The sequence below is a fragment of the Dokdonella ginsengisoli genome (genome assembly GCF_042652785.1).
Lineage (GTDB): Bacteria > Pseudomonadota > Gammaproteobacteria > Xanthomonadales > Rhodanobacteraceae > Dokdonella_A > Dokdonella_A ginsengisoli.
The window spans coordinates 57672-173014 of sequence record NZ_JBHSHD010000008.1; the positions used below are offsets into that span (position 1 = coordinate 57672).

Here is a 115343-nt window from a genome sequence, read left to right on the forward strand (position 1 = left end):
GATCGTGCACGAGGCGCCGCGCACGGCCGGCTTCGGCGCCGAGATCGCCGCGCGGCTGGCGGACGAGGCGATGTACGACCTGCTCGCGCCGGTCGAGCGCGTGACCGGCTACGACACGCACATCCCGCTGTACCGCCTCGAGATGAAGTACCTGCCGAGCGTCGAGCGCATCGTCGCGGCGGCCACGCGCACGCTGGCGGCGAGCTGAGCCGGAGTTTGCCGATGAACACGATCGCGAACGTCCTCGTCGGCCTGGTCGCCTTGCTGCACGTGTACTTCCTCGTGCTCGAGATGTTCCTGTGGACCACGCCGTACGGGCGGCGCGTGTTCTCGCTGACGCCGGAGTTCGCGCAGGCGTCCAGGGCGCTCGCCGCGAACCAGGGCCTGTACAACGGCTTCCTCGCCGCCGGCCTGGTCTGGGGCCTCGCCGAGGGCGGCGCGGGATTCCACATCAAGATCTTCTTTCTGGCTTGCGTGATCGTCGCCGGCGCGTACGGCGCCTGGACGGTCAGCCGCAAGATCTTCTACGTGCAGGCGCTGCCGGCGATCGCCGCGCTGGCGCTGCTGCATTTCCACTGACGGCGCCGCGCGCCGCACTAGGACGAATGCCATGGCCGACATCAAGACCTTTCATCTTCCCGACCTCGGCGAAGGCCTGCCCGACGCGACCATCGTCGAGTGGCTGGTCGCCGAGGGCGCGACCGTCCGGCTGGACGAGCCGCTGGTGTCGATGGAGACCGCCAAGGCCGTCGTCGAGGTGCCGTCGCCGTACTCGGGCAAGCTGGTCAAGCTGCACGGCGGCGCCGGCGACGTGATCGCCACCGGCGCCGCGCTGGCCGAGTTCGAGCTCGATCCGAACCTGCCGCAGCGCTCGGAGGCCGAGTCGACCGGCCACCATCATGCGCCGCCGCCGAAGGCGGCGCCGGAACCCGCCAAGGGCGCCGGCGCGCAGGCGCCGGACCGCCAGGGCGTGGTCGCCTCTGACGAGGGCGGCGAGATCGCCGCCGGCGGATCGGCCGAGCGCGCCGACGAAGGCACCGTGGTCGGCGCGATGGAATCCAGCGGCCGCGTGCACGCCGAGCAGGCGGCCAGCATCGGCGGCGTCAAGGCCGTGCCGGCGGTGCGCGCGCTGGCGAAGAAGCTCGGCGTCGATCTCGCCCGCGTGCGCCCCAGCGGCGCCGACGGCGTGGTCACGCTGAAGGACGTCAAGGACGCCGCCGCGGCCGGCACCGCGAAACTCGGCGCGCCCCCCGCCGCCCCGGCGCGCAGCGAAGTCGCGGCAGCGCCCGCCCCGGCTGCGGCACCCGCGGCCGCGCCGCGGCGCGACGCCGAACGCACCACCCTGTCCGCGGCCGGCAAGCCGATGCGCACCACGCCGCCGGGCGTGGCTGCGAGCGGCCAGCCGGAGCAGCTCAAGGGCGTGCGCCGCAACATGGCGCGCGTGATGGCCGCGGCGCACGCGCAGGTCGTGCCGACCACGCTCTGCGACGACGCCGACATCCACGCCTGGCTGCCCGGCAGCGACGTCACCGTGCGCCTGATCCGCTCACTGGTGCGCGCCTGCAAGACGGTGCCGGCGCTGAACGCCTGGTTCGACGGCGAGAACCTGACGCGCACCCTGCATCCCCACGTCGACATCGGCATCGCGGTCGACACCGACGACGGCCTGTTCGTGCCGGCGCTGCGCAATGCCGACGTGCTCGACGCGGCCGGCCTGCGCGCGGCGGTGAACCGGCTGCGCACGCAGGTCGAGGAACGCTCGATCCCGGCCGACGAACTCAAGGGCTACACGATCTCGCTGTCGAACTTCGGCGTGTTCGCCGGTCGCTATGCGACGCCGGTGGTGGTGCCGCCGTGCGTGGCGATCGTCGCGGCCGGCAAGGGCCGCCACCAGATGACGCCGGTGATGGGCGGCTTCGAATCGCATCGGGTGATCCCGATCTCGGTGACCTTCGACCACCGCGCCGCGACCGGCGGCGAGGCGGCGCGCTTCCTCAAGGCGATGCTCGACGATCTCGCGCTGGCGACCTGACCACCAGGCCCCGCGTCCGGTGCGAAGTCGCGTTGCGCGAACTTCAGCCGCCGCGGGGTAGATTGCCCTTCTCGTCGCGCCGCCGGCGTGACCTGTCCCACCGGTTCCGGGCGCAGGAGATCCCCATGGCGCATCACAGCCGCTTGTGCAATCTCGTCATCGACTGCCCGGTCGAGGATCTCGGCCCGGCCGCGGAATTCTGGAGCCGCGCCCTCGGCAAGCCGATCGCCAGCGTCGACCAGGACGGTGACGGCAAGTACGCCGAACTCGCCACCGCGGCCGACGAGCCGCAGATCCTGCTGCAGAAGGTCGATCACGCCGCGCGCGTGCACCTGGACATCGAGACCGACGACCTCGAAGCCGAGGCGCGGCGCCTGGAAGCCCTCGGCGCGAAGCGCATCGAGTTCGTGCACGGGCGCTGGTGGGTCATGCAGGCGCCGACCGGCCACCGCTTCTGCATCGTGCGCCGGCAACGCGAACAGTTCGGCCCGCATCTGAACGAATGGCCGGACTGACGCACGCCGCCGCCGCTGCATCTTCGATCCGGGCGATCGCCCCCCCAAAAAAAAGAAGGGCCTCTTGCGAGGCCCTTCCGCTTTCCATCCGTCCGCTCAGCGCGCGCGCTTGAGCAGGAGCGGTCCCGGTCGGGAGGACGGCGCGGCCGAAGCCGGCGTCGCCTCGCAGTCGAGCGTCATGTCATCGATGATCGCGCTGGCGTTCTCGGCGTTGGCGGCCGGCGAGGACCAGTCCAGACGCACCGCGTGCGACTGGCCGTCGAGGTACGAGGCCGGGATCTCGAACGAGTTCACGCTGTACGCCGCCTCGCCGCTGGCCGGGGTCACGGTGGACACGTCGGCGCCGTCGATGCTGATCGTCAGGGACGCCTGCGGATCGCCGGCGATCTGGTTGATCATCCACCAGTTCAGGAAGCGCGGCTGGCCGCTCGGGAACACCACGTCCTGGCTGATCATGGCGGAGTTCTCCTCCGTGTAGCCGCCGAACCAGACGAACCAGTCACCCGTGCGCGCGACGATCGTGGCGCCGGTGTCGCAGGTGGCGTCGCACAGCGGCGAACCGGCGATGCTCTCGTCGACCGTCCACGGCGGAGTCGGGGTCGTTTCACCGCCGGTCTCCTCGAAGCTCGTGTCGGCGAACAGCTGGGTCGGCTCGCAGGCGCCGGTGTCCGAACCGTCGAAACCGTCCTGGAAGATCGTGTCGTCCGGACCTTCCACCGTGAAGGTGACCGGCACCGCGACCACCGCAGTGGCGGGGTCGTTGCTGTGCACGCACACGTTCGTGGTGTGCTCGCCGGCGGTCAGGGTCGCCGCGTCGAGCGTGATCGCGATCTCCGCCTCGGCAGCACCCGTGGCCACGGTGCCGCTGGTCGGCGCGGCGGTCAGCCACGCGGTGGTCGACGGCGTGGTGCAGGCCGCGTCGTCGGAAGTGTCGACGTTCCAGGTCAGGTCGGCGCTGCCGGTGTTGCCGACCGTAAGCGAGACGCTGGTGCTGGCGCCGACTTCGGCGCTGCCCGACAGCTCGGTCGGATCGACGCTGACCACCGGATTGTCACCGGCGCTCGGCACCGTGACCGCGTAGGTGCAGCCGGTGTTGCCGCTCTGGTTGCCGGAGTTGTACGCCACGCCGATCGCGTCGATCTGCGCCTGCGGATAGCCCAGCGTCGCGGCGGCGTCGATGACGGCCTGCGCCGCATCCTTCTGGTTGGTGTTGGAGCCGGTCATCGACACGCCCTCGAAATAGGCCTTGTCGAAGATCTTGCCGCCGTTGGCCGCATCCAGCGCCTGGACGTTCTTGCGCGCCTCGAGGTTGCAGGAGGACCAGTACTGGCCGGGCGTGTGCGGCGCCGGGGAACCCAGATTGCCCGGATAGGTGTGGTTCAACTGCCAGTTGAGTACGCGCCCGCTCCAGAACGGATTGTGGCCGTCCCAGCTGAAGACCCAGTTGTAGGCGGTGTCGGCCGGGGTCCACTGGTTCTGGAAATCCCGGCTGTACGCACCGGCGACGTAGTCGCCGAAACCTTCCGACAGGCCTTGCGTCTGCGACAGGTTGCCGCCGGTGATCCAGTCGTGGATGCCGTGGCCGAGCTCGTGGATGATCACGTCGGCGTCCTGCGCGTCGTCGACGCCGCCCTGGCCGAACGAGAGGTCCTCGCCGGACGGCGAGTAGCGCGAATTGTCCGCGCCGCTCTGTCCGTGCGGATCGACCTTCACGCCGCCCGCGTGGTTGAGCGGCGCCGCGTCGACGCCGAGCGTCTCGTTGACGTACTTGAGGTAGGTGCTGATGTGGTAATAGGTCATCACCGCATCGAAGGTCATCGCGCTGCGCGTCACCGAGAAATCGGTGCTCGGCTGCGACGGGCACGCTGCGTCGGCGGGCGATTCGATGTTGGCGCACACCATGTATGGGCCGGACAGCTGGTAGTTGGAGCCGTTCTGCGTGATGCCTTCCAGGGTGACGTCGACCAGCGCGTCGGTCAGCTGCTGCGTGTCGGCGTTGTTGCCGTCGACGTAGCCGGTCTGGCCGTAGGTCGCGCGCGCGTGCGACAGCGGATCGGGACTGTGCACCTTGCCGGTGCCGTCGGCGTACACCGCGACGTCACGCGCGAGCAGGATCTCGCCGGAGTTCGCGTCGACGAGCACTTCCCAGTCGCCGGTGAACTGGTCCTTGCCGATCGCATTGACGCGCCAGACCACGTGGTTGGCGCCGTCGGCGGCGACGAAGACCATCTGCCGGGTCTTCTGCAGGCGCAGCTCGCCCAGGCCCAGGTACTGGCGGGCGATGCCGACTGCGTCGGTGGCGCTCTTGCTGACCGTCCGCGAGGTCTTCGCCGGGTCGAGGCCGCGCACGCTGGAATTGGCCACGTGGACGATCTGGCCGTTCGGCTTGACGCTGACGGCGATGTCGCTGCCGTACACCGGCAGGCCGTCCTGCATCTGCGTGAAGCGCACCACGGAGAAATGCCGTCCCTCACGCAACGTCGTGCGCGTCAGGGTGGCGGATTCGGCGCTGGCCAGGCCCAGCTGGGCGTGGCGGCTGGCGAGGAACTCGCGCGCCATGGCTTCGGGCGTGCCCACGCGCGCGACGTAGTCGGCGCGGTACAGCGAAATCGGCACGCCGGCGGCGGAATAGCGGCCGTCGGGACGGTCGACGCCGGCTTCCGGCGCCTGCACGCCGCGCGTCAGCGCGGCGCTGGCCAGCGGTGCCTCGCCGAGGGCGGAGGCCTGAGATGCGAAACCCAATGCGGAAACGATGGCGCAGGGCAGCAAGCCCGCGCGGATCCAACTTGACATGATGCTTCCCCAAACGTTGTTGATGGACAGGACTGATGTCTTGCTGAACTGTCCGGCCATGCTCCGAATGGCCGGCAGGCGCTCGATAGCAGGTGGAAACCTCGGCGCGCCCCCGAGCATATCGCAAGATTCGGCAACACTATTCGCAATGGGAGTCGTGTATGATGCGCGACCTTTCATCCATCCATCCGTATTGAAGGATATTTGCCGCGATGAGCAACTACCTCTTCACCTCCGAATCGGTGTCCGAAGGCCATCCGGACAAGGTCGCCGACCAGATTTCCGACGCCGTGCTGGACGCGATCCTCGCGCAGGACAAGCGCGCCCGCGTCGCCTGCGAAACGATGGTCAAGACCGGTGTCGCGATCGTCGCCGGCGAGATCACCACCAGCGCCTGGATCGACCTCGAGGCGCTGACGCGCAAGGTCATCCTCGACATCGGCTACAACAGCTCCGAAGTCGGCTTCGACGGCGCCACCTGCGGCGTGCTGAACCTGATCGGCAAGCAGTCGCCGGACATCAACCAGGGCGTGGACCGCAAGAACCCGGAAGAACAGGGCGCCGGTGACCAGGGCCTGATGTTCGGCTACGCCACCAACGAGACCGACAGCTTCATGCCGGCCGCGATCCACCTGTCGCATCGCCTCGTCGAGCAGCAGGCCAAGGTGCGCAAGAAGAAGAACTCGCCGCTGCCGTGGCTGCGCCCGGACGCCAAGAGCCAGGTCACGCTGCGCTACGAGGACGGCAAGGCGACCGCGATCGACGCCGTGGTGCTGTCGACCCAGCATGATCCTTCGGTCAAGCAGAAGGATCTGGTCGAGGCCGTGCGCGAGTACATCCTGAAGCCCGTGCTGCCGTCGAAGTGGCTGCACAAGGGCACCAAGTACCACATCAATCCGACCGGCAAGTTCGTCATCGGCGGCCCGGTCGGCGACTGCGGCCTGACCGGCCGCAAGATCATCGTCGACACCTACGGCGGCTGGGCCCGCCACGGCGGCGGCGCGTTCTCGGGCAAGGATCCGTCCAAGGTCGACCGCTCGGCCGCCTACGCGGCGCGCTACGTCGCCAAGAACATCGTCGCCGCCGGCATCGCCGACCGCTGCGAGGTGCAGGTGTCCTACGCGATCGGCGTGGCGCACCCGACCTCGATCTCGGTGACCACCTTCGGCACCGGCAAGATCGACGACAGCAAGATCGAGAAGCTGATCCGCAACCACTTCGACCTGCGCCCGTACGGCATCATCAAGATGCTCGACCTGGTGCACCCGATGTACCAGGCGACCGCCAGCTACGGCCACTTCGGCCGTGCGCCGGTGCAGGTCAAGCACGCCAACGGCGACAGCTTCACCGCGTTCTCGTGGGAGAAGACCGACAAGGCCGCTGAACTGCGCAAGGCGGCGGGCCTGAAGTAGGACACCGCCGGCCGTCGCGACAGCGACGGCCGGGCGAAGCAGTACGGACAGGCCGCTTCGAGCGGCCTGTTCGCTTTCCGCTCCCGGCAGCGATCCACCGTTGCGCTGCTTCGCCGCGCACCGCTCCTTCCATCGACGCATCGCGCATCCTTCGACAGTGGCCGCTAGACTCCGCCCACCTACCGAACGAGGATCGACTCGATGACGTTTCACCCGCCTCGTCTCCACTGCGCGCTGCGTCGACTGGCCCCGCTGCTGCTCCTCGCTTTCGGCCTCGGCGGCACGACCTCGATGGCCAAACCGGTGCCGCCGCCGCTGGAGCTGCTGTACGACGGCGACAACCGCCTGGTCGCCGGTTCGGTGGTCGAGACCAATCCTTCCGGACGGGTGGTGTTCGAGCGCAAGGACGTGCTCGACGGCAAGCCGCGGCCGCCGGAGAAGATCGACGTGCGCGTGCCGCTGGCGGTGCTGGGTACCGTCAGGACCGGCGAGCGCTACGTCTTCGGCTACGCCACCGGCCAGAAGGATCCGCGCGACCCGCTGCGCCGGATCGCCAATCCGGACGGCGCGCAGCTGATCGTCAGCATCGGCCTCGATCCGGCCCTGTTCCGCGACACGCCCGAGGTGCGCGCAATCCTCTCCGCCGCCCGCACCGAGCGCGGACGCGAATCGCGCCGCCTGTTCGATCTGCTGATGAAGGCACTGGCCGGCCGCGATCGCGCGCTGCAGAACCTCGCCGCCGGGCAGATCGCGCTCGATGCCGAGCTGGGCGAGCGCCTGCGCGAACACGGCCGCGAGACGGTCGAGCGCGCCGCGCGCAGCGCGGACACTTCGCCGGCAGTGCGCGCCTCGCTGCTGCGCTCGGCCGCGCTGCGCCCGCGCGATCTCGGCGACTGGTGGCAGTCTATTTCCCTGGACGTAGTGACAAATACGCCTGTAGACGGATACGCTACATCGCCCTCGGACCCGTCCGATCTGGTTCTGACGGCGCTCGAACTGCTCGACCAACACGCGGCCAAGGTTCCGCCCGATGCGCTCAAGCGCTGGGTGTGGAGCCCCAATCCGGCGCTGGCGGAGCGGGCGAGCCTGATGTTGAGGCGGCAGTCCGCGGCTCTGGAGCGATCGACGATTCAACAGGCCCTGGCCGACCCGGCGCTGCCGGCGGCCACGCGCACTTTCCTCGAAGGGCATCTGCGCCGGCTGGACCGGCTCGACGCCCGCACGAAGACGCGCAAGGACGGAGCCGGCTGATCCCCGATCCCGGTGGCAATCGGCCACCCATGGGCGCTGGCGCCGCTGAGTCGCCTGAGTCTTTCGCCTAGGGGTCCGATCATGCACACGTTCCGTTTCGTTCCGGCCGCGCTCGCCGCGGCCTTCCTGCTGACGGCGGGGGCGCCGGCGCACGCCGGGGGCACCCGTCCGGCCAATCCGCGCAATCCCGATGCCGGGCCCGAGGTGATGCACGCCGCCCGGCACGACGTCTCCGCGCCGCTGCGCGACATCCTGCGCAACAACCCGCCGCTGAGCGAACCCAAGGGCACCGAATCGGAGCCGTACGAGATTCCGAACATCCTGCTCAAGCTCAGCGGAGCGGCGGACAAGACCGCCGCCGCGCCGGGACGCCGGATCGTGCAGAACGCGCCGACCGGCACGCCGGGGCCGACCGTCGACAACAGCTTCGAGGCGATCAGCATGACCGGCTCGGGCTGCGGCTGCCTGCCGCCCGACACCAACGGCGACGTCAGCGACCAGCACTACATCCAGTGGGTCAACGGCGCCTGGCAGGCCTTCGACAAGGTCACCGGCACCGCCGCGACGGAGACGCCGACGCCGGTGCAGGGCAATTCGTTCTGGGTCGGTTTCGGCGGCAAGTGCGAGACGACCAATTCCGGCGACCCGATCGCGCTGTGGGACCCGCAGGCGCAGCGCTGGGTCATGAGCCAGTTCGTCACCAGCTCGCCGTTCGCGCAGTGCGTGGCGGTGTCGACCGGCTCCGATCCGTTCGGCACCTACGACCGCTACGAGTTCAACTGGCCGCTGTTCGGCGACTACCCGAAGATGGGCATCTGGACCGACGAGAGCACGGGCCAGAACGCCTACCTGCTGACCACGCACGAGTTCAACGGCGCGAGCCAGTTCCAGGGCGCCGCGCTGATCGCGATGAACCGCGAGCAGATGCTCGCCGGCGCGGCGAGCGCCGACGTGGTCCGCTTCGCCGGCTTCGACGCCTACGGCGTGGAACCGATCAACCTGGTCGGCGCGCTGGCGGCGCCGGCGAACGCGTGTCCGTCGTTCGTGCATTTCGATCCGGACACCAGCGAATACCTGTTCTGGGACATGTGCCTGGACTGGGCCACGCCGGCCAACACGACCGTCTCCAACACGCCCACGCGCGTGCAGGGCGCACCGTTCGTGCCGTTCTACGCCGACGTGCCGCAGCAGGGCACCACCGCCGCGCTCGACTCGTTCGGCACGCACATCATGTACCGCGCCAACGCACGCGCCTTCGCCGCCGGTGCGCCGACGCGCATCTCGCTGGTGGTCAACCACGTCGTCACCGGCGACGCCGAACAGGGCGGCATCAACTGGGTGCACTTCAACCTCGACGACGGCGACGCGAACCCGCCGACGCCGACCGCGCTGGACAAGACCATCGTCGACCAGGGCACCTACGCCCCCGACGCGGAGACGCGCTGGATGGGCGGCATCGCCATCGACGGCAGCGGCAACATCGGCCTGGGCTACTCCAAGTCGAGCGCGTCGTCGCGGCCGCAACTGGAAGTCACCGGCCGCGCGATCGACGATCCGCCCGGCGTCCTGCGCGACGAGGCCAACTGCACCGAAGGCGTCGCCAACGGCTCGCAGACCAGCAGCAGTGGGCGCTGGGGCGACTACGCCTCGATGAGCGTCGACCCGGTCGACCAGTGCACGTTCTACTTCACCAGCGAGTACTACGCGACCACGGCCAGCGGCAGCTGGCGCACGCGCGTGTGCTCGTTCAAGTTCGACGGCTGCGGTGATCCGAACTACGCGCTGGTCGCCGAATCGCCGCGGCGCATCGAGATGTGCGCCGCGACGGCGACGCAGGATCCGGCGTATTCGCTGCGCATCGGCGTGCTGAACGGCTTCGCCGGACCGGTGGACCTCGCCGCGAGCGGCCTGCCGGTCGGCGCCACCGCGCAGTTCACACCCAATCCGGTGACGGCGCCGGGCACCACCGAACTGACCGTCGGCGGCGGCACCGCCCTGCCCTCCGGCGAGTACGCCTTCAGCGTCGCGGCGACCAGCGGCAGCCTGTCGCGCGACATCGCGCTCGAGCTGGGCGTGTCGGCCGACGCGCCGGATGCGGTGCAGCTGGTCACGCCGGCCGACACCGCCGAGGGCGTCAAGGTCCGCCCGCTGCTGAGCTGGGGCGGCGCCAGCGGTGACCGCATCTTCGGCGACGGCTTCGACGGTGTCGCGTTGCCGCCGATCGTCACCACGCCCGACGCGCTGAGCTACACCGTCGAGGTCGCCACCGATTCCGCCTTCACCGACATCGTCGCCAGCGCGACCGTGCCGACCACCTCGTGGGCGGTCGATCCGCCGCTGGAATCGTCGACCGCGTACTACTGGCGCGTCACTCCGCACAACTACTGCGGCAACGGCCCGGTCTCGATGACGTACGCCTTCACCACCGGCGTGCCCGGCCAGTGCCCGGCCGGCACGACCGCGACGACGGTGTTCGAGGACGACTTTCAGAACGGCGTCAACGGCTGGGTCGCCGGCGGCACCGGCGGAACGGCCTGGACGCAGGGCGCGGCCCCGGCCGGCACCGGCATGACCGGCACGGTGTGGAAGGTGCCGGACAACACGGTCAGCAGCGATCGCACGCTGACCACGCCCGCCATCACGATCCCGAGCGGCGCGGCGTCGGTGTTCGTGTCCTACGACGCCTACCACAAGTCCGAGCAGGATCCGCCCGCCGGCTGCTGGGACAGCTCGTCGCTGGAAGCCAGCACCGACGGTGCTACCTTCGCCTATCTCGACGGCAGCTACCTGTTCACCGATCCGTACAACGGCATCTCCTCGCCGGGCGCGCCGCTGTCCGGCCGCAAGGCGTGGTGCTTCGTCGGTCCGGCCGGCGCTTCCGCGCCGACACGCTCGGTGGTGGATCTGGACAGCTTCGCCGGATCGAGCCTGACCCTGCGCTTCCGCATGGTCAGCGACTCGAACACGGCGGCGGCGGCGCCGAACGGCCTGGCGATCGACAACTTCAAGGTCGAAGCCTGCCAGTAAGCGGCACCTTGCATGCAACGAAGAACGGGCCGCGCAAGCGGCCCGTTTTCGTTTCGCCGATGCGCGGACGCGAGGTCCGCGGCGCGCCGCGAATCAGTCGCGCGCCGCGCCGCCGGGACGCGACCCCGGCACGATCGAGGCGGGCTGGAAGTGACCGGGCTGCCGCCGCAATGCCGGCGCGGGATCGAAACCGTCGGCGAAGATCGTCTCCGTGAGGACCGATTCCTCGACCAGGAGGAAGACGTCTCTCGCGTCATTGTGATCGTCCGCGACGATGTCGCTCGCAGTCGACTCCCACGCCATCGACAGGCCGGACGCATTCACCCCGAGCGTGTCGCCAGAGGCATCGTTGCCGGGCTGGCCGGCGGCGTTCACGCTGAGGACTTCGGGCGCGCCGGCGCCGGGAACGAACAGGAGGACCTGCGGAAACCGGCCCGCCCCGCTCCAGTTGTACAGGCAGCTGAGCAGCACGCTGCCGATGTCGGAAACGGCGGTAAGGCCGCAGCTGTCGTAGTCGTCGGCCGGGATCGCACTCGCGCGTGGAATCGGAAGGATCGTGCCGGCCTGGCGGTCGCGCAGGTAGACGCCGCTGTTGCCGGCGCTGTCGGCGCCGTTGGCATAGCCCAGTCCGCCGTAGCCGCGGCTCTGGAAGGTGACGAAGCGGCCGTTGGGCGAGATCGCCGGACGGTACGCGAATGCGCTCGATCCGTTGGGAGCCGACGCGCTGCGGCTGATCAGCTCGATCGTGTTCGACTGCAGGTCGCGCAGATAGATCTGCCCGCCGCTCGCCCCCGGCACCATCGCGGGGCTGCAGGACATGACGAGGTAGCGGCCGCTGCCCGACAGCGCATCGGACACGAGCCCGCAGGCGCCGCTGCCGGTCGGGCTCCGGACCGAGTCGTCCGTCTTCGCCGAGGTGCCGTCGCCGCTGCCGGCGGGGCTGCCGTCGGACCGGACCGAGGCCATTTCCACCGCACCGGTCAGCATGTCCTTGACGAAGACCTGCGTGCCGCTTCCGGACGGGACCAGGTTCGGCGCCCCGGTATCGAACGCGACGTAGCGGCCATCCGCCGAGATCGACACGGCGTTGTCGTTGGTGCCGTTGCTGGCCGGCTCGCCGGCGGCGGTCGCGCTGGCCACCTCCAGTGCGCCGGTCTGGCGATCCTTGCGCAGCACCTGCCAGCTCGGGCCATACGAACTGCCGTAGGTCAGGAACGCGACGTAGCGGCCATCGCCCGATACCACCGGTGCTTCGCCGCGGAAAACGGTGCCCGTGGGGCTGGCGGAAACGATGTCGATCACGCCGGTGTCGAGATCGACGGCGACGGCCCGGTCGCCGTGGTAGTCGGCCCCCAGCGACGACCAGTTGGTCGCGCTGCTGGAGAACACCACCGTCCTGCCGTCGGCGGATACGTCCACATCGTTGGAGTCGCCATTGGGCTCGACGCCGGCGGCGGGTACCAGACGGCCGTACAGGAAGTCGGCCTGCGCGGCGCCGGGCAGGCCCAGCGCGGCGGACAAGGCCAGGGAAAGGACGATCGGGCGGGAGAGGAAGGCGGACGGCATGACGAGGCTCCGGATGGGTTCGGCAGCCTTCTACGCAGTTCCGCGCCGATTCCCCGAATCGCCGCCCGCCTGCACGCGGTTTGCCGATCCTGCGCGCTTTGCGCGCCCGCGCAACCGGCTGATAGGTTCGGTTCCGGCGCCGCGTACTGGAAGGAGCATCCCACCCTGCCACGGAGTGTTCATGCCGGCCCCGCTCGTTCGTGCAAGTGCCTTCCTGCTCGCCGCCCTCATCGCGCCGTGCCTGCACGCGCAGAGCGCCGATGCCGATCCCGATCTCGGCCTGCTGCGCGACGACGGCGGCGCGCAGCTGGTCTCCGGCCAGGTGCGCGCGCTGGCCATGCAGGGCACGCGCAGGATCCTCGTCGGCGGCGACTTCGTGCGCAGCGCCGACGGCACTGCGCACACCAGCCTGCTGCGTCTCGACGCGGACGGCACGCTCGATGCGGATTTCCACGTCGAGCTCGCGTCCGCCGGGCTCGTCCAGGTCAACGCGATCGCCGTCGCCGACGGCTTCATCTACGTCGGCGGGCGCTTCCAGAGCGTCAACGGCGAAGCCCGCGCCAACCTCGCCAAGCTGAGCGCGGACGGCGAGCTGGTGCCGGACTGGAGCCCGGCGCTCGACGGCCCGACCGACACCGTGCACGCGATCGCCGTCGGCCCCGACGCGGTCTACGTCGGCGGCGACTTCACCGCGCAGGACCTGTGGGGCCTGGCCCGCATCGACCGCGCGAGCGGCGCGATCGACCCTGCCTGGCGCGCGCAGACGCAGGCCTTCGTCACGCCGACGCCGAGCGCCGGCGGCCGCGGCAACGTGCGCAGCCTGCTGCACACCGGCACCGACCTCGTCGTCGGCGGCTACTTCCGCCAGATCGCGGGGCAAGCCCACGCCAGCGTCGCACGCCTGTCGCTGACGGCGCCGGCCACGCCGGCGGCGGGCTTCCATTCCCCGATCAACGGCGGCGAGCGCTACGTCTACGCGCTGGCGCTGAGCCGCGACCGCGACACGCTGTACGCCGGCGGCGATTTCTTCGCCGGCGCGCAGCAGCATCTGCTGCGTCTGGATGCGCAGCTGGGCAACGCCGATCCGGACTGGAAGCCGCAGCCCAGCGCGCAGGTCCGCGCGCTGGTCCTGCTCGGCGAATGGCTCTACGCCGGCGGCAGCTTCGGCGGCGCCCAGCCGCAGGCCTACGCCAATCTCATGCGCGTCGCGTCCGGCGGCACGGGTGCGCGCGACACCGGCTGGCTGCCCAGTCCCGACGCCCGCGTCGGCGCGCTGCACGAGGACGGCGTGCGCAAGCGGCTGTATCTCGGCGGCGAGTTCGTGCGGGTCGGCACGAGTTCGCGCAACGGCCTCGCGCGCATCGGCCAGGTCGTCGATCCCGACGTGATCTTCTACGACGGCATCGACATCGAGTAACCGCCGGCCACCGGCCGCCGCCCGGAAAGCCCCAATCCGGCGGCGGCCGGTCGGCCGGCGTCCCTTCGCGCCGCGTGCAGGCGGACGCACCGTGCGCGACCGGTAAATCTCTTTATCCGGAACAAGCGATATAATCCCGGCCAGCCTTCCGCCGAGGGGCGCTGCAGCGGGTTCCCCGCGACGCTCGGCGGACATGCATCCCATTGCAAGGGCGCCCGGTGGGCCTGCGACACGCACGCCGCCACTCGATCCGGAGACCACCCGATGAACGCCGTCGTCAAGAATCCCCCTGCGCACGATTACAAGGTGCGCGATCTCGCCCTGGCCGACTGGGGCCGCAAGGAAATCGACATCGCCGAAGCCGAAATGCCGGGCCTGATGTCGATCCGCAAGAAGTACGCCGCCGCGCAGCCCCTGAAGGGCGTGCGCGTGACCGGTTCGCTGCACATGACGATCCAGACCGCCGTGCTGATCGAGACGCTGAAGGACCTCGGCGCCGACGTGCGCTGGGCCTCGTGCAACATCTTCTCGACCCAGGACCACGCCGCCGCCGCGATCGCCGCCTCCGGCACGCCGGTGTTCGCGTGGAAGGGCGAGACGCTGGAGGAATACTGGGACTGCACGCTGGACGCGCTGTCGTTCCCGGCCGGCAAGGGTCCGCAGCTGGTCGTCGACGACGGCGGCGACGTGACCTTGCTGATCCACAAGGGCTACGAGCTGGAGAAGGGCGACGAGAGCTGGGTCAACAGCGCCTCGGGCAGCCACGAGGAGCAGGTCATCAAGAACCTGCTCAAGCGCGTCGCCAAGGAGCGTCCGGGCTTCTGGACCGGCGTGGTCAAGGAGTGGAAGGGCGTCTCCGAGGAGACCACCACCGGCGTGCACCGCCTCTACCAGCTCGCCGAGGCGGGCAAGCTGCTGGTGCCGGCGATCAACGTCAACGACTCGGTCACCAAGAGCAAGTTCGACAACCTCTACGGCTGCCGCGAATCGCTGGCCGACGGCCTCAAGCGCGCGATGGACGTGATGCTGGCCGGCAAGGTCGCGGTCGTGTGCGGCTACGGCGACGTCGGCAAGGGCTCGGCGCACTCCCTGCGCGCGTACGGCGCGCGCGTGGTCGTCACCGAGATCGACCCGATCAACGCGCTGCAGGCGGCGATGGAAGGCTTCGAGGTCAACACGGTCGAGTCCACGCTCGGCCGCGGCGACATCTATGTCACCACCACCGGCAACAAGGACGTGCTCACCCTCGCGCACATGCAGGCCATGAAGGACCAGGCGATCGTCTGCAACATCGGCCACTTCGACAACGAGATCCAGGTCGACGCGCTGAACGCGTCCGGCGCGACGCGGCTCAACATCAAGCCGCAGGTCGACAAGTACACCTTCAAGGACGGCCGCGCGATCTTCCTGCTCGCCGAAGGCCGCCTGGTCAACCTCGGCTGCGCCACCGGCCATCCGAGCTTCGTCATGTCCAATTCGTTCTCGAACCAGACGCTGGCGCAGATCGATCTGTGGGCGAACAAGGACGCCTACGAGCCGAAGGTGTACATCCTGCCGAAGAAGCTCGACGAGGAAGTCGCGCGCCTGCATCTGGAGAAGATCGGCGTGAAGCTGACCACGCTGACCGCCGAGCAGGCCGCCTACCTCGGCGTGGCGGTGGAAGGCCCGTACAAGCCGGATCACTACCGCTACTGATCGGCCGCATCGTTCTACGCGATACGAGCAACGGGCGCCTTCGGGCGCCCGTTGTGTTTGTGGCCGGCGACGTCTGCGCGCCGCGCCTATTCCACGCCGTCGGCGAAGATCAGGTCGTTGTCCAGGCGCGCCGCGGCGAAGTCGGCGTGAGGAATGTCGTCGGCAATGGAGAGGGTATATCCCGCCAGCAGCAGTCGGCCCCCATGATTGGCGACGCGGTACGACATGTCCATGCCGTCCATTCCGGTCAGCGACGCAAAGTTGAAGTAGATGAGCCCGCCCTGACCGAAGTCGACATCGCGGCCGCCTTCCGGCGCGAAACGCATGGCGAAGAAATCGCCGTCGCCATCCCCGGCGAGCACCATGCGGCCGTCGGACTGCACGACCATGTCGGAGATACCGTCGAAGGCGAGAGCGCAGAAGGGGTCGACGTAGAGACCGTCGCCGTCCAGCGAGTTGTCGAACGCTCCGTCGGGTTTCAGCCGCGCGACGGCCGGGCAGTAGCCCTGGCTGCCTCTGGCCAAGCCGCCGATCACGATGCGGCCATCGGGCAGCACCGAGGTCACATAAGCGTAGTCATTGCCGCCGGCAACCTGGTCGATGTCGATCGGCCGCAGGCCGTCGCCGTCGAAATCCGTATCCGGCGCGCCGTCCGCGCCACGCAGGCGGAAGACCTGCCAACTGGCATCGCTGTTGACCAGCGCACTCCCCACGGCGACCAGATCGCCCGCCGGCGTCTCTGCGATGTCGACCAGTTCCGTATCGTGCGTCGACGCCGGAAGCAGGATGCCGACGCCGCTTTCGGCGAAATCGCCGTCATAGTTGCCGCTCGCATCCAATCGTACGACCAGTCCGTGAAGAACGTTGTTGTAGTAGATGCTGCCCGCCAGGGCGATACGCCCGCTGCGCTGAATCACGACGGCGGCCGCCGTGCTGTCGTTCGCGTCTTCGACCACCCGGCAACCGGGGGCCAGAGCATTGTCGATCGTCGCGAAACCGGTATCCACGCTGCCATTGGCAAGGAAACGGCAGACCAGGGCCCGTTTCCCAGGGCCGATGAGATCGGCCTCTCCCACGACCACCAGCTTTCCGTCCGGCTGCAAGGCCGCGGCGCTGACGTACACGGACTCCAATCCTGCCGGCAGATACCGGGGGCGGCCGAAGCTCTCGTCGACCTGGCCGTCGGCGCGCAGGCGCGCCAGGCCGATCTCGGTCGTGTTGTTTTCCCTTTGTACGAAGCCGGTCAACAGGATGCGTCCGTCCGGAAGCACGGCGATTCCTCTGGCCGCCGACATGTCGGCACCTTCGCCAAAGGCGACCTTCTGCAGGCCGCCCTGCCCGAAAAGCGGGTCGAGAAAGCCGTCCGGTGCGGCGTGCGCGGTCGATACCGCGGCGAGGGAGAGACTGAGAACGAGGGCGGAAAGCGAGGTACGAAGCATCGGCATCACCGGGCAGCCAGGAAAGCCACCGGCACGGCCGGTGGAGGTTGCCTCGATATACGTAATCGGATCGCCGCACGGATCATCGATCCGTGCCGGCGCCGCGGCGCTAGCGCCAGTTCGCGTTCCGCTCCCAGAACGCGACGCTGCGCCGGTACGCCGCGCGATCGATCGGCACGCCGGAGCCGCCCTCGTCCACGCCGAGCGCGTTGCGCATCATCGTGATCGGCGCCATCGGGATCTCCTCCGGCTCCATCGTGTAGAGGCAGCCGACGATGCCCCAGTCGGCATCGATCGGCGTGCCTTCCTTCGCCATTTGTCCACGGTCGTACAGGATCGGCACGAGATAGCGCGCGACCGGCGGCTCGATACCTTCGAACCAGCGCACGAGCACCGGCAACTCGTCCCTCGCGCGCGCCTCGTAGGCCGAGCGCAGGCAATGGCGGTTGGCGTCGGTGATGGCGAGAACCGAACCACGCGTCGAAGTCCAGTTCGCGTGCACATGCAGCTTGCAGAACGGCGCGTAGCCGTCGAGCACCTTCAGTGGCACCTCGTCGTTGAGGCGCCGGGCGAATTCCTCCGGCGTGCAGTCCCGGATCGCGGTGAGGCGACCGTCGCGTGGGAACAGACGCGCGCGGGCGAAATCGGTGAGGACGATCGACATGGCGGGAACCTGGAAAAGCGGCCTGCAGCCGGCGAGCTTATCGCGTTCGCAGCGCAGACCGACCGGGGATGCGGCCGATTTCGTCCAGCGGCGACCCGCTCCCGCCGTTCGGCAGCGCGGCGTGCGGACGTCGCCGTGCGGATCAGGCACCCGCCGCCGTCGCGGCCGGCTGCGCCCACACGCTGTCGGCGTGACCGTGCCGCATGCGCCGGCGTGTGCGCCGCGCGATCAGCGCGAGGACCGGCACGGCGGCGAGCGCGGTGATGTCGACGGCGATGCCCGCCCCGGCATGGTTCCACGCGCCGCCCAGGCCCCAGGCGCCGGCCAGGCTGCTGGCGGGAATCAGCAGCGTCAACGCCGCGCAGGCCCACAGCAGTTCGCAGGCCGCACGCGGCGCGCCGCGCAGGAACGACCATGCTACCGAAGCGAAGAACACCGCGTAGTAGATGCCCTCGTGCCAGGCCGCGAGGTCGTCGACGCGCGCGGGCAGCCACTTCGCCGCCGCGATCGTGGCGGAGATGCCGGCGACGCAGCCGAGCGCCACGCCGACGGTCAGGTCGGCGAGCGCACGCGCGCTGCGCGTCTGCTCGACCGCGTCGCGCCCGCGCGCCTTGCGCCGTCGCGATTCCACCCACAGCAGGTTGCCGGTATAGAACAGCAACGCGCCGGCCAGCCCCATCAGCACGTACAACCAGCGCACCGGATTGCCGCCGTAGCTGCCGAAATGCAATGCGAAGAAGGCGTTCACCGTCTCGCCCCAGCCGTCCATGTGCCCGGGCAGGTCGTGCGTGTCGACCACGCCGGTGTACGGATCCAGATGCGTCTGCATCCAGGTGCGCCCACGCGCGCCGCGGCGCACGTCGAGGCCGACCAGGCTCGCTTCGAGCTGGCCGTCCCTGTTCTGCTGGAAAGCGAAGCGGAACACTTCGAAGCCCGGCAGTTGCGCCCTGGCGCGCGCGAGCAGTTCGGTCGCCGGCAGCGGCTTGTCGCCGGTCGGCGGCGGCTCGTGCTCGCCCCAGTCGATCTGGCCGCCGTACAACGCCTTGGCCTGGGTGGCGTAGAACGGTGTGTGGAAAGCAAACACCACGCTGGTCAGCGCGATGACCAGATGGAACGGCAGGCTGACGATGCCGAGCGCATTGTGCGCATCCAGCCACATGCGCTTGATGTTCTTGCCGACGCGCAGCGCGAACACGTCCCTGACCAGGGTCGGCAGCAGCACGATCAGCCCGGAAAGCAGGGCCACCGCGTAGGCCAGTGCAACGGCGCCCATGATGACGCGCGCGACGTCGTCGGGCAGCGGCAGGCCGACGAACTGGTGCATGCGGTCGACCAGTTGCGCTACCGGCGCCTTGCGCAGCTTCTCCACCTGCAGGCTGCCGTCGGAAGTGACGCTCGCGCCGTACTCGATCAGTTCGCGCGGGCGCTTGCCGCGCTCGGCCCAGATCACCCGCGCCGGCTGATCCGGTGTCGTCGTGACCAGAATCGAGTAGTGCCTGGCCGCTTGCGGATACGCCGCCACGGTTGCCTCGAGCAGTTTCTCGGCGTCTTCCAGCGGCGGTGCTTCGGCCAGTGCGGAGGGCGGCGTCGCCCAGCGTTCGAGCGGCTTTTCGAACATCGTGACCGCGCCCGCGTAGAACGCAACGAACAGCATCAGCCCGCAGACGATGCCGATCCAGATGTGCACGTCCTTGTAGACCTTGATGACGTCGCTGCCGATCTTCATCGCCGCCTCACTCCAGCCACGACTTCATCGCCCACAGCAGACCGAATGCCGCCGCGGTCGCCAGGCCCAGCCACAGCCATGCACGCAAGCTGTCGCGGAACAGGAACACGAAGCCGAGCACGGTCGCCCAGATCGGCGCGATCATCCACATGGTGAACTGCACCTTGCCTTCGCCGGCGAAGCCGCCGGGCGTGAGCAGCGCGATCACGCCGCTGAGCGCGACCGCCAGGGCGTAGCCGAGCACCGCGCCGGCGCAGGTCTTGCCGAACCAGTGGCGACTGTGCAGCCGCGGACGCACCGCGCTCATGGAGCGCCGTTCCCTGCGGCGTCACCGGCGCGCGCCCGCGCGCGCCACGCGCCGAGGAATGGCGCGATCGACCCGACGAACATCAGCAGCACGCTCCACGCGAACACCGCTTCCATCGGCGCGAGCACGCGCGTCGTCGCCGCCAGCGACACGAGCGTGCAAACCGTGCCCGGCCACCAGCGACGACGCGCCGGCCACGGCCCGGCCGCGCGCAGCTGCTGCTGCGGCGAGGCGAGATAGAACAGCAGTGCGCCGGCAACGCCGCTGACGACCGCCAGGGAGGCGAGCCAGGCCGTCAACGCTGCTCCTGCGCCGACGCTTGCGGCGCCGGCGGTTCCACCAGCGCACGCAGCAGGCGATGCAGCGACGATCCCAGCGTCTGTCCGTGCGACTGACCGGACAGCGTCTCCAGGCGCACGTCCAGCCCGCTCCGCCGCAACCGCTCGGCCATGCGCCGTGCCGCGTCCGGCGGCACGCTGCCGCGCGCGCGGCGCATCGCCTCGACCGCAGCCGGATCCCGCGTCGACGACGGTGGCGCAGACGCCGGCGCCCGTTCGCCGCCTTCGCCGACCCACAGCCACAGGCGCGGCGGCGGGCTCGGCCAGGACGCGACGGCGTCCTCTTCCTTCAGCAGCTGGCCGTCGCCCCACCACAGCGAGGGATCGGCGGCGGCGTAACCGGCGAATGTCCGCGGCCGCGCGAACAGCGCGTGCAGCGCGAACACGCCGCCATAGGAATGCCCCCACAACGTGCGCCGCCGCGGATCGAGTCGCACGATTGATTCGGCTTTCGGCACGATCACGGTCTCGAGCAGATCGAGGAAGGCGTCGGCACCGCCGTTGCGACGGCCGCCGGGCACGTCGCGTTGCGCCTCTTCGCCGCCGGGCCGCTGCGGCGTGTAGTCGTAGGCGCGCGCTTCGGCGTCGATGCGCAGGTCGTTGTCGTAGCCGACGAAGACCAGCACCGGCGGCGGCATCGCCTTGCTGAGCGTAGCCAGCAATGCGGCGTCGATCTCCATCAGGGCGGCGTTGCCGTCGAGCAGGTAGACGGCCGGGAAGCCCGCCGCCGGTGCCGGCGCGTCCGGCAGCGCCAGACGCACACGGTAGCGGCGCAGGCCGTCGCGCGAGCCCACGCGAAACTGCTCGAAACGCCATCCCGTCACGCCGGTATCGGCGACGGTGCTGCCGATCCGGCGCGTCAGGTCCGGCTGCGCTGCGAGCGGGAACGCCAGCAACAGGCCGAGCAGCGCGACGACGCGATGCATCACCAGCCGAGCCTCAGCGTGGCGATCGCCGTGCGGCCGCTGCCGTACCAGCACGAGGACGTGCCGGTGCAGGTGCTGACGAAGCGCTTGTCGGCGATGTTGCTGACATTGAGCGACAGCATCGCGTTGGCCCGGGTGAAGCGCGACAGGTCGTAGCGCAGCGCCGCATCCCACAACGTGTACGCCGGGATCTTGTCCGGGTACCTGTCCGCGCCGCCGGCGATGCTGCGACTGTTGCCGACGATGTAGCTCGAACCGTTGTAGCGCACGCCGGTGGCGATGCCCAAACCGTTCAGCGCGCCCGACTGGAAGGTGTAGTCGCCCCACAGCGAGGCGATCCAGTCCGGCACCATCTCCACGTCCTTGCCTTCGTAGACGTTGGCGCTGCGCACGTACTCCGAATCCATCTTCGAGGCTGCGCCGATCACGCTGAAGCCCTCGACCGGCGTGATGCGCGCCTCCAGCTCGATGCCGCGCACGCGGGTCTCGCCGTGGCCGATGCGGCACTGGGTGGTGCCGGCCGGGCCGCAGACGGTGCCGTGATCCGTGTCGGGCACGGCCACGCCCTTCTGGCGCAGGTCGTAGGCGGCCAGCGTGACGAGGCCGTCGAAGTTGGCCGGCTGGTATTTCACGCCGATCTCCCACTGCTTGCCGCGCACCGGGTCGAACGGCTTGCCGTCGTAGCTGTTGGTGCTGTCGTAGCCGGACGGCTGGAACGACTCGGAATAGCTCAGGTACGGCGCGAAGCCGCTGTCGAACGCGTACAGCACGCCGGCGTTGCCGCTGAAAGCCTCGTCCTTGATCCGCGTCGTCTTCGACCGCGGCTGGCACTGGCCGTTGCCCTGGCAGGCCTGGCTCCAGCTGTCGTCCTGGAACCAGTCGTAGCGGCCACCGGCGGTGAAGCGCCACTTGTCGAGCACGATCTGATCCTGCAGGTAGGCGCCGGTCTGGGTGCTCTCGGTGCCGCTGTTGCCGATCGAGTTCAACGTGCCGGTGGGACCGGTGTGGACCGGGTTGAAGATGTCGATGCTGGCGGGATTGGCGTAGGTCAGGCGCGCGTTGTCCTGCTCACCCCTGCCCCAGTCCACGCCGAACAGCAGCGTGTGCGCGAGCATACCGGTGTCGAACTTGCCGATCAGGCGGGTATCGATCGTGTCGCCGTCGGCGTCGCCGGTGCCTGCGACCTGGCGGCGCTTCTGCGTGCGACCGTCCGGGTCGAGCGGGCCGTTCGTGACGATGCCGCGATAGAGCGAATCCACGTGCATGTGGCGCGCGCTCTGGCTCAGCGTCCAGGTGTCGTTGAACGCGTGCTCGAGCAGCCAGCCGGCACTCCAGATCGTGCGGTCCCAGGTATCCCAGGCCGGCTCGCCGATGAAGGTGGTGTTCTTCATGTAGCCGTACGGAGTCGGGATCAGGGTGCCGTCCATCGGCAGGAACTGGTAGGTCGAGCCGCCGTCGTCCTTCAGGTACTGGCCGAGCAGGGTCAGGCGCGTCTTCTCGGCGATCTGCCAGGTGTAGCTGGGCGCCAGGAACCAGTGCTTCTGCTCGACGGTGTCGATCTGGGTGTCGCCATCGGCGTAACGGCCGACCAGGCGGAACAGATGGCGGTCGTCGCCGGCGCCGGCGCCGAGGTCGAACGCGGCGCTGTAGGTGCCGTAGCCGTCGAGGCCGAGCTGGAGCACCTGCTGCTGGTCCGGTGTCGGAGTCTTGCTGACCTGGTTGACCATGCCGCCCGGCGCCACCTGACCGTACATCACGGCGGACGGCCCCTTCAGCACCTCGACGCGATCCAGGTTCCAGCTGTCGAACTTGGTCTTGTTCCAGCCGCCGATCGGCGGCGCGCGCAGGCCGTCGAGCGTGACGTTGGGACTTTCGCTGCCGGCACTGAAGCCGCGGATGCGGAAATCGTCGTAGCGGTTGTCATTGCCGGTGCTTTCGAGCACCACGCCGGCGACGTAGCGCATCGCCTCGTTGAGGTTGGTGACGCCGCGCGCGTCCATCTCCTCGCGCGCGATCACCGACACCGACTTGGCCGTCTCGGCGATCGGCGTGTCGGTCTTCGTGGCGCCGGAGGTATGGGTGGTGGTGCGGTAGGCGTTGACGCGGACGGCATCGAGCTGCACCGAGTCGGCCGCGTCGGGAGCGTCGGCGGCGGGTTCCGGCTCGGCCGCGGCGACGACGCCGGACAGCAGCAGGGAGGAAATCAGGGGCGCGAAGCGGAGGCGGCGCAGCCGCGGCCGACCCTGGAAGGCATTGATGGGCATCGCAATAGCCAGGAAGCAAAGGAAAGGGACCGCGACCTGGCGTGCCCGACTTGGGCTGGCTACGTCTGACGCCGAAACCTTCTCACAAATGAGAATGAATCTCAATAACAAATCGCCAGCAAGGCGGCCGGAAGGCGATGTCTCCCGCGCGGCTCGACCGGCCCCCGCCACCGCGCGCTCCGCACGCGGCGGCATGCGGGGCATCTATCTCTGTATCCGGACAAAGAGATATAGTTCGCCCATTCCGTGCCGGGCTCGACGATGACCGCTGTTCCGATCTCCTTCGAATTCTTCCCGCCGAAAACCGACGAACAGAAGGCCACCCTCGAAGCCGCGCTGCCGAAGCTGAAGGCGCTCGATCCCGACTACGTCAGCTGCACCTTCGGTGCCGGCGGCTCCACCCTGTCCTACACGCCGGAGACCGTGCGCCATCTGCGCGAGGAGCACGGCCTCGACGCCGCGCCGCATCTTTCCTGCATGGGCGGCACGCGCGATGAGATCCGCCGCCTGCTCGACCAGTACCGCACGATGGGCTGCAAGCGCCTCGTCGCGCTGCGCGGCGACCTGCCCTCGGGCATGGCCAGCTACGGCGACTTCCGCTACGCCAGCGAGCTGGTCGAGTTCATCCGCCGCGAGCGTGACGGCTGGTTCCACATCGAGGTCGCCTGCTATCCGGAAGTGCATCCGCAGGCCGACGACGCGCTGGCGGACCTGCGCCACTTCAAGACCAAGGTCCAGGCCGGCGCGAACGGCGCGATCACGCAGTACTTCTACAATCCCGACGGCTATTTCCGCTTCGTCGACGCCGCGCGCCGGCTCGGCGTGGACGTGCCGATCGTGCCGGGCATCATGCCGATCGCGAACTTCACCCAACTGCGCCGCTTCTCGGAGATGTGCGGCGCGGAAATCCCGCGCTGGCTGGCCAAGCGCCTGCACGCCTACGGCGACGACGCCGAATCGATCCGCGAGTTCTCCGCCGACGTGGTCGCGCAGCTGTGCCGCCGCCTGCTCGAAGGCGGCGCGCCGGGCCTGCACTTCTACACGCTCAATCGCGCCAAGGCCACGCTGGCGGTGGTCGAGCGCATCGGCGCCTAGACCGCGCCCACGGCGATGCGTCGCCGGCGAAGCTGTCCTGCGCGCCGCTGCGCCACTCGGCAACCCGCCGCCGGCACGATGAGCATCGAGGATCACGCCGACGTCGTGGTGACCTGCATGGATTCGATCTGCGCCGACGGCTTCGATCCGTGACCGGCGCGGGACCGCCGCTCGCCGCGAGCTGCTAGCCTGCGCGCATGACGCGCGCAACCCTTCTCGCCGGCTGGATGCTCGTCGCGGCTCTGGCCGTGTTCCGCTGCCTGCCCGCGCAGGAATCCGGCCAGCGCGTGCATCGCTGCGTCGGCGCGCACGGCGAGATCGTCTTCTCCGGCCTGCCGTGCGCGGCGGAAGCGGCCGCGGCGGCGACGGCGGCCGTTGCAGGTGAGCCCTCCGTGAGCGCGGCCTGCCCGGCCTCGCCATCGGAACTGCGCGAGCGCATCGGCGCGGCGATCGCGCGCAAGGACGCCAACGCACTCGCCGGCCTGGTGCGCTGGCGGGGCGTCGGCGGGGCCGAGGCCGGATCGCGCCTGGCCCAGCTGCGGCAGCTCGTGCAGCGCCCGCTGCTGGCGATCGACGCGGACGGCGGCGAGGCGCAGACGTCGGACGGCTCCCTGCGCGTGCGCACCGGCAGCAACGAGCAGGGCGGCGTTCGCGAGCTTCGTTTCGGCCTGCGGCTCGAGTCCGGCTGCCACTGGCTGACCTGGTAGGTGGCCGAACCTGCGCTGGTATCATGCGCGTTTCCCCACGCCCGGCGGATCCGCACATGGCGCAGCAGTATCCCGATCACATCTGGCAGAACGGCCGCATCAAGCCCTGGGCCGAGGCGACCGTGCACGTCATGGCGCACGCGCTGCACTACGGCTCGTCGGTGTTCGAAGGCATCCGCAGCTACGAGACGCCGGACGGTCCTGCGATCTTCCGCCTGACCGACCACATCAAGCGCCTGTTCCTGTCGGCGAAGATCTACGACATCGCCATTCCGTACTCGCTCGAGGAGATCAACGCCGCGTGCCGCGAAGTCATCCGCGCGAACGGCCTGACCAAGGCGTATCTGCGCCCGGTCGCCTATCGCGGCCTGGGCGGCTTCGGACTCTCCGCCGAGACGCCGACCGACGTCGCCGTGGCGGCCTGGTTCATGGGTCCGTACCTGGGCGCCGGCGTGCTCGAGCAGGGCATCGACGCCTGCGTGTCGAGCTGGCAGCGCTTCGCGCCGAACACGATCCCGGCCGGCGCCAAGGCCGGCGGCAACTATCTTTCCGGCCAGCTCGTTGCGCGCGAGGCGCGCCGGCTCGGCTTCGGCGAGGGCATCGCGCTCGCCTCCACCGGCCTGCTCAGCGAGGGCGCCGGCGAGAACCTGTTCCTGGTCTTCGACGGCGCGCTGCACACGACACCGGTCAGCGCCGCGCTGCTCAACGGCATCACGCGCAACACGCTGATCACCCTCGCGCGCGAGAACGGCATCGAGGTCGTCGAGCGCGACCTGCCGCGCGAATACCTGTATCTGTGCGACGAGCTCTTCATGTGCGGCACCGCCGCCGAGATCACGCCGATCCGTTCGGTCGACGGCAAGCCGGTCGGCACGGGCAAGCCCGGCCCGGTCACGGCGCGCATGCAGAAGCTGTTCTTCGGCCTGTTCGACGGCTCGACCCAGGACCGCTGGGGCTGGCTGGAGCCGGTTTCCGGCTGAATCCGGGTACGAATCGCCGGGTCGCGTCGCGACCCGGCGAGGCAACTAGCTCGGATAGACCTGCGCGCCAAATTCCAGCGTCGCGGTGGCGCCGCCCTGCGGCCGCGGCGCCAGCGACACCGTCCAGCCGTACAGGTCGCACAGGCGGCGCACGATCGCCAGCCCCAGACCGCCGCCCTTGCCGACCGTGGTGCCGCGCACGCCGCGCTCGAACAGCTTCTCGGCGTCTTCGGCATTGATGCCGGGGCCGCTGTCCTCGACGGTCACGCGGCCGTGTCCGACGGTGACGATGACCTCGCCGGACGGGGTGTACTTGAACGCGTTGCCGATCAGGTTGCTGAGCGCGACCGCGACCACCGACGAGGGCGCCGCCGTGGCCAGCGGCTGTTCGATCTCGATGCGCACGTCGACCGGCTTGTTCGCCAGATGCGGGCGCTGTGCGTCCACGACCTGTTCGACGACCCGCGCGACGTCGGTGCTCTCGCCGTCGGTCGGCGCCTGGCGCTCGCGCCGCGACAGCAGCAGCAGCGCGTCGATCAGCTCGGTCGACTGGCGCACCGCCCGCTCGATGCGCTTGAGGCGCTCGCGCAGCTTGTCGGTGAGGTCGGGCGATCCCTGCAGCAGTTCCGTCGTGCTGGCGATGACCGACAGCGGCGTGCGCAGCTCGTGGCTGACGTCGGCGTTGAACTCGCGGTCGCGCTGGACGATCTCGGTCAGCCGCGTGGAGTAGTCGTCGAGCACCGAGGCGAGCTCGCCGACTTCGTCGTCGGCGAAATGCTTCTTCAGCAGTTCCGGCTTGCCGCTGCGGCTCATCGCGCGCACGCGCCGCGCGAGGTCGATGACCGGGCTCATGACGCGCGCCGACAGCCAGAAGCCGATCACCAGCGAGAAGATCGCGAACAGCAGCACGGCCACGCACAGCGCGGTCAGCAGCTGGCGTTCGTTGAGCTTCTGCGTGCTCAGGTCGAAGCGCAGGTAGGCCCAGTAGTCGGCGTCCTTGTAGACGGCCAGGCGGTACGGGCGATTCTTGCCCTCGCGGCCGATCTCCTCGGTGTCGTAGACGCCCGAATCGAACTTCTGCCAGGCCAGCGGCACCGTCGCGGTGCGGCCGGCGCGCACGATTTGCGCGTCGTACACGCTCATCGTCCACGGCGCGTTCGGGTCGGGATTGTCGCGCTTGAAGTCGACGAAATTCTTCAGCTCGCGCTGCAGCGTGTTGTTGATCAGCTGGTCTTCCAGCCGCGCGCGCAGATAGATCGTGGCGACCGCGAACAGTGCGGTCAGCCCGAGCCCGAACAACGCGAACGAGATGACGATGCGGCTGCGAAGCCTACGCCGGTAGCGCATCCGGATCGACCATGCGGTAGCCGATGCCGTGGCGCGTCTGGATCAGCGGCTTGTCGAACGGCTTGTCGATCGCCGCCCGCAGGCCGTGAATGTGCACGCGCAGGGAATCGCTGTCGGGCAATTCCTCTCCCCAGACGCGCGTTTCCAGCTCCTGCCTCGTCACCACCGACGGCGCCGCCTCCATCAGCGACTGCAGCAGCTTGAGTCCGATGGGATTGAGCTGGATCGGCTTGCCGGCGCGGTTGATCGTCAACGTGTCGAGGTTGTAGGTGAGGTCGGCCAGTTGCAGCAGGCGGCTCTTGTTGCCCTTGCCGCGGCGGCCGAGCACCTCAAGGCGCGCGGCGAGCTCCTGCAGCGCGAACGGCTTGACCATGTAGTCGTCGGCGCCGGAGTCGAAACCGGTCAGCTTGTTGTCCAGCGTGTCGCGCGCGGTGAGCATCATGACCGGCGTCTGCCGCTTGGCTTCCTGGCGAAGCTTGCGGCAGACCTCCAGGCCGTCCATGCCGGGCAAGCCGAGGTCGAGCACGATGACGTCGAAGTCGTTGACCACGGCCAGGTGCAGGCCGGTCACGCCGTCGCCGGCGAAGTCGACCACGTGGCCCTTGTCGGCGAGGAAATCGCCGATGTTCGCGGCGATGTCGCTGTTGTCTTCGATAACGAGAATACGCATGGTGTGCTTACTCTAACGCGGAACCATCCGAATGCGGAGCGTGGTGCACCGGGGAAAGTTCCGCCGGAATGCGGACGATTCCCCGAGGATCAACCGCCAGCGTCGCCGACGAAGTGCGTAGGTCAATGGGAAGGGCGGCCGTGGAAGGCCGTTTCCGGATTCCGGAAGATGGCGACTTCCGCTCCGAGCCTGCGCTTGGAGGCCAGCGATCCAGGACGGATCAATGGACAAAAGAAAATGGCCCAAGGAGGCGCCATTGGGGGAACGCGCCTCGCTTGGGCCAAAAAGCTACTGCCCCGATTACCGTAATTCGCCAGTCACCTGACCTGACTTAGGAGTGTCGAGCAAACTACAGTGAAAGGGACTATAGGGATCGGGTAATTAAGCTGTCGTTAAACGGCTCTGAGCCTTCCGTTAACCGCCGAACGAACTCACGTACGGCTGCACGGCGAGCTGGTTCCGGCTCTGCATGACCTCGACGTTGAGCTTGTTGGAGGCGCGGCAGACCCGCGAGCCCACCTGCTTCACGCACGCCTCGGCCGTCTTCGTATCCTCCTGCGGCGCGAGCGCGTCGGCGCTCTCGCCGGGGCGACGGCACAGGCGCGTACCGGTGCGCCGCTCGCAGCCGGAATCCGCGACCTCCTCCTCGCCGAGCGGAGAGGCGAACACGAAGGTCTGCGCATAGCGCCTCTTTCCCGTGGCGACGAACGATCCGCGGGCGAACTTCCACTGCTTGAGGGCGCGCTCGGCGGCGCGGGCGAACTCGATCGGCTGCTCGGACACCACGCGGACGTCGCGCACGCTGCCGTCGGAAGCGATGCCGAATTCGAGTTTGACGCGCTCGGTATGGCGCGCGGAGAGCGAATACGGATATTCCGGCGAGACCGTGTGCGTGGCCACCGGAACGCTCGGCGCGGTTGCGGCCGCCGGAGCCGGCGAATCGGTCTGCGCCGGCACGTCGGCCACGGACGGCGGCGCGGCGGCCGGGGGCTGCGAAGGAGCGGACGCCTGCGCGAGGGCCACGTCGTTCGCCGCCGGAACGGCCTGGGCCTCGGACGGGTCCGGTGCGGACGAAACCTCGGCCGGAACCGGGGTCGACTCGCGAAGCTGCGGTACGGCGGCCGGCGGCGGCGCCGTGGCGGCGATGGCCTGCGGCGCTGCTTCGACGGCCCGCGGCTCGGGCTGCTGCGGCTCGACGGCGGCGGGCTTGGCTTCCTCGGCCTGTGCCGAGGCGATCACTTCCAGCCGGATCGGCGCCGCGGCGAACTTTCCGGCGGGACCCAGATGCGCCAGCGACGGCTGTTCCCAGCGCAGCTCCGGCCCGTTGACCTGCAGCGGCTCGCGATGCTCCACGCGCATGGCGACGAGCAGCGAGATCGCGGTGCCGGCAACGGCCAGCAACCACGGCCAGCGGGCGGACCGGCGCATCACGTTGCGCTGGCTGCCGAGGATCCGGCGCACCCGCTCGAGCAGGACACCACCGGTCGCGGCCAGCGCCATCTGCGGCGCCGGCTGGCGCAGTTCCTCGAGGGCGGCCAGGGTGCGCGCGTATTCGCGCGGATCGCCGGAGGTCTTGTGCAAAACCAGCGTGTCGCAGCAGATCTCGCGCTCGTTGCGGATCTCGCGCGAGATCCAGTGCACGACGGGGTGGTAGAAGAGCAGCGTCTCGACCAGCGCCTGCGCGAGATTGACCAGATGGTCGTAGCGGCGCAGGTGACCCAATTCGTGAGCGAGAATCAGTTCCACTTGCTGGCGTGGAAAACCCAGCACGACGGCCGTCGGCAGCAGGATGACCGGCTTGAACCAGCCGATCAGGATCGGCGTGTCGATGCGGTCCGACACCAGCACCTTGATGCGGCGCATGAATTCGAAGCGCCCGGCCAGGGCCAGCAGAGCGGCCTCCAGTTCGGCGTCGGGCTGCGCCCACTTGCGCGCGATCTGCATCAGCGAGCGCCACTGGTGCCAGGAGCGGTACGCCATCAGCAGCACGCCGGCGATCCACAGGCAGACGATCCACTGCAGCGCCGTGTCCATCATCGACAGCGCCTCCGCAGGTGCCGATTGCGCGATCGCGCTCACCGTGGACACGGCCATCACCGCCGGCGATATCGCCTCGACCGGCAGGTCGGCACGCAGGATCGTGAACAGCGTGACCAGCGGGAACACCAGCATCAGGACCAGGGCCGCCAGTCCGTTGGCGTAGCGCGCGTTGCAGTGACCGGCGGGGATCAGCGCCCGCAGCACGGCGAAGACGATTCCGACCAGCGCGCCCTGCCAGATGAAATGCAGCAGGGTCCATCCCAGCGCCTGCACCCACGGCAGTTGCGCGATCAGCGACGGTGTCATCATTTGCCTCCATCCAACCGGTCGAGCAAGGCGCGGATCTCGTCGAGTTCCTCGCGAGTCGCCTTCGGCCTGCCGCCGAGCGCCTGCAGCACGAGCTGCGACGGCGAGCCGTCGAACACGCGCTGCACGATATCGGTCAGGAAGCGCTTCTGCGTGCGCTCCTTGTTCACGGCCGGGCGGTAGACGTGCGCGCGCTGCGAGTCGTCGCGCTCGACCAGGCCCTTGGCGTGCATGATCTGCAACAGCTTCAAGGCGGTGGTGTAGCCGCCGCCGTCGTCGCGGTACAGCTCCTGGTACACGTCGCGCACCGTGCCCTCGCCGTTCTCCCACAGCACGTTCAGGATCGCCAACTCGGCTTCGGTCGGCTTGGGGATTTCACTCGGCTTGCGAGACAGACTCATCGAACGGGCTCCCGTGGCGGCGGCGGCGGAGGTATTGACGGCGGATGGTAACTCAGGGTCGCTATTTGCGCTGCAGATCCGGCACCGGCTGCTGCCTCGTCAGCCGGTCCATTCCGTCCATGCTCTGCTGGCGGGTGCGTTCGCGCTGGCTGGCGGTCATACAGTTCTTGTATTTGAAGTTCGAGCCCGAGCGACGCTCGTAGGTGCACACCAGCCGGTCGCCGTCGTTGCGGGTCAGGACCGCGTTGATGCGCTCCTGCGCGTTGGCCAGATCGACCTGCTCGCCGTCGCTGAGCGCGCTGGCCGAGCCCTTGCGCGCCAGCAGTTCGGCGATCCGGTTCAGATCGGCTTCCACCGCGTTGCGGTCGGACACGCCGATGTTGCCGTACTGCCCGTTCGGCCTCATGCCGTCGCGCACCTTCGTCGCCTGTTCGGCGAACTGGGCGGGCGTGTCGGCCTTGAACGCCCACTGCGCGCCCTTGGCCGCGGCGGTACCCGCGACTCCGCAAGCGGCCAGTGCCAGCAACAGCCCCAGGGATTTCAGGACTTTCATCGCCACGCCCTCCGAAACGGTTAGTTGCCTTTCATCTGGCTGCCGCCGCCCTTCAGCAGCTCGTTCTGGAAGCCTTCCTGGCTCTTGCGGCGCACGGCGTCGCGCTGGCTGGCGGTCATGCAGCTCTTGTACTTGAAGTTCGAGCCCGAACGGCGCTCGTAGGTGCACACCAGCCGGTCGCCGTCGTTGCGCGTCAGGACCGCATTGACGCGCTCCTGCGCGTTCGCCAGTTCCACCTGCTCGCCGTCGCTGAGCGCGCTGGCCGAGCCCTTGCGTCCGAGCAGTTCGGCGATCTTGCCCAGGTCGGCTTCCACCGCGTTGCGGTCGGACGCGCCGATTTCGCCGTACTGGCCGTCCGGCTTCATTTCCTCGCGCACCTTCGTCGCCTGCTCGTCGAACTGCGCCGGCGTATCGGCCTTGAACTTCCACTGCGGGCCCTTGGCAGCCGCGGTTCCGGCGACGCCACAAGCCGCCAGTGCCAGAACCAGACCCAGAGATTTCATCGACATACCATCCTCACTTCGAACGCTTGAAAGAACGTCACCGGAGCACGCGCCGGAATGGCCCGGCTCCCCCTCTTGCTAATCCCCATGAACCGATTGGCTGCGCTTCCTGGTCTCGTCGAAGAAGCGGTCCTTGTCGCGCCGCTGGCTCTCGATCTCGCCGTAGGTCCGGCAGGTCTTGACCGGAACCAGCGAGCCGATCGGTGCCCGCTTCTCGCAGACCAGGCGCTGGCTGTCGCTGCCGGTCAGGATGCCGTTGAGCTTTTCCTGCAGGTTGAACAGCTGCAGGCGATCGCGCTCCGGCATGGCCGCCGCCGAACCGCTCTTCTCGAGCATGCCCTGCATGTCACGGAACAGGCTTTCGACCTGCCCCCGCCGCTCCGGCGAAATGAACTCGTAGCGCCCTCCGGGCGCCATTTGCCCGTCGACCGAGGCCTTCGTCTGCGCGAGCTTCTGCGGCGTGTCGGCGTTGACGACGGTCTCCGGCGCGGTGGCGCCGGCGAACCGGGCAGTCACCGTCAGCAGGAGCAGACCGAGCAGGCAGATCCTCATGGAATCCCATCGTACGACCAGTCTCGTATACATGCTAGGCCCGCCGCCCCGAAGCTGTCAACGACAAATTTCGTAGACTTTTCTTTCGCGGGCTTTTCCGGCGTTACTTCCGGCCCTTCGGCGGCGGCTTGCGCTGCTGTACGGCCCGCTCGAGGCTGCGTACGATCTTCGCCGCAACGTCGATTCCGGAGGCACCCTCGATGCCCTCCAGGCCGGGCGAGGAATTGACCTCGACGACCAATGGGCCACGCGAGGATCTGAGCAGGTCGACGCCGGCCACTCCCAGTCCCAGAAGTCGTGCCGCCCGTATCGCGGTCTGCTCCTCGATCGGGTTCAGCTCGACCGGGCTGGCCTTCGCGCCGCGATGCAGGTTCGCGCGGAACTCGCCGTCGGGCGCCTGCCTCTGCATCGCCGCGACGACCTTGCCGCCGACCACGAAGCAGCGCAGGTCGGCGCCCTTCGCCTCGCGGATGAACTCCTGCACGAGGAAGTTCGCGTACAGGCTGCGGAACGCCTCGATCATGCCCTGCGCCGCGGAGCGCTTTTCGGCCAGCAGCACACCCTGCCCCTGCGCGCCCTCGTTGAGCTTGATCACGTGCGGCGGGTCGCCGAGCATCGCGAGCAGGTCGACGGTGTCGTCGGGGTTGTCGCCGAACACCGTCGTCGGCAGGTCGATGCCTTCGCGGGCCAGCAGCTGCAGCGTACGCAGCTTGTCGCGTGCGCGCAGGATCGCATCCGAGCTGTTGGGCGTGTGCACGCCCATCATCTCGAACTGGCGCACGACGGCCGTACCGTAGAACGTGATCGAGGCGCCGATGCGCGGAATGACCGCGTCCACGCCACGCAGCACGCGCCCCTTGTAGTGCATCTCGAACTTGCCGGCGGAAATGCGCATGTAGCAGCGCAGCGGATCGAGCACGCGCGCGCTGTGGCCACGCGCGCGGGCAGCCTCGACCAGACGCACCGTCGAATACAGGCGCGCGTTGCGCGACAGGATGGCGATCTTCATTTCGTGCTCTTCAGGTAGGAATGCGCCCGATCCGCGACGGCCGGGGACAGGAATAGGAAAGCGCCGCATCGACGCCGAAGCGGCCGCAGAGCGCACTGCGGCCGAGCAACAGCGGAAACAGCATCGCGCGGCGGTCTGTCAGATTTATTTCCGTCACGAAGCGCGTGCCGGCAAGTTCGACCTCGGTCTGGATGAACCAGCGCTCGGCCCGGTGCCCGCCGGAGTCGGTGACCGTACGGCGGTCGACGACCGCCGCCTCGCAGGAAAACAGCCGCTTGCCGCGGCGGCGCGGACGCACGTCGAAGCGCACGAGCAGCACGCCGTCCCGGCGGAAGGTGTGCAGCGCTTCCACGTGCAGCGCCGACGAGCGTGCGCCGGTGTCGAGCTTGGCCTTGATCGACGGGATGCCGAGCGCCGGCAGAGACAGCCATTCGCGCCAGCCGAGGCTGAGCGGCGGCGACGTCGCGGACGGATCGGGAGATTCGAATGCTTGCATCGGCAGGACGAGAATCGAAGGAGCACTCGAAGCAGGCCACCATGCATCCGATGCGCGGTGGAGATCCCGATGTCCGACCGCACCGTCGCCGGCAGGGCGGCGACCATAGCAAAGCCCGGCGAGTGCAGTCGAGCGCGGAGCCCCACCCGAAATGGCCGATCAGCTGTCTGCCCGGTGAATCGCCGGTTCCGGGCGATTGTGCAGTGCAGAACTCGGCTGGCTCGCCACGATCTACCCAGCCACGGACTCGTCGCCTGTCCAGTCCGCCGGCAATCCGGCCGAATCCGGTGCTCCTTAAGGAGGGAACGCCATGAACGCCTCGAATGGACGATTCCCTCGTCTGCTCGCCACCGCCCTGCTGTGCCTGCCAGCCACCATCGTCGTCGCACCGACCCTGGCTTCGGCCGCGGAAGGGCCACGCCAGGGCATGCCGCGAATGGAAGCGCAGCGCGAACCGCGCGGCTATACGCGCTTCGAACGCCCGCGCGGCGCCGACCAGCGTCCACCCGCCCTCGATCGCGCCTACTTCGGTCACAACTTCCAGGCCCGGCAGACCTTCCGCATCGGGCCCTACCACGCGCCGCCGGGGTACGCGTACCGCCGCTGGGCCTACGGCGAGATCCTGCCGGCACCGTTCTGGGTGCAGGACTACTGGATTTCGGACTTCTGGCTGTTCGGCCTGGACGTGCCGCCGGTCGGCTACGAATGGGTCCGCTACGGACCGGACGCCCTGCTCGTCAGCACCAGCGACGGCGAGATCGGACAGGTCGTCTACGGCACGTTCCTCTGATCCACGCCCGGGCCCGCTCCCCATTCGACGGCAGCGGCCACCCGGGCTTTTCCCATCGACGCATGGATTCGTCTCCCACGGAGAATAGCCGTGAGCTGCACTCTCCACCGCACCCGTTCGACCTTCCTCGTCGCAGCCGCCGTGTCCGTCGCCTTCGCGCTGGGCTCTTGCGGTGCCTTCGCCGCACCGCCTCCACCGGCGCCGGCTTCCGCGGCCGGCGCGACCGACCTGCCAGCCTACGATGCGCTCGACGCCGACAAGGACGGCATCGTGACGCTGCCGGAAGTGGTCGTGTACAGCCCTTCGCTGGCCGCCCGGATCGCCCATTGCGACAGCAACGGCGACAAGCGCCTGAGCAAGAAAGAGTATGCGGCCTGCCACCCGAAGCCGGCGGCGGAACCGAAAGCGGCCACACCGGCAAGGCGCTGATTCGATCCGGCGCAGGCGCAGCGCCCTGCTGCGCCGCCTCCGGCCGCGACGGGGACGGCGGCTGGAGCGGGTGATGGGAATCGAACCCACGTTCGCAGCTTGGGAAGCTGCTGTCTTACCATTAGACGACACCCGCAGGCGGCGGAAGCGTAGCCGCAGCCGCCGGTCGCCACAAGCGGACGTGGGGGAGCCTCTGAACCCGCGCTAAGCGGCATTGCAAGGACGTGCAAAGAGATGAGAACGGCAAGTCGGCATTCAGCCGGTTTCCGCTGATATTGTCCCCAGCCTGTCAGCGCGGGCGGCCGATACGTATGGGGAAGGCGAATCCCACCGCGACCGCGTCTGGCGTAGGCACCAGGAGAGCGTTCATGTCCACCATGCGTCATTCCATTCCCAAGGCCTGCTTCGCCGTGCTGACGATGGCGTTCGGCCTGTTCGCCGGTGCCGCGCTGGCCGAGGTCGATCCGCCCGATCGCGTCGCGCGCGTGAGCTTCCTGCGCGGCAACGTCAGCTTCCAGCCGGCCGGCGACGACCAGTGGGCCGAGATGTCGCTGAACCGCCCGATCGTCACCGGCGACAAGGTCTACGCCGATCGCGACTCGCGCGCCGAGCTGGAAATCGGCGCGGCCACCCTGCGGGTGGACGAGGGCAGCACGCTCAACCTGCTCAACCTCGACGACAACATCGCGCAGATCGAACTCACCGAGGGCACGCTGAACCTGCACGTGCGCCGCGTGTTCGACGGCCAGTCCTACGAGATCGACACGCCGACCCTGGCGTTCGTCGTGAACCGCCCGGGCGACTACCGCATCGACATCGCGCCGCAGGGCGACTCGACGATGGTGACCGTGTTCGAGGGCGCCGGCGACGTCTACGGCGAGGACAATGCGAGCTACAGCGTGCGCGCGGGCAATTCGTACAAGTTCCACGATTCCGCGCTGCGCGACTACGAGACCTTCGACCTGCCGCGACGCGACGACTTCGACCAATGGTGCTCCTCGCGCAACGAACGCTACGAACGCGCCACGTCGCGCCAGTACGTCTCCGAGGATGTGATCGGCTACGCCGACCTCGACGACTACGGCAGCTGGAGCGACGAACGCGACTACGGCTCGGTCTGGTATCCGACCAGGGTCGAGGCCGACTGGACGCCGTACCGCAGCGGACACTGGTCGTGGATCGATCCGTGGGGTTGGAGCTGGGTCGACAGTTCGCCCTGGGGCTTCGCGCCGTTCCACTACGGCCGCTGGGCCTACATCGGCAACCGCTGGGGCTGGTGCCCGGGCGCTCGCCGCCTGCGGCCGGTCTACGCGCCGGCGCTGGTCGGCTTCGTCGGCGGCGGCGGCTGGGGCGTCTCGATCGGCGTCAACAGCGGCCCGGTCGGCTGGTTCCCGCTCGGCCCGCGTGACGTCTACGTGCCGTGGTACCGCGCCTCGCGCAACTACTTCACCAACGTCAACGTCCGCAACACGACGATCATCAACAACACCTACATCACCAACGTCTACAACGACTATTCGCGCGGCCGCCCGATCCGCGGCGACTACGCGTACCGCACGAACGTGAACGCGGTGACTGCGGTCTCGCGCGACACCTTCATCGGCGCCCGTCCGGTGTCCGGCGCGCGCGTGCAGGTCAACGAGACGAACCTGCGCAATGCCCAGGTGGTCAGCCGCATCGGCATCACTCCGGAACGCGCCAGCTTCGCCGCGACCGCCGGCCGCGGCCGCGCGGCGCCGGCCGCCGCGCTCGACCGTCGCGTGATCGCCCGCACCGCGCCGCCGGCGCAGGCTGCACCGATCGCCTCGCGGATCCAGGCGATCCAGCGCAACGGCGCGCAGCCGCTCGCCCGCAACCAGCTGCGCGAACTCGCGCCGCAGCGTCCGGCGGCCCAGGCGGGTGCCAACCGCAGCGCGCCGAACTCGCGCGTGCAGGTGGTCGGTCAGAACGTGCGCGGCACGCCGCAGCCGCTGCCGGCGCGCGGCGCTGCGACGCCGACGCGCCCGGCAGCGGGCGGCAATGATCGCGCCACGCCGAACCTGCCGGGTGCACGCGGCGGCGCGACGGCGCCGAACCGTGCCACGATCCCGGCTCCGGCCGACGCGCAGCGCGCCCAGCCGGGCAATCGCGCCCAGCCCAATGCGCCGTCCGATCGCGCCGGCGCCCTGCCCTCGTCCCGCTTCGCGCCGCGCAGCGGAACACCGGGCGACAACCGCGCGCCGGTGACGCGCGGCAACGCGATGCCGCCGTCGCGCGGCACGGTCGACGCGCCCAACCGCGCCGCGACCCCGGCCAGCCCGCGCTCGACGACCGAGCCGGCCGTGCGCGGCAACCAGGGCAGCGCGCTGCCGTCCAACCGCTACGCGCCGCGCACGCAGCCGTCGGACACGCGCGCCACGCCGCGCCCGCAGCAGCAGCCGTCCGCGCCGCGCTCGACGCCGTCGTTCGACCGCGGCTCCACGCCGGCCCCGCGCAGCACGCCGGCGCCGCAACCCCGTAGCACGCCGCAGTACCAGCCGCGCAACACGCCGGCTCCGCAGCGCAGCGCGCCGCCGCCGCAGTACCAACCGCGCAGCAATCCGGCGCCGCAGCCGCGCAGCACACCGCAGTATCAGCCGCGCAACGCACCGACGCCGCAACGCAGCGCACCACAGCCGCAGTACCAGCCGCGCAGTGCGCCGGCTCCGCAGCAACGCAGCGCGCCCCAGCCGCAGTATCAGCCACGCAGCGCACCGGCTCCGCAGCAGCGCAGCGCACCCCAGCCGCGCAGTGCACCGGCGCCGCAACAGCAGCAGCGCGCGCAGCCGCCACAGAACCGCGGCCGCGGCGGCGACGACAACGACCGGGACCGCCGCTGATTCCTTCCCGGATCGGCAAATCCGACGCCGCGCTCCGCGCGGCGTCTTTTTTTTCCGGAGCGGAAAGGTTCGAGCCGCGTGCGCACTCCGATACAATGACGCGATGAAGATCGCATTGAACGGCGAAGAGCGCGACGTCGCGCCCGCCACTTCGGTCACGCAACTCCTGCATGCGGCCGGGTACGCGGAAAAGCGCGTCGCGGTCGAGATCAACCGCGAGATCGTGCCGCGCAGCCGTCACGCCGAATGGCTTCTGCATCCGGGCGATCGCGTCGAGATCGTGCACGCGATCGGAGGCGGCTGATGTTCTCGCGCCACTGCGCCGACGCGCGGAATGCGACGTGTCTCGCCTGCCCAACCCCTGCCGCGACGATGCGTTCCCCGCGTCGCGCCCCATCGACGAACCACGCCACCTTTCGATGAACGCTCTCGCCGACACCGTTGACGCCGCCGCCGATCCCCTGGTCATCGCCGGCAAGACCTATCGCTCGCGCCTGCTCACCGGCACCGGCAAGTTCAAGGATGCCGACGAGACGGCGCGCGCCACCGCTGCGGCCGGCGCCGAGATCGTCACGGTGGCGATCCGCCGCACGAACCTCGGCCAGAACCCGGGCGAGCCGAACCTGCTCGACGTGCTGCCGCCGTCGCGCTACACGATCCTGCCGAACACGGCCGGCTGCTACACGGCCGACGAGGCGGTGCGCACCTGCCGCCTCGCGCGCGAGCTGCTCGACGGACACAAGCTGGTCAAGCTCGAGGTGCTCGGCGACCAGCGCACGCTGTTCCCCGACGTGGTGCAGACGCTGGCCGCCGCGCAGACCCTGGTCGCCGACGGTTTCGACGTCATGGTCTACACCTCGGACGATCCGATCCTGGCCAGGCGGCTGGAGGAGATCGGCTGCGTCGCGGTGATGCCGCTGGCCGCGCCGATCGGCTCCGGCCTGGGCATCCAGAACCGCTACAACCTGCTGGAGATCGTCGAGAACGCGAAGGTGCCGGTGCTGGTCGACGCCGGCGTCGGCACGGCGTCGGATGCGTCGATCGCGATGGAGCTGGGCTGCGACGGCGTGCTGATGAACACCGCGATCGCCGGCGCCAGGGATCCGGTGCGCATGGCGCTGGCGATGAAGCTCGCCGTCGAGGCCGGCCGCCACGCCTTCCTCGCCGGACGCATTCCGCGCAAGCGCTACGCCAGCGCGTCGAGCCCGGTCGACGGGCTCGTCGGATAAGCGGCGTGTCCCCTCCCGGCATGACCGCTTCCGGCATGAACGACGATACCGACGCGCCGGCCGCATTCTCCGGCACGGAACGCCGCATCCGCAGCTTCGTGCTGCGCCAGGGCCGCTTCACGCCGGCGCAGCAGCGCGCGTTCGACCGTCACTGGTCGCGCTACGGCCTGGAACCCGGCACGGCCGGCGTACCGCGCGACTTCGCGGCCGTCTTCGCGCGCCGCGCGCCGCTGGTGCTGGAGATCGGCTTCGGCAACGGCGAGCAGTTGCTGCACTCGGCGCAGCACGAACCGGCGCGCGACTTCATCGGCGTCGAGGTGCATCGTCCCGGCGTCGGCCGCCTGATGAACGGTCTTGCCGCGGCGAATGTGGAGAACGTGCGCCTCTACAACCACGACGCGGTCGAGGTGCTGCGCGAGGAGATCGGTCCCGGTGCGCTGAGCGAGGTGCGCATCTATTTTCCGGACCCGTGGCACAAGAAACGCCACCAGAAGCGCCGGCTGGTGCAGGCGGAGTTTCTCGAGCTGCTCGCCGTCAAGGTCGAGCACGGCGGCCGCTTGCATCTGGCGACCGACTGGGCCGACTATGCCGAGCAGATGCGGGAGGCGCTCGCCGCGGCGCCGGCATGGCGCGCCGATGCACGTCACCAGGCATCGACCACACGCCCGCCGTGGCGCATCGAGACGCATTTCGAACGTCGCGGCCTGCGCCTCGGGCACGGCGTGTGGGATTTCGTGTATGAACGTACCTGAACGGTCCTGATCACGGTCGGGCCCCACCAGAATAACCAAGCCCCGAATGGACGCCGGCCTGACCCTGACCACCAACATGTCGCTCGTGTTCGCGCTGCTCGCGTTCACGGTGCTGATGCTGGTGCTCGAATGGATCCGCGCCGACCTCGTCGCCCTGCTGGTCATCGTCGTCATCGGCATCACGCGGCTGCTGCCGGTCGAACAGCTGTTCGACGGCTTCGCCGGCAACGCGGTGATCTCGCTGATCGCGGTCATGATCATGGGCGCGGGCCTGGACCGCACCGGCGTGCTGAGCAAGGCCGCCTCGTTCATCCTGCGCCTGGCCGGCGGCATCGAATCGCGCGTCTCGCTGCTGATCAACGCGATGGTCGGCAGCCTCTCCGCCGTGATCCAGAGCCAGGCCCTGTCGGCGCTGTTCCTGCCCGTGGTCAGCCGCGTCAGCGCGCGCACCGGCCTGCCGCTGAAGCGGCTGCTGCTGCCGATGGCGTGCATGATCCTGTGCGGCACGAACATCACGATGATCTCGAATTCGCCGCTGATCCTGCTCAACGACCTGATCGCCAGCGCGAACCGCAACCTGCCGCCCGGCGCGCAGACCATCCAGACCTTCAGCCTGTTCGCGATCGCACCGATCGGCATTCCGCTGCTGCTGGCGGGCCTGGCCTACTTCGCGCTGTTCACGCGCAGGCTGCTGCCCAGCGATGAAGAACGCCAGAAGGTGACGCCAGGGCGGACGGAGACCTACTTCGCCGAGACCTACGGCATCGACGGCGACGTGGTCGAGCTGGTCGTGACCACCGACAGTCCGCTGGTCGGCATGAGCGTGGGCGAGGTCGAGCAGCTGCGCGGCGCGCCGCTGATCCTCGCCCTGAAGACCGGCAACGAGGCGCGCCTGGCGCCGCCCGGCGACCAGATGATCTGGGTCGGCAGCGTGCTCGGCGTGCTCGGCAAGCGCGAGGCGGTGGCCGAGTTCGCCAACAACCAGCTCTGCCAGGTGCAGACGCGCCTGCGCAACTTTGCCGACCTGTTCAATCCGAGCCGCGCCGGCATCGCCGAGGCGGTGATTCCGCCGAGTTCGCGCTGGATCAAGAAGGCGGTCGGCGAACTGCGCCTGCGCAAGACGCACGGCATCTCCGTACTCGCGGTCAACCGCGGCGAGCAGGTGTTCCGCGAGGACGTGCGCAAGGTCGCGCTGCGCGCCGGCGACACCCTCGTGCTGCACGGCTTCTGGCGCGACCTGGCGCAGACCGCCGAATCGCACGACTTCGTCGTCGTCACCGACTACCCGAAGGAAGAACAGCGCCCGAGCAAGATCTGGCACGCGACGGCGTTCTTCGCGCTGGCGATGGGGCTGGGCCTGTTCACCGACCTGAAGCTGTCGATCGCCATGCTGGTCGGCGCGGTCGGCATGCTGCTGTCGGGCGTGCTGAACATGGACGAGGCCTACGGCGCGATCAACTGGAAGACGATCTTCACCCTGGCCTGCCTGATCCCGCTCGGCTGGGCGATGGACTCGACCGGCGCGGCGGCCTGGCTCGCGCAGGAAGTGCTGGTCTACCTCGGCACGCTGCCGCAGTGGGGCCTACAGGCGGTGGTCGCGATCCTCGCCCTGCTGTTCTCGCAGGTGGTCTCCAACGTCGGCGCGGCGGTCATCACGGTGCCGATGGCGATCAACATCGCGCTGGCCTCGGGCGGCAATCCGTCGGTGTACGCGCTGATCGTGGCGATCTCGACCTCCAACACCTTCATCATGCCGAGCGCGAACCCGGTGATCATGATCGTCGCCGGCCCCGGCGGCTATCGCCGCCGAGACTTCCTGCGCGTGGGCATCCCGCTGACCGTGCTGATGCTGGTGGTGCTGCTGCTGTCGGTGAACCTGGTCTTCGGAGGCCTCTGAGGCCGCCCGAACGGGGCCGTGTCGCGGCGCCGGGCAACGGAGTACGCTGTGCGTGGAATGGCCCGCAGGGACGCCTGACGGAGATCTTCCCATGACCCGCTTCGCTTCCTTTCCGCTTCTCGCCCTGGTCCTGTGCAGCACGCCCGCGTTCGCCGCGAACTGCCAGGTGAGCGGTACGGTCTACGACTTCCAGGGCCGTCCGCTGCGCGACGCCGTGGTCCGGCTCGTCGACCTCGACACGCGCCAGGCGCGCTTCGTGATGGCCGACGCCCAGGCCGCGTTCACGATCCACGCCGACGCCGCGCCGGACTACCGCCTCGACGTGCTCAGCGAGCCGACGCGCGTGACCGGTTCGAACATCCCGACGCGCTCGATCCTCGGCATGACCTCGCCGTTCGCCTGCCAGACCGGCCAGGCGGCGCGCCAGGACGTGCGCGTGCAGATCGAGTGACGGCGGTTCAGCGCAGCACGATCGCGCCGTCGACGACCTCGACCGGCGCCGCCACCAGGCGGCTGCCGCGGCACGGTCCGGCGATGCAGTCGCCGCTGTCGACGGCGAACGTCGCGCCGTGCGCGGCGCAGATCAGGCGGCCGTCGCGCACCAGGAAGCGGCCCGGCGCGTAGTCGAGGTTGCGCCCCTGGTGCGGGCATTCGTTGTGATAGGCGAAGGCGCGCCCGCCCTGGCGCAGCAGGATCAGCTCGTAGCCGCCGTCCGGCGCGTCCACGCGCGCGGCGACGGCATCGCCGTCGGGAATGTCCTCGAGCCGGCACAGCGGCGCCGGCGGGTTCATACTTTCAGCACTTGTCGGCTCGCGATCCGCACCCATACTGGGTTTTCGTGCCGCCGGCAGGGAGGGCGGGGGCGCCATGTTCGCATACGGAGTTCCTGGCATGTATCTCGGTTCGTTCCGCACGTTTCGCCCGCGCCATCCGCTCGCGCGGATCGCCATGGCCGTGCTCGGCGTGATCGCGGTGCTGGTTCTGGTCACCCTCGGCCTGTTCGCCGTCGCGGCGCTGGCGATCGGCGGCGGCGTGTTCGTGCTGATCAACGCGCTGCGCGGAACGCTGCGTCCGGCCGCGCCCGCGCAGCCCTCGCCGCAGCCGCAGCGCACGCGCAGCGGCGTCATCGAAGGCGAATACACGGTGGTCGAATCCGCCCCCGCGCGCGGCCCCGGACACTAGCGGCGGCGCAAGATCCGGATGGCCGCGGCATGGTCTGCGGCGTAGATTGCGCCGCATGAACGCCCGCCCGGCCCTTACCGATCCGCTCGAGCACGCACGCCGCCTGATCGAGGACGCGCGCGGCGAAGGAACGGACCTGAGCAGCCTCGCGCGCTCGGTGGGCTTAAGCCCGACCCACCTGCAGCGGCGCTTTCGCGCGCGCTTCGGCCTGTCGCCGGCCGAATACGCACGCAGGCTGAAGCTGGACGCGTTCAAGTCCGCACTGCGCCGCGGCAGCGCCGTGACCGACGCGGTCTACGACGCCGGCTTCGGCTCCGGCAGCCGGATCTACGAGAACGCCGACGCGCTGCTCGGCATGACGCCCGGCGCCTACCGCAGCGGCGGCGCCGACGTCGAGCTGCGCTACACGACGCTCGACACCGCGCTCGGACGGCTGCTCGTGGCGGCGACCTCGCGCGGCATCTGCGCTGTGGCGGTCGGCGCCAGCGACCGCCGCCTGCTCGCCGACCTGCGCGCCGAGTTCCCGCGCGCGAAGCTCGAGCGCGTGGACGCCGGCCGCGACGAGTGGCTGCGGGCGATCGTCGAGCGCGTGCTCGCCGATCTCGCCGGCAAGACGCCGGGCGACACGCCGCTGCCGCCGTTCGACCTGCGCGCCACCGCATTCCAGTGGCGCGTGTGGCAGGCGCTGACGCGGATTCCGCGCGGCCAGACGCGCAGCTACGCGCAGGTCGCCCAGGCCATCGATGCGCCGCGCGCGGTGCGCGCCGTCGCGCGCGCCTGCGCGACCAACCGGCTCGCCTTCGTGGTGCCCTGCCACCGCGTCGTGCGCGCCGACGGCCAGGCCGGCGGATGGCGCTGGGGCGTGCCGCGCAAGCGGCGCCTGCTCGCGATCGAATCGGCAATGGCTCCATCCTGAGCGCACGCAATGGAACTCGCGAGGAGCCACCGGCCTGCCTATCCTGACGCTCGCGTCCCTCCCTGCCCCATGACCCGCTTCCGGCGCCGCCGCGCCGATTTCCGATGAACGACTCCTCGTCTTGCGTACCCGCCGAGACGGCGCCGCCGTCCGCGCTGCTGGCGCCGCGCGTGCTGGTGCCGCTGTCGCTGCTCGCGCTTTACCTGATCTGGGGATCGACCTACCTGGCGATCCGCGTCGCGCTGGCCAGCTATCCGCCGTTCCTGATGGCCGGCGTGCGCTTCCTCTGCGCCGGCGTCGCGCTGTACGCCTTCCTGCGCTGGCGCGGCATGGCCGCACCGACGCGTGCGCAATGGCTCAATGCGGCGGTCACCGGCACCCTGCTGCTCGGCTTCGGCAACGGCCTGGTGTGCTACGCCGAACAGAGCGTCAACTCGGGACTGGCCGCCGTCGCGGTCGCCGCGATGCCGCTGTTCGCCGCGCTGTTCGGCGGCATGTACGGCTACTGGCCGCAGCGCCTGGAATGGCTCGGCCTCGGCGTCGGCTTCGCCGGCGTGATCCTGCTGAACTTCGGCGGCGGCCTGGCCGGCGCGCCGCTCGGCGCGGTCGCGCTGGTCGTCGCGGCGGCGGCCTGGGCGTTCGGCTCGGTCTGGAGCCGCCGCCGCGACATGCCGCCGGCCGCGATGAACACCGCCGCGCAGATGCTGACCGGCGGCGCGATCCTTTTCATCGGCGCGCTGCTCGCCGGCGAACGCCTGCCGGCGGCGCCGACGACGAGTTCGACGCTGGCCCTGGTCTATCTCGGCGTGTTCGGCTCGATCGTCGCGTTCTCCGCCTACCTGTACCTGCTCAACACCGTGCGTCCGGCGCTGGCGACGAGCTACGCCTACGTGAATCCGCCGGTGGCGGTGCTGTTCGGCGCGCTGCTCGGTGGCGAGGCGGTACACACGCTCGACGTGGTGGCGATGGCGGTGATCCTCGGCGGTGTCGCGCTGATCGCGCTGGCGCGCGAGCGAAAGGCGTAGCGGACCGAGGGCGCGGGAAGCGGGCTTCTCGCAGAGCCGCAGAGGGCGCCCAGAAGAGGAATCTTTACCTCCGCGTCTCCGCGTCCCTGCGAGAGATCTTTTTCCCTCGAGGCGGACGCACCCGCGAACGAAACCGGCCCCGGGACAAGGTCGTCCCGGGGCCGATAGCGGCTACAGCTCGCGCAACGCCGTCGTCACCGGCAGGCGCGCAGCGCGCAGCGCGGGATACAGGCCGCCGATGAAGCCGATCGCCAGCGCCCATTTCAGGCCGGTCCACAGCAGCGACGGCGAAACCTTGAAGTCGAACGTGAGCTGGCCGACGCCGGACATTGTCGACGCCGTGTAGCCGTTGAAGACCAGCCAGGCGATCGCGCCGCCGATCGCGCCGCCGATCAGGGCGAGCAGCATCGTCTCGAGCATGATCGCCACCACCACCGGCACGCCGCGGAAGCCGATCGCGCGCAGGGTGGCGATCTCCCGCGCGCGCGTAGCGACGGCGGCGAACATCGTGTTCAGCGCGCCGAACACCGCGCCGATGCCCATGATCGCGCCGACCACGATGCCGATGAAGGTGATCACCTTGGCGATCTGCTCGGACTGCTTGCTGAAGTATTCGATCGTCGTGCTGGTGTCCACCTGCAGGCGCGGATCGGAGGCCAGCGAGGCCTTGAACGGTTCGAACGCGTCGGCGCCGGTCAGGCGCACGAACACCGAGCTGATGCTGCTGCCGCTGCGGTAGGCCGGGCCGATCACGTCGGCATCGCCCCACAGCTCCGACTCCATCGCGTCCTTCGACTCGAAGATGCCGACGATCTTCCAGGTCTGGCTGCCGAGCCGGATCTCGCGATCGACGTCGAGCCCCTCGAACTGGCGCTGCGCACCCTTGCCGGCGACGAGTTCGCGCAGGCCCGGCTGGAACTTGCGGCCGGCAACGATCTGCGCGTTCGGGCGCAGCTTCCACGCGCCCTCGCCGACACCGCGCAGCTGCACGCTGCCGAAATCCTCCTCGACGTTGCCGCCCTTGATCGGCAGGTTCGCCGCGACCACCAGTTCGGAGGAAGTGATCGGCTTGCCCTGCTCGTCCTTGGCGATGCCGGGCGCCTGTTCGATCACCAGCGCGTTGTCCTTCGACAGCACGGAGGCGACCTCGGCCGCCGAGGCGCCGCGCATGACGATCGCGGTGTCGTCGCTGCCGCTGCGGCGCAGCGTCTCGCTGTAGCCCTCGGCCATCGCCAGCATCGCCACCAGCACGGCGACCACGCCGGCGATGCCGATCACGATCACCGCCGAGGAGCCGAGCCGCTGCGGCAGGGTGCTGACGCCGATGCCGGTGACCGAGGCGGCCTGGCGGCCGCGCCGCGTCAGCAGCATCCACGCGAGCAGCGCGGCGAGCACCAGGACCAGCCCGACCCATGGCAGCATCAGGAACAGTGCGACGCCGACGACGGCGGCGAGGAAGGTGAGGAGACCGATCAGGAATTTCATGGTGAGTTTCTCCTCAACGTCCGGCCAGCGCGTCGACGATGTTCAGGCGCATCGCGCGCAGCGCCGGCAGCGCGCCGATGACGAGGCCGATGGCGAGCATCAGCGCCAGGCCGAGCAGCCAGCTGCTCAGGCCCACCGGCGGCAGGTTCAGCATGCCGTTGCTGTTGGCGGTGATCGCCGGGGCGAGCAGGCTGACCAGGCCGATGCCGATCAGGCCGCCGATCAGCAGCAGCAGGATCGATTCGGCCAGCACCAGGCCGAGCACGCTGGTGTTGGAGAAGCCGATCGTCTTCAGTACCGCAAGCTCCGAGGTGCGCTCGCGCACCGCCTGCATCATCGTGTTGCCGGTCAGCAGCAGCAGGGTGAAGAACACCGCGCCCATGATCGAGGTCACGATCAGGCCGATGTCGGCCACGTTCTTCATCCACGAGGCCATCGCCGCCTGTTCGGTCTGCGTCTTGGTCTCGTGATCGGAGTTGGCCGACAGGCCGTCGATCGCCTTGGCCACGCGGTCGGCACTGGCCGGATCGGTGACGCGCGTGACGTACCAGCCGACGGTGCCGCGGTTGTACGGCGTGGTCTCGTCGAAGTTCTTCCAGTGCAGGAGGAACATCTGGTCGTACCAGGAGTTCTTCTCGTCCTTGGAGTGGATGAGGCCGACCAGATCGAAGTTCCAGTTCTTGCTGCCGGACTTGTCCGGGAAGATGGTCGACTGCAGCGGAATCTTGTCGCCGACCTTCCAGCCGTACTTCTGCGCCAGCACCGCGCCGACCACGGCGCCGTTGGGCGTCGTGTCGAACGCCTTGCGCTCCTCCGGCGAGATCGAGATCTCCGGGTACATGTCGATGTAGTTGGGCGCCACCGCGAAGGAGAAGATCTGGTTGTGCGGATCCTGGTAGGCGCCGCCGAACCAGTTGGCGTAGGTGACCGTCTCCACGCCGTCGACCGCGGCGATGCGCGATTCGAGCGACAGCGGCAGGGTCTGGATGAACGACAGGCGCGAGCCGGTCTGCAGGCGCTTGGCGCCGTTGGCCGACTTGCCGACGTCGTCGAAGGAGATGCGCACGGCGTCGAGCAGGCCGAACAGCAGGAACGCCGCGACGATCGAGACCAGGGTCAGGATCGTGCGCGTCTTGCGGCGGAACAGCGCGGCCCAGATGAGATGCAGGTATTTCATGTGTGTACCTCGCTCGCTTTTCTCCTTCTCCCGCGAACGGGAGAAGAGGCCGAAGGCGGATGAGGGATTTTCCGGAGCGGCGTGCTCCGATCGCCCTCACCCTTCCTCTCCCGCAGGCGGGAGAGGGTTTGCATCCTTGCGTTACGCCGCGACGGCGCCCTGCTCCACCAGCGTGCCCTTGTCCAGATGCAGCGTGTGCCGCGCGTACTCGGCCGCCTTCGGATCGTGCGTGACCATGATGATGGTCTTGCCGTGTTCGCGGTTGAGCGTCTGCAGCAGCCCGAGCACATCCTCGGCGGACTGGCGGTCGAGGTCGCCGGTCGGCTCGTCGCAGACCAGCAGCTTCGGGTCGGACACGATCGCGCGCGCGATCGCCACGCGCTGCTGCTGGCCGCCGGAAAGCTCGGTCGGCTTGTGCGTCGTGCGCTCGGCCAGGCCGACCAGCTGCAGCGCGATCGCCGCGTTCCTCTTGCGCTGCGCCGCCGACAGCTTGGTCAGCAGCAGCGGCAGCTCGACGTTCTTCTGCGCGGTCAGCATCGGCAGCAGGTTGTAGAACTGGAAGATGAAGCCGACGTGGTTGGAGCGCCACTTCGCCAGCGCGCCTTCGCCCAGGGTGTCGATGCGCTCGCCGCCGACCGACAGCGTGCCCTCGGTCGGCGAGTCCAGCCCGCCGATCAGGTTCAGCAGCGTCGTCTTGCCGGAGCCGGACGGCCCCATCAGCGCGAGGAAGTCGCCTTCGGCGATGTCGAGATTGATGTGGTGCAGCACCTCGACCTTCTGCTTGCCGCGCTCGTAGGTCTTGCTGAGATTGCGGATTTCCACCAGGTTGCCCATCGCTGACTCCTCGGCTGTGCTGTCCGTACGACGATCCGGAATGCCGGCTTTCGACATCCGGCCGGAACTCATTTCGCGCTCTTGATCCCGACCCTGGCGCCGTCGGCCATTTCCGCCGGCGGCTGCCTGACCACCCGCGTGCCGGCGGCGAGCCCCTCGGCCACGCGCAGCTCGCCGAAGCTCTGCCCCGGCACGACCGCCTTCGACCGCGCGCGATCGCCTTCGACCGCGAACACGACGTCCTTGCCGTCGCGCTTGACGATCGCCGAACCCGGCACCAGCGCGCCCTTCGGCGGCGGTGGCGGCGGCGCGTCGGCGGACCGGGCCTCCTCCATGAACGAGACGCGCACGCCCATGTCCGGCAGGATGCGCGGGTCCTTCTGCTCCAGCGCGACGCGCACCTTGACCGTGGCCTTGCCGCGGTCGGCGCTGGGGATGATCGCGATCACGCGCGCCGGAATCTGCCAGTCGGGGTAGGCGTCGAGCACCGCCTGCGCCGGCTGTTTCGGCTGCACGCGGTTGATGTAGGACTCGGTCACGTCGACCTCGACCTCAAGCGAATCCATGTCGACGATGGTGCCCACGCCGGTGCGCGTGAAGCCGCCGCCGGCCGACAGAGGCGAGACGATCTCGCCGACCTGCGCCGCCTTCGCCGTGATCACGCCGGCGAACGGCGCGCGTACCGTGCAGTAGTCGAGCTGCACCTGCGCGGCGCGCACGCCGGCCTCGGCGACCTCGACCTGCTTGCGCTGCGTTTCCAGTTGCGAAACCTGCGTTTCCACCTGGGTGCGCGCCACCTCGACCGACTGCGCCGACACCAGCTTGCGCCGCACCAGATCCTCGGCGCGCGCAAGGTCACGCCGGCCCTGCGCCAGCTGCGCCTGGTACTGCGCCAGCTGCGCCTGCGCCGCGCGCAGTCCGGCCTGCGCCTGCGCCAGCGCGGCCTTCTGCGCGGTGTCCTCGAGCGTGGCCAGCACTTCGCCGGCCTCGACGCGCTCGCCTTCCTCGATCAGCACCTGGGTCAGGGTGCCGGTGATCTGCGCCGACACGGTCGCCTGGCGCCGCGCGGTCACGTAGCCGGTCGCCTGCAGCACGGCCGCAGCGGCGCCGGCCCCGGCCGCCGGCGAGGACGCCGTCGCGACTTCGACCTCGAACGCCTTCGCGCGCTGCAGCGTCACCCACGTGGCGACGCCGATCGCCGCCAGCAATGCCACGCCGGCGGCGATCCAGACCGGTGCGCGCGAACGCGCCGCGGGTTCGCTGCGATCGATGCGCAGCTGGTGCAGCAGATCCTTGTTTTCCACTCGAATGTCTTCCCCGTGCCGCTGCACTGTTGTGTACAAGTTGCAAACTGGCTATTTGGCTCGGATGGCCGCGTTCTCGCGCCTTCCTTCTCCGTCCGCCGCGGCGGAACGGCTGGCTCGGGCACCCGTCTCGCCCGACGATCGGTGGCGGCCTGCGGGCCACCCTTACGAACCGTCAAGTTTGCCATAGACTGATGCAGACGCCGCGGACCCTCAAGGCGTCGCAGTCACCCCGCGGAGATGACAGATGTCAGCAGGCGCGAACGCCGGCTACTCCGGCAAGCCGGCCTGGTGCAAGCTCGGCCTCACGCCGAACGCGCGCGTGCGCGTGCTGGATGCGCCCGGCGACTACGCGACCCTGGTCGGCGCCGAACCCGGCTCGATCGCCCCGGTCGGTGCCCGCGCCGGCTACGACCTCGCCCACGTCTTCGCGGTCTCGGCCGCGAAGCTCGCCGCCGAAGTCCTCGCCCTGTCGAAGACGCTGCCCGCCGACGGCGTGATCTGGGTGTCGTGGCCGAAGAAGGCGTCCAAGGTGGCGACCGACGTCACCGAGGACACCGTGCGCGCGGTCGCGCTGCCGCTCGGCCTGGTCGACGTCAAGGTCTGCGCGATCGACGCGGTCTGGTCCGGCCTGAAGCTGGTCTGGCGCCGGACCGAGCGCGCAAAGAAGGCGTGAGCGCGCGGAGCCGCTCCTCGCGCTGCCGGATCGCGCGCTCCCGAATCAATCTGCGCCCGGAAGCGTCATCGCCAGCGGCGTCTGCGTTCCTTCGAGCAGCAGCGTGACGGCAGCATCCCCGGCATGCACGGCGGAAAGCGCGAGCACGGCGTCGGCCGCCGCGCGTACCCACGGCGAGACCCGCTCGATGCCGCGCGCATCGCGTCGTGACAGCCGCACCAGGGCGGTGGCGCCGTCGAGCGGCGCGCGCTGCACCTCGACGAAATCCACGCCGTACGGCAGCGCAAGCACGCGATCGAACGGCGGGCCGCTCGCCGGCGGCAGCACGAAGGCGTGCACGCCCTCGTCGGAAAGGGACGCCGCCGCATCCTCGGCGTCCATCGCCGTGCCGGACGCGTAGGCTTCGTCGAAGCCGTCGCGCAACAGCACGAGCACGTCGCTGTCGACGAAATGCAGCGGCGCGGGGCCGCCGACGTCGAAGGCGAGCACGGCTTCGGCCTCTGACGTATCGGGCCGCACCGGCGCGCTGATCAGAAACGTCAGGCTGCGCCCCGCCGGGATCGTGACCACGTCGTGCAGCAACCCGCTGCCGCCGTCGGCGCAGGTCGCACCGGCACCCGCGCCGAAGCATTGCCAGCGCGCGAACGCGAGGTCGAAGGCGGCCGACAGGTTCGTGTCGACCGGAACCTGCATCGCCGGACCGGGGCCGTCGTTGCGCAAGGTCACCAGGTAGTCGGCGACGTGCCCGTACGGCACGTAGTCGCGCAGGCTCGCCAGGCTCGACACGAGCGACGGCAGCTCGTACACGGTGAGCGGCGCCGAAGCCTGCGATGGCCGGAAATTCGCATCGCCCGAATAGGTGGCGACCAGGCTTCGCGCACCCGCGGCGGCCGGCGTCAGGCTGCAGCCGGCCGCCGTGTCCAGTGCGTAGGTGCAGGAAACCTCGCCGTCGCTGACGGTGACGGTGCCGCTCGGCGTGCCCGCTCCGGGCGCGATCACGCCGAGTGTGACGTCGACCGCGACCGGCGCGCCGATCAGGCTGCCCGCGGGCGCGGAGAGGGCGATCGCGGTGGTGGCGCGTTCGACCTCGAACTCGAGCGGCACGGAAGCCGATCCGGCGACGAGGCCGGCGGGATCGCCGGCGTAGTGGGCGGTGATCATGTGGACGCCCACCGCCAGGCCGGACGTGGTGAAGGTCACCGCACCGCCGACGATCTCGCCGCTGCCGAGCACGTCGGCGCCGTCGCGAAACTCCACGCTGCCCGCGTCCAGCGGCGCGCCGGTCTGGCCCGCGACCTGGGCTGTCAGCGTCACCGGCTGGCCGAACACGATCGGCCCCGGTGCCGCCAGCGTCGTCGTGCTGCCGCCGTCGACGATCACCTCGAGCGTGGCCGCGATCCTCTCGTCGCCGCGGCTGCGCACGGTGATCGTGCGCGGCCCGGTCGAACCGAACGTCAGCGCCAGGTTCACGTGGCCGTCGGTCTGCTGGAGCTCGCCGGGCATCGTGTCCGAGGCGTCACTGCTGGAGAACCGCCACCGCGTCGTGTCGTCGATGTTGGCGGCGACGACCGCATCGTCGACGTCGAGCACGAAGGGGTCGTCGGCATCCGCCGGCACGCTCACCGACGCCTGCCCCGCCGGCAGCACGATCCGCGCGGGCCCCGACAGCGACGGCACCGGCAGCGGCAGGTTGGTGAACTCGATCGCCGCGCGCAGGTTGTGGCCCGGCATGCTGATGATGCCCTGGAAGGCGCCGACGACGTCGTTGGCGCGGCGCACGCTGAGGTAGTAGCCCGGCGCATCGGCGATGCCGGCCGCCAGTGCCTGGTCGTCGGGATTCGGGTCGACGTCCATGTCCACGCTGGCGCCGGTTGGCGGCACGTCGATGTGGATCGGCGCCGCGTAGGGGACGTTGCTGTCCGCGTCCAGCGAGCGGATGTCGACGATGATCGGCGCGGCGGGATACGGCTGCCCGGCGCGCGCGCGCAGCGAGAGCGCGGGCGCGTCGCACAGCGCTCCGGTGACGGAGGTGCCGATGCAGTACTTGAGCGCGCGCGTGCTGTCGTTGATGTCGAACGTGTAGAAGCTGTTGACCGGCACCGGCACGATGACCGAGACGAAGCGCGGCGCACGCGCCGTCTGCGCGTTGTAGCGCGCCTCGAGCGTGAGCGGCCCCTGCACGTTGGTCTTGCCGGCCACGGCGAATTCCTCGCTCGTATCGGTCGCGTAGGCGATGCGCAGAGCGTCGACGTAGCTGCTGCTGAGCTCGGTCAGCAAGGGTTGAGAAGGCACGTCGCTCGACAGGGAATTGCTGGCGATCAGCGCGCTCGGCGGCGGCTCGCTCCAGCCGTTGTTCCAGGTGATGACGTGGTTGTTGTTGGCGGGGTTGAAGAGCTTGCCGCGGCGATACCAGTCGATGCGCGCGGGGTCCTGCGCGGAGAACGGCACCGGCGCGTCGAGCGAAGTCGTCATCGTCATCTTGTAGGCGCGCGTGCCGATCTGGCCGAGGAAGCTGCGCATGTTGAGGCCGCCGGTCGGAAGTCCTCGCGGCTGCGTGATCGCGTAGGCGATCTCGGCCGGCTGGCCGTTCATCAGCATCTGTGGATCCTGCGAGAAGTCGCGACCGGCCAGCGTCGGGTCGCTCTGCGAGTTCTGCACGGTCGAGGTGATGAACGCGCTGGAGGTCATGCCCGCCGCGTCGGTCAGCGTGACGAGCAGCTGCGGCTGGTGGTGATGGACGAAGGCGCCGCCCATGACCTTTTCCTTGCTGGCGAAGCGGAAGCGCCCCCAGTCGTTCGCCTGCGGATCGCGCGCCGACTGCACGCGCAGGATTCCCGCATAGCCGTGGCGCAGGCGGTCCCGGACCAGATCGGTGACGTCGACGCTGTAGTAGCCGCGCTGCGTGATGCGCAGCGCCTGGCCCGGCGAGTCGGCGTCGGCGGCGACTTGCGCGCCGGCCACCGTCTGTGTGCACGACGGCGGTGTCGCCTCGTCGGCGAAGCAGTCGCCACCCGGCGCATAGGCACCGTCGACGCGCAGGTACCCTTCGGCGAGCACCTCGTCGACGAACAGCACCAGCCGCGCGCGGAACACCTTCTCCGGCGTCAGCGCGTAGTTCTCGCTGCCGATCGTCGCCGCACCGTTTTCGATGACCAGCCTGGACAGCACGCCGCTCGGCAGCGTGTCGAGCGAGAACTTGAGTTCGGCGTAGGCGTCCTCGCCGACCAGCAGGGTCTCGTCGAAGGGCCGGTCTGGGACCGGACCGGACACGTCGCGCGAGGTGTCCGCCAGCAGCGGAGCGGTCACCCACATCGGACCGCTGCCGCCGCAGCCGGCCAGTGCCAGCAGCAGCCACGCCAGCGCGAGCCACCTCGACCGTGTCGCGCGAACCCGGTTCGCCATCCACCGCATGTCGGCCTTCCCCCTGCATCGATCCGTGGAACACCCGCGACGCCCGCGGGCGTCGCGCTCTCCTTTCGTTCTACGCGCAGGGTCGCGGCACCGAGGATCATCGGCGCGTTCGCGAAGCGGGCGAGCGATGCGCCGCCGCAGCGCCGTAGCGTCCCGATGGGCGAGGCATGGGAATTGGGTCGCGGGCGAATGTTTTCCGTCCACGCGGAGCGGAAACGGCGAATTTCCGCGGATGAATCCTGGAAATATATTTAAAATTCATGCTGTTGTGGGGTTCCTACCAATCTTCTACCAATTCCTATATGTTTCGGTAGAAGACTGGCAGAACCCCATGAAGCTGCCCTTGCCTCCCCCACCCGTGTCGGAACTGATTCATCGGCACGGCCGGCACATCGACCGGATCCTCGCCCATCGCCTCGGTGCGGAGCCGAAAGGCGTCTACGAGCATTGGGACCACCTCCGGCACCTGACGCCGCCCGCCGGACTCGATACCGAGCAGTGGTGGCTCGGCATCAAGCTCGCCCGGCAGGCGCTCGGCAAGGAACTTCCGCTGCGCGACAAAAGCGACGCGCCGTTCACCTTCGCCGCCAGCGACAGCATCCAGCGCCGGCTGTTCCTGGTCGCACGCGACGCGGCGGGTGCGCTGCAGGGCGCCGATGCGATTCCTTCCGACGGCATGCGCGAGCGCTATCTCATCCGCTCGCTGATCGAGGAGGCGATGACCTCCTCGCAGCTGGAGGGCGCGGCCACCACCACCCAGGTCGCCAAGGAAATGCTGCGCTCGGGCCGCGCGCCACGCGACTACGGCGAACGCATGATCGCCAACAACTTCCAGACCATGCGCGAACTCAAGCGCTGGCTGGGCCGGCCACTGACGCCCGACACGGTGTTCGAGATCCATCGCATGCTCGCCGACGGCACGCTGACCGATCCCGCCGCGGCGGGCCGCTTCCGCCGCGCGGACGAGGACATCGTCGTGCAAGACGAGAGCGGCACCCTGCTGCATGTTCCGCCACCGGCCACCGAGCTTCCGCGACGGATGCAGACGCTGTGCGACTTCGCCAACCAGGGCGACGAGGGCGAATACTTCATCCACCCCGTCGTGCGCGCCATCGTCATCCATTTCATGATCGGCTACGACCATCCGTTCGTCGACGGCAACGGCCGCACCGCGCGCGCGCTGTTCTACTGGTCGATGCTGCGCTCGGGCTTCTGGATGACGGAATACTTCTCGATCTCCAGCATCCTGCGCAAGGCGCCGTCGCAGTACACGCGCTCCTATCTGTTCACCGAGTCCGACGACGGCGACGCGAGCTACTTCCTCTCGCATCAACTGGACGTGTTGCTGCAGGCCATCGAAGGCGTGCACGCCTACATCGCGCGCAAGCAGCAGGCACGCAGCGAAGCGGAAACCCTGCTGAAACCGGGCAGCAGGCTGGCACGGCGGCTCAACCACCGGCAACGCGCCTTGCTGCTGAACGCCCTCAAGCATCCGGACAAGGCGTTCACCATCGCGGTGCACCAGCGCACGCACGACGTCGCCTACGACACCGCCCGCTCCGACCTGCTCGGCCTGGTGAAAGCCAGGCTCATGCGCCAGCACAGGCAGGGCAAGGCTCACGTGTTCGTGGCGCGGCCCGACCTGTCGACGAGACTGCCGCGCTGAGGAAACCCTCGCCAGCGGCGCGAGGGATGCCCGTCACAGGCATCGGGCACACGCATCCATGCAGCGCATCTCCACCGCATCGCCGGCGGCGCTATCCTGCGCACTTTTCCCGCAGGACGGCTGCGCATGAACTACGTCATTCCCGCCCCGGCCACGCCGGTGATTCCCGTCGCCGGCAGCGACGCCGTGTTCCCCGTTCGCCGCATCTTCTGCATCGGCCGCAACTACGCCGAGCACGCCAAGGAGATGGGGGCGGTCGCCGATCGCGCGCAGCCGATGTTCTTCTGCAAGCCGGCCGACGCGATCGTCGCCGGCGACGAGGTCGAGGTGCGCTATCCGCCGGCGACGCAGGACCTGCACCACGAGGTCGAGATGGTCGTCGCGCTCGCGCGCGGCGGATCGGACATCGCCGCCGAGCACGCGCTCGAACACGTGTTCGGCTACGGCGTCGGCCTGGACCTCACGCGCCGCGACCTGCAGGCCGCGGCGAAGGCAAAAGGCCATCCCTGGGACGCGGCGAAGGCGTTCGACCATTCCGCGCCGGTCTCGGCGCTGCATCCGGCCGCTGCGATCGGCCATCCGACCGGCGCGCGGCTGACCTTGCACGTGAACGACGCGCTGCGCCAGGACGCCGACATCGCGACGATGATCTTCCCGGTCGCGGCGATCGTTCATGAACTGTCGAAGCTGTGGACCCTGGCGCCCGGCGACCTGATCTACACCGGCACCCCGGCCGGCGTCGCCGCGCTGGCGCGGGGGGACCGCTTCGTCGCGCGGCTCGGCGACGTGGCGACCCTGCGCGGGCGCATTTTTTAACGTCGCGTGACGGGGCGTGCACGGAGCCTTGGGGTAGGATGCGCGCGTTGCAACCAAAGCCCTGGGAGGTGTCATGAGTCTCGCTTCGGAATTCAAAGCTTTCGTCATGCGCGGCAACGTGCTGGATCTCGCCGTCGGCGTGGTCATCGGTGCCGCCTTCGGCAAGATCGTGACCTCGCTGGTGGACCAGGTCATCATGCCGCCGATCGGCCTGCTGATCGGCGGCGTCGACTTCTCCTCCTACAAGTGGATCCTCAAGGCCGCCGGCGTGGACGGCAAGGGCGAGGTCGCGATCCAGTTCGGCGCCTTCCTCAACACGATCATCCAGTTCGCCATCGTCGCGCTGGCCATCTTCCTGGTGGTCAAGCTGGTCAACCGTCTCGTCCAGAAGCAGGAAGCCGAACCGGCCCCGCCGGCCGCCGACGTCGTGCTGCTGACCGAGATCCGCGACCTGCTCAAGAAGAACTGAAAATCTTCTGCATCCATTGAAAAGTGCGGCCATGGATGGCCGCGGTTGGACGATCCGCAGCCATAGTCCGGAAGCGACTGCCACCCCATCCAATGATGGCGATCCTGGACGGATCGCACTCGGCACCCCTCATGGATGGCCGCAGTTGGACCTCACGAGTACGCAGCGGCCCAGGACGTTCATCCACCGCCGCAGCGGCGATTCCAGTCCGCCTGCACGCGCATCGGCCCCATCCCCCACGTGACATTTGGCCCAGTCCGCCCATCCGGGCGCGGCGCATAATCGCCGCTTTCCCCCAAGGGACATGCCATGCGCCTGACGCCGCTCGCCCTCGCTTTCTGTTTCGCCGCCCCCGCCGCGTTCGCCGCCGGCAAGCCGACCACGATCGCGCCCGCCGACATCGCGATCGCCGAGCAGCTGCGCGAAAAAGCGCTGCGCGACGACACCGCGTGGGAGTTCACCGAGGGCCTGACCACCGAGGTCGGCCCGCGCCTGGCCGCGGGTCCGAACGACCTGAAGGCACGCGAGTGGGTCACCGCCCGATTCAAGGCGCTCGGCTTCGACAAGGTGTGGAGCGAACCGGTCACGTTTCCGAAGTGGGTGCGCCGCGGCGAGCACGCCGAGGTCCTCGCGCCGTTTCCGCAGCCGCTGAGCCTGCTCGCGCTCGGCCACTCGCCGGGCACGCCCGCAGGCGGCATCAGCGCCGAGGTGGTGGGCTTCGACTCGTTCGACGCACTGAAGGCGGCCGATCCCGCCGCCGTGCGCGGCAAGATCGTCTACGTCGGGGCGCGCATGCACGCGCACCAGGACGGCCACGACTACGGCATCGGCTCGCAGGTCCGCGTCGACGGTCCGCCGCTGGCGACGCAGAAAGGCGCCGCAGCATTCCTGCTGCGTTCGGCCGGCACCGACAACGACCGCCTGCCGCATACCGGCGTGACGCGCTTCGATCCCGGCCAGCCGGCGATTCCGGCGGCCGCACTGTCCAGTCCCGATGCCGACCAGATCGAACGCATGCTCAAGCGCGGCCAGCCGGTGCGCGTCAAGCTCGTGCTCGACTGCGGATTCGAGGGCGAATACACCGGCGCCAACGTGATCGCCGAACTGCGCGGCTCGAAGACGCCGGACCAGCACTTCGTCATGGGCGGACACCTGGATTCCTGGGACCCGGGCACCGGCGCGATCGACGACGCCGCCGGCATCGGCATCTCGGTCGGCGCGGCACGGCTGATCGCGCAGCTGCCGAAGCGGCCGGCGCGCAGCATCCGCGTGGTCGCCTTCGCCAACGAGGAAGCCGGCCTGTTCGGCGGCAAGGCGATGGCCGAGAAATACCGCAAGTCGATCGGCAACACCGTGCTCGGCAGCGAATCGGACGCCGGCGCCGACCGCATCTGGAAGATCACCGCGACGGTGAAGCCCGAGGCGCGCGACGCGATCGGCCAGATCGCCGCCGTGCTCAAGCCGCTCGGCATCGAGTACGACGCGCAGGCGCCGGGCCGCGGCGGTTCGGACCTGTCGGCGCTGCACGCCGTCGGCATGGCCGGCCTGTCGCTGCACCAGGACGCGACGCGCTATTTCGCCTGGCACCACACCGCCAACGACACGCTCGACAAGATCGATCCGGAACAGCTGCGCCAGAACGTCGCCGCGTACGCGGTCGTCGCCTACCTCGCCGCGCAGGCGAACGGCGACTTCGGCTCGGCACCGGGCGCGTTCGCCAAGGACCAGGGCGAGGACTGAGCCGCTCCGCGCGCGTCGTGAGGCGCGTGTAAAAGAAGTTTTCTCGCAGAGGCGCAGAGAACGCAGAGGAAAGCATCTTTCCAATGCTCTTTCCTCTGCGTTCTCTGCGCCTCCGCGAGAGATCGTTTTTTCCGCTTCCGCTTCCGCTTTCCGTCTCAGGCGCCGCGCTGACGCCACCACTCACCCAGCAGCACCGCAGCGCTGGCGGAAACGTTGAGGCTCTCGACCGCACCGCTGCCCGGAATCGTCAGGCGCAGATCCGCCGCCGCGATCATCGCGTCGCTCATGCCCTCGCCTTCGGCGCCGAACACCAGCACCAGCCGGGCCGGCAGCGCCGTCGCATACAGCGAAACGCCCTCGCGCGGCACCGTCGCCGCGATCGAATAGCCGTGCGCACGCAGCGCGGACAGCGCCTCGGCCGCGGACGGTGCGCGCGCCAGCGGCACGGCCTCGGCGGCGCCTTCGGCGACGCGCGCGGCGGCGCCGGAGACTTCGATGCCGTCCGCCGCCGGCACGACCGCGCCGTGCGCGCCGAAGTGCGCCGCGCTGCGCAGCAGCGCGCCGAGATTGTGCGGATTGCCGACGCCGTCGAGCCACAACAGCAGCGACGGCGCAGGCGCCGGCGGCACGCGCGCGAGCAGATCGGCCAGCGCCAGCGGCGCTTCGCGCGCGAGGTCGAAGCACACCCCCTCGTGGTGGCGCGACGCGGTCAGCTTGTCGAGATCGGCTTCCTCGACCACGCGGTAGCCGAGCCGGTGCCGCACGCACCAGGCGAGCACGTTCTTCAACGCCGGAATGCGCGCCTCGACCAGGTACACCTTGCGCAAGGCCTCGGGCCGCCGTGCGAACGCGGCGAGGCAGGCGTTGAGGCCGTACAGGCGCGCTTCCTCGTTGCGATGCACCGGCGGCTTCGGCGTCGCCGGCTTGCGCGCCTGCGCTTCCTGCCACAGCGACGCGCCGCTGCCGCGGCCGGGACGATCCCGATTCATGCGCCCTCCGCGAGTTCGCGCCGCACCATCGCGTAGACGTACAGGTCGAGCAGCTCGCCGCGCTTGACCACGGCCGACTTCTGCACGCCCTCGCGCGTGAAGCTGGCCTTCTCGAGCACGCGTGCGGAGGCGGGATTGTTCTCGTACACGGTGGCGTAGAGGCGGTGCAGGCGGAACGCTTCCATCGCGCGCGGCGCGAACGCGCCGATCACCGCGGTCATGACGCCGCGCCCCCAGTGCCGCTGTCCGAGCCAGTAGCCGAGTTCGGCCGAATGGCGGTGCACGTCTGCACCTGGATGCAGGCTGACGCCACCGACCGCGGCGCCGTCGATCTGCAGCGCCCAGGCGCGATCGGAGTCGTCGACGGCGCGCGTCAGCCACGCGCGGCCGTCGTCGCCGGTGTACGGATACGGGAAGCGGTCGCGCAGGCTGCGCGAGACGCTGGCGTCGTTCGCGCTGGCGACGAGGCTGTCGAGATCGTCGAGGCGCCAGGGGCGCAGCACGGCGACGCCGCAGTCGAGCCGCGGCAGCGGCAGGGAGGCATCGGAAGACATGGCCGCATGCTACACGACGCCCGCAAGAACCGGCCGGCGGCCCGATCGCGATGGATCGGGCCGCGGCCGTTGCGCATCATCGGCGGCCTGCGGTCGGGGCGAGCCGCAGGCCGCTGCGCGCTACTTGCCGGCCTGCCGCCAGCTGCGCCAGGCCAGGCCGAACAGGCTGAGCGCGATCAGCAGCTGCGCCCAGTCGTGCACCGCCGGCACCGGATGCGGCTCCTGCGTCGGCGCCACCGAACCGATCGCCGTTGCCGGACACGGCGGCTGCGTTCCGGCCGGCGCGCAAGTGGCGATGCCGCCCGGCGTGACGGTGGCCGTGTTGACGATGGTCGCCGGCGGATCCGCCGAGACGGTCGCGACGACCGTGTACACCAGCGTCGCTCCGACCGGGAACGTCGCGATCGTCTCGGCGATCGCGCCGCTGCCGCTGGCGTTCGGGCAGGCCACGCCGCCGGAGGCGGCGCAGGTCCAGGCGAACGCGTCGATGCCAGCCGGGATCGGATCGCTGACCAGCGCATCGGTCGCCTCGGCGCTGCCGACGTTGCGCACGGTGATCGTGTAGACCACCGTGCCGCCGGGCTGCAGCGTCGCGGTGTCCGCGGTCTTGGTGATCAGCAGCTGCGGCGTGCCGGTCGCCGGCGGCACCTCGATCGAGGTGCAGTTCGCCGGCCGCGGCGTGACCGCGCAGTCCGGCGGCGTCGTGCCGGTCTCGTAGGCGACGTTGCCGATCTGCGTCGTGCCGGCCGGGATCGGATCGACCACGCGCACGACCACGGTCAGGGTCAGCGTGCCGTTCGCCGGCACCGTCAGACCGGTCCAGCTCACCACGCCGGCGGCGAACGTGCCGCCGTTGTCGGCGGAGACGAAGCTGGTGTTCGCGTCGAGCGGATCGGTGACGCCGTAGCCGGTCACCGCGCTGCCGCCGGCATTGCTCAGCACGATCGTGTAGGTCAGCGATTCGCCCGGCGCGGCCAGGCCGTCGCCGTCCGCGTCGGCGACCGACTTGGCCAGCGTCACCGCGCCTTCGGTCGGCACGATCACGCACTGCGGCCCGGCCGGCGGGCACGACGGCGGCGTGGTGCCGGTTTCGTAGGCGACGTTGCCGATCTGCGTCGTACCGGGCGGGATCGGATCGGCGACCTGCACCACCACGCTCAGCACCAAGGTGCCGTTGGCCGGAATCGCCAGGCCGCTCCAGTTCACCACGCCCGCGGCGAAGGTGCCGCCGTTGGTCGCGCTGACGAACACGGTGTTCGGATCGAGGCGGTCGCTGACGGCGTAGCCCGCCACCGGGCTGCCACCGGTGTTGGTCAGCGTGATCGTGTAGGTCAGCTGTTCGCCCGGCTCGGCCACACCGGCGACGGCGCCGTCTTCTCCGGCCAGCGCCTTCAGGATCGTCACCGCGCCCTCGGTCGGAATCACCACGCACTGCCCGCCGGCCGGCGGGCAGGCCGGCGGCGCCGTGCCGGTTTCGTAGGCGACGTTGGCCACCTGCGTCACACCGGCCGGAATCGGATCGGCTACCTGCACCACCACCGTCAGCACCAGCGAACCGTTCGCCGGCACGACGAGGCCGCTCCAGCTGACCACGCCGGCCGCGTGCGTGCCGCCGTTGTCGGCGGAGACGAAGGCGGTGTTCGGATCGAGCGCGTCGGTGACGCCGTAGCCGCTCGCGTCGCTGCCGCCGGCATTGGTCAGCGTGATCGTGTACGTCAGCTGCTCGCCCGGCTCGGCCACGCCCGGCAGTGCGCCGCTCTCGCCCGCCAGCGCCTTGACGATAGTCACCACCGACGGCGTCGGCGTCGTCGTGCAGTTGTCCGGCTGCGGCGTCGCCGTGCAGTCGGGCGGGCCGATGCTCGGATCGTAGGCGACGTTGCCGATCGCGGTGACGCCGGCGGGGATCGGGTCGACCACGCGCACGGTCACGCTCAGCGCCAGGCTGCCGTTCGCCGGCACCGTCAGGCCGTTCCATTCCACGTTGCCGCCGGCCAGGGTGCCGCCGTTGTCGGCGGACACGAACGTCACGTTCGCATCGAGGCGATCGGTGATGCTCTGATCGACCGCATCGCTGCTGCCCTGGTTGTTCAGCGTGATCGTGTAGGTGAGCTGCTCGCCCGGCTCGGCCACGCCGGCGATGCTGCCGTCCTCGCCGGTCAGCGTCTTCACGATCGCCAGCTGCGGCGTGCCGGTGCAGGTCAGCGCGCCGCCGTCGGCGCTGCCGCCGAGCGCGGCGGCGTTGCGCAGGCCGCCGTTGGGATTGGCGCAGTCGTCGGCGAGCGCCGGATCGGTCAGCGTGAAGGTCACCGTGTAGGCGTAGCTCTCGCTGCCGGCCGCAGCGATCGTCTCGCCGGTCACGATCGTGCCGCCGGCCGGCGTCAGCGTGCCGAGCGGGCTCGACAACGCGTCGGGGCCGGCGTGCGTGACCGCGCTGACCGCGTCGATCGTGGCGCCGGCGAAGGCGAACACGTCGGACAGGTCGTAGGCACCTTCCGCGCCGCCGTCGTTGGCGACGGTGACGACGTAGTCGATCGTGTACTGGTTCGGCGTGCCGGTCGGCGTCGGGCCGCTGGCCGCCTTCGTCACGACGACGTCCGGAACTTCGCTGCAGGTGCCGACCTGGCCGGCCGAGCTGCCGCCCAGTTCGGCGCGGTTGCGCAGGCCGCCGCCGCTGGCGCAGCTGCCGACCGCGGCCGCGTCGTCGACCGTGAACACCACGCTGTAGGTGTAGTTCTCGCTCGCGCCCGCGGCGATCGACTCGCCGCCGACGATGACGCCGCCGCCGGCCGTCAGGGTGCCGAGCGCGACGGCGAGCGGATCGCCGCCGCCGTGCTGCACGGCGCTGACCGACACCACGGTGACGCCGGCGAAGGTGAACGTGTCGGCAAGGTCGTAGCTGCCCGGCAGCGTGCCGTTGTTCTGCACGTCGACCTGGTAGGTCAGGCGGTACTCGTCCGGGTTGCCGGTCGGCACCGGACCGCTGGCGCTCTTGCCGATGACCACGGCCGGCGCGCCGGTGCACGTGGTCGATTCGCCGACCAGCGAGCCGCCGAGCTGCGCGTCGTTGCGCAGGCCGCCATTCGGATCGGCGCAGTCCTGCGCGGTGGCCGGATCGGTGATCGTGTAGGTCACCGTATAGGTCCAGCTTTCCGCGCCGCCGGCGGCGATCGTCTCGCCGCTGACGATGCTGCCGCCGTCCGGCGCGCCGAACGCGCCGAGCGTGCCGTCCCGCGTGTCGCCGCTGGTCGAGGCGTACGCCGGTGCGCTGACCGCATTCACCGTCGCGCCGTTGAACGCGAGCGTGTCGGACAGGTCGTAGCGGCCGGGCAGGCTGCCGGTGTTGGCGACGTCGATCGTGTAGGTCAGCGTGAACTGGTTCGGACTGCCGCTCGGCACCGGTGCGGTCGCGGTCTTGACCACGTTCACGCTCGGCGCGCCGGTGCAGGTGTCCGCGGCCGGTGCTCCGGCCGAGGCACCGCCGAGCGCGGCGTGGTTGCGCAGGCCGCCGGAGGGCGAGGCGCAATCCGCGGCGACGTCGGCGTCGTCGACGGTGTAGGTCACCGTGTAGGTCCAGGTCTCGCTGCCCTGCGCACCGATGCGCTCGCCGGCGACGATGCCGCCGCCGTTCGGCACGCCGAACGCGCCGAGTACGCCATCCTGCACTTCGCCGTTGCTGCCCGCGTACGCCGGCGCGCTGACGGCACTCACCGTCGCGCCGTTGAACGTCAGCGTGTCGGCCAGATCGTAGGTGCCGACGCTGCCGCCGCCGTTGCGTGCGGTCACCACGTAGGTGATCTCGTACTGGTTCGGCGTGCCGGTCGACGCCGGTGCGCCGGCGCTCTTGCTCAGGGTGACCTGCGGCGCGGTCGGCACGACCACGCACTGCGGTCCCGCCGGCGGGCAGGCCGGCGGCGGCGTGCCGGTCTGGTAGGCGACGTTGCCGACCTGCGTGACGCCGGCCGGAAGCGGATCGACCACCTGCACCACGACATTGAGCACCAGCGTGCCGTTCGCCGGCACGGTCAGGCCGCTCCAGGTCACCGCGCCGGCGGCGGCGGTGCCGCCGTTGTCGGCCGAGACGAACGTGACGTTCGGATCGAGCGTGTCGGTGACGCCGTAGTTGATCGCGTCGCTGCCGCCCGCGTTGGTCAGGGTGATCGTGTAGGTCAGCTGCTCGCCCGGCTCGGCCTGGCCGGCGAGGCTGCCGCTCTCCGCGGCGAGCGCCTTGGCGATCGTCACGGCGGGCGCCGTCGGCACGACCACGCACTGCCCGCCGGCCGGCGGACACGCCGGCGGCGTGGTGCCGGTTTCGTAGGCGACGTTGCCGATCTGCGTGACGCCGGGCGGAAGCGGATCGACGACCTGCACCACGACGCTGAGCACCAGCGTGCCGTTCGCCGGCACGGTCAGGCCGCTCCAGGTGACGGCACCGCCGGCGGCGCTGCCGCCGTTGTCGGCGGAGACGAACGTGACGTTCGGATCGAGCGTGTCGGTGACGCCGTAGTCGGTCGCGTCGCTGCCGCCGCTGTTGGTCAGGGTGATCGTGTAGGTCAGCTGCTCGCCCGGTTCGGCCTGGCCGGCCAGCGCGCCGCTCTCCGCGGCCAGCGCCTTGGCGATCGCGACGTTCGGCGCACCAGTGCAGGTCGCCGCGTCGCCGGTCGCGCTGCCGCCGAGCGCGGCCGCGTTGCGCAGGCCGCCGGCCGGATTCGCACAGTCGGCCGCGGCGGCTGGATCGGTGACGGTGAAGGTGACCGTGTAGGTGTAGGTCTCCTCTGCCAGCGCGGCGATCGTCTCGCCGGTGACGATGGTGCCGCCGGCCGGGGTCAGCGTGCCCAGCGTCGTCGCCAGCGGATCGCTGCCGCCGTGCGTGACCGCACTGACCGCGTCGACGGTGGCACCGGCGAACGCGAAGGCATCGGACAGGTCGTAGCTGCCCGCGGCGGCGCCGGCGTTGTCCACGCTGACCGTGTAGGTCATCGTGTACTGGTTCGGCGTGCCGGTTGGCGCCGGTGCGCCGGCGGTCTTGGTGATCGCGATGTCCGGCACGTCGCTGCAGGTGCCGACCTGGCCGCTCGAGCTGCCGCCGAGCGCCGCCTGGTTCTTCAGGCCGCCGCCGGCCGCGCAGGTGCCGACCGCGGCGACGTCGTCGAGCGTGAACACGACGCGGTAGGCGTAGGTCTCGCTCGCGCCCGCGGCGATCGTCTCGCCGGTCACGATCGTGCCGCCCGCCGCCGTCAGCGTGCCCAGCGTGGTCGCCAGCGGATCGCTGCCGCCGTGCGTCACCGGGCTCACCGAGACGACCGTGACGCCGGCGAAGGTGAACGTGTCGGCCAGGTCGTAGGTGCCCGGCAGCGTGCCGTTGTTCTGCACGCTCACCAGGTAGTCGAGCGCGTACTCGTCCGGATTGCCGGTCGGCACCGGGCCGCCGGCGCTCTTGCCCACGTTCACCGCCGGCGCGCCAGTACAGGTCGCCGACTGGCCGCTCAGCGAGCCGCCGAGTTCGGCCCGGTTGCGCAGGCCGCCATTCGGGTCGACGCAGTCCTGCGCCACGGCGGGATCGGTCACGGTGTAGGTGACCGTGTAGGTCCAGGTCTCGGTGCCGCCCGCGGCGACGCTCTCGCCGGTGACGATGGTGCCGCCGGTCGGCGCGGCGAACGTGCCGAGCGTGCCGTCCTGCACGTCGCCGCTCGACGAGGCGTACGCCGGCGCGCTGATCGCGTCCACCGTGGCGCCGTTGAACGCCAGCGTGTCGGCCAGGTCGTAGACGCCCGACAGCGTGCCACTGTTGGTCACGTTGAGCGTGTAGGTCATCGTGAACTGGTTCGGCGTGCCGGTCGGCACCGGCGCGGCCGCGGTCTTCACGATCGCCACGCTCGGCGCGCCGCTGCAGGTGTCGGCCGCCGGCGCGCCGGCGGACGCGCCGCCGAGCAGCGCGTGGTTGCGCAGACCGCCGGCCGGGTTGGCGCAGTCGGCCGCGGTGTCCGCATCGGTGACCGTATAGGTGACCGTGTAGGTCCAGGTCTCATCCCCCTGCGGCGCGATGCCTTCGCCGGTCACGATCGTGCCGCCGCCGGGCGCGGTGAACGTACCCGGCGTGCCGCTCTGCGGATCGCCGCTGCCCGAGGCGTGCACGGGCGCGGAGATCGCCGTCACCGTGGCGCCGTTGAACGTCAGCGCATCGGTCAGATCGTAGGTGCCGGCGCTGCCGCCGTCGTTGCGCACCGCCACCACGTAGGTGATCGTGTACTGGTTCGGCGCACCGGCCGGGGCCGGCGTGCTCGCGGTCTTGCTGATCGCCACCTTCGGCGCGGTCGGTACGACGACGCACTGCACGCCCGCCGGCGGACACGGCGGCGGCGTGGTGCCGGTCTCGTAGGCGACGTTGCCGATCTGCGTGACGCCGGCCGGGATCGGATCGGCCACCTGCACGACCACCGTCAGGATCAGCGAACCGTTCGCCGGCACGGTCAGGCCCGTCCAGGTCACGATGCCGCCGGCGGGCACGCCGCCGTTCGAGGCGGACACGAACGTCACGTTCGGATCCAGCGTGTCGGTGACGCCGTAGTTGGTCGCGTCGGTGCCGCCGGAGTTGGTCAGCGTGATCGCGTAGGTGAGCTGCTCGCCCGCTTCGGCCTGGCCGGCCAGCGTGCCGCTCTCGCCGGTCAGCGCCTTGGCCACGGTCACCTTCGGCGCGGTCGGCACGACGACGCACTGCCCGCCCGCCGGCGGACACGCCGGCGGCGTGGTGCCAGTCTCGTAGGCGACGTTGCCGATCTGCGTGACGCCGGCCGGGATCGGATCGACCACCTGCACCACGACGCTGAGCACCAGCGTACCGTTCGCCGGCACGGTCAGGCCCGTCCACGCGACGGCGCCGCCGGCGGCCGTGCCGCCGTTCGAGGCGGACACGAACGTCACGTTCGGATCCAGCGTGTCGGTGACGCCGTAGTTCGTCGCCGGCGTGCCGCCGCTGTTGGTCAGGGTGATCGTGTAGGTCAGCTGCTCGCCCGGTTCGGCGGCGCCGGCCAGGCTGCCGCTTTCGCCGGTCAGCGCCTTGATCAGCGTGACGTTCGCCGGCGTCAGCACCGGAACGACGTAGTCCTCGACCTCGCCCGGGCCGCGCACGCCGGCGAAATCCGCCGTGCTCATGTCCGTCGGGAACGTGCCGGCGCGCTCGATGCGCAGGCGCAGGTAGGTCTGGCCGCTGACGAGGCCCGCCGTGGCGCCGGCCGGCCAGCTGAAGCCGGCCGTGGTGGCGCCCGCCGCGAGCGGCTGGCACTGGCCTTCGGCGGCGCTGAAGCTGCCGTTCTGGTCGAGGTCCGCCCATGCGCAGGCCGTCGCGGCGCCGGCCGTGGTCTCGACCGGCACGGCGAGGCTGTACGGCGCGCCGATGACCAGCGCCGGAGCGCCGGCCGGGAACGCGTTCTCGTCGTCGCTGCCGGCGAGGTCGTCGCCGTCGGCGTTCGGGCCGGGCTGGCCGTCCATCTCACCGTCCGGCAGGCCGCCGCCGAGGCTGAGGCCCGGACCCGGGAACAGGTGGCCGGCGCCGTTGCTCGCATTCAGCGTGGCGTAGCTGTCGGGCGCGTCGCCGAGTTCGCACACCTGCGCGAAGCCGATGTCGTCCAGCGCCAGATCATTGCCGCCCTGGACGCCGGAGTTGTTGGCCAGCTCGACGCGCACGTCGGCTTGCGTGGCGACGAAGATCAGCTGATGCCCATGCCAGGTCATCGCACCGGCGGGATCTTCGGGAATGTCGCCGGTGTTGAGCGATGCGAGAACGGTGTTCGTCGCCGGATCGACGATCCGCAGGGTCACGTTCGGCAGGCCGGCATTGAGGCCCGCGACGACATTGGCCAGCGACGAGAAGAAGTTGTAGCGCGCGCCGATCGTCAGGCCGCTGAAGGTTCGCCGATAGAACACGCCCGGTGCCGGACTGGCGTTGACGACCATCATGAAGCCGTCGGTATCGCCCGGGGTATGGTCGGGCGCGTTCTGCCATGCCGGCGAGTGACTCAGGTTCGGGCGGGTCATCAAGGCGTACTGTCCGCCGTTGACGGTGTTGGCCGGCGCGGCCGAGCCCGGCTGGAACACGTAGGTGGTCGTGCCCGCAGGCAGCGGCGTGCCCCAGCCCGGGAATGCGCCGGGCGCGCTCGCATAGGTGCCGAAGGTCTCGACGAACGGCGCCTCGCAGGTCAGCGGCAGCACCGTCGCCACCGACACGCGGTGGTCTTCGACCTCGCCGTCCGCAGCCAGACCCTGCGCGCGCGCATCGCCGCCGTTCGGCGCCGTGCCGGCTGCCAGCGCCTGGGTGGTCAGGCGGAAACGGGCATAGGTCTGGAAGCCGTCCGTGAGCGCGGCCGGCGCGGTCCAGGTACAGGTGACCTGCGTCGCCGCCGCGGCCGCCGTCGGGCAGGTGCCGGCCTCGGCCACGTCGAAGCGGCCGTTGCCGTTGAAGTCGATCCAGGCGTAGAGATTGGCGCTGGCGCCAGTCGTGTTGGTGACGGGCACGTCGAGCGACACCGCCGTCGTGCCGGGCTGCAGGGCGATCGAACCGAAGAAGGCATCCTCGTCGTCGATGCCGTTGCTGTCGTCGCCGTCGGCAGCGGCGCCGGCGGCGCCGTCGTTCTCGTGATCGACGCGCGCGCCGAGCATCAGCGCGGCCGTGCCGGCCGCCGCGTCGTAGGCGCCGAGGTCGTGGCGCGGACCGTTGCTCGCCAGCAGCGTGCCGTAGCTGTCGGGCGCGTCGCCGAAATCGAAGCGGTCGGCGGTGTTGGTCGCGGTGCAGGTGATCTGCTGGCCGTAGGCGAGATCGCCCGGTGCCGCGCTCCAGGTGCCGCTTGCACTGTCGAAGGCACCGATCGGCGTGCCGTCGGCGAGCTGGCAGGCGATGTCCGACAGCACCCAGTTCGACGGCAGCGCGGATTCCGCGACCGTGACCGGCTGCGCCAGGTCGAGCACGTCGAACACCGCGCTCGAGGTACCCGGCGCGCCCGGCGCGGTGGTGGTGATCGTGACCGGATTGGTCGCGCTGGTGTTGCCGAGCGTGAAGCCGAAGCTGCCGACGGCGTAGTTGCTGATCTTGACCAGCGCGATCGTCGGCAGCACCGCGACGCACTGCCCGCTGATGCCGTTGCTGAGGTTCGGCGACAGGCCGGAGATGTTGCCGAAGCCGTTGGTCACGGCCGATTCCGGGCAGTCCGGCGGCGTCACGCTGACGCAGGTGTACTGCTCGATCTGCGCGATCAGGTTCTGCAGGCCGACGAGGTTCTGGTTCTCGTTGGCGAAATTGGGGTTGTAGCAAAGACCCGAGAAGCCGGGCCGGTTGGTGACGTCGACCGACACCGTACAGAAGCCGCCGGCGGGCACGCTGCCGCCGGAGAACACGATCTGGTCGCCGCCCGGCGTCGCCGCGACGGTGCCGCCGCAGGTGCTGGCGGCGTTGGCCGGATCGGCGATCTGCAGGCCGGCGGCGAGGTTGTCGGTGAAGGCGATCGGGCGATCGACCGCGTCGGCGCCGGAATTGTCGATGGTGAAGGTCAGCGTGGCGGCGCCGCCGTACGGAATGGTGTCAGGTGCGAAGCGCTTGGCCAGGGTCGGCACGGCTTCGTCGGTGATCGTGTAGGTCGAATCGGCGACGCCGGCACGGCAGCCGCTGGCGCCGGCGATCGACAGGCCGCTCGAGGCGTTGCTCGCGCGCAGCGCGATCGTCTCGGCGCCTTCGACGGCGCTGTCGACGACGATCTGCAGGTAGGGCGCGAGCGAGATTGCGGTCGCCGCGGTGCCGTCGTAGGTGCCGGCCGGAATCGTCACGACGATCGGCCCGCTGGCCGGCGTGGTCGTGTAGTCGCTGCCGCGCGTGGCGCTGCCGCCGACGATTTCCAGCTCGATCGTCTGGTCGGTGGCGACCGGGCCGTTGACCAGCAGCAGCGGCAGGTTCGCAGTGGCGACCGATTCGGGACCGCTCGCCGCCGAGGTGCTGAACTCGACCGCGGCGGTCAGGCCGGTGATGCTGACGTTGTCGATGAAGTTGCCGGCGCCCGGACTGCCCGATGCGGAGGAAATCGCGGCGAACTCGAACGTCATCGCCTTCGGCTGCGTCAGCGAGTTGGTCCAGGTGCCCTGCCAGCGGCCCCAGCCGGCGCTGGTCGGAGAGCCGCTCTGCGCCGTGCAGGTGAATCCGGCGGCCGGCGTGCAGGTATGCGGGTCGGCCTGGACCGAGCCGTCGCTCAGCGTGGCGATGTCCTGTCCGTTGATGCGCAGGCGCGCCACGTCGACCGAACCGGCCGCGCCGCGTGCGCGATGCGAGACGCGCCAGGTGAACGTCTCGCCCGGATAGACGCACAGCGGCGCAGGACTCAGGGCACCGTTGATGTAGGCGTTGAGTTCGGCAAACTGGTTGCCGTCGTCGGGCAGGACGCCGCCGAAGCCGGATCTCCACAATTCGATGTTGCCGCCGGTCAGGAACGGCGTGCCGAAACCGGCGTTCGGAATCGCGACCGAGTCGGTGGTCGACCAGCCGGGCACCAGGGTCTCGGAAATCTGTGCGTTTCCTACCCCGAGCGCCGGCAGCTCGAAACTCGGGTTGAGGATCGTGCGCGACGGCGGCGGCCCCTCGAATACCTCGATCTCGGCCAGGTTGAGCACCAGGCCCGGCTTCATCGTGTAGATGCGCACGTAGCGCGCGACGTGCGTGCCGACCTTCATGTCCAGCGAGGTCCACGGATCGCTCTGGCCGGTGCCGTAACCGCCGCCGCTGCTGTTGGTACCGCTGGCGTAGGCGATCTTGTTGACGAACGGCGCGCTCGGATTGACGGCCGGGTCCAGCGTCGACTGCGGATTGGAGGTGACGCCGGTCAGGCTCGACGGCCGCGTCGTCACCACGATCCAGCGCGCGAGGTCACCGTTGCTGCCGTCGGTGCGGTTGGACAGCCGCACGCGGTCGATGATGTAGTCCTGGCCGAGGTCGACCTCGATCCACTCGCGGTTCGCGCCGGTCTGCGTCGCGGAGGTCGCGCAGACGGCGTCGGCCGGATAGTTGCCGCCGGAGTTGCCGTCGGTGCAGTTGGCGCCGGCCTGGGTCGGGTCACCGGTCGTGCCGGACATCGCCACCGGCCTGCCGAGCGCGAGGTTGTCGCCCTGCGCCGCCTGCGCGGCGCCGGCGAACAGCGCGAGCGCGAAGAGCGCCAGCGCGCGTGCCCGCGCAGTGAAGGCGGGCCGCTTCGGCGTCGCCGCGGAGAAAGGTGCGTTCTGGTCGATCGGATTCATCACGGTCCCCTTTCTCACGGCGCGGCTGCGACGCGGACGGTGAAGCGGCAGTCGGCGCCGGCGGCGACGCTGCCGCCGGCGAGCGAGATCGCGTTCGTGCCGGCCTGCGCGGTGAGCGTGCCGCCGCAACCGTTGCTGCCGACCAGCGCGCCGGGTGGCGCGTCGCCGCTGCCCAGCACCAGGCCCGACGGCAGGGTGTCGGTGAAGGCCAGCGCGCTCTGCGCCGTCGCGCTCGGCGCGCGGTTGCTGATCACGAACGTCAGCAGCGCCGCGCCGCCGCGCGGCAGCACCGGCCGCGGTGGCGGCGGATCGCTGGGCGGATCGGTGTTGAAGTACTTCGCCAGGGTCGGCAGCGCGGTCGGCGCGTTGGTGTACGTGCACGTCACCTGGTCGCCGAAGCCGATCGTCACGTTGGCGGTGTCGTCGCCGCGTTCGAAGCCGTTGCTCGGATTGGAAGTCGCGCCGGTGTAGGTGAACGTCGCGCCGCCCGACGTGTTTCTGCAGACCACGTCGATCAGCGCCCAGCCGGCGCTGGCGCCTTCGGTGATCGACACCGTGCCCGGCGCGGCGCTGAAGGTGCGCGTCAGCACCGTGCCGCTCGACAGCGTGAACGCGTCGTTGGGCGCCGCCGTCGTGGTGGTGAACGCGAACGGCGTGTTGTCGAGCGCGGTCGGCACCTTGACGATGGTGATCTGCGCCTCCGCCGGCGGATTGGACACCGTGCTCGTGCACGGCGGCTGCGTGTTGCCCGGCAGGCACAGGCCGTCGGGCGGCGTGACCGCGACCGTGTTGACGACCTGCGCCGGCGGCGCCGCCGCGACCGTCGCCGCGATCGCGTAGGTCACGCTGCTGCCGGGCGGGAAGGTCGCGATCGTCTCGTTGAGCAGGTCCGCCGGCGGCGTGACCGTGCCGCCGCTGCCCGCGTTCGGGCAGGCGGCGCCGCCGGCCGCGGCGCAGGTCCAGGTCGCCGAGGCGATGCCGTCGGGGAAGGTGTCGACGACGTGCGTCGCCGGCGCCGGCACGCTGCCCTCGTTGGCGACGACGACGGTGTAGGTGACGCTGCCGCCGGGCGTCAGCGCGCCGGGCGGACTGGCGCTCTTGGTCACGCGCACCTGCGGCGCGGCCGGCAGGGTCACCGTGCTGTCGCACGGCGGCGCGCTGCCGTCGCTGCACAGGCCGCCGCCCGGCGGCGTGACGGCCGCCGTGTTGGCGATCGATGCCGGCGGATTCGCATCGACCGTCGCGGTCACCGTGTAGACCAGCTCGCCGCCGGCCGGGAACACCGCGATGATTTCGGCGAGCGCGCCGCTGCCGCTGTCGTTCGGGCACAGCGCTCCGCCGCTGGAAGTGCAGGTCCAGCTCGCGCCGCTCAGTCCCGCCGCCAGCGGATCGGCCACCGTCGCGCCGTCGGCGGCGACGCTGCCGGTGTTGCGCACGTGGATCTCGTAGGTCAGCGTCGCGCCCGGCACTGCCTGCGTCGCGCTCGTCGTCTTGGCGACGTCGATCACCGGCACCGGCGGATTGCTGACCGAGGCCGCGCACGGGCCGGGGCTGTTGCCCGGATAGCAGGTGCCGCTCAGCGGCGGCGCCGCGGTGGCGGTGTTCGTCACACTGGCCGGCGGACTCGCCGCGACCTGCCCGGTGATCGTGTAGGTGACCACGCCGCCGCCGGGGAAGGTGGCGACCGTCTGGTTCAGCGGCATCGCGCCGCTCGCGTTCGGGCAGACCGCGCCGCTGCTGGCGGCGCAGGTCCAGGTGCCGGAGGCGATGCCGTTCGGCAGCGGATCGGCGACGACCGTGTTCGGCGCGGCGACGTTGCCGGTGTTGGTCGCGGTCACCGTGTAGGTGACGCTGCCGCCCGGCGTCAGCGCGCCCGGCGGATCGACGCTCTTGCCGATGCCGACCTGCACCGGGCACAGGCTGGTCGAGGTGACCTGGGCGAGGAAGCCCACGAAGGCCGGTCCGCTGCGCACCTGCACGACGATCTCGTTCGGTCCGGTGCGCCAGTTGCGGTTGAGCACGAGCTGGGCGCGATTGGCCGCGGTGAAGCCGCCGTAGTAGTACGGGTTGGCCGGACTCTGCGGCAGGCCGGCGACCTGCCCGCTCTGTGTCTGGCCGTTGACGTAGACCTCCCACACCGAATTGTCGGCGTAGAAGTCGATGCCGAGCGCGAACGTGCTCGGATCGACCGCGCCGTCGAGCGTGAAGCGGTAGCGGTGGTATTCGTCGACGTCGCCGGTCGGCCCCTGGTTGGCGTTGGCGTAGTACGAGGTCCATTCGGCGTTGCCGAACGGCGAGTTCGCCCACGCGCCCGGCGCCGCATTGCCGGTGACGTAGGCGTCGATCCAGCTCGGCACGCTGGCCGGGCCACCGGCCGGCGTGCCGAGTCCGACGTCCCAGTTGCGGTCGCGCGAGCCGGGCGCGAGCACGCCGCTGCCGGCCGCGTTGATCGCCGTGTTGAACACCGACGGGCTGGTGGTGCAGCCGATCGGCTGCGTGATCGGCACCAGGTAGTCCTCGACCTCGCCATCCGCGGCCGCGCCGACCGGATTGGCCACCTGCGCCGCGGTGGTGGCGATGCGGAAGCGCGCCGCACCGCTGAAGTTCGCCGCGATCGGCGCCAGGCCGGTCCAGTTCAGCGTGAACGGCGTGGCCGCGGTGGTGTTCGCCGGCACGCTCACCTGCGCGCGTTCGCCGGCGTCGAAGCTGCCGTTGCCGTTGAAGTCGATCCAGCCGGCGAGCGTCGCCGCGGTCGCCTTGGCGTTGATCGCGCTGACGACGGCCTGCGCCGTGGTCGCGCCGGTGGTGAGGATCAGGCTGGTCGGATCCAGGCCGTCGTCGAAGGTGTCCAGCGCCGCGTTCGCGTCGGGCTGGCCGTCGGCGTCGGCGCTGATGCGGGTGCCGAGCATCAGGGTCGCCGTCTTCGCCGCCGCGTTGTAGTTGGGGATGCTGTGGCGCGCGCCGTTGGCGGCCAGCAGGGTGCCGAAGCTGTTCGGCGCATCGCCGAAATCGATCGGCACCGGCGCGTTGAAGCAGCGCGCGCCGTCGTTGGAGCCACTGGCCGGGCCACTGGAGAACAACACGCCGCTGTTGTTGGTCGGATTGACGCGATAGATCGCGCCGGAGACGTTGTCGCTGGCGTAGATGAAGCCGCCGGCGTCGGCGTAGTTCGCGCCGAAGAGCATGTTCGCGCTGCCCGTGATGCCGGCGATCGGGCCCAGGTTGGTCAGCACGCCGTTCGAGCGGTTGTAGCGGAACAGATGCACCCGGTTCGTCGTCGTGTTGAGCGGCGTGCGATACAGGAAACCGTCGACCGGGCTGTAGGCCCAGTCGGCGCTGGTGCCGCTGAAGCCTGCCGGCATGGTCATCGCCCGCGAGTTGACGACGCGGAAGTAAGTCGACGAACCGGGCTTGAGGTCGACCTCGTAGACCGTGGCGGAGTCGGCCGAGGTCGTCACCCAGTAGTGGCCGTTGCTGTCGAATTCGCCCATGTTGTAGCCGGCGGCCGGCAGTCCGGTCGGCAAGCCGAGGTCCTGCACGCTGAAGTCCGAACCGACGCGATAGATCCGGCCGAGCGTCGCGCCGGGCGTGTTGGACACGCCGTAGATGTAGTTGTCCAGCGGGTTGTAGGCCACGCCGTTGATATTCGGCGGCGCGATGTCAGTGCCGACCTGAGTCGACGTGCCGGTCACCAGGTCGATCGAAAAGACGTCGGTCGGCGTGCTCTGGAACAGGAACGCGCGCGTGTCGCAGCCGGAGAACGCCGGCGGCACCTGCGCCAGCGCGGGCGCCGTCCAGCCCATCAGGCACAGCAGGATCAGGAAGCGGCGGCGGCGCGATCTCGTCGCGTGCGGGGCCTGGGAAACGCCGTGCGCCGTGGCGCCGGCCGAAACGTGCCGCTCACTCGTATCGCGATTCATAAGTTCCTTCCGCTGTGGCCGGGGCCGCCGCATCGACGCAGCCGCCCGCACCGGCACCTTTCGAGGTACCCGCAACCCGTAAACCTTCGAAATCCCTGTATCGCGACGAACGCAGACTTGCCCCTGGGCGACCGGCCGCCGTCCGCCGCACGGGGCGGACGCATCGGCACGGATTCGCTGCGCCGTCGCGCGCCGACGGCTACCCCGCCGCAGGCGCGGCCGGAACTTACTAGACCCGCGCGGCGGAAATCACTCGCGCTTGCTCACGTTCGCTCACGGTCACTCACAGAAATTGGTACAAGTCATTGTTGTACCAAAGGTCAAAAGTCACAGAGTACGAATGTGAATTTGTAGGCTGCCCGTGCGGACGCCGCCGCCCCGGATGCTCAGCGCTTGCGGCTGCGCTCGTCGACGACCAGCATCAGATAGCCGACGCCGCGCACGGCGCGCAGCGGAAGGGACAGTCCCAGCTGGCCGTCGGCCTTGCGGCGCAGCCGATGAATGACGATCTCCAGGCGGTGCCGGTCGAAGTTCTCCGCCAGCACGGAAAGATCGGCGATCAGGTCGTCGTGCGTGACCGGCTCGCCTTCGGTCGCGAGCAGGCGCGTCAGCAGGCGGCGTTCGAGCAGGTTCAGGGGAACGCTGCGCCCGTCCGGCGCGTGCAGGCGCCAGCCGGAATCGGACAGCCGCCACGCCTGCACGAGCGCACCGCGCTGCGCGGACGCGTCCGAGCGCGTGCGCCGCGCGATGCTGCGCAGCGTGGCCACCAGCAGGTCCAGGTCGACCGGCTTGTCCAGCCAGGCGTCGACGAGTTCGCTCAGCCCGCGCACGCGATCCTCGCCGGTGCCGCGCCCGGTCAGCATGACGATGCCGATGGAGGACACCTGCGCCAGGTAGCGCGCGATGTCCAGGCCGCTCTCGCCGTCGAGGCGCAGGTCGAGCACGAGCACTTCGAAGGAAACGGCGATCATGCGCCGATACAGCTCGGTGGAGCTGCCGAAACCCTCGACATCGAACCCGCTGTCCGCCAGCCGCGGCACGAGGATGTCCTCGCGCAGCGCCACGTCGTCTTCCAGTACCGCTACTTTCAATGGCACGCGTCAGTTCCCGTGCGGATGCACAACGATGTCCTGCTCCGCGGCGCCGAGACCTTGCGGAGTTCCCCCCGAGGATGGAGGAGTTGCCGAGGGATGTGATTACGGCGCGCCCGCTCCGATGGAACGAGATGAGGTACACGATCGCGCATTTTCAACCATGCACGATCGGCGTCGCAGGGGCAATCGTCACGAATCGCGCGAAGCCGGTCGCGTACGTGGGCGTATCGATCGCGCCGGGCGCGCTCCGTGCGCTCACGCGGCGCCTCGCGATGTGCTGTGCGCAGCCGATGCGTCGGATCGAGGTGCGATCTGGACCTTGAACGATGCGTGCCGTCGAGGGCAGCATGCCTACGCAACGCGGTCATCGACGCATCGCGTATCGCGAACCTGGCAACGACTCGACGCCGACGCCGCCGTGAAACCTGCCCTGGACATCGTCGAAGCCGACATCACCACGCTGGACGTCGACGCCATCGTCAACGCCGCCAACGAGACGTTGCTCGGTGGGGGAGGCGTCGACGGCGCCATCCACCACGCCGCCGGCCCCGACCTGCTCGCCGCCTGCCGCGCCCTGCCGCAGGTCCGCCCCGGCGTGCGCTGCCCGACCGGTCAGGCGCGCATCACGCCGGGCTTCGCCTTGCCGGCGCGGTTCGTCATCCACACGGTCGGTCCGGTCTGGCGCGGCGGTGCGCGCGGCGAAGCGGACCTGCTGGCGAGCTGCTACCGCCAGTCGCTGCGACTGGCGCGCGGGCACGCGCTGCGCGGCATCGCGTTTCCCGCAATCAGCTGCGGCGTCTACGGCTATCCGGTCGCGCAGGCGGCGCGGATCGCGCTGCGCGAGGTGACCGCGGCGGCGACCGGGCTCGAGCGGATCGTGCTGTGCTGTTTCGGCGCGGCGACGGCCGCCGCCTACCGCGCGGCCCTGCGCGATCTCTCCGGCCGCTGAATCTGCCCGCAGCGCATCACGCGACCCGGCTCGCCAGGCACGAGAAGCAGCCGCGCCGCGCATTGTGCAGATGGACGTAGGCGACCTCGCCGCGGGCGAACACGCGTTCGAGTGCGTCTGCAATGTTCTCGCCCTCGCAGACGTCGGCGTCGAGCATGTCGTGCGCCGGGTCGTAGGCGCGCCAGGAGATCAGCCGCCGCGCGACGTAGGGCGGCACCACGCCTGGCGGCAGCACGCGCTGCACGGCATCCCGGCGCACGAAGATCGGCCCGGATGCCCGATACGGCGAGGCCGCAGGCTGGTGCTCGAACGGCAGCAGCAACAGTGCTTCACCCGTGCGCGCGTCCTCGAGGCTGACGCGGCAAGGGAAGCCGAAATCCTCCGTGGCCACGCAGCGGCGCGCACCGGCGGCGGCGAGCGCCTCGTCCGGCCAGTCGAACATCGCCTGGAACGTCGCGTGCGGAAGGCCGGAAAGGCGGAAGGCGGACATGCGGTTCTCCACGAGCAAGGCGCCCCGACTGTGCACCGCCGGGCGCGGCGATGCTCGCCGTTTCCGGCCGCCTCATCGCCGTCCTCACGCGACGGCATGTCGACAGTCGCTTGCGTCATGTGCGCGCCGCTGCCATTTAGCTCGCGTTTAACGCGCGCCGTGATGGCATGCGCGCCATCGCATCCGAGGGGCTTTCCGATGAACCTTCTTTCCGCCACGACGAGCCGTGCCTGGCTCGACGCCGTACGCGCCGAACTCGCCGCGCTCGACGCCGTACCGGCCACCGCCGCGATCCAGGCACTGTCCGGACGTCTGGCCGCCCGCGCACTGCAGGCCGATGCACCGCGTGCGGCGGCGCCACGGCACGATCGCTACCGCCGCCATCGCCTCGCCGGCGGCGACGGCGGTCATTCCTGCCTGCTGATCGAATGGCCGGCCGCGCACCGCACCGCGATCCACGACCACGCCGGCCTGTGGGGCATCGAGCTGGTGCTCGACGGCGTGCTCGAAGTGGAGGAATTCACGCTCGGCGGCGACTTCGAGCGGCCGGTGCTCACGCGCGCGCGCACGCTGATGCTCGGCGCCGGCGACGCCGCGGTGTTCACCGGACGCCACTACGCGCATCGCTGCCGCAACCTGTCGGCGACGCGGCCGGCGCTGTCGCTGCACGTCTACGGCGGCGAGCTGGACCGCTATCAGGCCTTCGAGGCCGACCCGCGCGGCGGCTACGACGTGCGCGTGCAGCAGGCCCACGTCGACGCGACGCTGGCGCCCTGATCCGCTCCGACGACGGCTCGGGAGGAAACCATGCAACGCATAGCCATCATCGGCGGCGGCGCCGCCGGCTCGGCGGTCGTCGCGCAGTTCCTGCGCAACGCGGCCGACTACGACCACAGCCGCGGCTGCGCCCTGACCTGGATCGTCGGCGACCGCGCGCCGGGCCGCGGCGTCGCCTACGAGACACCCGACGAACAGCACCTGCTCAACGTGCGCGCGGCCAACATGGGCCTGTTCGCCGACCGTCCCGGCGATTTCCTCGATTACGCCGCCGCGCGCGGCATCGCCGCCAGCGGCGGACAGTTCCTGCCGCGCTCGATCTACGGCGACTACCTCGAAGCGACCCTGGCGCAGCTGCTGAACGCGACGCGGCGCCGCGTGACCCTCGGCGCTCGCTCGACCGAGGCCGTGGCGCTGCGCCCGCTCGCCGACGGCAGCTTCGGCCTGCGCACGCGCGACGGCGACGAGCTGCGCGCCGACGGCGTGGTGCTGGCGCTCGGCGCGCTGCCGCCGGCGAGCCTGCCCGGCGTGAGCCCCTCGGCGCTCGCCAGCGGCTACGCCAGCGATCCGTGGCGCTGGCCGCCGCTGCCGCGCGCGCCGCAGCACGTGCTGGTGATCGGCACCGGCCTGACCGGCGTCGACGCGCTGCTCAGCGCGGCTGCGCGCTGGCCGCAGGCGCGCCTGACCGCGGTATCGCGGCGCGGCCGCCTGCCGGCGCTGCACTCGGAAGGACCGCTGGCGCCGTACGCGGAACAGGCCGCGCTGCTCGCGCGCCTGAGCGAGAAAAACGATCTGCGCCACTGGCTGCGCGCGATCCGCGCAGCGGCCGCTGCGCCCGGCGCCGACTGGCGCGCCGTGCTCGATGCCGTGCGCGCGCAGACGCCGCGCCTGTGGCAGGCGCTGGACACGGGCCAGCGCGCGCGCTTCCTGCGCCACCTGCGTCCGGCCTGGGAAGTCGTGCGCCATCGCATGCCGCCGCAGACCGCGGTCCGGCTGCGCGCGCTGCAGGAGAACGGCCGCCTGCGCGTCCTCGCCGCGCGCGTACGCGGCATCGACGGCGGCGATCCGCTGCTGCTGGCGCGCCTGCAGCCGCGCGGCAGCACGCATCCGCTGACGCTCGGCGCCGACTTCGTGATCCAGGCGACCGGCCTGGAATCGGCCGCCGCCTCGACCCCGCACGCGCTGGTGCGCCAGCTGGTCGACGACGGCGTGGTGCGTCCGGACCCGCTCGGGCTCGGCCTCGCCGCGCGGCCGGACGGCCGCCTGCTGCGTCCGGACGGCAGCCCCTGGCCGGGGCTGTACGCCCTGGGCACGCTGCTGCGCGGCTCCGCGTGGGAGTGCACCGGCATGCCGGAAATCCGCAGCGCCGCGCGCGACATCGCGCGCGAGCTGCCGCTGGCGATCGGGCCGCCGACGCGCCGCGCGGTCGCCTGAACGGCCCCTCCAGTGGTCCCGGCGCGCGCGGCGATCGGCCGTCGTGCAGATGCGCCCTGCGCATGTGCGCATAACCAGGGATTGTTTCCGCGGCTTTCCGTAGCGGCCTAGCATGCGGAAGTCATGGACGTCTGGACGTCCAAACGGAGTTCCGCCGTGTCCGCCCTGCCCGCCCTGCCGCTCGCTCCGCTGCCGGAGGAGAAGTCCGTCGAGATCCGCCGCCTGCTCGACGGCCTCGAACCGGCCGCGCTCTGGTGGCTGTCCGGCTACGCCGCGGCGCTGGCGGCGCACGCCGATGGCACGGCGCGTATTCCCGCCGTTCCGGCCGCCCGCGAACCCGCCGCGCAGGAACGCCTCACCGTGCTCTACGGCAGCCAGACCGGCAACTCCAGGCGCCTGGCCGAAAAGCTCGCACGCGACGCCGAGGGCGCCGGCCTGGCCGTGCGCCTGGTGCGCGCCGACGCCTACACGCAGCGCGAGCTGAAGAACGAGCGGCACCTGGCGATCGTGATCAGCACGCAGGGCGACGGCGACCCGCCGGACGACGCGCGCGGCTTCGTCGAGTTCCTCGCCGGCAAGCGCGCGCCGCAGCTGCCGGAGCTCAAGTACACCGTGCTGGCGCTGGGCGATTCGAGCTATCCGCAGTTCTGCGCGATCGGCCGCAAGCTCGACGCGCGCCTGGCCGAACTCGGCGCGACGCGGCTGGTCGCGCTGGCCGAGGCCGACCTCGACCTCGAAACCGTCGCCGCGCCGTGGCTCGAACGCGCGCTGGCCGCCGCGCGCGAGGCGCTGAAGGCGGGCACGCCGCGCGCGGCGACCGTCACGCCGCTGCGCGCGGTGGCGCCGAGCCACGCCAGCGAATGGACGCGCGAGCGCCCGTTCGCCGCCGAACTGCTGGTCAACCAGCGCATCACCGCACGCGACGGCACCCGCGACGTGCGTCATCTGGAGCTTTCCCTCGAAGGCAGCGGCCTGGCCTACGAACCCGGCGACGCGCTCGGCGTGTGGCCGACCAATCCTCCGCAGCTGGTCGAGGCGGTCCTGGAAGCCTTGCACCTGGACGGCGGCGCCGCCGTCGCACTGGCCGGCGAGACACATTCCCTGCGCGACTGGCTGCTGGCCAGGCGCGAGCTGACCAAGCTCGCGCGTCCGTTCGTCGCCGCGCACGCGGCGCAGGCGCGCGCCGCCGATCTGAACCGCCTGCTCGCGCCCGATCGCGCGAGCGAACTCGGCGCGCTGCTGCAGGGCCATCAGGTGATCGACCTGCTGCGCGCCCATCCGGCCGAGTGGCCGGCGGAGGAATTCGTCGCCGCGCTGCGTCCACTGACGCCGCGCCTGTACTCGATCGCCTCCAGCCGCAAGGCGGTCGGCGACGAGGTGCACCTGACCGTGGCCCGGCTCGAATACGAGACCTTCGGCCACGCCCACGTCGGCGCCGCCTCGGCGTTCCTCGCCGCGCGCGAGGACGGCGCGAGCGTGCCGGTGTTCCTCGAATCCAACGAGCGCTTCCGCCTGCCCAGGGACGGCGCGCGCGACGTGATCATGATCGGCCCCGGCACCGGCGTCGCACCGTTCCGCGGCTTCGCGCAGGAACGCGCAAGCGTCGGCGCGCGCGGCCGCAACTGGCTGTTCTTCGGTAATCCGTACTTCGATCGCGACTTCCTCTACCAGCTGGAATGGCAGGCGGCGCTGAAGGACGGTTCGCTGCACCGCCTCGACCTCGCCTTCTCGCGCGACCAGCCGCAGAAAATCTACGTGCAGGACCGCCTGCGCGAGCGCGGCCGCGAGCTGTACGACTGGCTGGAGAACGGCGCGCACCTGTACGTGTGCGGCGACGCCACGCGCATGGCCAAGGACGTGCACGCCGCACTGGTCGACCTCGTCGCCGAGCACGGCGGCAGGGAACGCGAACAGGCGGTCGAGTACGTCGATGCGCTGCAGCAGCAGGGGCGCTATGCCAGAGACGTCTACTAGGAACCGCAAAGCGGGAGATCGGCGAGTCCGACCAGCTCGGCGACGCCACGCAATCACCTCTCCCGCTTGCGGGAGAGGTCGCGCCGAAGGCGCGGGTGAGGGCGACCCGAGCGTTGCGCTCCGCCTGCCCTCACCCCGGCCCTCTCCCGCAAGCGGGAGAGGGAGAACAGCCGAGATCATCGAGTATCCATGACCGCCCCACTCTCCCCCGTCGAGAAGATCAAGACCGAAAGCCGCCACCTGCGCGGCACGCTGGCCGAGAGCCTGGCCGATCCGGTCACCGGCGCGATCGCCGACAGCGACACGCAGCTGATCAAGTTCCACGGCAGCTACCAGCAGGACGACCGCGACCTGCGCGACGAACGGCGCCAGCAGAAGCTGGAGCCGGCCTACAGCTTCATGATCCGCACGCGCACGCCGGGCGGCGTGGTCACGCCGGAACAATGGCTCAAGCTCGACGCGATCGCGGCCACGTTCGCCAACGGCACGCTGCGCCTGACGACACGCCAGGCGTTCCAGTTCCACGGCGTGGTCAAGCGCGAGCTGCGCACGACCCTGCAGGCGATCAACGCCGCACTGATCGACACGATCGCCGCCTGCGGCGACGTCAACCGCAACGTCATCGTCGGCGTGAACCCGCACGCCTCGCGCGCGCACGCCGCGGTGCAGGATGCGGCGATCCGCCTGTCCGAGCGGCTGAAGCCGAAGACGCGCGCCTACTACGAGATCTGGCTCGGCGAGGAGAAGATCGCCGATTCGGAAGCGGCCAATACCTGGGAGCCGGTCTACGGCCGCACCTACCTGCCGCGCAAGTTCAAGGTCGCCTTCGCGCTGCCGCCGAGCAACGACGTCGACGTGTTCGCGCACGACCTCGGCTTCGTCGCCATCGTCGAGCGCGGTGCCCTGACCGGCTTCAACGTCACCGTCGGCGGCGGCATGGGCGCCACGCACGGCGACGATCGGACCTTTCCGCGCCTGGCCGACGTGCTCGGCTTCATCTCGGTCGAACAGCTGCTGGCGGTGGCCGAGGCAGTGGTGACGACGCAGCGCGACTTCGGCGACCGCAGCGAGCGCAAGCACGCGCGCCTGAAGTACACCATCGCCGATCGCGGCATCGACTGGTTCAGGCGCGAGGTCGAGCGCCGCCTCGGCTTCGCCATCCAGCCGGCGCGGCCGTTCGCGTTCGAGCACGTCGGCGACCGCTTCGGCTGGAGCGAAGGCCACGACGGGCGCTGGCACCTGAACCTGCGCATCGAGGCCGGCCGCGTCGCCGACCGCGGCGAGCGCACGCAGCTGACCGGCCTGCGCGAGATCGCGCGGATCCTCGGCGACGGCGAGTTCCGCCTGACCTCGAACCAGAACCTGATTGTCGCCAACGTCGCGACGGGCCAGCGCGCCGCCGTCGACGCGCTGGTCGCGCAGCACGGCCTCGACGGCTTCCGCGAGGCCTCGCCGCTGCGCCTGAACGCGCTCGCCTGCGTGAGCTTGCCGACCTGCGCGCTGGCGATGGCCGAGGCCGAGCGCTACCTGCCGGACCTGCTCGACAAGGTGCAGGCGCTGCTCGCCGCGCACGCGCTGGAGGACGCACCGATTTCGCTGCGCGTGTCCGGCTGCCCGAACGGCTGCTCGCGCCCGTACCTGGCCGAGATCGCCCTGGTCGGCAAGGCGCCCGGCCGCTACAACCTGATGCTCGGCGCCGACGCGCGCGGGCAGCGCCTGAACCGCCTGCACCGCGAGAACATCGACGAGGCCGAGATCCTGACGCAGCTCGACGCGCTGTTCGCGCGCTACGCCGACCAGCGCGAGGACGGCGAGGGCTTCGGTGATTTCCTGTTGCGCGCAGGCGTCATCGCCGCGCCGCAACGCATCGCGACACCCCTGGAGACGACGACATGACGCCCCCCGATCTGGTCAGCGCCGCGGAAGACGAGCGCGCCCTGGAAGAACTCAACGCCTGGCTCGAAGCGCGCAGCGCGCCGGAGCGCGTGGCCTGGGCGCTGGACAGCCTGCCCGGCGAGCACGTGCTGTCGTCGAGCTTCGGCGCGCAGTCGGCGGCGCTGCTGCACCTCGTCACGCAGCAGCGCGCCGACATTCCGGTCGTGCTGATCGACACCGGCTATCTGTTCCCCGAGACCTACCGCTTCGCCGACGCGCTGACCGAACGCTTCGACCTCAACCTCAAGGTCTACCGCCCGCAGCTGGGCATCGCCTGGATGGAGGCGCGCCTGGGCCGCCTGTGGGAGAAGGGCCTGGACGGCATCGAGCGCTACAACAGCCTGCGCAAGGTCGAGCCGATGCGGCGCGCGCTGAAGGAACTGGACGCGCGCACCTGGATCGCCGGCCTGCGCCGCGCGCAGAGCGACACGCGCCGCAACATCCGCGTGCTCGAATTGCGCGAGGGCCGCTGGAAGCTGCATCCGCTGGCCGACTGGAACGACCGTCACGTGTGGGACTACGCGCAGGAACACGACCTGCCCTACCACCCGCTGTGGGAAAAGGGCTACGTCTCGATCGGCGACGTGCACACCACGCGCGCGCTGGCCGACGGCATGCGGGCAGAGGAAACGCGGTTCTTCGGATTGAAGCGCGAGTGCGGATTGCACTTCGACCACTGACGCGGCGCGGACGTGCCGGAGCGGACGTCGAGCCTGGACGTGCTGCGGTCCGGGCCTCGTCTTGCCGAGCGGAAAAGCCGGTGGATTCCCGCGTTCGCGGGAATGACGACCGGAGAAACGGGAGCGCCTGGAGGGCTTCGGCGCCTGCACGGCTTCCGACGCCTGGACGGCTTCCGGCACTTGGAGGCTTGAAGGCACCTCCGGAGGGCGTTCCATTCCCTCCGGCATCCTGCCCGCGAAGCGCCTTGCAACAGCCGGAGGCTGGTCAAGCAGGCATCCATCGCAGGCGCCATGAATGGCGTCGCGTCGAGCGACGAACGCTCCATCCCTCCCGATGTCATGCCCGCGAACGCGGGCATCCAAAGGCTCCTGCGCACGCCCCTCCTTCGCGCGAACGACGCCGGCCTCAGGCCGCCGCCAGCCTGCGCTCGTGCAGTTCGCGCCAGGTCGGCGGTACCGGCCACTGCGCCGTCGCGTTGCCGGCGAGCACGCGGCGCAGCTCGCGGCCGTCGATCTGCGGTGCGACCAGCTCGACCAGGGTGGTCGCGTAGTCGCGCAGCACGCGGTCGCGGCGCAGCACCAGCCAGGCGGTGCACTCGGGCAGCAGGTCGCCGGCGTCGAACACGCGCAGGTCGACGGCGTCCTCGGGCGTCATCGCCATCTCGGCCAGCACGCCGACGCCCAGGCCGGCGCGCACGTAGGTCTTGATGAGGTCCGCGTCGCGCGCCGTGCAGGCGAAATTCGGGATCAGCCCGGCCGCGGCGAACGCGTGGCGCAGCGAGGAATCGGTGCGCAGCGAGGATTCGTAGCTGACCAGCGGATGGCGCGCGAGATCGGCCAGCTTCGGCGCGCGGCCGAGCTTGGCCAGCGCGTGGTCGCGCGGCGCGACGACCGCGCGCTGCCAGCGGAACAGCGGCACGGCCAGGCCGTCGGACGGCGGCTTGCCGGCGGCGGTACTGACGATGGCGAGGTCGACCTGGCCGCGCTCGAGCAGCTCCATCACCTGCGCGTCGCCGTGCGGCTTCAGGTGCACGCTGACCTCCGGATAGCGCTTCTTCAGCGCACCGACCGCGGCCGGAAGCACGAAGCGCGCCTGCGTGTGCGTGGTGGCGATCGACAGCTCGCCCTGCTCGTCGCTGCGCAGGTTCGCCGCCAGCGCGCGGATGTTGGCGGCCTCGGCCAGGATCGTGCGCGCGCGCGAGATGACCTGCGCGCCCTGCGGCGTCACCGCATCGAGGCTGCGGCCCTTGCGCGCGAACAGCTGGAAGCCGAGTTCGTCCTCGAGCTGCTTGAGCTGCTTGGACAGGCCCGGCTGGGTGGCGTGCACGCGGTCGGCGGCGAGCGTGATGTTGAGCCCGGAATCGGCGATCGCGACGATGTAGCGGAGCTGGGTGAGGGTCATCGAACGCGTCCGGACGCCGCCCGGAACGGCGGCAGGTCTCATGCAGCCTAGCGCATGAGTGTTTGGACGTCCAGATGTCTATCTGTGCGGCACGGAGCGTCACCGTCGCTCATGCGCTGGCGGAATGTCCTGCTTCCGCCGCCTCATTTGCCCCGTCCGGCGGCGCGGCGGAGCATCGGCGCCGTTACTCCGAGTGTGTGTGTGTTCCAGTTGACCGCCGCATCGATCTCCAACGGCGCGGCGGCTTTTTTTTTCGCTCCCTGCGCATCCGCGATGGCCCTGTATCCGTTGTTCGCCGACCTCCGCTCGCGCGCCGTCCTCGTCGTCGGCGGTGGCGCGGTGGCCGAGCGCAAGGCCGGCCGCCTGCTCGCCGCCGGCGCGCTGGTCACGGTCGGCGCGCCGGAGCTGAGCGCCGGCCTGCGCGAGAAGGCCGCGCGCGGCGTCGTGCGCCATCTGTGCGGGCGGTTCGAGCCGCACTGGCTCGACGGCGCGTGGCTGGTGGTGGCCGCCACCGGCGATGCGGACGTCAATCGCCGCATCGCCGAATGCGCCGAACGCCGGCGCGTGCTGGTCAACGTCGTCGACGACGCCGTGCTGTCGAGCTTCCACGTGCCGGCGGTGGTCGAACGCGCGCCGCTGGTGGTCGCGATCTCCAGCGGCGGCGCCGCTCCCGCGCTCGCCAGCCACGTGCGCGGACGCATCGAGGCCCTGCTCGAACCCTCGCTCGGCGCGCTGGCCACGCTGGCGCAGCGCTGGCGCGGACGGCTGCGCGAACGCCTGCCGGACGCCGCCGCGCGGCGGCGCTTCTTCGAGCGCTGCCTGCTCGGGCCGGTCGCCGACCTGCTGCGGCGCGGACGCGCGGAAGCGGCGGAAGCCGAGCTCGCGCGCGCCCTGGCGGGTCCGGCGGCGGCTCCGCAAGGCTCGGTCGTCCTGGTCGGCGCCGGTCCCGGCGATCCCGGCCTGCTCACGCTCGCCGCGCTGCGCGCGCTCGGCACCGCCGACGTGATCCTGCACGACCGCCTGGTCAGCGCCGAGGTGCTGGCGCTGGCGCGCCGCGACGCCGAGGCGATCGACGTCGGCAAGCGTGTCGGCGGCCACCGCAGCCAGCAGGACGAGATCCACGCGCTGATGCTTTTCCATGCGCGTGCCGGGCGCCGCGTCGTGCGCCTGAAGGCCGGCGATCCGTTCGTGTTCGGCCGCGGCGGCGAGGAACTGGAATTCCTGCGCGCGCACGGCGTCGCCTACGAGGTCGTGCCCGGCATCACTGCGGCGCTGGCCTGCGCCGCCTACGCCGGCGTGCCGCTGACGCACCGCGAGCACGCGCAGTCGGCGCGCCTGGTCACGGCGCACTGCCGCGACTCGCTCGACACCCTCGACTGGCCCGCGCTCGCCGCCGAGCGCCAGACCCTGGCGGTGTACATGGGCGTGGCCGGCCTGGAAACCCTGCGCGCGCGCCTGCTCGAACACGGCCGCGCGCCCGGCACGCCGTTCGCGCTGGTCGAGAACGGCTCGCGGCGCGAGCAGCGCGTCGTCACCGGCACCCTGGCGGAACTGCCCGAACGCGCCCGCGCGCACGCGGTGCAGGCGCCGGCCCTGCTGATCCTCGGCGAGGTGGCCGCGCTGGCGCAATGCCTGCACTGGTTCGGCGCGCCGCCGCTCGGGCGCGCGACCGAGCCGATCCGGGAAGCGCGCGCCGCGTAGGCGTAGGATGGCCGCATCGTCGGCGCTGCATCAGCGCGCCGGCGAGGCGCCTGACCGAACGGCCACCCGACGGTGTTGCTGAAATCTCGCGGTCGCAAGATCGACCCCGGCGAAACCCCGCCCGCCGCGCCCGGCGGAACGCATCAACAGGAGCCCATCATGATCCACGACTCGATCCTCGGCACCGTCGGCCACACGCCCGTCGTGCGGCTGCAGCGCCTGGCACCGGCGCACGTCGACCTCTACGTCAAGGTCGAAGCCTTCAACCCCGGCGGCTCGGTCAAGGACCGGCTCGCGCTGGCGATCGTGCTCGACGCCGAGCAGAAGGGACTGCTCAAACCCGGCGACACCATCGTCGAGGCGACCTCGGGCAACACCGGCGTCGCGCTGGCGATGGTCGCCGCCGCGCGCGGCTACAAGTTCGTCGCGGTGATGACCGAAACCTTCTCGATCGAACGCCGCAAGCTGATGCGCGCGTACGGCGCCAAGGTGATCCTGACGCCGGCCGCCGAGCGCGGCACCGGCATGGTCCGCAAGGCCGAGGAACTGGCCGCCAAGCACGGCTGGTTCCTCGCGCGGCAGTTCCAGAACCCGGCCAATCCGGCCTATCACCGCAACACGACCGCGGCGGAGATCCTGCGCGATTTCGCCGGCCGCCGGCTCGACTACTTCGTGTCCGGCTGGGGCACCGGCGGCACCCTGACCGGCGTCGGCGAGGTGCTGCGCCTGGCGCGGCCGGAGGTGAAGATCGTCGCCACCGAGCCGGCCGGCGCGCCGCTGCTGTCGGGCAAGGAATGGAAGCCGCACAAGATCCAGGGCTGGACGCCGGACTTCCTGCCCGACGTGCTCTCGCGCACGGTCGCGCACGACATCGAGCTGGTCGACGAGGTCGTCGCGCGCGACACCGCGCGCCGGCTCGCCGCCGAGGAAGGCATCTTCGCCGGCATCTCCTCCGGCGCGACCCTCGCCACCGCGCTGAAGGTCGCCGCGGAGGCGCCGCAGGGTTCGGTGCTGCTGGCGATGCTGCCCGACACCGGCGAACGCTACCTCAGCACGTTCCTGTTCGAAGGCGTGAACGAAGGCTCCGACGACGAGTGGCTGGCCTCGCTCGGCTGAGCGGCGACGACGCGGCGGCAACCGCGCGGGCCCCGGCCGGTACCTAGGCTCGGGTCCGGTGCGTCAGTCGGTCACTGTTGCGAGCCGGTCGGCCGATCGAGACTGCGTGGCCCACGCCGTGCGCGTTCGCGCGCGGCGTTTTCCTCTCGACAGGGCCGCCGATGCCGCGTCTTCGTTCCCTCGCCGCCGCGCTGGCGGCGCTGCCCCTGGCCGTCACGGCCGACGAACTGCCGCAGGTCGACCTCGAACGCGTCGTCGTCACCGCCCCGAAGGGTGAGATCGCCGGCGTCGCCGCGGACACGCCCGGCCCCTCGTTCGGCATCGACGCGGCGGCGCTCGACGCGTTCAACGTCGCCAACAGCGAGGACGCGCTCAAGCACGCGCCGAACCTCGCCGTGCGGCGGCGCTTCGTCGGCGACAACAACTCGATCGTGGCGGTGCGCAGCACCAGCTCGCGCCAGTCCGCACGCACCCTGGTCTACGCCGACGGCCTGCTGCTGAGCAACCTGCTCGGCTCGGATTTCGGCTTCGCGCCGCGCTGGTCGGCGATCGCGCCGGCCGAGATCGAACGCGTCGACGTGCTCTACGGGCCCTACTCGGCCGCGCTGCCGGGCAACTCGCTCGGCGCCACCGTGCTGATCGCCACGCGCATGCCGGCGCAGTTCGAGGCCGACGCCGGCGCGCAGTGGCTGCGCCAGTCGTTCGACCTGTTCCGCACGCGCGGCGACTACGACGGCTCGCACCAGAACGCCTACGTCGGCAGCCGCAGCGGCGCATGGTCGTACCTGCTGAGCCTGGACCATCTGGAGAACACCGGCCAGCCACTGAGCTTCTACACCGCCGCGCTGTCGACCGTGCCGGCCGGCGCGGACGACGTCGCGGTCCGCGGCGCCGCGCCCTACGTCGACCAGTTCGGCCGCCGCGGCTACGCCTTCGGCGTCAACGGCGAGGGCGAGACGCGCATCGACAACACGCAGGCCAAGTTCAAGCTCGCCTACGATTTCGCGCCGGACACGCGGCTGGCGCTGACGGTGGTCGACTGGCGCCAGGATTCGAGCAACCGCACCGGCAGCTACCTGCGCGACGCGGACGGCCGCGTCGTCAGCGGCGGCAGCATCGCCATCGACGGCCAGCGCTACGTGCTGCCGGCGAACGCGTTCGCGCCCGGCGATGGCGAGGCAACCAGACGGCTGTACGGCCTTTCCTTCTCCTCGCGCCGCGACGATGGCTGGAGCGTGGAGGCGACCGCGTCGCTGTTCGACGTCGTGCGCGACGTCTCGGCCACCTCGGCGGGCGCCGGCGAAGGCGCGGGCCAGGTTGGCTACGGCGACGGCAGCGGCTGGCGCACGTTCGACCTGCGCACCGACCGCCGCTTCGACGCGCACGCGCTCTCCTTCGGCTATCACTACGACCGCTACGTGCTCGACAGCCGCACCTTCGACGCCGCCGACTGGCGCGGGCGCAGCCTGACCGCGTTCGACAACGCCTTCGCCGGCAAGACGCAGACGCAGGCGCTGTTCGCGCAGGACGCCTGGCGCTTCGCGCCGCAGTGGAAGCTGGTCGCCGGCCTGCGCTACGAGCGCTGGCGCGCCTTCGACGGCCGGCGCGCGCAGGACGCCGTGCGGATCGGCTACGCCACCCGCTCCGACGCGTACTGGTCGCCCAAGCTCGCGCTCGAACGCGAGTTCGCCGACGGCTGGAGCGCGCGCCTGTCGCTCGGCCGCGCGCTGCGCCTGCCGACCGTCAGCGAGCTGTTCCAGGGCCGCATCACCGGCGGCGCGCTGATCAACAATGATCCGGACCTGAAACCCGAGCGCGCGTTCTCCAAGGACCTGACCGTCGAGCGCGCGCTGGCGTCGGGCACGCTGCGCCTGTCGCTGTACGAGGACGACGTGCGCGACGCGCTGTTCAGCCAGACCGACACGACCGTCTTCCCGACCGTGACCAACATCCAGAACGTCGACCGCGTGCGCACACGCGGACAGGAGGTCGCATGGGACTGGCGCGACGCCGCGCGCGGATTCGATCTGGGCCTCAGCGCCGCGCACAACGACGCGCGCACCGTGGCCAATGCGAAGAATCCGGCCAGCGTCGGCAAGCGCTTCTACCGCATTCCCGAATGGCGCGCCGACGTGGTCGGCACCTGGCACTTCGACGACGCCGCCGCGCTGACCCTGGCCGCGCGCTACTCCGGCCGCCAGTACAACACGCTGGACAACTCCGACGTGCACCCGGACACGTTCGGCGGTACCAGCTCGTACCTCGTCGTCGACGCCAAGCTGAAGCTGCGCCTGGGTGCGAACGCCGAACTGGGTTTGGGCATCGACAACGCAACCGACCGCCGCTACTACGTGTACCACCCCTATCCGGGCCGCACGTTCTACGCCGAGGGCAAGGTGTCGTACCGATGAAGGCGCCGGACGGGGGAAATCGGGCGTGACGCCCCACGCCGAAAGCCCTCACCCGGCGCTGATGCGCCGACCTCTCCCGCGAGCGGGAGAGGTGAGTTCGCCGACCGACGGGATGCGCCAATACAAAATCGAGGACGTTCCGAATTCGCATGGCACCTGGATCCGGCAGATTGGGAGCCGGCATTGCCTTCTCCCGGCAACGGGAGAAGGTGGCCCGGAGGGCCGGATGAGGGGAATCGCAGCCGCACGCCTCACTCCGAAAATCCCTCGCCCGCGCCTGCGGCGCGACCTCTCCCGCAAGCGGGAGAGGTGAGGTCGCCAACGAAACCTGCTCATGAACCCGAAGCGCTCCGCATCCAAGCCCGGCCTCGACTACCGCACCGTCTGGCGCTGGCACTTCTACGCCGGCCTGTTCTGCATTCCGTTCGTGCTGTGGCTGGCGGCGACCGGTTCGATCTACCTGTTCAAGCCGCAGATCGAAACCTGGCTCGACCGTCCCTACGAGCATCTGGCCGTCGACGGCGCGCGCGCGGCGCCGCAGGCGATCGTCGCCGCCGCGCTGGCGGCGGTGCCGGGTTCGGCGCTGAACGCCTACGAGCTGCCGTCCTCGCCCGATTCCGCCGTGCGCGTGTTGGTCGGCAGCGGCGAGCGGCTGGTGCGCGTCTACGTGCATCCGCACACGCGGGCGATCCTGAAGACGATCGACGAGGACCAGCGTCCGATGCGCTGGATCTTCCGCCTGCACGGCGAACTGATGCTCGGCGACCGCGGCTCGATGATCGTCGAGCTGGCCGCGTCGTGGGCGATCGTGATGCTGCTCAGCGGATTGTGGCTGTGGTGGCCGCGCGACGGTGCCGGCGCGGCCGGCGTGCTGTATCCGCGCCTGTCCGCCGGCGGCCGCCGCTTCTGGCGCGACCTGCACGCGGTGACCGGCACGTGGGTGTCGCTGTTCGCGCTGTTCCTGATGTTCTCCGGCCTGCCGTGGGCCAAATCCTGGGGCGGCCTGCTGAAGGAAGCGCGCAGCCTCGGCAGCAGCGTCGCCGTGCGCCAGGACTGGAACACCGGCCGCGCCGGCGAACTGGCCGAGCGGCGCGCGGCGAACGCGGCGCCCGACGGCGGCCACGCCGGGCATCGCGCGCACACCGACACCTCGGCGCCGCGCGACTACGCTGCGCTCGATCGCTTGGTGCCGGTGGTGGCGGCGCAGCGGCTCGCCGCGCCGGTGCTGATCGCGCCGCCGTCGCGCGCGGAGGCGAACTGGAGCGCGCGTTCCGAAGCGCAGAACCGCCCGCTGCGCGCGAACCTGCGGCTCGACGGCGCGAGCGGCGCGATCGTGCAGCGCACCGATTTCGGCCAGCGGCCGCTGCTCGACCGCATCGTCGGCGTCGGCGTCGCCGCGCACGAGGGCCAGCTGTTCGGCTGGCCGAACCAGATGCTCGGCGCGTTCACCGCGCTCGGCCTGATCGCGGTCTCGCTGAGCGCGGTGGCGATGTGGTGGAAGCGCCGCCGCAGCGGTGTGCTCGGCGCGCCGCCGGCGCTGGCGGAGCGGCGGCTGTCGTGGCCGTTCCTCGGTCTGGTCGCGGTCCTCGCCGTGCTGCTGCCGCTGTTCGGCGCCTCGCTGCTGCTGGTGCTTGCGCTGGAACGCTGGGCGCTGCGCCGGTCGGCGCGGCTGGCGCAGTTCCTCGGGCTGCGCACCGCGTGACGGCGCCGTCCGCGGCGCGCGGAGTACGATCCCCCGCCATGAACGATTCGCTGCCCGGCCTGCTGCGCAATCTCGTCGTGCTGCGCTGGCTCGCGGTCGGCGGGCAGGCCGTCACCATCGCCCTGGTCGTGCACGGGCTGGGCATTCCGCTGCGCGCCGCGCCACTGTGGCTCGGCGTCGGCGTGCTGGCCGCGTTCAACCTGTGGGCGAGCTGGCGCGTGCGCCGCGTCGCGCGCGTCGGCGCGCCCGAGGCGGTGGCGCACGCCGCGGTCGACATCCTCGTGCTGGCCTGGCTGATCGGCTGGAGCGGCGGCGCGATGAATCCGTTCGCGCCGCTGTTCCTGCTGCCGATCGCCCTGCTCGCGGTGGCGCTGCCGCCACCGTGGGTGGTGCTGACGGCAGCGCTGTGCTGCCTGGGCTACGCCGCCTCGGCGCTGTTCGGCGCGCCGCTGCCGCACGTGCACGGCGCGATCGGCGATCCGTTCAACCTGCACCTGGCCGGCATGGCGGTGATGTTCGCCATCTCGGTGGCGGTAGTGGCGTTCTTCCTGACCCGGCTGGCGCAGGCGCTGCGCTCGCGCGAACGCGAGCTGGCGCGGCTGCGCGAGCAGTTCGCCCGCAACGAGGGCATCGTGGCGCTGGCCACGCACGCGGCCGCGGTCGCGCACGAACTGAACACGCCGCTGGCCACGCTCACGCTGATGCTCGAGGACCGCCTGGACCAGACGCCGCGCGAGACCGACCGCGGCGAACTGCAGACGATGGCGGCGCTGGTCGACGCCTGCCGCGACCGCGTGCGCGAACTCGCCGCGCCGGCCGAAAGCGCCGTGACGCTCGACGAACGCCCTCTCGCGGCGGCGCTGGAGGACGTCGTCGAACGCTGGCAGCTGCTGCGGCCGGCGATCGAACTCGAACGCGACGGCGACCTCGCCGATGCGGCCGGCGCGCGGCTCGCGCCCGGCGTCGGGCATCTGCTGACCGCGCTGCTCAACAACGCCGCCGACGCCAGCGAGGCGGCCGGCGAGCGGCGCGTGACGCTGCATCTGGCCGGCGACGGCGGCGCGCTGGTCGGCTCGGTGCGCGACTACGGCGACGGCGTCTCCGCACGCGCCGCGCCCGGCGCGCTGTTCCGCAGCACCAAGCCGGACGGCCTCGGCGTCGGGCTGGCGCTGTCGCACGCGACGGTTGAGCGCCTCGGCGGCGAGCTGTCGCTGCAGGCGGCGCCGGGCCGCGGCACGCGCGTGTCGTTCCGCCTGCCGCTGCCGGGGACCTCCGCGTGAACGGCCTGCTGGTCGACGACGACGTGCTGTACGCGCAGACCCTGCAGCGTTCGCTCGAACGCCGCGGCGTGGGCCTGCGCATCGCGCACGACGGTGCGTCGGCGCTGGCGCTGGCGCGCGAACGGCGTCCGGATTTCGTGCTGCTCGACCTCAAGCTCGGCCGCGAGTCGGGCCTGGCCCTGATCGAACCGCTGCGCGCACTCGACGCCTCGACGCGCATCGTGCTGATGACCGGCTACGCCAGCGTCGCCACCGCGGTCGACGCGATCAAGCGCGGCGCCGACGACTACCTGGCCAAGCCGGTCACCGCCGATTCGCTGCTGCGCCTGCTGCGCGGCGCCGCGCCCGAGACTCAGGCGGAGCCGACGATGACGCCGCTGGCGCGGCTGGAATGGGAGCACATCCAGCAGGCGCTGCAGGAGACCGGCGGCAACATCGCCGCCGCCGCACGCCTGCTCGGCATGCACCGGCGCTCGCTGCAGCGCAAGCTCGGCAAGCGGCCCGGTCCGGAACGGCGCGCGCCGGACACGCTCGGCGACTGAGGCTCACGCGGCGGCGGCGGCCGTGCTGCCGAGAATTGCCTGCGCCGCCGCCTCGCCGCTCTCCACGCCGCCTTCCATGAAGCCCTGGTTGTCGAACGCGCAATGCTCGCCGGCGAAATGCAGCTCGCCGACGCGTTCGCCGATCGCGCCGCGCAGGCTCGTCCACTGGCCCGGCAGGAAGCAGGCGTAGCTGCCCAGCGTCCACGGGAAGCTCGGCCAGTGGAAGCGCGCCTCGCGCGCGCCGCCTCGCGCGGCGGCGATGCCGGGGAAGATCGCCTCGAGCTGGCCGGCGGCGAGATCTGCCTGCTGCTTCGGCGTGCCGCGACCGATCTCCACGCCGTGGCGCCCGCCGGTGAAATTGGTCAGCAGGCCGGCGGCGCCGGGCTGGCGGCGGCTGGTTTCCCAGGTGGTCTGCAGCGGCAGGTCGCTGTAGCTGCTGCCGCCGCTGGAATGGCGCGTGCGCCAGATGCGCTCGTCGAAGCCGATCATCAGCTTGGCGTTGCTGCCGTAGCCGAGTTCGTCGATCGCCCGGCGCTTGGCCGGTGGCAGCTCCACGTCCAGCCGCACGCGGCGCAGGGTGGTGAACGGCAGCGCCAGCACGACGCGGCGCGCGCGCGCCTGGAAAGCGCCGGCGCCGCGCCGGAAACTCAGCGTGTAGGCGCCGTCGGCGGAGCGGCGCAGCGCCTCCAGCGCGGCGCCGGTGACGATCGCGTCGTCGAGCTTCGCGCCGAGCGCCTGCACGATGCGGTCGTTGCCGCCGCGCAGGTGGAAGCGCTCGTCGCTGTCGCCGAACACGCGGAAGCGTTCGGTTCCCGGATCGATGAAGGTGAGGAAGTTCAGCGCCGACTGCTGCTCGCAGTCCAGGCCCATCTCGGTCGTGAACGCGACCTCGATCAGCGTGCGCAGCCAGCCGGAGGCGCCGTTGCGGTCGAGCCACTGCGTCATCGACAGCCGATCGAGGGCTTCGGCGCCGCCGGGCGCGGCGTAGGTGATTTCCGCCTCGGGCAGGCTCCCGGCATCGCGCCGGATCGCCGCCGCCAGCGGCGCGAATTCGCGCAGGATTTCCGCTTCGCCGTAGCGGCGTCCGCCGCAGAACCAGACGTCGCCCCAGGCGGCGGTGGGGTCGTCGGCGAGATCGTCGAACTCCAGGCCCAATTCCGCCGCCAGCGCACGCATGCGCGCGTGGCCGCTGTCGACCAGTTCGCCGCCGAGTTCGCAGACCTGGCCGTCGGCGAAATGACCGCGCAGGCTCCAGATGCGCCCGCCGACGCGTTCCTGCGCCTCGTACAGCCGCACGCCGACGCCGGCCTGGCGCAGCCGGTGCGCGCAGCTCAGCCCGGCGATGCCGGCGCCGACCACCACCACGTCGTCATCGCGATCGCCGGAACGCCGCGGCGGCGGCGCGCAGGCGGCGAGCAGCAGGCCGGCGGAAACGCCGGCGCCCTGGCGCAGGAAACGCCGCCGCGCGCGATCGACGCGGTCCTCGCGCTCGCGCGCGAGCGCCTCGTCCAGCGGCTCGCCGGACACCCTCGCCTGTTCGGCCAGCCGCGCCGCCCGCCGCAGCAGGTCGGCCAATGCCGTTCGCGCCATCGTCGTTCTCCCCGTTCTTGGATCATCGGATAGAACGAGATTCGGTGTCGATTCGAGACAGCGTGCCGTCGAAAGCCGCCGGCGGAGAAGCGCCGCGGCGCAACGGCACACGCTGCCGCCGGACGCCGGCGAAGCGCCCGCTCGAGGACGGATCAGCCGGCCGGATGCGGCGGCGGCACGCGCTCGCCGGCGAGCCGGGCCGCCGCCTCGCGCGCCTGCTGCGCCGAGCGCGCATCGCCGAGCCGCTCGTACAGGGCCGCCATCGCCTGCGCGGCGCCGTGATCGCGATCGACGTAGAGCGCCAGGCGCGCGCCGACCTGGGTGGCGTCGGCGAGGCGCTCGCGCTCGAGCAGGAATCCGACGTAGGCCGAGGCGACGGCGACGATCCGGTCCGGATAGGTGCTGCGCAGGGCCGACTGCAGCGCGGCGGTGAAGCGCGCGTCCGCGGTGGCGTCGTCGGCCGCCGCGGCGGCGATGCGCGCCTGCAGCAGGTCGGCGACGAAGCCGCGGTCCGGGTCCTGCGCCGCGGCGCCGGCGGCCTGCAGACGCGAGAGCACGCGGCGGGCGAGGTCGAGGTCGCCGCCGCGCAGCGCAGCGTCGCCCAGGACCGCGGCCGCTTCGGACAGGCTCGCGTCGCTGGTCGGATCCGGCGGCGCGGCGGCGCGGTCGAGCACGGCCTCGGCACCGGCGGTCGCCTCCGCGTAACGGCCGCGCTCGGCCAGCAGCACGCGCTGCTGCACGGCGAACTCCGGCGCCGCATCCGGCGAGGCGGCGTCGAACCGGTCGAGCACGCGCGCGGCCTCGTCGAGGCGGCCGGCGGCGAGCAGGACGAGCACCCGCGAATAGCCGATCGCGCGCACCGCGCGTGCGCTCTCCACACGCGTGGCCAGGCGCCAGGCCTCGGCACTGCTGGCGAGCGCGCCGTCGAGATCGAGCATGGTGCGCTGCGCGTCGGATTTCGCCGCCAGCGCCGAGGCCAGGTGGTCGTTCACGCCCAGGCGCTGCAGCACGCCGATGGCGCGGTCGAACAGGGCCACGGCGTCGGCCAGCCGCCCGCCGCGGGCCAGCGCCAGACCTTCGTCGACGTCGACGCTGGCCTCGCCCGGCAGGTTGCCGGCGCGGCGCCACTCGATGCGCGCCAGGCCGAACGCGGCCAGCGCCTCGTCGGTGCGGCCGAGCTGGTCGTCGATCACGCCGCGCAACATGTGCGCGCGGCCGAGCAGCATCGGGTCGGCGTCGCCGCCGAGCGCCGCCAGCGCGTCGCCGCAGCGCGCCTGCGCCGTCGTCAGATCGTTCTTGCGATAAGCCACGGCGCACAGTCCGTACTGCGCACGGCCGCGCACGACGGCCGATGCATCGGTGTCGCCGGCGATGCGCGCGAAGCCGCGCTCGGCCTGGTCGGTGCGGCCGGCGCGTTCGTCGATCTCGGCCGCGCGCACCGCGATCTGCGCGTCGCGCTGCAGCTCGGGCGGTGCCGCCTCGATCAGTTCCGCGGCGGTGCGCAGGTCGCTTTCCAGGAAGGCGGCGTCGATGCGCTGCTGCAGTTCGACCAGGGTCGGCCGCTGCGGCGGCGCGGCCTCGCCGTCGATGCCGATGCCGGCGAGGAAGCCGGCGAGCGCGCGATCGGCCGCCTGCAGCGGCGTGGCGGCGACGCCGCTGTACCGCGTGGTGCGTTCGGCATCCTGTACGTCGAGCTCGAACGTCCAGCCGTCCGGCAGGTGCCGCGCGGTGGCGGCGAACACGCGCTCGGCGCCGCTCTCGGCGGCGATGCGCTGGCGCTCGGCCGGAGCGGTCGCGGAGGCGTCGCCGCGCGTGGCGAGGAACGCGATGGTGCGGTCGCTCGGCAGTACGGCCAGGCGGCCGCGCTCGCGCAGGCGCGAAGCGAGGTAGTCCATCGCGCCGAGACGGATCCAGTGCGACTGCGGATCGGGATCGGCGACCTCGACCGGCAGCACGAGATTGGCCGTCGCCGCTGCCGCCGCCGTGGACGGCGGCTCGCGCCGCGGCGCGAATTCGACCGCCGCAACGGCGAGCGCCGCGACCAGCACGACGGCCAGCGCCGCGCGCACGAGCCGGCGGCGCCACGGCGCGACCGGTGCCGGGCGCACGGGAGCGTCCATCGGTTCCGTCGCGAGTGCGGCCGGCTCATCCTCGCCGGCCGGCATCGTGTCGGCCGGCGCGACGTCCTGCGTGCGCGGCGCAACGGCAACCGGCGGCGCCGCGTCGATCACCTCGACCGGCGCCACCCAGCGGTAGCCGAAGCGCGGCACGGTGCGGATGACGCGCTGCTCGCCGCCGGAGTCGTCGACGGCGCGGCGCGCCCGCGCCAGCGTCTGGCCGAGCAGGGCGTCGCTGACGTCGACGCGGCCCCACACCGCGCTGATGAGTTCGTCGCGGCCGACCGCGCGGTCGCGGCGTTCGAGCAGATAGACCAGGCAGTCGAACGACTTCAGCGGCAGCGCGACGGCGGAGCCGTCGTGGCGCAGTTCGCGTGACAGTGCGTCGAGTTCGAAGCGGTCGAAACGGTAGTACTGCGAGGCCATGGTCCGGCATTGCGGCGGGATCCGCCGTCGGCGGGCGGGCCGGTCGACCGGCTGCCCTGCCCGACTCTACCCAATCGCCGCCCGGGGCGTAAGTCCGCCGGCGGAGTCCCCGCTCCGCCCTGGCCCCTGGCGCCGCGGCGTCGCGTGATGTCGGGCAGGAGCCGCTGCGCTCCGCCGCGAACCCACCTTGCCGAGGCCTCGATCATGAACCCATCGTGCTTCTTCATTCCGCTGCTCTGCGGCGTGCTTGCCGGCTGCGCCCAGGCCGCCTCCAGCCCCAAGGCCCTGGCCCAGGCCATGCAATCGGCGCTGGACCGCGGCGATTTCGCGGCCGCACGCGCGCTGGCGGACCTCGACGCGGCGCCGGCCGAACTGCATTTCTTCTATTTCGACCAGGTGCGCGAGTGCGCGGACGAAAGCCGCTGCACGGTCGCCGTCGCGCCGCTCGACGCCGAATTCCGGCAGCAGCTCGCCGAACAGGCGGCGCAGGAGAAAGCCGAACTCCCGCCGATCGAAGGCCTCGTCACGATCGCCGCGAAGGCGAAGGACGGCTCCTCGTCGGGAACGATGAAGATGCCCTACGCGCGGATCGGCAAGGACTGCCGCATCGTCGCGCTGCGCCTGTCGCCGGCGGAAATCGCGCGGCGCCGCGCGATCACCGGCGAGCAGATGCTGCGCGAAATGTTCGCCGCCGGCGTCTACGACACGGCGCTGGGCACGCGCCGCACCGACTGGGAAACCGCGGCGACGCGGCTGCCGGCGGACGGCGGCGAGGCCGGCGCCGCGCTGGTCGCGCAGACGCGCGCGATGGCCGCGGCGGCCGACGCGCGCGATCCCGATGCCGCCGTGCGCTCCGGCGGGCGCATCGCCGCCCTGGTGTATGCGGACAAGGACTACGACGGCAAGCCGGTTTCGCTCGAGGCGCGCAAGCGCAAGCTGCAGGTGCAGTCGCTGCGCCTGCTGCGCGAGGTGAAGATCGGCGGCGGCTACCGCCTCGGCGACGACGCCGCGCTGGTGGTCGAAGCCCGCGACGGCATCGGCTGGATCGAGCGCGGCGCGGTCCTGATGTCGCGCGAGGGCGGCGAATGGGTCGTGAGCGGACGGCAGCTCACCACGTTTCCGGCGGACTGACGCCATGCGCCGGTTCGACGCAATCGTCGCGAACGCGGCCCGCAGCGCGATTTCCGCCGCGGCCTGCGAAACGGCAAATCGCGGCGCCGTGGCCCCGCGCGGCGGCGTCCTGCGTGGACCGAAGCAGGACCCGGCCTCCCGCCGGAATCACGGAACCTGCATGAAACCGAGCATCGTACTGGCCGCGCTCGCGCTGGCCGCCTGCAGCGCCGGCGCGCAGGCCGAAACCTTCGTCGTGACGCGCCTGGACGATCCCCTGCCCGATGCCTGCGCACCGGGCGACTGCTCGCTGCGCGAGGCGATGGACGCGGCCGGCGCCAACGACCCGTTCGCCGGCACCGACGAAATCGTGCTGGCGGCGGGCACCTACACGCCGATCCGCGGGGCGCTCGCGCAGGTGCGCCAGAAGCTGCACGTGCGCGGCGCCGGCTCGACCGCGACGCGCATCGCGATCGCGGAAGACGACGTGTCGCTGTTCGTCGCGGGGTCCGGCGCCGAGCTGACCCTCACCGGCCTCGGCCTCTCCTCGACGTCCGCCACGGTGCTGGCGCAGTCGGGCGCCTGGGCCGGGCTGGACGACGTGGTGGTGGAGAGCGGCACCGTCACCGACGGCGGCGAGTCCGCGATGGAAATCCGCCGCAGCGAGCTGCGCCGCACGCTCTACGCGTACGGCGCCCTGCTGGTCGAGGACAGCTCGATCTTCAATCTCTACGCGATGCCGGCGCAGGTCGGCGCGCCCGACGTGACCGTGCGCCGCAGCGTCGTCGACGGCACGCTGTATCCGGACCCGCCGCTGTCGTCCACGGTCACGCTGCACGAGGGCACGTTCGCGATGGAGAATTCGACCATCACGCAGAGCCGGCTGTATCTCATCGGGCCGGCCGCCGCCAGCGTGCGCGACTCGACGATCACGCGCAGCAGCGTGGCGATCGACGATGCCGCGGCGTCGCTGCGCTTGGACGGCGTGCGCTACCTCGACAACGGCGGGCCGGTCCGCACGGAAGTGGCCGCCACGGTCACGATCGTCGACAGCGAGTTCCGCGACAACGCCACGCGCGCGATATACGCGGCCGGCGGCGCCGACTGGAACGTCAGCGGATCCAGCTTCGTCGACAACCGCGTCGACGGCAACGCGGGCGGCGCGATCGTGCTGGAGGACGACACCGAGCTGCGCATCTCCAACAGCACGTTCTCCGGCAACACCTTCGCGGCCTCGGCCGCCGCCGACGGCGCACGCGGCGCGGCGATCGGTTATCGCAACGGCGCCGGCGCGCACCTGATCGTGCGCCAAGCGACCTTCGTCGCTCCGGCCGCGCCTCCTTCCGGCATCGTCGGCACGCTGATCGGCGGACACGGCCGCAGCGTCGCGGTCGACCTTTCCAACAACATCCTGCTCGGCTCGTGCGGCATGGACTCGGGCGTGCTGGCGAACAACAGCGGAAACCTCGAAGGCCCCGGCGATACCTGCGATCTGGACACGCAGGAGCAGCAGAACCGCGTCGGCGTGTCGGCGGCCGCCCTCGGGCTGGGCGAACTCGGCGACCACGGCGGCCTGACCCCGACCTACCTGCCGGCCGACGGCAGTCTCGCGATCGACCGTGCCCCGGCGCCGCAATGCCTGGCGACGGACCAGCGCGGCTACGACCGGCCGCACGGCGCGGGATGCGACGTCGGCGCGGTCGAGGCCGGTGCCGGCGACGCGATCTTCGCCAACGGCTTCGAGCCCTGACGCGCGGCCGCGCCCGGCTCAGGCCGGCCGCACGCCGAGGCGCCGCGCCAGTTCGCGCGCGCGGCGCAGCGTGTTCTCCGGTTGCGGTTTTTTTGCCAGGCGCGGCATCGCCTTGCCGACGTCCGCGCGAGCCGCGGCGACGTCGCCCTCGTCCAGGCGCAGCGCGGCCCGGGCCAGATACAGCTCGCCGAGCGGCGCCGCGTCTCCCGCTGCGTCCGGCCGTTCGAGCACGGCGCGCGCGTCCTCGAGCAGCGTCGCCGCCTCCGCGCGCTGCGCGGCGTCGCGCATCGCGACGAGACTGTCCGCCAGGGCGATGCGCGCGACGGCGATCTCGGGGTGGCCGGCGGCGTAGATCTTCGACGTCAGCGCCAGCACGATCCGCCGCTGTGCGGCCGCTTCGGCGTAGCGCGCCTGCGCGTGGCGCAGCTCGCCGAGCACGCTCGCTGCGTAGCCGCCGAGGTATTCGTCCTGCGGCAGGCGCGCGAGCACGCCCTGCGCCTCCAGGCACGCCGCTTCGGCTTCGGCGAGGCGTCCGGCGCGCACCAGCGCACCGGCGCGCTTGAGCGTAGAGGTGGCGACGTACGCGCTTTCCCCGGTGGCGGCGCGAAACGTCGCGACGGCCTGCGCATAACGCTGCACGGCCGCGTCGGCGCGGCCGCGGGCGAGCAGCAGGTCGGCCTGGAACTGCAACGCCTGCGCGTACGGTCCGGAGGCCTGCCCCGCGGCGAGGATCGCAATCGCCTCGTCGATGGCTTTCTCGGCCGCGTCCAGGTCGCCGCGACGGCGCTGCAGATCGGCCACCCGGGTCAGCATGCTGGCGAGGGTGGCGTGGCCGGCCGGCAGCTGCGCGCGCACCACGCGCAGCGCCGCCGCGTATTCGGCCAGCGCCTCGTCCTCGCGGTCGAGCACGCGCAGCACGTCGGCGATCGAGGCGTGCAGCATCGCCGTGCGCACGTGTTCCTCGCCGCTCGCACCGACCGTGATGCGCAAGGCTTCGCGGTACGTGCGCAGCGCGTCCTCGTAGCGCGGAATCTCCTGCTGCACCTTGCCCAGGGTGAGCAGGTGCGGCACGAGCCGCACGGAATCGCCGCCCCAGGCCGCGCGCGCGACCTCGAGCGCGTGCCGTGCGAGCCGCTCGGCCTCGGCGTGGTTCGCCTTCACCAGTTCGATCAGGGCCAGCTTCGATTCGGCCGGCAGGATCGACGGCGTCTGGCCCTCGCCCGCCGCGCGCAGCCGCGCGAGCGCGTCGCGGAACATCGGCTCGGCCGCCTGCATGTCGCCGCCGGCACTCACCGCGTCGGCGTACGAGGCCAGCGCCTTCGCGGCAGCGACGCTGTCCGCGCCCGACGCGCGGCGCTGCAGATTCCACGCCCGCTCGAGGGTCTGTGCGGCGTTCTCGCGATCGTCGAGACCGATCTGGATCTCGCCCAGATCGCGCAGCAGTTCGGCCTGCAGGTCCGGATCGGAGGCCAGCGTGGCATCCGTCTGGACGACGCCTTCGCGGACCAGGTCGGTTGCCGAACGCGCGCGCGCCTTCGCGCGGCTGATCGGATCCTGCTCGCGGAACAGCGCGAGGATGAAGTCCTTCACGCGCTCGGTGCGCGCGAGCTGGCGCTGCGCCAGCACGCGCTCGGCGTCCGCGCGCTGCGCCTGCTGGCGCGCGACGCCGGCCTGCCACAGTGCGACGCCGAAGCCGCCGAGCAGGGCGCAGGCGACGAGCGCCGATGCGGCGACGCCGGCGCGATGGCGGCGCACGAACTTGCCCAGGCGATACGCCGCCGAATCCGCGCGCGCCTCGATCGGCCGGCCGTCGAGCCAGCGGCGCAGGTCGGCGGCGAACGCGGCCGCCGTCGCGTAGCGCCGCGCCGGTTCGCGCTGCAGCGCTGTGGCGATGATCAGGTCGAGGTCGCCGGACACGCTGCGCACGAGGCTGCGGCGGTCGAGCGCGGCGCCGTAGAGCCCGGCGACGCGATCCGGCGGCAGGCCGCTCGCGATTGTGCTGGCGCGCAGGGTGATCTCCTTCGTCGCGTCCTCGGCCAGCTGCGCGGCGCGGCGCCGCTGCGGCAGCTCGCCGACCAGCAGCTCGCACAGCACGAGGCCGAGCGCGTACACGTCGGTCGCGGTGCCCACCGGTTCGCCGAGAATCTGCTCGGGCGCCGCGTAAGCGGGGGACAGCACGCGCCACGCGGTGCCGGTCAGCGTCTGCTCGCCGCCTTCCTCGATCAGCTTGGCGATGCCGAAGTCGAGCACGCGCGGCTGCCCGTCGCGGTCGACCAGCACGTTGGAGGGCTTGAGGTCGCGATGCACGATCAGGTTGGCGTGCGCGTAGGCGACCGCGTCGGCAGCGACGGCGAGCAGCGCGACGCGCGTGCGCACGTCGGCCTGCCGCTGCGCGGCGTACTGCGTGATCGTGGTGCCGTCGACGTACTCCATGACGTAGTACGGGCGACGGCTCGCGCTCATCCCGCCGTCCAGCAGGCGCACGACGTGCGGATGCGACAACCGCGCGAGGATGCGCCGCTCCTGCAGGAAGCGGCGCACGATGGCGTGGCTGTCCATGCCGGGCCTGAGCAGCTTGACCGCGACGTGCTGCTCGTAGGCGCCGTCGATGCGCTCGGCCAGCCAGACCACGCCCATGCCGCCCTCGCCGAGCCGGCGCAGCAGGCGATAGGGTCCGGCCACGGCGCCGACGGAGGCATCGCCGCCGGCGAGCTCGGCGAATGCCGGCATCGCCTGCATCGCACCGCCCTCGAGCAGTGCGTGATCGGCTTCGTCGGCGGCGAGCAGGGCTTCCACTTCGCGCGCCAGCGCGGGATCTTCCCGCGCGATCTGCGCCAGTCGCGCCGCGCGCTGCGCGGGCGCCAGTTCGACCAGCTCGTCGAACGACGCGGCGATCTCGGCCCAGCGCTCGGCGGGGACGGACATGGGTCTACGCCGCTTCGATTTCGCGCTGCAGGAAGGCGCGCGCGCGGCGCCAGTCGCGCTTGAGGGAACGTTCGGAACGGTCGAGCACGCCGGCGATTTCCCCAAGCTCCAGGCCGGCGTAGAAGCGCATCTCCACCAGCGAGGCGAGCAGCGGGTCGACCGCGGCGAGCCGGGTCAGCGCCTCGTCGAGCTGCAGGACTTCTTCGCCGCGGCCGTCGGCCGCCGCCTGCAGCGCGGTCGTCTCGATCGACGCGAACTGCACGTCGCCGCCGCGTCGCTGCGCCGACCGCGCGCGCGCATGGTCGACCACGATCTGGCGCATCGCGCGTGCGCAGAGCGCGAAGAAGTGCGCGCGGTCGTTGACTTCGAGGGCGCCGTGGCGGGCGAACTTGAGGTAGGCCTCGTGCACGAGCGAGGTCGCGCGCATCTCGCCCTCGCCACGCAGCTGCACGGCGGCGACGCGGTGCAGCTCGTCGTAGAGCGCGGCGAACAGCCGCTCGGATGCCGCCCGGTCGCCGGTGCGCGCCTTGCCGATCAGTTCGGTGATGTCAGCCATGCGTCCCCCGCCCTGGCTACGCTGCCATACAACGCGGGGGACGGCAAATCGCCTGCGGTGCGGCGGAGCGGGCAGAGCGAGAGAGAGACCGGAGCTTTTCGCTGGAATGCCGACTCTTGAGCAAGACGCATGCCTGAATTGCGTCGACATTGGCGAACCAAGTGTGGGTTTACCGGCTCATGCCAGATGGGTGACATCCCTCCCAGCCACCCGCGGTCTACAGACGATCGTTGCAGAGCCCTTACTGATCTTCATCGGCAACTTAGACGATGAATGACGCTGTATCGCTGCAATTTCTTTCACCGGGAACTTCGGATATCAGCCGTTGAGAACCGCCATGGAGTCCCGGACATGTCGCGCCTGCTGTCGCGTGGTGTCTTGAGCGCCCGCCACGCATAGGAGCACACTTCGAGTTGTTGACGCGTTCAAAGTCAACACGTGTCGGATATGCCCCTTCCGCATCCGCCCCCGGAATACATCGATGTCATAGTCTTCCTGGCTGCGGAGATCGACCCACGTGAGCCTTTGAAGCTCGCCGCCGGGCACACCCAGACCATAGCCGGGGTAAGGCGCGCCATGGTGGCATTCCGGTGGACGCAACTCTGCATATCGACTGGTCAGCAGTCGGAAAACCACGTCATCGCCCGCCGGGACAGCCAGCACGATGAGATATTTGCCGAGCGACTCGCCTGTATCCGGGGCGGCATAGAAGGCGTCATGGTGATAGATGCCACCGACCTGCATACGGGTCAGCGCGAAGTGCCGAGTGCCGTTCGGATCGCGGCTTGCTCATTGGCAAATTCCCGCACGACTTGCGCATGCGGATCGCTGTCGGGAATCGCAAGCATGTAGGGAATACGGTGATTGAAGCCGCGGCCCGAATCCCAAATCTTAGACCAGGGCCCCAGCTCGTCATGAGTAAAGTTGATCAGCGGCTGGGAACGTTCGCCGCGGAAGCGTTCGGCAAGCTGATGCATGATCCGCAGCTCCCGAGGCGTAAAGTGACTATCGTCGAACGCTGCCTTGGGTACGACCTTGAGCAGGTCGTAGTCGAAAACACGCTCGGGTTGGATTTCAATCGCCTCGGAGAAATCGGGTTGCCACTGCTCCCACTCTTGAAAGAAAGCTGCCGGAACCGGCCCTAGCTTCCACGCACTGTAGTCCAGTCCTGTCACACTGCGACCAGTCTGGCGAAAGTGTTCAAAATCGAGCAGGTAGAGCAATTTGATCAGCTTGATCTTCCCGCAGTGCTCGGTGTTTGAAGCGAAGTAGACAACCGCATTGATCAGCTTCTCACGCTCATGGGGCTTCAGCATGCAATGGCCCTCCAGCGAAGCGTGGGCAGGGTAATGCGCTCGAGGAGTGGCCGCAAGCACAGTCGGAAGTAGTCGTGGAACAAAAAGCCCCGCATCGCTGCGGGGCTTTTCGTGTGGAGCGTCGGCGCGAGGGTTCCCTCGCCCCGGCCCCCTCCCGCACGCGGGAGAGGGTGAAGTACGGACCTTCTTAGAAGTCCATGCCGCCCATGCCGCCCATGCCGCCGCCGGCCGGGCCGTGGCTGTGGGCTTCTTCCTTCTTCGGCGCTTCGGCGACCATCGCCTCGGTCGTGATGACCAGGCCGGCGATCGACGCGGCGTTCTGCAGCGCGGTGCGCGTGACCTTGGTCGGGTCCAGGATGCCCAGCTCGACCATGTCGCCGTACTCGCCGGTCGCCGCGTTGTAGCCGAAGTTGCCCTTGCCCTCGGCAACCTTGTTCAGGATGACCGAAGCCTCTTCACCGGCATTGGTGACGATCTCGCGCAGCGGCGCTTCCATCGAGCGCTTGGCGATCTGGATGCCGTGGTTCTGGTCTTCGTTGTCGCCCTTGAGCTTGCCCAGGCCGGCCAGCGCGCGGATCAGCGCGACGCCGCCGCCCGGCACCACGCCTTCCTCGACCGCCGCACGCGTGGCGTGCAGGGCGTCTTCGACGCGCGCCTTCTTTTCCTTCATTTCCACTTCCGTCGCGGCGCCGACCTTGATCACCGCCACGCCGCCGGCCAGCTTGGCCACGCGCTCCTGCAGCTTCTCGCGGTCGTAGTCGGAGGAGGTCTCCTCGATCTGCGCCTTGATCTGCTTGATGCGCGACTGGATCGCCGCCGCTTCGCCGGCGCCGTCGATGATGGTGGTGTTCTCCTTGGAGATCAGCACCTTCTTCGCGCGGCCCAGATCCTTCAGCGTGGCCTTCTCCAGCTGCAGGCCGACTTCCTCGGAGATGACCTGACCGCCGGTCAGGATCGCCATGTCTTCCAGCATCGCCTTGCGGCGGTCACCGAAGCCCGGCGCCTTGACGGCGGCGACCTTGACGATGCCGCGGATGGTGTTGACGACCAGGGTCGCCAGCGCCTCGCCTTCGACTTCCTCGGCGACGATCAGCAGCGGCTTGCCGGCCTTGGCGACGCCCTCGAGCACGGGCAGCAGCTCGCGCACGTTGGAGATCTTCTTGTCGTACAGCAGCACGTACGGGTCGTCGAGTTCGACCTGCTGGCTCTGCTGGTTGTTGATGAAGTACGGCGACAGGTAGCCGCGGTCGAACTGCATGCCCTCGACCGTGTCGAGCTGGTTCTCCAGGCCCGAGCCTTCCTCGACCGTGATCACGCCTTCCTTGCCGACCTTGTCCATCGCCTCGGCGATCAGCTTGCCGATCGCGTCGTCGCCGTTGGCCGAGATCGCGCCGACCTGGGCGATCGACTTGGAGTCCGCCGACGGCTTGGACAGCTTCTTCAGCTCCTCGACCGCGCCGATCACGGCCTTGTCGATGCCGCGCTTGAGGTCCATCGGGTTCATGCCGGCGGCGACGGCCTTGAGGCCTTCGCGGATCAGCGCCTGGGCGAGAACGGTCGCGGTGGTGGTGCCGTCACCGGCGACGTCGGAGGTCTTGGAAGCGACTTCCTTGACCATCTGCGCGCCCATGTTCTCGAACTTGTCGGCCAGCTCGATCTCCTTGGCGACGGACACGCCGTCCTTGGTGATCGTCGGCGCGCCGAAGCTCTTCTCGAGCACGACGTTGCGGCCCTTCGGGCCGAGCGTGGCCTTGACCGCGTTGGCGAGGGTATTCACGCCGCGCAGGATGCGCGCGCGGGCGTCTTCGGAGAAACGGATTTCTTTGGCTGCCATGGTAGGGCTCCGGGATTCGGGATTCGGGATTGGGGATTCGGAAAAAGCGGAGGCGGGACTTGAGGTGACGGGATCGGATCCGGAGCGGGTCTGCTCTGACGAATCACCAATCTCCAATCACCAATCCCGGCCCTCTCACTTCTCGACGACGGCGATCAGGTCTTCTTCGCGCATGACCAGCAGTTCCTGGCCGTCGACCTTGACCTCGGTGCCGCTGTACTTGCCGAACAGCACGATGTCGCCGACCTTGACCGCCATCGGGCGGACCTTGCCGTCTTCCTGGATCTTGCCGGTACCGGCGGCGACGACTTCGCCTTTGACCGGCTTTTCGGCGGCGGCGTCGGGGATCACGATGCCACCGGCCGACTTCGTCTCGGCTTCCAGACGCTTGATGATGACGCGGTCGTGCAACGGGCGAAGCTTCATTGGAGAGTCTCCGTCAACTGATTGAAAGAAAAGGGGTTTGAGAAAGTTGTTAGCACTTGAATCTTGTGAGTGCCAAGTTTAGCGGCGAACGCTCCCCGAAGAAAGGCTCGCCGACCCGCAGCGACAGATGCAGCCGGCGGCGGACGTTTCAAGAGGCCCGTTCCCGTACCCGTCCGATCCGGGCAGGCCGCGGCGACATGTGCGCGTCACCGCCCCCGCGCTAGACTTCGGCCCGCGTCTACGCTCGGACGCTTGTTTCTGGGGAAATTCCGCATGTCCTTTCGCCGCGACGCCCTGCGGGCGTCCTTGTCGTTGCTTTTCCTTGCGGGCACGGCGCCCGCGTTCGCCCAGTACGTCGCGCTGACCGGCACGCCGGCCACGCAGACCTTCGACTCGCTCGCCTCCGGCGGCACCGGCACGACCCTGCCGGACGGCTGGTACCTCCTCGAGACCGGCAACAACGCCAACACCAGCTACGCCGCCGACGACGGCAGCACCAATTCCGGCAACACCTACAGCTACGGCGCCAGCGGCAGCGGCGAACGTGCGCTGGGCCTGCTGCGCTCCGGTTCGCTGTCGCCGACGGTCGGCGCGCGCCTGCGCAACGATTCCGGCGCGGCGATCAGCGAGATCGCGGTCAGCTACACCGGCGAGCAGTGGCGCCTGGGCGCCGCCGGCCGCGCCGACACCCTGCACGTTCAGTACAGCCTCGACGCGACCTCGCTCGGCGACGAAGGGGCTTTGTGGACCGACGTGCCGGCGCTGGACCTGTCCTCGCCCGTCACCGAAGGCACCGCCGGCAAGCTCGACGGCAACCTCGCCGCGAACCGCAGCGCGATCTCCGGCTCGATCACCGGCCTGAACCTGGCCCCGTCGGCGAGCGTGTGGGTGCGCTGGGTCGACGCCGACATCTCCGGCCCCGAAGACGGCCTCGCGCTGGACGACGTCACGTTCGCGATCGCCGGCGACCCGCCGGTCGACGTGCCGCCGACCGTGGTCGCCGTCGCGCCCGCCGACGGCGCCACCAACGTCGCCCTCGGCGCCGTGCTCAGCGTGACCTTCAGCGAGGAAGTCACGGTGACCGCGCCGTGGTTCACGATCCAGTGCGCGACCTCGGGCAGCCATACCGCCACGGTCAGCGGCGGCCCCGGCGCCTACGCGCTCACGCCTTCGCCGGCGTTCGCCGCGAACGAGAGCTGCACCTGGACGACCCTCGCCGCCGGCGTGGTCGACCGCGACGGCACGCCGGACGCGCTCGCCGCCGACTACGTCGTCACGTTCACCACTGCCGATCCGGCCAACACGCCGCCGACGGTGCTCTCCACGACGCCGGCCGACGGCGCCGCCAACGTCGCGCTCGCCAGCGACGTGCGCGTGACCTTCAGCGAAGCCGTCACCACGACGAGCGGCGCCTTCGCGCTGGCCTGCGACGCGACGCCGGTCACGCTCGCCGAGACCGGCAGCGGCGACTCGCGCACGCTGACCCCCGACACCGTGCTGCCCGCCGGCGCGACCTGCACCTTCACCATCGACGCCGACGGCGTGCGCAACATCGGCGGCGTTGCGATGGCGGCCGACTACACGGTCACGTTCCACGTCGCCAGCGGCACCGTCGAGGGCTACTACGCGCAGGTCAACACCAGCAGTCCGGACCAGCTGCGCTGCTCGCTGCACGCGACCATCCGCGGCCACACCGCGTACCCGTACAGCGGCTCGGGCACCAACACCTGGACCATCCTCGAACTGGCGCAGGAAGATCCCAACAACTCGGGCAAGATCGTCGACGTGTACCGCAACCGCTCCTACACCAAGGTCAGCGACCGCGCCGGCACCGGTTCGGGCATCACCTACAACCGCGAGCACACCTGGCCGAACTCGCTCGGCTTCCCCGGCGCCACCGGCAACCTCGGCCTGCCGAACGCGCCGTACACCGACACGCACATGCTGTGGCTGTCCGACACGCAGTGGAACGCCGACCGCGGCAACAAGCCGTTCGCCAACTGCGCAACCAACTGCGGCGAGCGCACCACCGAAGCCAACGGCGGCGTCGGCGGCGGCAGCGGCGTGTATCCGGGCAACTCGAACTGGGTGAAGACCCCGGACGGCAACCAGGGCTCGTTCGAGGCGTGGAACCACCGCAAGGGCGAGATGGCGCGCGCGATCTTCTACATGGCGATCCGCTACGAAGGCGGCGTCGACCCGGTCAGCGGCCAGAACGAACCCGAGCTCGAACTGACCGACGACCGCAGCCGCATCGTGCAGATGAACAACTACTCGCAGACCGCGTACATGGGCCTGCTCGGCGACCTGCTCGCCTGGCACCAGGCCGACCCGCCGGACGCCGCCGAGCTAGCGCGCAACGAGGTGATCCAGAGCTTCCAGGGCAACCGCAACCCGTTCGTCGACCATCCCGAATGGGCCACGCGCGCCCTGTTCGAATCGATCTCGCCGGCGACCTGCGAACTCACCCCGCCGGTCGACACCGACTCGATCTTCAAGAACGGGTTCGAGGCTGTGCCGTAAGGATTCGAACCCACGCCCCTCCGCGAGAGGGGCGTGGTCCGAACCATCGGAAACTTCTTCACGAGAACCGACGCGAACCCTGCGGTTTTCCGCAGGGTTCATCTTCGCTTTCCTGCACCACTCCCGCGGCTGATGTACATCCCGCCGGTACCGCGCCGATACGTACGAAGTTATTCGTTGACCTGACTCCGCCGCCGTGCTCGAATCGCCGCCAACCAAGGCGGTGGGGATCCGGGCATGAGGATGGGCGTTTGGTTCCTGTTCGCGACGCTGGCCGGCGTGGCCGCCGCGAAGTCGCCCGACGGTCTGGTGCTGGACTTCCGCGCTGACGAGTCCGTCGAGTCCGTCGAACTTCTCGGCGCATCCGTCGCGGACTACGCCGCCTCTCCTTCGTTCCTCGAAGGCCCGACCTGGAGCCTCTCGATCGACGGGGCTTCCGGCGAAGCCTCCTGGACGCGCCGCATTGCGGTGCCGCGCGCGTTCCACCGCGCCGCCGGCGATGGCGTGCGCTTCTGCGTCGTCGTGCCGCGACCGCGGCCCGGATCGCAAGCCGTGATGCGCAACGCGCAGGGGGACGTGATCTGGAGCCGCACGGTCGACGCCGGACTCATCGCGCGGGCCGACCGCGAGGGCGCGCGCGTTCGGGGCGGATTGGCGTCCGCCTATGCCGCGACGGCGAAACTGATGCGCTCGACACCGGCGCGGCTCGATGCGTCGCGATCGGATGCGGCGCGCTCGGTGGAGCGGGAGCCGTTCCGCATCCCGGACGTCGCAGGCAGGCGCTCCGTGGGCCCGGCCCCCGTGCCTGCGGCGAGCACCGACGGACCGCCGCTGCTGGTATCCGGCCGCGTCGACGTCGATCACCTCGTCCTCGTGCGCGCCTACGAGGCGGACACGGGCCGCTTCGTGCTCTCGACGCGGCAGGAGCCGGCGACGGGTACGTTCGAGATGCCGCTGCCGGCGGGCCGCTACGTGTTCGAGGCGGACGACAACCTCATGAACTTCGATCACGTGCTGCTCTACCGCGCTCCGACCCGGACCGCGCCGACGTCGATATCCGCCGATACCACGCTGCCCGACATCGCTCTCGACGACGCCAGCGGCGACTTCGTCCTGTCCGCAAAGCTGCCCTGCCCCGGATCGCAGCCGCCGCTGACGCACTTCACCGTCACCGCGACGTCGGCGGACGGCGCCCGCATCGAACGCCTGATCGAAGCCGAAGGCGCGACGCCGCCGGAACCGGACGGAACCTGCACCGCGCGATACCGGCTGCAGCTCGGCCCGGGCACTTACGCCGTCGAGGCCGCTCCGCTGGGCTGGGAGAGCCGGCGCTACGACGCGTTGCACATTGCGGCGAATTCGCGGATCGAACGGGCCGAAACGTTTTCCGCGGCGGAACGGACCCTGGTCTGGCGCGGCCAGGTCGTCGGCGAATCCGGACAGCCGATTCCGAGCGTCCTGCACTGGCACAACCGGTTGCTGATCAACGACAGGACGTTCGCGGTGTCCACCGACTCGCTCGGCAGGTTCGAAACGCCCTACCGACCGGGCTGGACGGCGCAGTTCGAACCCGCCGACCTTGCCGCGCACGACTCCGCAGCGAGCACGACCGTGGTCATGGCAGACGCCGCTCCGCCCTCGTCGATCGTCCTGCACGACCTGGCGTTTCCGTCCGTGAACGAGGACGGCCTGCTGCGCCTGTACGGCGACGGCAACCGCCGGGCGCGTTTCAACCTCCTGTTCCTCGCGGACGGTTACGCGCAGGCGCGCGAGTCGTACGTCGACAGCAACGGCAATGGCCAGTGGGATGGCTATGCCTGGCAGGATCTGGACCAGGACGGTGTCGTCAGCGACGGCGACAGAGTGACGGCCTACGGCTCGCCGACGCCCGATCCCCTGCCGAACGGCTCCGTCCCGGCCGACTTCAGCGAGCCCTTCACCGATCTGAACGGCGACGGCGTCCTCAGCAGCGACGACGGCGCGCTGTTTCACCGCAGCGCCCGCGAATTCATGCGCGCCCTGCTGGGTGCGGACGTCTGGAACGAGCACCGCGACGCCTTCAATGCCTATGTCCTGTTCGAACCGTCCGAGCAGGCCGGCTACAGCGTCGTGACGGAATCCGGGGAGGCCCTCATCACCCGCCGGACGCGCTACGGCTCGACGCTCGAGCTGGGTCAGCGGCTCCTGTTTGCGGACGAAGAAGCTTTCCGGCACACCGCGCTGGCCGCCTTGCCGGAGGTCGACCTCGTCGTGCTGCTGATCAACCAGCCCGTCAGGGACAACGCGCGCGGCAGCGTCAATCCCGTCAGCCCGGGCGACATGCTGTGGACCGCGGGACTCGCCACGGACTGGTCCATCGCCGGGGACGGAGCCGGGCCGGCGCACGAGATGGGACATTTCGTCGGCGGCCTGTGCGACGAATACAGCGACACTCCCGGCGTGCATCCCCTCGCCGGCCGCCCCACCAGCCGGTGCCCGAACGCGAGCTACTCGCCGAGCCTGGCCGACATTCCGTGGGCGAGCTGGCTGTCGGCCGACGCCCGGATCCCTGCACGCGACCTGACGTCGTCGCTGGGCGTGTACGAAGGCGCCAACCACTATCCCGGCGGCGCGTACCGGCCGTCGATCGAGTCGATGATGCGCAATCATCGGATCCTGCCGGTGTTCAATGCGCCCTCGCGCGCCGCGCTGGAACGCGCGATCGCACGGCGCACGCAGCCGTGGCCGCTGCCGGTGCATTCCAGGCGTCCGCTGCCGCCGCTGCTTCCGCGGCGCGATTAGCAGGCGGGGGCCCGCCCGGCCGGCGGACTCCGGCCGGCTGATGCGATTGTGCGAACATGCAGCGCTCGCGCCGCCACGATCGATCGCATGTCCGCCCTCGTCGCCCACTGCAGCTGTCCCGATGCCGAAACGGCCGCGCGCATCGCGCGCGTGCTGGTCGAGGAACGCCTGGCGGCGTGCGTGCAGACCCTGCCCGGCATGGTTTCCACCTATCGCTGGCAGGGCGCCGTGCAGCAGGAAAGCGAAGTGCTGCTGCTGATCAAGACCACGCGCGAGCGCTTCGACGCGCTGAAGGCGCGCCTGCCCGACTTGCATCCGTACGAAACGCCCGAATTGATCGCGCTGGACGCGGTCGACGGCCTCGGCGCGTACCTGGATTGGATCGCGGCTGCGACATCGCGACAATGAACGTCCTGAAAGCCGCGCGGTCCAAGCGCGGTCCTGTCCTCCGCCCACCGTCCTTCCGGAGTGTTTCGCGATGCGCAAGCTGTTGACCGGCCTCATTCTTTCGCTCGGCCTGGCCGGCTTTGCGCAGGCCCAGACTGACGACGGGCTGCTGCCGGTCGAGCAGGCTTTCAAGCTGACCGCGCGCATCGCCGGCCCCGGCAAGGTGGCCCTGCACTGGGACATCGCCAAGGACTACTACCTGTATCGCTCGCGCATCAAGGCGAAGACGACGCAGGAAGGCGCGACGCTCGGCGCGCTGGAGCTGCCGCCGGGCAAGCAGAAGCACGACGAGTTCCTCGGCGAGGTCGAGATCTACCACGACTCGGTCGACGCGACCCTGCCGTACACGCTCGCCGACGCCGCGGCGAAGACGCTGGCGGTGACCATCAGCGTGCAGGGCTGCCACGAGGTCGATCCGAAGATCTGCTATCCGCCGCACGCGACGCCGCTGACGCTGGAGCTGCCCATCGCCGCGGCGCCCGCGGCCGGAGCGGACGCCACCACCGGCGGCGGCGAATCGCTGCTCAAGCTCGGCGGCGCCTCGTCCCTGGGCGGCGCCGCCGACCGTACGCCGCTGCCGCCGGAACAGGCCTTCGTGTTCGAGACGATCGCCGCCAGCCCGACCTCGCTGCTGGCGCGC

86 protein-coding genes, 1 tRNA gene and 1 riboswitch (2 of these 88 cut by a window edge) are annotated in these 115343 nt (G+C 70.6%); of the genes, 47 read left to right on the top strand and 40 right to left on the bottom strand.

What is annotated here, in order from left to right; genetic code table 11:
• From ACFO6Q_RS10730 to ACFO6Q_RS10745, 4 genes are all read left to right on the top strand, one after another.
• On the top strand, positions 1-208 hold the end of the coding sequence (locus ACFO6Q_RS10730) for an alpha-ketoacid dehydrogenase subunit beta (protein ID WP_380020831.1). It extends 773 nt beyond the left edge of the window; 208 of the gene's 981 nt are visible here — the last part of the coding sequence; its start codon lies beyond the left edge, outside the window; it ends in the stop codon at positions 206-208.
• A 14-nt stretch (positions 209-222) separates the two neighbouring features.
• Positions 223-579, top strand: coding sequence for a DUF1304 domain-containing protein (locus tag ACFO6Q_RS10735; RefSeq protein WP_380020834.1), 357 nt, complete (start codon positions 223-225; stop codon positions 577-579).
• A 31-nt stretch (positions 580-610) separates the two neighbouring features.
• Positions 611-2032, top strand: a complete 1422-nt coding sequence (locus tag ACFO6Q_RS10740) for a dihydrolipoamide acetyltransferase family protein (protein ID WP_380020837.1) — start codon at positions 611-613, stop codon at positions 2030-2032.
• Between the two features lie 125 nt (positions 2033-2157).
• Complete coding sequence (locus ACFO6Q_RS10745; RefSeq protein ID WP_380020839.1) at positions 2158-2547, top strand: VOC family protein; 390 nt, start codon at positions 2158-2160, stop codon at positions 2545-2547.
• A gap of 96 nt (positions 2548-2643) precedes the next feature.
• On the opposite strand, the gene ACFO6Q_RS10750 is transcribed toward ACFO6Q_RS10745, so the two are convergent.
• The gene (locus ACFO6Q_RS10750) at positions 2644-5340 is read right to left on the bottom strand and encodes a BACON domain-containing protein (RefSeq protein WP_380020842.1); all 2697 of its coding nucleotides are present in this window, start codon (positions 5338-5340) and stop codon (positions 2644-2646) included.
• Positions 5341-5552: 212 nt separating this feature from the next.
• Here ACFO6Q_RS10750 and metK point away from each other — a divergent pair, with 212 nt between their 5' ends.
• The 3 genes from metK (at position 5553) to ACFO6Q_RS10765 (ending at position 11030) form a co-directional block, all read left to right on the top strand.
• Positions 5553-6752, top strand: a complete 1200-nt coding sequence (gene metK, locus ACFO6Q_RS10755; RefSeq protein ID WP_291190845.1) for a methionine adenosyltransferase — start codon at positions 5553-5555, stop codon at positions 6750-6752.
• A gap of 201 nt (positions 6753-6953) precedes the next feature.
• Positions 6954-8003: a hypothetical protein gene (locus ACFO6Q_RS10760; RefSeq protein WP_380020845.1), complete on the top strand. Its 1050-nt coding sequence runs from the start codon at positions 6954-6956 to the stop codon at positions 8001-8003.
• Positions 8004-8084: 81 nt separating this feature from the next.
• On the top strand, positions 8085-11030 hold the full coding sequence (locus ACFO6Q_RS10765; RefSeq protein WP_380020848.1) for a fibronectin type III domain-containing protein: 2946 nt from the start codon (positions 8085-8087) through the stop codon (positions 11028-11030).
• Positions 11031-11123: 93 nt separating this feature from the next.
• On the opposite strand, the gene ACFO6Q_RS10770 is transcribed toward ACFO6Q_RS10765, so the two are convergent.
• Positions 11124-12596: a TolB family protein gene (locus ACFO6Q_RS10770; protein WP_380020852.1), complete on the bottom strand. Its 1473-nt coding sequence runs from the start codon at positions 12594-12596 to the stop codon at positions 11124-11126.
• A gap of 181 nt (positions 12597-12777) precedes the next feature.
• Between ACFO6Q_RS10770 and ACFO6Q_RS10775 the strand changes: the two genes are divergently transcribed.
• Complete coding sequence (locus tag ACFO6Q_RS10775) at positions 12778-14013, top strand: hypothetical protein (protein ID WP_380020854.1); 1236 nt, start codon at positions 12778-12780, stop codon at positions 14011-14013.
• A 147-nt stretch (positions 14014-14160) separates the two neighbouring features.
• Positions 14161-14237, top strand: a riboswitch (S-adenosyl-L-homocysteine riboswitch).
• A 40-nt stretch (positions 14238-14277) separates the two neighbouring features.
• Positions 14278-15708 (top strand): adenosylhomocysteinase, encoded by a 1431-nt coding sequence (gene ahcY / locus ACFO6Q_RS10780; RefSeq protein WP_380020856.1) that lies wholly within the window; start codon positions 14278-14280, stop codon positions 15706-15708.
• Positions 15709-15794: 86 nt separating this feature from the next.
• Here the strand turns inward: ahcY and ACFO6Q_RS10785 are convergent, their stop codons facing one another.
• The 7 genes from ACFO6Q_RS10785 to ACFO6Q_RS10815 form a co-directional block, all read right to left on the bottom strand.
• Positions 15795-17147 (bottom strand): hypothetical protein, encoded by a 1353-nt coding sequence (locus ACFO6Q_RS10785; protein ID WP_380020858.1) that lies wholly within the window; start codon positions 17145-17147, stop codon positions 15795-15797.
• Between the two features lie 109 nt (positions 17148-17256).
• Positions 17257-17811, bottom strand: coding sequence for a DUF3228 family protein (locus tag ACFO6Q_RS10790; RefSeq protein WP_380020860.1), 555 nt, complete (start codon positions 17809-17811; stop codon positions 17257-17259).
• Between the two features lie 142 nt (positions 17812-17953).
• Positions 17954-19537 carry a PepSY-associated TM helix domain-containing protein gene (locus tag ACFO6Q_RS10795; protein ID WP_380020861.1) on the bottom strand — a complete coding sequence of 528 codons (1584 nt, stop codon included), beginning with the start codon at positions 19535-19537 and terminating at the stop codon, positions 17954-17956.
• A gap of 7 nt (positions 19538-19544) precedes the next feature.
• Entirely contained in the window at positions 19545-19844 is a 300-nt protein-coding gene (locus ACFO6Q_RS10800) for a hypothetical protein (protein WP_380020863.1), read from the bottom strand.
• Positions 19841-20143 carry a hypothetical protein gene (locus ACFO6Q_RS10805; protein WP_380020864.1) on the bottom strand — a complete coding sequence of 101 codons (303 nt, stop codon included), beginning with the start codon at positions 20141-20143 and terminating at the stop codon, positions 19841-19843. Before ACFO6Q_RS10805 ends, ACFO6Q_RS10800 begins: the two co-directional genes overlap by 4 nt.
• Positions 20140-21108 carry an alpha/beta hydrolase gene (locus tag ACFO6Q_RS10810; protein WP_380021405.1) on the bottom strand — a complete coding sequence of 323 codons (969 nt, stop codon included), beginning with the start codon at positions 21106-21108 and terminating at the stop codon, positions 20140-20142. The genes ACFO6Q_RS10805 and ACFO6Q_RS10810 overlap by 4 nt, the downstream gene beginning before the upstream one ends.
• Complete coding sequence (locus tag ACFO6Q_RS10815) at positions 21108-23372, bottom strand: TonB-dependent siderophore receptor (RefSeq protein WP_380020866.1); 2265 nt, start codon at positions 23370-23372, stop codon at positions 21108-21110. Before ACFO6Q_RS10815 ends, ACFO6Q_RS10810 begins: the two co-directional genes overlap by 1 nt.
• Positions 23373-23633: 261 nt before the next feature.
• Here ACFO6Q_RS10815 and metF point away from each other — a divergent pair, with 261 nt between their 5' ends.
• The 4 genes from metF to ACFO6Q_RS10835 are packed head-to-tail and all read left to right on the top strand — an operon-like array spanning position 23634 to position 26154.
• Positions 23634-24467 carry a methylenetetrahydrofolate reductase [NAD(P)H] gene (gene metF, locus ACFO6Q_RS10820; protein WP_380020868.1) on the top strand — a complete coding sequence of 278 codons (834 nt, stop codon included), beginning with the start codon at positions 23634-23636 and terminating at the stop codon, positions 24465-24467.
• 15 nt (positions 24468-24482) lie between these two features.
• Complete coding sequence (locus tag ACFO6Q_RS10825) at positions 24483-24620, top strand: hypothetical protein (protein WP_380020870.1); 138 nt, start codon at positions 24483-24485, stop codon at positions 24618-24620.
• 44 nt (positions 24621-24664) lie between these two features.
• Entirely contained in the window at positions 24665-25174 is a 510-nt protein-coding gene (locus ACFO6Q_RS10830; protein ID WP_380020872.1) for a hypothetical protein, read from the top strand.
• A 56-nt stretch (positions 25175-25230) separates the two neighbouring features.
• Positions 25231-26154, top strand: a complete 924-nt coding sequence (locus tag ACFO6Q_RS10835; protein ID WP_380020874.1) for a branched-chain amino acid transaminase — start codon at positions 25231-25233, stop codon at positions 26152-26154.
• 45 nt (positions 26155-26199) lie between these two features.
• Here ACFO6Q_RS10835 and ACFO6Q_RS10840 read toward each other — a convergent pair whose 3' ends face one another.
• The 9 genes from ACFO6Q_RS10840 to ACFO6Q_RS10880 form a co-directional block, all read right to left on the bottom strand.
• Positions 26200-27501, bottom strand: a complete 1302-nt coding sequence (locus ACFO6Q_RS10840) for a sensor histidine kinase (protein ID WP_380020876.1) — start codon at positions 27499-27501, stop codon at positions 26200-26202.
• Positions 27485-28171, bottom strand: coding sequence for a response regulator transcription factor (locus ACFO6Q_RS10845; RefSeq protein WP_380020878.1), 687 nt, complete (start codon positions 28169-28171; stop codon positions 27485-27487). Before ACFO6Q_RS10845 ends, ACFO6Q_RS10840 begins: the two co-directional genes overlap by 17 nt.
• Before the next feature lie 414 nt (positions 28172-28585).
• Entirely contained in the window at positions 28586-30520 is a 1935-nt protein-coding gene (locus ACFO6Q_RS10850) for a M56 family metallopeptidase (protein WP_380020879.1), read from the bottom strand.
• Entirely contained in the window at positions 30517-30918 is a 402-nt protein-coding gene (locus ACFO6Q_RS10855) for a BlaI/MecI/CopY family transcriptional regulator (RefSeq protein ID WP_380020881.1), read from the bottom strand. The genes ACFO6Q_RS10850 and ACFO6Q_RS10855 overlap by 4 nt, the downstream gene beginning before the upstream one ends.
• A 61-nt stretch (positions 30919-30979) precedes the next feature.
• The gene (locus ACFO6Q_RS10860; protein WP_380020883.1) at positions 30980-31471 is read right to left on the bottom strand and encodes a hypothetical protein; all 492 of its coding nucleotides are present in this window, start codon (positions 31469-31471) and stop codon (positions 30980-30982) included.
• Positions 31472-31491: 20 nt separating this feature from the next.
• Positions 31492-31974, bottom strand: a complete 483-nt coding sequence (locus ACFO6Q_RS10865; protein WP_380020884.1) for a hypothetical protein — start codon at positions 31972-31974, stop codon at positions 31492-31494.
• A 78-nt stretch (positions 31975-32052) separates the two neighbouring features.
• Entirely contained in the window at positions 32053-32526 is a 474-nt protein-coding gene (locus ACFO6Q_RS10870) for a hypothetical protein (protein WP_380020887.1), read from the bottom strand.
• Positions 32527-32629: 103 nt separating this feature from the next.
• Positions 32630-33535, bottom strand: a complete 906-nt coding sequence (rimK, locus tag ACFO6Q_RS10875; protein WP_380020889.1) for a 30S ribosomal protein S6--L-glutamate ligase — start codon at positions 33533-33535, stop codon at positions 32630-32632.
• A gap of 10 nt (positions 33536-33545) precedes the next feature.
• Complete coding sequence (locus tag ACFO6Q_RS10880) at positions 33546-34031, bottom strand: ATP-dependent zinc protease family protein (RefSeq protein WP_380020891.1); 486 nt, start codon at positions 34029-34031, stop codon at positions 33546-33548.
• Positions 34032-34341: 310 nt separating this feature from the next.
• On the opposite strand from ACFO6Q_RS10880, the gene ACFO6Q_RS10885 reads away from it, so the two are divergent.
• Together ACFO6Q_RS10885 and ACFO6Q_RS10890 are read left to right on the top strand one after the other, a co-directional pair.
• Entirely contained in the window at positions 34342-34821 is a 480-nt protein-coding gene (locus ACFO6Q_RS10885) for an RcnB family protein (protein WP_380020892.1), read from the top strand.
• Positions 34822-34911: 90 nt separating this feature from the next.
• Positions 34912-35250, top strand: a complete 339-nt coding sequence (locus ACFO6Q_RS10890) for an EF-hand domain-containing protein (protein ID WP_380020895.1) — start codon at positions 34912-34914, stop codon at positions 35248-35250.
• Positions 35251-35312: 62 nt separating this feature from the next.
• Here the strand turns inward: ACFO6Q_RS10890 and ACFO6Q_RS10895 are convergent.
• Positions 35313-35386, bottom strand: a tRNA-Gly gene (locus ACFO6Q_RS10895).
• 232 nt (positions 35387-35618) lie between these two features.
• On the opposite strand from ACFO6Q_RS10895, the gene ACFO6Q_RS10900 reads away from it, so the two are divergent.
• The 6 genes from ACFO6Q_RS10900 to ACFO6Q_RS10925 all read left to right on the top strand — a co-directional run bounded on the left by ACFO6Q_RS10900 (position 35619) and on the right by ACFO6Q_RS10925 (position 42437).
• Positions 35619-38108, top strand: coding sequence for a DUF6600 domain-containing protein (locus ACFO6Q_RS10900; protein ID WP_380020898.1), 2490 nt, complete (start codon positions 35619-35621; stop codon positions 38106-38108).
• 103 nt (positions 38109-38211) lie between these two features.
• Positions 38212-38412, top strand: coding sequence for a sulfur carrier protein ThiS (gene thiS, locus ACFO6Q_RS10905; protein WP_380020901.1), 201 nt, complete (start codon positions 38212-38214; stop codon positions 38410-38412).
• A 115-nt stretch (positions 38413-38527) separates the two neighbouring features.
• Positions 38528-39337: a thiazole synthase gene (locus tag ACFO6Q_RS10910; RefSeq protein ID WP_380020904.1), complete on the top strand. Its 810-nt coding sequence runs from the start codon at positions 38528-38530 to the stop codon at positions 39335-39337.
• A gap of 35 nt (positions 39338-39372) precedes the next feature.
• Positions 39373-40089, top strand: a complete 717-nt coding sequence (gene trmB / locus ACFO6Q_RS10915) for a tRNA (guanosine(46)-N7)-methyltransferase TrmB (RefSeq protein WP_380021406.1) — start codon at positions 39373-39375, stop codon at positions 40087-40089.
• Positions 40090-40135: 46 nt separating this feature from the next.
• Entirely contained in the window at positions 40136-41986 is a 1851-nt protein-coding gene (locus tag ACFO6Q_RS10920) for an SLC13 family permease (RefSeq protein WP_380020907.1), read from the top strand.
• Positions 41987-42077: 91 nt separating this feature from the next.
• On the top strand, positions 42078-42437 hold the full coding sequence (locus tag ACFO6Q_RS10925) for a carboxypeptidase-like regulatory domain-containing protein (protein ID WP_380020909.1): 360 nt from the start codon (positions 42078-42080) through the stop codon (positions 42435-42437).
• Between the two features lie 7 nt (positions 42438-42444).
• Here ACFO6Q_RS10925 and ACFO6Q_RS10930 read toward each other — a convergent pair whose 3' ends face one another.
• Entirely contained in the window at positions 42445-42777 is a 333-nt protein-coding gene (locus ACFO6Q_RS10930; RefSeq protein ID WP_380020912.1) for a Rieske (2Fe-2S) protein, read from the bottom strand.
• Positions 42778-42877: 100 nt separating this feature from the next.
• On the opposite strand from ACFO6Q_RS10930, the gene ACFO6Q_RS10935 reads away from it, so the two are divergent.
• The 3 genes from ACFO6Q_RS10935 to yedA all read left to right on the top strand — a co-directional run bounded on the left by ACFO6Q_RS10935 (position 42878) and on the right by yedA (position 45109).
• Complete coding sequence (locus ACFO6Q_RS10935) at positions 42878-43168, top strand: hypothetical protein (RefSeq protein WP_380020915.1); 291 nt, start codon at positions 42878-42880, stop codon at positions 43166-43168.
• A 55-nt stretch (positions 43169-43223) separates the two neighbouring features.
• Positions 43224-44084 carry a methylated-DNA--[protein]-cysteine S-methyltransferase gene (locus tag ACFO6Q_RS10940; protein WP_380020918.1) on the top strand — a complete coding sequence of 287 codons (861 nt, stop codon included), beginning with the start codon at positions 43224-43226 and terminating at the stop codon, positions 44082-44084.
• 104 nt (positions 44085-44188) lie between these two features.
• Positions 44189-45109: a drug/metabolite exporter YedA gene (gene yedA / locus ACFO6Q_RS10945; protein WP_380020920.1), complete on the top strand. Its 921-nt coding sequence runs from the start codon at positions 44189-44191 to the stop codon at positions 45107-45109.
• A 171-nt stretch (positions 45110-45280) separates the two neighbouring features.
• On the opposite strand, the gene ACFO6Q_RS10950 is transcribed toward yedA, so the two are convergent.
• The 4 genes from ACFO6Q_RS10950 to ACFO6Q_RS10965 all read right to left on the bottom strand — a co-directional run bounded on the left by ACFO6Q_RS10950 (position 45281) and on the right by ACFO6Q_RS10965 (position 49909).
• Positions 45281-46594 carry an ABC transporter permease gene (locus ACFO6Q_RS10950; RefSeq protein WP_380020922.1) on the bottom strand — a complete coding sequence of 438 codons (1314 nt, stop codon included), beginning with the start codon at positions 46592-46594 and terminating at the stop codon, positions 45281-45283.
• 13 nt (positions 46595-46607) lie between these two features.
• The gene (locus ACFO6Q_RS10955) at positions 46608-47771 is read right to left on the bottom strand and encodes an ABC transporter permease (RefSeq protein ID WP_380020923.1); all 1164 of its coding nucleotides are present in this window, start codon (positions 47769-47771) and stop codon (positions 46608-46610) included.
• Between the two features lie 141 nt (positions 47772-47912).
• Positions 47913-48605: an ABC transporter ATP-binding protein gene (locus tag ACFO6Q_RS10960; protein WP_380020925.1), complete on the bottom strand. Its 693-nt coding sequence runs from the start codon at positions 48603-48605 to the stop codon at positions 47913-47915.
• Positions 48606-48673: 68 nt separating this feature from the next.
• Positions 48674-49909 (bottom strand): efflux RND transporter periplasmic adaptor subunit, encoded by a 1236-nt coding sequence (locus tag ACFO6Q_RS10965; RefSeq protein ID WP_380020927.1) that lies wholly within the window; start codon positions 49907-49909, stop codon positions 48674-48676.
• Between the two features lie 247 nt (positions 49910-50156).
• On the opposite strand from ACFO6Q_RS10965, the gene ACFO6Q_RS10970 reads away from it, so the two are divergent.
• The gene (locus tag ACFO6Q_RS10970) at positions 50157-50585 is read left to right on the top strand and encodes a DUF3052 domain-containing protein (RefSeq protein ID WP_380020929.1); all 429 of its coding nucleotides are present in this window, start codon (positions 50157-50159) and stop codon (positions 50583-50585) included.
• A gap of 45 nt (positions 50586-50630) precedes the next feature.
• On the opposite strand, the gene ACFO6Q_RS10975 is transcribed toward ACFO6Q_RS10970, so the two are convergent.
• Entirely contained in the window at positions 50631-53987 is a 3357-nt protein-coding gene (locus ACFO6Q_RS10975) for an Ig-like domain repeat protein (protein ID WP_380020931.1), read from the bottom strand.
• A gap of 340 nt (positions 53988-54327) precedes the next feature.
• On the opposite strand from ACFO6Q_RS10975, the gene ACFO6Q_RS10980 reads away from it, so the two are divergent.
• From ACFO6Q_RS10980 to ACFO6Q_RS10995, 4 genes are all read left to right on the top strand, one after another.
• Positions 54328-55662 carry a Fic family protein gene (locus tag ACFO6Q_RS10980; RefSeq protein WP_380020933.1) on the top strand — a complete coding sequence of 445 codons (1335 nt, stop codon included), beginning with the start codon at positions 54328-54330 and terminating at the stop codon, positions 55660-55662.
• 126 nt (positions 55663-55788) lie between these two features.
• Entirely contained in the window at positions 55789-56478 is a 690-nt protein-coding gene (locus ACFO6Q_RS10985; RefSeq protein WP_380020935.1) for a fumarylacetoacetate hydrolase family protein, read from the top strand.
• A gap of 73 nt (positions 56479-56551) precedes the next feature.
• Entirely contained in the window at positions 56552-56947 is a 396-nt protein-coding gene (gene mscL, locus ACFO6Q_RS10990; protein ID WP_380020937.1) for a large-conductance mechanosensitive channel protein MscL, read from the top strand.
• A 309-nt stretch (positions 56948-57256) separates the two neighbouring features.
• Entirely contained in the window at positions 57257-58687 is a 1431-nt protein-coding gene (locus ACFO6Q_RS10995) for a M28 family peptidase (RefSeq protein WP_380020939.1), read from the top strand.
• A gap of 155 nt (positions 58688-58842) precedes the next feature.
• Here the strand turns inward: ACFO6Q_RS10995 and ACFO6Q_RS11000 are convergent, their stop codons facing one another.
• The 5 genes from ACFO6Q_RS11000 to ACFO6Q_RS11020 all read right to left on the bottom strand — a co-directional run bounded on the left by ACFO6Q_RS11000 (position 58843) and on the right by ACFO6Q_RS11020 (position 76512).
• Entirely contained in the window at positions 58843-59676 is an 834-nt protein-coding gene (locus ACFO6Q_RS11000; protein ID WP_380020941.1) for a TrmH family RNA methyltransferase, read from the bottom strand.
• Complete coding sequence (locus tag ACFO6Q_RS11005) at positions 59673-60230, bottom strand: GNAT family N-acetyltransferase (protein WP_380020943.1); 558 nt, start codon at positions 60228-60230, stop codon at positions 59673-59675. Before ACFO6Q_RS11005 ends, ACFO6Q_RS11000 begins: the two co-directional genes overlap by 4 nt.
• Before the next feature lie 120 nt (positions 60231-60350).
• Complete coding sequence (locus ACFO6Q_RS11010) at positions 60351-71495, bottom strand: DUF7933 domain-containing protein (RefSeq protein ID WP_380020945.1); 11145 nt, start codon at positions 71493-71495, stop codon at positions 60351-60353.
• Between the two features lie 14 nt (positions 71496-71509).
• Positions 71510-75415, bottom strand: a complete 3906-nt coding sequence (locus ACFO6Q_RS11015; RefSeq protein WP_380020947.1) for a DUF6923 family protein — start codon at positions 75413-75415, stop codon at positions 71510-71512.
• Positions 75416-75801: 386 nt separating this feature from the next.
• Positions 75802-76512, bottom strand: a complete 711-nt coding sequence (locus ACFO6Q_RS11020; RefSeq protein ID WP_380020949.1) for a response regulator transcription factor — start codon at positions 76510-76512, stop codon at positions 75802-75804.
• 415 nt (positions 76513-76927) lie between these two features.
• Between ACFO6Q_RS11020 and ACFO6Q_RS11025 the strand changes: the two genes are divergently transcribed.
• Positions 76928-77458 carry an O-acetyl-ADP-ribose deacetylase gene (locus ACFO6Q_RS11025; RefSeq protein ID WP_380020950.1) on the top strand — a complete coding sequence of 177 codons (531 nt, stop codon included), beginning with the start codon at positions 76928-76930 and terminating at the stop codon, positions 77456-77458.
• A 16-nt stretch (positions 77459-77474) separates the two neighbouring features.
• Here the strand turns inward: ACFO6Q_RS11025 and ACFO6Q_RS11030 are convergent, their stop codons facing one another.
• Positions 77475-77948, bottom strand: coding sequence for a DUF1203 domain-containing protein (locus tag ACFO6Q_RS11030; protein ID WP_380020952.1), 474 nt, complete (start codon positions 77946-77948; stop codon positions 77475-77477).
• A 198-nt stretch (positions 77949-78146) separates the two neighbouring features.
• On the opposite strand from ACFO6Q_RS11030, the gene ACFO6Q_RS11035 reads away from it, so the two are divergent.
• The 5 genes from ACFO6Q_RS11035 (at position 78147) to ACFO6Q_RS11055 (ending at position 84748) form a co-directional block, all read left to right on the top strand.
• Complete coding sequence (locus ACFO6Q_RS11035; RefSeq protein ID WP_380020953.1) at positions 78147-78725, top strand: cysteine dioxygenase; 579 nt, start codon at positions 78147-78149, stop codon at positions 78723-78725.
• 30 nt (positions 78726-78755) lie between these two features.
• Positions 78756-80159 carry an FAD/NAD(P)-binding protein gene (locus tag ACFO6Q_RS11040; RefSeq protein WP_380020955.1) on the top strand — a complete coding sequence of 468 codons (1404 nt, stop codon included), beginning with the start codon at positions 78756-78758 and terminating at the stop codon, positions 80157-80159.
• 123 nt (positions 80160-80282) lie between these two features.
• The gene (locus ACFO6Q_RS11045; protein WP_380020956.1) at positions 80283-82133 is read left to right on the top strand and encodes an assimilatory sulfite reductase (NADPH) flavoprotein subunit; all 1851 of its coding nucleotides are present in this window, start codon (positions 80283-80285) and stop codon (positions 82131-82133) included.
• Between the two features lie 189 nt (positions 82134-82322).
• Complete coding sequence (cysI, locus tag ACFO6Q_RS11050; protein WP_380020958.1) at positions 82323-84029, top strand: assimilatory sulfite reductase (NADPH) hemoprotein subunit; 1707 nt, start codon at positions 82323-82325, stop codon at positions 84027-84029.
• Positions 84026-84748 carry a phosphoadenylyl-sulfate reductase gene (locus tag ACFO6Q_RS11055; RefSeq protein WP_380020960.1) on the top strand — a complete coding sequence of 241 codons (723 nt, stop codon included), beginning with the start codon at positions 84026-84028 and terminating at the stop codon, positions 84746-84748. Before cysI ends, ACFO6Q_RS11055 begins: the two co-directional genes overlap by 4 nt.
• Before the next feature lie 406 nt (positions 84749-85154).
• Here the strand turns inward: ACFO6Q_RS11055 and ACFO6Q_RS11060 are convergent, their stop codons facing one another.
• Positions 85155-86150, bottom strand: a complete 996-nt coding sequence (locus ACFO6Q_RS11060; RefSeq protein ID WP_380020962.1) for a LysR substrate-binding domain-containing protein — start codon at positions 86148-86150, stop codon at positions 85155-85157.
• Between the two features lie 273 nt (positions 86151-86423).
• Here ACFO6Q_RS11060 and cysG point away from each other — a divergent pair, with 273 nt between their 5' ends.
• The 6 genes from cysG to ACFO6Q_RS11090 all read left to right on the top strand — a co-directional run bounded on the left by cysG (position 86424) and on the right by ACFO6Q_RS11090 (position 94902).
• Positions 86424-87851, top strand: a complete 1428-nt coding sequence (cysG, locus tag ACFO6Q_RS11065; protein ID WP_380020964.1) for a siroheme synthase CysG — start codon at positions 86424-86426, stop codon at positions 87849-87851.
• 159 nt (positions 87852-88010) lie between these two features.
• A complete protein-coding gene (gene cysK, locus ACFO6Q_RS11070) occupies positions 88011-88967 on the top strand; it encodes a cysteine synthase A (protein WP_380020965.1) in 957 nt (318 codons plus the stop codon).
• A 161-nt stretch (positions 88968-89128) separates the two neighbouring features.
• Positions 89129-91378, top strand: a complete 2250-nt coding sequence (locus tag ACFO6Q_RS11075) for a TonB-dependent receptor (RefSeq protein ID WP_380020966.1) — start codon at positions 89129-89131, stop codon at positions 91376-91378.
• Between the two features lie 334 nt (positions 91379-91712).
• Positions 91713-93080 (top strand): PepSY-associated TM helix domain-containing protein, encoded by a 1368-nt coding sequence (locus ACFO6Q_RS11080; protein WP_380020968.1) that lies wholly within the window; start codon positions 91713-91715, stop codon positions 93078-93080.
• A 38-nt stretch (positions 93081-93118) separates the two neighbouring features.
• Entirely contained in the window at positions 93119-94360 is a 1242-nt protein-coding gene (locus ACFO6Q_RS11085) for an ATP-binding protein (protein ID WP_380020970.1), read from the top strand.
• A complete protein-coding gene (locus ACFO6Q_RS11090; RefSeq protein WP_380020972.1) occupies positions 94357-94902 on the top strand; it encodes a response regulator transcription factor in 546 nt (181 codons plus the stop codon). Before ACFO6Q_RS11085 ends, ACFO6Q_RS11090 begins: the two co-directional genes overlap by 4 nt.
• 3 nt (positions 94903-94905) lie before the next feature.
• On the opposite strand, the gene ACFO6Q_RS11095 is transcribed toward ACFO6Q_RS11090, so the two are convergent.
• On the bottom strand, positions 94906-96492 hold the full coding sequence (locus ACFO6Q_RS11095; protein WP_380020973.1) for a flavin monoamine oxidase family protein: 1587 nt from the start codon (positions 96490-96492) through the stop codon (positions 94906-94908).
• Positions 96493-96644: 152 nt separating this feature from the next.
• Positions 96645-99035, bottom strand: coding sequence for a winged helix-turn-helix domain-containing protein (locus tag ACFO6Q_RS11100; protein WP_380020975.1), 2391 nt, complete (start codon positions 99033-99035; stop codon positions 96645-96647).
• A gap of 204 nt (positions 99036-99239) precedes the next feature.
• Here ACFO6Q_RS11100 and ACFO6Q_RS11105 point away from each other — a divergent pair, with 204 nt between their 5' ends.
• Entirely contained in the window at positions 99240-100166 is a 927-nt protein-coding gene (locus ACFO6Q_RS11105) for a hypothetical protein (protein WP_380020977.1), read from the top strand.
• Positions 100167-100326: 160 nt separating this feature from the next.
• Complete coding sequence (locus tag ACFO6Q_RS11110) at positions 100327-101895, top strand: choice-of-anchor Q domain-containing protein (protein ID WP_380020979.1); 1569 nt, start codon at positions 100327-100329, stop codon at positions 101893-101895.
• Positions 101896-101913: 18 nt separating this feature from the next.
• Here the strand turns inward: ACFO6Q_RS11110 and ACFO6Q_RS11115 are convergent, their stop codons facing one another.
• The 6 genes from ACFO6Q_RS11115 to groES form a co-directional block, all read right to left on the bottom strand.
• Positions 101914-104820, bottom strand: coding sequence for a serine/threonine-protein kinase (locus ACFO6Q_RS11115; RefSeq protein ID WP_380020981.1), 2907 nt, complete (start codon positions 104818-104820; stop codon positions 101914-101916).
• Positions 104821-104824: 4 nt separating this feature from the next.
• Positions 104825-105376: an ECF-type sigma factor gene (locus ACFO6Q_RS11120; protein WP_380020983.1), complete on the bottom strand. Its 552-nt coding sequence runs from the start codon at positions 105374-105376 to the stop codon at positions 104825-104827.
• Between the two features lie 318 nt (positions 105377-105694).
• A complete protein-coding gene (locus ACFO6Q_RS11125; protein ID WP_380020985.1) occupies positions 105695-106120 on the bottom strand; it encodes a hypothetical protein in 426 nt (141 codons plus the stop codon).
• A gap of 5 nt (positions 106121-106125) precedes the next feature.
• Positions 106126-106692, bottom strand: a complete 567-nt coding sequence (locus ACFO6Q_RS11130; protein WP_380020986.1) for a Panacea domain-containing protein — start codon at positions 106690-106692, stop codon at positions 106126-106128.
• A gap of 187 nt (positions 106693-106879) precedes the next feature.
• Positions 106880-108526 carry a chaperonin GroEL gene (gene groL / locus ACFO6Q_RS11135; protein WP_380020988.1) on the bottom strand — a complete coding sequence of 549 codons (1647 nt, stop codon included), beginning with the start codon at positions 108524-108526 and terminating at the stop codon, positions 106880-106882.
• Between the two features lie 135 nt (positions 108527-108661).
• Positions 108662-108952 carry a co-chaperone GroES gene (gene groES, locus ACFO6Q_RS11140; protein WP_380020990.1) on the bottom strand — a complete coding sequence of 97 codons (291 nt, stop codon included), beginning with the start codon at positions 108950-108952 and terminating at the stop codon, positions 108662-108664.
• A gap of 273 nt (positions 108953-109225) precedes the next feature.
• Here groES and ACFO6Q_RS11145 point away from each other — a divergent pair, with 273 nt between their 5' ends.
• The 4 genes from ACFO6Q_RS11145 to ACFO6Q_RS11160 all read left to right on the top strand — a co-directional run.
• On the top strand, positions 109226-111475 hold the full coding sequence (locus ACFO6Q_RS11145; protein WP_380020992.1) for an endonuclease: 2250 nt from the start codon (positions 109226-109228) through the stop codon (positions 111473-111475).
• A gap of 279 nt (positions 111476-111754) precedes the next feature.
• Entirely contained in the window at positions 111755-114256 is a 2502-nt protein-coding gene (locus ACFO6Q_RS11150; RefSeq protein ID WP_380020994.1) for a M64 family metallopeptidase, read from the top strand.
• 87 nt (positions 114257-114343) lie between these two features.
• A complete protein-coding gene (gene cutA, locus ACFO6Q_RS11155; protein ID WP_380020996.1) occupies positions 114344-114664 on the top strand; it encodes a divalent-cation tolerance protein CutA in 321 nt (106 codons plus the stop codon).
• A gap of 70 nt (positions 114665-114734) precedes the next feature.
• Positions 114735-115343, top strand: partial view of a protein-disulfide reductase DsbD gene (locus ACFO6Q_RS11160; protein WP_380020998.1) — the 5' end (the start) only. Its footprint extends 1719 nt past the window's final position; only the first 609 of its 2328 coding nucleotides appear in the window; its start codon is at positions 114735-114737; the stop codon falls past the right edge of the window.

Excerpts from the sequence above, each read along its gene's own strand:
- ACFO6Q_RS10735 (WP_380020834.1), top strand. The coding sequence starts at position 223 with ATGAACACGATCGCGAACGTCCTCGTCGGCCTGGTCGCCTTGCTGCAC.
- ACFO6Q_RS10740 (WP_380020837.1), top strand. The coding sequence starts at position 611 with ATGGCCGACATCAAGACCTTTCATCTTCCCGACCTCGGCGAAGGCCTG.
- ACFO6Q_RS10745 (WP_380020839.1), top strand. The coding sequence starts at position 2,158 with ATGGCGCATCACAGCCGCTTGTGCAATCTCGTCATCGACTGCCCGGTC.
- ACFO6Q_RS10750 (WP_380020842.1), bottom strand. The coding sequence starts at position 5,340 with ATGTCAAGTTGGATCCGCGCGGGCTTGCTGCCCTGCGCCATCGTTTCC.
- metK (WP_291190845.1), top strand. The coding sequence starts at position 5,553 with ATGAGCAACTACCTCTTCACCTCCGAATCGGTGTCCGAAGGCCATCCG.
- ACFO6Q_RS10760 (WP_380020845.1), top strand. The coding sequence starts at position 6,954 with ATGACGTTTCACCCGCCTCGTCTCCACTGCGCGCTGCGTCGACTGGCC.
- ACFO6Q_RS10765 (WP_380020848.1), top strand. The coding sequence starts at position 8,085 with ATGCACACGTTCCGTTTCGTTCCGGCCGCGCTCGCCGCGGCCTTCCTG.
- ACFO6Q_RS10770 (WP_380020852.1), bottom strand. The coding sequence starts at position 12,596 with ATGCCGTCCGCCTTCCTCTCCCGCCCGATCGTCCTTTCCCTGGCCTTG.
- ACFO6Q_RS10775 (WP_380020854.1), top strand. The coding sequence starts at position 12,778 with ATGCCGGCCCCGCTCGTTCGTGCAAGTGCCTTCCTGCTCGCCGCCCTC.
- ahcY (WP_380020856.1), top strand. The coding sequence starts at position 14,278 with ATGAACGCCGTCGTCAAGAATCCCCCTGCGCACGATTACAAGGTGCGC.
- ACFO6Q_RS10785 (WP_380020858.1), bottom strand. The coding sequence starts at position 17,147 with ATGCTTCGTACCTCGCTTTCCGCCCTCGTTCTCAGTCTCTCCCTCGCC.
- ACFO6Q_RS10790 (WP_380020860.1), bottom strand. The coding sequence starts at position 17,811 with ATGTCGATCGTCCTCACCGATTTCGCCCGCGCGCGTCTGTTCCCACGC.
- ACFO6Q_RS10795 (WP_380020861.1), bottom strand. The coding sequence starts at position 19,537 with ATGAAGATCGGCAGCGACGTCATCAAGGTCTACAAGGACGTGCACATC.
- ACFO6Q_RS10800 (WP_380020863.1), bottom strand. The coding sequence starts at position 19,844 with ATGAGCGCGGTGCGTCCGCGGCTGCACAGTCGCCACTGGTTCGGCAAG.
- ACFO6Q_RS10810 (WP_380021405.1), bottom strand. The coding sequence starts at position 21,108 with ATGCATCGCGTCGTCGCGCTGCTCGGCCTGTTGCTGGCGTTCCCGCTC.
- ACFO6Q_RS10815 (WP_380020866.1), bottom strand. The coding sequence starts at position 23,372 with ATGCCCATCAATGCCTTCCAGGGTCGGCCGCGGCTGCGCCGCCTCCGC.
- metF (WP_380020868.1), top strand. The coding sequence starts at position 23,634 with ATGACCGCTGTTCCGATCTCCTTCGAATTCTTCCCGCCGAAAACCGAC.
- ACFO6Q_RS10825 (WP_380020870.1), top strand. The coding sequence starts at position 24,483 with ATGCGTCGCCGGCGAAGCTGTCCTGCGCGCCGCTGCGCCACTCGGCAA.
- ACFO6Q_RS10830 (WP_380020872.1), top strand. The coding sequence starts at position 24,665 with ATGACGCGCGCAACCCTTCTCGCCGGCTGGATGCTCGTCGCGGCTCTG.
- ACFO6Q_RS10835 (WP_380020874.1), top strand. The coding sequence starts at position 25,231 with ATGGCGCAGCAGTATCCCGATCACATCTGGCAGAACGGCCGCATCAAG.
- ACFO6Q_RS10840 (WP_380020876.1), bottom strand. The coding sequence starts at position 27,501 with ATGCGCTACCGGCGTAGGCTTCGCAGCCGCATCGTCATCTCGTTCGCG.
- ACFO6Q_RS10845 (WP_380020878.1), bottom strand. The coding sequence starts at position 28,171 with ATGCGTATTCTCGTTATCGAAGACAACAGCGACATCGCCGCGAACATC.
- ACFO6Q_RS10850 (WP_380020879.1), bottom strand. The coding sequence starts at position 30,520 with ATGATGACACCGTCGCTGATCGCGCAACTGCCGTGGGTGCAGGCGCTG.
- ACFO6Q_RS10855 (WP_380020881.1), bottom strand. The coding sequence starts at position 30,918 with ATGAGTCTGTCTCGCAAGCCGAGTGAAATCCCCAAGCCGACCGAAGCC.
- ACFO6Q_RS10860 (WP_380020883.1), bottom strand. The coding sequence starts at position 31,471 with ATGAAAGTCCTGAAATCCCTGGGGCTGTTGCTGGCACTGGCCGCTTGC.
- ACFO6Q_RS10865 (WP_380020884.1), bottom strand. The coding sequence starts at position 31,974 with ATGAAATCTCTGGGTCTGGTTCTGGCACTGGCGGCTTGTGGCGTCGCC.
- ACFO6Q_RS10870 (WP_380020887.1), bottom strand. The coding sequence starts at position 32,526 with ATGAGGATCTGCCTGCTCGGTCTGCTCCTGCTGACGGTGACTGCCCGG.
- rimK (WP_380020889.1), bottom strand. The coding sequence starts at position 33,535 with ATGAAGATCGCCATCCTGTCGCGCAACGCGCGCCTGTATTCGACGGTG.
- ACFO6Q_RS10880 (WP_380020891.1), bottom strand. The coding sequence starts at position 34,031 with ATGCAAGCATTCGAATCTCCCGATCCGTCCGCGACGTCGCCGCCGCTC.
- ACFO6Q_RS10885 (WP_380020892.1), top strand. The coding sequence starts at position 34,342 with ATGAACGCCTCGAATGGACGATTCCCTCGTCTGCTCGCCACCGCCCTG.
- ACFO6Q_RS10900 (WP_380020898.1), top strand. The coding sequence starts at position 35,619 with ATGTCCACCATGCGTCATTCCATTCCCAAGGCCTGCTTCGCCGTGCTG.
- thiS (WP_380020901.1), top strand. The coding sequence starts at position 38,212 with ATGAAGATCGCATTGAACGGCGAAGAGCGCGACGTCGCGCCCGCCACT.
- ACFO6Q_RS10910 (WP_380020904.1), top strand. The coding sequence starts at position 38,528 with ATGAACGCTCTCGCCGACACCGTTGACGCCGCCGCCGATCCCCTGGTC.
- trmB (WP_380021406.1), top strand. The coding sequence starts at position 39,373 with ATGAACGACGATACCGACGCGCCGGCCGCATTCTCCGGCACGGAACGC.
- ACFO6Q_RS10920 (WP_380020907.1), top strand. The coding sequence starts at position 40,136 with ATGGACGCCGGCCTGACCCTGACCACCAACATGTCGCTCGTGTTCGCG.
- ACFO6Q_RS10925 (WP_380020909.1), top strand. The coding sequence starts at position 42,078 with ATGACCCGCTTCGCTTCCTTTCCGCTTCTCGCCCTGGTCCTGTGCAGC.
- ACFO6Q_RS10930 (WP_380020912.1), bottom strand. The coding sequence starts at position 42,777 with ATGAACCCGCCGGCGCCGCTGTGCCGGCTCGAGGACATTCCCGACGGC.
- ACFO6Q_RS10935 (WP_380020915.1), top strand. The coding sequence starts at position 42,878 with ATGTATCTCGGTTCGTTCCGCACGTTTCGCCCGCGCCATCCGCTCGCG.
- ACFO6Q_RS10940 (WP_380020918.1), top strand. The coding sequence starts at position 43,224 with ATGAACGCCCGCCCGGCCCTTACCGATCCGCTCGAGCACGCACGCCGC.
- yedA (WP_380020920.1), top strand. The coding sequence starts at position 44,189 with ATGAACGACTCCTCGTCTTGCGTACCCGCCGAGACGGCGCCGCCGTCC.
- ACFO6Q_RS10950 (WP_380020922.1), bottom strand. The coding sequence starts at position 46,594 with ATGAAATTCCTGATCGGTCTCCTCACCTTCCTCGCCGCCGTCGTCGGC.
- ACFO6Q_RS10955 (WP_380020923.1), bottom strand. The coding sequence starts at position 47,771 with ATGAAATACCTGCATCTCATCTGGGCCGCGCTGTTCCGCCGCAAGACG.
- ACFO6Q_RS10960 (WP_380020925.1), bottom strand. The coding sequence starts at position 48,605 with ATGGGCAACCTGGTGGAAATCCGCAATCTCAGCAAGACCTACGAGCGC.
- ACFO6Q_RS10970 (WP_380020929.1), top strand. The coding sequence starts at position 50,157 with ATGTCAGCAGGCGCGAACGCCGGCTACTCCGGCAAGCCGGCCTGGTGC.
- ACFO6Q_RS10975 (WP_380020931.1), bottom strand. The coding sequence starts at position 53,987 with ATGGCGAACCGGGTTCGCGCGACACGGTCGAGGTGGCTCGCGCTGGCG.
- ACFO6Q_RS10980 (WP_380020933.1), top strand. The coding sequence starts at position 54,328 with ATGAAGCTGCCCTTGCCTCCCCCACCCGTGTCGGAACTGATTCATCGG.
- ACFO6Q_RS10985 (WP_380020935.1), top strand. The coding sequence starts at position 55,789 with ATGAACTACGTCATTCCCGCCCCGGCCACGCCGGTGATTCCCGTCGCC.
- mscL (WP_380020937.1), top strand. The coding sequence starts at position 56,552 with ATGAGTCTCGCTTCGGAATTCAAAGCTTTCGTCATGCGCGGCAACGTG.
- ACFO6Q_RS10995 (WP_380020939.1), top strand. The coding sequence starts at position 57,257 with ATGCGCCTGACGCCGCTCGCCCTCGCTTTCTGTTTCGCCGCCCCCGCC.
- ACFO6Q_RS11000 (WP_380020941.1), bottom strand. The coding sequence starts at position 59,676 with ATGAATCGGGATCGTCCCGGCCGCGGCAGCGGCGCGTCGCTGTGGCAG.
- ACFO6Q_RS11005 (WP_380020943.1), bottom strand. The coding sequence starts at position 60,230 with ATGTCTTCCGATGCCTCCCTGCCGCTGCCGCGGCTCGACTGCGGCGTC.
- ACFO6Q_RS11010 (WP_380020945.1), bottom strand. The coding sequence starts at position 71,495 with ATGAATCCGATCGACCAGAACGCACCTTTCTCCGCGGCGACGCCGAAG.
- ACFO6Q_RS11015 (WP_380020947.1), bottom strand. The coding sequence starts at position 75,415 with ATGAATCGCGATACGAGTGAGCGGCACGTTTCGGCCGGCGCCACGGCG.
- ACFO6Q_RS11030 (WP_380020952.1), bottom strand. The coding sequence starts at position 77,948 with ATGTCCGCCTTCCGCCTTTCCGGCCTTCCGCACGCGACGTTCCAGGCG.
- ACFO6Q_RS11035 (WP_380020953.1), top strand. The coding sequence starts at position 78,147 with ATGAACCTTCTTTCCGCCACGACGAGCCGTGCCTGGCTCGACGCCGTA.
- ACFO6Q_RS11040 (WP_380020955.1), top strand. The coding sequence starts at position 78,756 with ATGCAACGCATAGCCATCATCGGCGGCGGCGCCGCCGGCTCGGCGGTC.
- ACFO6Q_RS11045 (WP_380020956.1), top strand. The coding sequence starts at position 80,283 with ATGGACGTCTGGACGTCCAAACGGAGTTCCGCCGTGTCCGCCCTGCCC.
- cysI (WP_380020958.1), top strand. The coding sequence starts at position 82,323 with ATGACCGCCCCACTCTCCCCCGTCGAGAAGATCAAGACCGAAAGCCGC.
- ACFO6Q_RS11055 (WP_380020960.1), top strand. The coding sequence starts at position 84,026 with ATGACGCCCCCCGATCTGGTCAGCGCCGCGGAAGACGAGCGCGCCCTG.
- ACFO6Q_RS11060 (WP_380020962.1), bottom strand. The coding sequence starts at position 86,150 with ATGACCCTCACCCAGCTCCGCTACATCGTCGCGATCGCCGATTCCGGG.
- cysG (WP_380020964.1), top strand. The coding sequence starts at position 86,424 with ATGGCCCTGTATCCGTTGTTCGCCGACCTCCGCTCGCGCGCCGTCCTC.
- cysK (WP_380020965.1), top strand. The coding sequence starts at position 88,011 with ATGATCCACGACTCGATCCTCGGCACCGTCGGCCACACGCCCGTCGTG.
- ACFO6Q_RS11075 (WP_380020966.1), top strand. The coding sequence starts at position 89,129 with ATGCCGCGTCTTCGTTCCCTCGCCGCCGCGCTGGCGGCGCTGCCCCTG.
- ACFO6Q_RS11080 (WP_380020968.1), top strand. The coding sequence starts at position 91,713 with ATGAACCCGAAGCGCTCCGCATCCAAGCCCGGCCTCGACTACCGCACC.
- ACFO6Q_RS11085 (WP_380020970.1), top strand. The coding sequence starts at position 93,119 with ATGAACGATTCGCTGCCCGGCCTGCTGCGCAATCTCGTCGTGCTGCGC.
- ACFO6Q_RS11095 (WP_380020973.1), bottom strand. The coding sequence starts at position 96,492 with ATGGCGCGAACGGCATTGGCCGACCTGCTGCGGCGGGCGGCGCGGCTG.
- ACFO6Q_RS11100 (WP_380020975.1), bottom strand. The coding sequence starts at position 99,035 with ATGGCCTCGCAGTACTACCGTTTCGACCGCTTCGAACTCGACGCACTG.
- ACFO6Q_RS11105 (WP_380020977.1), top strand. The coding sequence starts at position 99,240 with ATGAACCCATCGTGCTTCTTCATTCCGCTGCTCTGCGGCGTGCTTGCC.
- ACFO6Q_RS11110 (WP_380020979.1), top strand. The coding sequence starts at position 100,327 with ATGAAACCGAGCATCGTACTGGCCGCGCTCGCGCTGGCCGCCTGCAGC.
- ACFO6Q_RS11115 (WP_380020981.1), bottom strand. The coding sequence starts at position 104,820 with ATGTCCGTCCCCGCCGAGCGCTGGGCCGAGATCGCCGCGTCGTTCGAC.
- ACFO6Q_RS11120 (WP_380020983.1), bottom strand. The coding sequence starts at position 105,376 with ATGGCTGACATCACCGAACTGATCGGCAAGGCGCGCACCGGCGACCGG.
- ACFO6Q_RS11125 (WP_380020985.1), bottom strand. The coding sequence starts at position 106,120 with ATGCAGGTCGGTGGCATCTATCACCATGACGCCTTCTATGCCGCCCCG.
- ACFO6Q_RS11130 (WP_380020986.1), bottom strand. The coding sequence starts at position 106,692 with ATGCTGAAGCCCCATGAGCGTGAGAAGCTGATCAATGCGGTTGTCTAC.
- groL (WP_380020988.1), bottom strand. The coding sequence starts at position 108,526 with ATGGCAGCCAAAGAAATCCGTTTCTCCGAAGACGCCCGCGCGCGCATC.
- groES (WP_380020990.1), bottom strand. The coding sequence starts at position 108,952 with ATGAAGCTTCGCCCGTTGCACGACCGCGTCATCATCAAGCGTCTGGAA.
- ACFO6Q_RS11145 (WP_380020992.1), top strand. The coding sequence starts at position 109,226 with ATGTCCTTTCGCCGCGACGCCCTGCGGGCGTCCTTGTCGTTGCTTTTC.
- cutA (WP_380020996.1), top strand. The coding sequence starts at position 114,344 with ATGTCCGCCCTCGTCGCCCACTGCAGCTGTCCCGATGCCGAAACGGCC.